This is a genomic window from Streptomyces sp. AK010 (assembly GCF_014207295.1).
Lineage (GTDB): Bacteria > Actinomycetota > Actinomycetes > Streptomycetales > Streptomycetaceae > Streptomyces > Streptomyces massasporeus.
Genome location: NZ_JACHCX010000005.1, coordinates 338,644 through 425,252 on the forward strand (window position 1 = coordinate 338,644; position 86,609 = coordinate 425,252).

Consider the following 86,609-nt stretch of genomic DNA (forward strand, 5'->3'; position numbering starts at 1 on the left):
ACGCAGCCCCTGGATGAGGGCGGTGTGGTCGACGGTGATGCGGGACCGCGAGGGCTCCCCGGCGAGGAGACTCGCCGCGGCTCCCAGCAGATACCCAGCGTCCACCAGGACGATGCAGCGGTCCACGCGACTCACCCTCTTCCCAGGAGGTTTGCTTCGGGCCTGCTTCGAGTCTGCCCGACGGCACGGAGGTTAACGGCCGGAACTCGATCTTCGGCGTGGCGTTTCGGGACTTCCCGCTCCGACCACCCCTGTCACGCACGGTAATTGTCCGACATGCGATCGTTGTCGGCCTGTGTGAATCTGGTCCCGGCCCTGGCCCCTAGTCCCCCACAGGAGGCATCACCATGGCCAAGAACAAGAACCGTGACCGTAAGCAGCAGCGTCCGACCGAGCGTGGTCAGCGGGCGGACCGCAGCCCCGCCTCGCAGACGGAGCCCCAGGCCGAGGTCGAGGTGACCCCCGGCGAGATGGCACCGTCCGGCAAGCGAAAGCGCAGCTTCGGCCACAACTGACGTCTGCGTGACGGGCTGTTGAGCCCACACGACACGCATACGCACGAGGGGCGTACCCGATGCCGGGTACGCCCCTCGAACGCATCGAGATCCCTGCGTCACCCGGCCAGGCAGGACGGGCCGAGCAGCACCTTCAGGTCACCGAAGAGCGCCGGGTCCGGCTTCACCCGGTGCCGGTCCAGCCGCAGCACGGTCGTCTTGGTCGGCCCCTGGAGCTTGATCCGGACCTCGCTGTCGCCCTTGTGGTGACTGAGCACCTCACCGAGGCGGCTGACCAGCGGCGGGGTGACCCGGGTGGCCGGGATGGTGAGGATCACCGGCGCGTTGGTGCCCGCGTTCGACAGGTCCGGCACCATCAGCTCCATCGCCACGAGCCGCGGGATGTCCTCCCGCTTGTCGAGGCGGCCCTTGACGAACACCACGGCGTCCTCGACGAGTTGGGTCGAGACCAGCTGGTAGGTCGCGGGGAAGAACATGCACTCGATCGAGCCGGCGAGGTCCTCGACGGTGGCGATGGCCCAGGCGTTGCCCTGTTTGGTCATCTTGCGCTGCAGGCCCGAGATGATGCCCCCGATGGTGACGACCGCCCCGTCGGAGTGCTCACCTCCGGTCAGCTGGGAGATGCCCGCGTCGGCCTTGTCGGACAGGATGTGCTCCAGACCGAACAGCGGGTGGTCGGAAACGTACAGACCGAGCATCTCCCGCTCCTGGGCGAGCAGATAGGTCTTGTCCCACTCGTCGGGGGAGAACTCCACGTCGAGTCCGAAGCCCGGCTCGCTGGTCTCGGCCTCGCCCATGCCGCCGAAGAGGTCGAACTGCCCCTCGGCCTCCTTGCGCTTGACCGCGACCACGTTGTCGATCATCGGCTCGTAGTGGGCGGTGAGGCCCTTGCGGGTGTGGCCCATGGCGTCGAAGGCGCCGGCCTTGATCAGCGACTCGGTGGTGCGCTTGTTGCAGACCACCGCCTCCACCTTGTCGAGGTAGTCCGGGAAGGAGACGTACTTCCCCTTGGCCTTGCGGCACCTGATGATCGACTCGACCACGTTCGTACCGACGTTGCGGACGGCGGAGAGGCCGAAGAGGATCACGTCGTCGCCCTGGGCCGCGAAGTTGGACATCGACTCGTTGACGTCCGGCGGGAGCACCTTGATGCCCATGCGGCGGCACTCGTTGAGGTAGACGGCCGACTTGTCCTTGTCGTCCTTCACGGACGTGAGCAGCGCGGCCATGTACTCGGCGGGGTGGTTCGCCTTGAGGTAGGCCGTCCAGTACGAGACGAGTCCGTAGGCGGCGGAGTGCGCCTTGTTGAACGCGTAGCCGGCGAAGGGGACCAGCACGTCCCACAGGGCCTGGATGGCCTCGTCGCTGAAGCCCTTCTTGCGGGCGCCCTCCTGGAAGAGGACGAAGTTCTTCGCCAGCTCCTCGGGCTTCTTCTTGCCCATCACGCGGCGGAGGATGTCGGCCTCGCCGAGCGAGTAGCCGGCGATGATCTGGGCGGCCTTCTGCACCTGCTCCTGGTAGACGATCAGGCCGTAGGTGACGTCCAGGACCTCCTTGAGCGGCTCCTCCAGCTCGGGATGGATGGGCGTGATGTCCTGCTGGCCGTTCTTGCGCAGCGCGTAGTTCGTGTGGGAGTTCATGCCCATGGGGCCCGGGCGGTACAGGGCCGACACGGCGGAGATGTCTTCGAAGTTGTCCGGCTTCATCAGCCGGAGCAGGGAGCGCATGGGGCCGCCGTCGAACTGGAAGACACCGAGGGTGTCGCCGCGCTGGAGCAGTTCGAAGGTCGTGGGGTCGTCGAGCGGGAGGCTCAGGAGGTCGATGTCGACCCCCTTGTTGGACTTCACCATCTTGACGGCGTCGTCCATGATCGTCAGGTTGCGCAGGCCGAGGAAGTCCATCTTCAGCAGGCCGAGCGACTCGCAGCTCGGGTAGTCCCACTGGGTGATGGTGACCTTGTCCGTGTGCCTGACCCAGACGGGCACGTGGTCGGTGATGGTCTCGCTGGACATGATCACGCCGGCGGCGTGCACGCCCATCTGCCGGACCAGGCCCTCGACGCCCTTGGCGGTGTCGATGACCTTCTTCACGTCCGGCTCGTTCTCGTACATCGCCCGGATCTCGCCCGCCTCCGAGTAGCGGGGGTGCTCGGGGTTGGTGATGCCGTCGAGGTTGATGCCCTTGCCGAGGACGTCGGCGGGCATGGCCTTGGTGAGGCGGTCGCCCATCGCGTACGGGTAGCCCAGCACGCGCGCGGAGTCCTTGATCGCGTTCTTGGCCTTGATGGTGCCGTACGTGCCGATCATGGCGACCTTGTCGGCGCCGTACTTCTCCGTCACGTACCGGATCACCTCGACGCGCCGGCGCTCGTCGAAGTCGATGTCGACATCGGGCATGGAGATGCGCTCGGGGTTGAGGAACCGCTCGAAGATCAGGCCGTGCGGGATGGGGTCGAGGTCGGTGATGCCGAGGGCGTAGGCGACGATCGAGCCGGCCGCGGAGCCTCGGCCGGGGCCGACCGCGATGCCCTGCTTCTTGGCCCACATGATGAAGTCGGCGACCACGAGGAAGTAGCCCGGGAAGCCCATCGAGATGATGGTGTCCATCTCGTACTCGACCTGCTTCATGCGGTCGTCCGGGATGCCGTCCGGGAAGCGGCGGTGCATGCCGCGCAGGGTCTCCTCGCGGAACCAGCTGACCTCCGTGTACCCCTCGGGGATGTCGAACTTGGGCATGAGGTCGCGCTTCTCGAACATGCCCGTGGTGTCGACCATCTCGGCGATCAGGCGGGTGTTGGCGCAGCCCTCCTGCCAGGCGTCCGAGGAGTCGATGGCGTACATCTCGTCGGTGGACTTCAGGTAGTAGCCGGTGCCGTCGAACCGGAAGCGGTCGGGGTCGGAGAGGTTCTTGCCGGTCTGGATGCACAGCAGGGCGTCGTGGGCGCTCGCCTCGTGCGCGTACGTGTAGTGCGAGTCGTTGGTGACCAGCGGGGGGATGCCGAGCTTCTTGCCGATCTCCAGGAGGCCGTCGCGGACCCGGTGCTCGATCTCGATGCCGTGGTCCATCAGCTCCAGGAAGTAGCGGTCCTTGCCGAAGATGTCCTGGTAGTCGGCGGCGGCCTTCAGGGCCTCGTCGAAGTGGCCCAGGCGCAGCCGGGTCTGGACCTCGCCGGAGGGGCAGCCGGTGGAGGCGACGATCCCCTCGGACCACTGGGAGATGGTCTCCTTGTCCATCCGGGGCCACTTCTGCAGCCAGCCCTCGGCGTACGCGTCGGAGGACAGCCGGAAGATGTTGTGCAGGCCGGTGCTGTTCACGGCCCACATGGTCTTGTGGGTGTAACCACCGGAACCGGAGACGTCGTCCCGCTTCTGGTGCGGCTGGCCCCACTGGATCTTGCGCTTGTTGCGCCGGGACTCGGGCGCGACATAGGCCTCGATCCCGATGATCGGGGTCACACCGGCCTTCTGGGCCGTGTGGAAGAAGTCGTACGCGCCGTGGAGGTTGCCGTGGTCGGACATGGCGATGTGCGTCATGCCCATCTCATTGCACGCGTTGAACATGTCCTTCAGCCGCGCGGCACCGTCCAGCAGCGAGTACTGGGTGTGGACGTGCAGGTGCGTGAACGGCGGCTTTGACACGGCTGCGGCCTCCAGAGAAAACAGACGGCAAATGGGGCCCGGCAGGCTGCGGACAGTCTGGGGGACAGCGTCGAAGTCTATGCCTCGGCACTGACACCCGGAGGGCCGACCCGCGTACCTTCATGCGAGGGTTCGCGGGCACTCCCGCGGGCCGCCGCACGTTAGGCAGAGGGCGGACCTGCCGCCCCGAAACGCATGCACCAGGAGGCACCCAGCGATGTCGTTCCCGCAGCTCGACGACGAGCACCGCGGCGAGGAGATCCTCGCCGTCTTCGACACCGCCTTCGGCGAGCTCCTGGCCGCCGACCCGGCCGCGTTCCGCGTGAAGTTCCGCAAGATGGCGGCCTCGGCCTTCGCCTTCTACCGGGGGACGGCGGGCCTCTTCTACCACGACCTCCACGAGGAGAAGCGGGGCGGACCGTACCTGGACGAGCGCACCTCGCGCGTGTGGATCCACGGCGACCTGCACGCGGAGAACTTCGGCACGTACATGGACGCCAACGGCCGCCTGATCTTCAACGTCAACGACTTCGACGAGGCCTACGTCGGCCCCTTCACCTGGGACCTCAAGCGCCTCGCCGCCTCCATCGCGCTGATCGGCTACGCGAAGGCGCTCAGCGACGAGCAGATCTCCGAGCTGGTGACGATCTACGCGGTCGCCTACCGCGAGCGGATCCACGCCCTGGCGACGGGCGCGAAGAGCGACGAGGTGCCCCCGTTCACCCTGGACACGGCACAGGGTCCGCTGCTGGACACGCTGCGTGACGCCCGCTCGCTGACCCGCTTCGGCCTGCTGGACTCGATGACGGAGATCCGCGACTTCGAGCGCCGCTTCGCCTCGGGCGGCGGCTCCGTCGAGCTGGACGCGGCCACGCGCTACAAGGTCCTCGCCGCCTTCGACGGCTACCTGGAGACGCTGCCGGACAGCTCGCTGACGCGCCCGGACTCCTACCGCGTGAAGGACGTCGTCGGCCGGCGCGGCATCGGCATCGGCTCGGCGGGGCTGCCCTCGTACAACATCCTGCTGGAGGGGCACAGCGACGCCCTGGAGAACGATGTCGTGATCTACATCAAGCAGGCCCAGACCCCGGCGGTCTCCCGGCACCTCACGGACCAGGCGATCCGCGGGTACTTCCAGCACGAGGGGCACCGCACGGTCATCTCCCAGCGCGCCCTGCAGGCGCACGCCGACCCGTGGCTGGGCTGGACCGAGCTGGACGGCGCGGGCCAGCTGGTGGCCGAGGTCTCACCGTACGCGGTGGACCTCGACTGGGGCGACATCGACGACCCGGAGGAGATCGCCCAGGTGGTGGCCGACCTCGGCCGGGCGACGGCCACGATGCACTCGGCGGCGGACGACCAGTCCGGCGAGTCCCTGGTGCCGTTCTCCACGGAGCGGGCCATCGACGCGGCGATCGCGGCCGACGAGGAGGGCTTCGCCCCCCTGCTGGTCGACTTCGCGCACACCTACGGCGCACGCGCGCGTGCCGACCACCAGACCTTCGTGGACCTGTTCCGCAACGGACGGATTCCGGGGCTGTGACGGAAAGGCCTTTCACAGGCATCCTTTAGGGGTCTCTTACAGGCCTCCATGACAGACTCCTTTCGCTATGGACATATCCGGGATCCAGCTCAGAGCCGTGCGCGCGGCGCTGTTCACGGCCGTGGTCGTGACGCTCAGCACCGCGTCGCACGTCCTGCTGTCCCGGGCCCCGCTGCCGGTGGGCACGGTGGCCGCGGTCGCCACCGCCGTGTTCGTGATCGCGTTCGCCCTGGCGGGCCGGGAGCGCTCCTTCGGACGGATCGCGGCCCTGCTGATCCCGCTGGAACTGGCCGCGGACACGGTGTTCACCACGGGCCAGCACGCCTGTTACGGCCCGGCGGGCGGCCCGGTCACCGGTCCCCTGCGTGCGGTCGGCCTGGACGTGCTCTGCCGCGGGGGTGAGGTCGGCTCGCCGCTGGCCCGGATGGCCGGGGCCACCGGCACCGAGCGGCTGGCGGCCGCGGTCGTCCACACCGAGCCCGTCACAGCCTGGCTGCTGCTCGGCGCGCACATCGGCGTCGGGCTCCTCGCCGCCGTCTGGCTTCGCCGCGGCGAGCGGGCCCTGGGCCAGCTGCTGCGAGCGGTGACGGCGACCACGTTCCGTCCGCTGCTGCTGGCGGTCGCCGCGGTGACCGTGGAACGGGCCCCCGCCGGACGCCGGCCGTCCTCGCGCGCCGCGGACCGTACGCCCAGCGCCCGCGACCGGATCCTCACGTACTCCCTGGGACGGCGTGGACCGCCGTGCTCACCCGCCTTCGCGTAAGGCACTCGCCTCGTTGAGGCGACTCGCCTCCGCTGGGGCACGCGCCCTCGCGGCAGGCCCCGTGCCCCCTGCGGCCCTTTCGAGCACCGGCAGTCCCCCTACACATCCCGCACACACACGGCTGTGCGCTTCCCCCACGGAGAACATCACTATGAGCAAGCGGAACACCCAGGCTGCGAAGACGGCGGCCCGCGAGCGGCTGCGCATCGAGCGCGAGCGCGAGGCCAAGCGGGCGAAGACCAAGCGGCAGATCGTCGTCGCCTGCTCCATCGTCGGCGTCCTGGCGATAGCCGGCGGCATCGGCTACGCGGTCGTCCAGGCCAACAAGCCCAGCTACTGGGAGGGCCAGAAGGACGCCAAGGTCACCGCCCCGGCCAACACCACGGGCACCGACGGCACCACGGTCGTCATCGGCAAGGACGCGGCCAAGAAGACCCTGAAGGTCTACGAGGACCCGCGCTGCCCCATTTGCGCCCAGTTCGAGCAGGCCGTCGGCCCGACCATGAAGAAGGACATCGACGACGGCAAGTACAAGATGCAGTTCATCGGCGCCACGTTCCTCGACAACAAGGACAACGGCGAGGGCTCCAAGAACGCCATGAGCGCCCTGGGGGCCGCGCTGAACGTGAGCGACAAGGCGTTCCTCGACTACAAGGCCGCGCTGTACTCGGCCAAGTACCACCCGGAGGAGACGACCGACAAGTTCAAGGACGACAGCTACCTCATCAAGGTCGCGAACACCGTACCCGAGCTGAAGGACAACAAGAAGTTCCAGGACGCTGTCGAGAAGGGCACCTACGACGCCTGGGCGATGGCCATGTCGAAGACCTTCGACGACAACAAGGACGGCGTCCAGGGCACCCCGGGCTTCGTGATGGACGGCAAGCAGCTCGAAACCTCCAGCCCCAACCTGCCGTGGTCGGTGGAGGAGTTCAACAAGGCGGTGGACGCGGCCCTCAAGGGCTGACCCCTCGGGGGAATTTGACCCTCCGCATGAAGAGCGGGCGAACTTCGGGAGTTCGCCCGCTCTGGCGCATACCGACCAGTAACCTGATCGGTCGTGACCAGTCGATACAGATCATCGAATACGTCAGAGGGCCTCAACTCCCTCACCCCGCGCCGCCGTACGGTCGTCAAGGCCGCGGCGGCGACCGCTGTCCTGGCCGGGCCGCTGGCGGCGACCCTGCCGGCGCGCGCCGCCGACCAGGCCCCCGCCTTCCTGCACGGCGTCGCCTCCGGTGACCCGCTGCCCGACGGCATCCTGCTGTGGACCCGCGTCACCCCGGTCCCGGAGGCGATACCCGGCTCCGGAGCCGGCCCGGACACCGAGGTGAGCTGGACCGTCGCCGAGGACAAGGCGTTCACCACCGTCGTCGCCAAGGGCTCCACCACCGCGACCGCCGCCTCCGACCACACCGTGAAGGCCGACATCCGCGGCCTCAAGCCGGGCACCGACTACTGGTTCCGCTTCTCGGCCGGCAGCACCGACTCCCCCACCGCACGCACCCGCACCGCCCCCGCGCACGACGCGGCCGTCACGGGCCTGCGCTTCGGCGTCGTCTCCTGCGCCAACTGGGAGGCCGGCTACTTCTCCCCCTACCGGCACCTCGCGGCCCGCGGCGACCTGGACGCCTGGCTGCACCTGGGCGACTACATCTACGAGTACGGCACCGGCGAGTACGGCACCCGCGGCAAGGTCGTCCGCCCGCACGCCCCGGCCCACGAGATCGTCACGCTCGCCGACTACCGCACCCGGCACGCCCGCTACAAGACCGACCCGGACCTCCAGGCGCTGCACGCCACCGCCCCGGTCGTCGCGATCTGGGACGACCACGAGTTCGCCAACGACGCCTTCTCGGGCGGCGCGGAGAACCACACCGAGGGCGCGGAGGGCGCCTGGTCCGCCCGCCAGGCCGCCGCCAAGCAGGCCTACTTCGAGTGGATGCCGGTCCGCCCGGCGATCGCGGGCACCACCTACCGCCGGCTGCGCTTCGGCAAGCTGGCCGACCTCTCGTTGCTGGACCTGCGCTCCTTCCGCTCGCAGCAGGTCAAGGTCGGCAACGGCGAGGTCGACGACCCGGACCGCACGCTCACCGGCCGCGCACAGCTGGACTGGCTCAAGGCGGGGCTGAAGTCGTCCGACACCACCTGGCGGCTGGTCGGCAACTCGGTGATGATCTCGCCGTTCGCCGTCGGCTCGCTCTCCGCCGATCTGCTGAAGCCGCTGGCCAAGCTGCTGGGCCTGCCGCAGGAGGGCCTCGCCCTCAACACCGACCAGTGGGACGGCTACACCGACGACCGCCGCGAGATCCTGGCGCACCTGCGCACGAACGCGATCCGCAACACCGTCTTCCTCACCGGCGACATCCACATGGCCTGGGCCAACGATGTGCCGGTGGACGCCGGTACGTATCCGCTGTCCCCGTCCGCCGCCACGGAGTTCGTCGTCACATCGGTCACCTCCGACAACCTCGACGACATCGTCAAGGTCCCGGAGGGCACGGTCTCCGCGGTCGCCTCGCCGGTCATCCGCGCCGCCAACCGCCATGTCCACTGGGTCGACACCGACCGCCACGGCTACGGCGTCCTGGACATCACGGCCGAGCGCGCGCAGATGGACTTCTACGTCGTCTCCGACCGCGCGAAGCGCGACGCGAGCGCCAAGTGGTCCCGCTCGTACCGCACCCGCAGCGGCACGCAGAAGGTCGAGCGCACCTACGACCCGGTGTAACCGACGCTACAGGGTTTCGAGGAAGCCGAGCGCCACCCGCCAGGTGGCCTCGGCGGCCTCCTCGTCGTAGTCGGGCAGGTCGGGGTCGGTGTAGAGGTGGCCGGCCCCGGCGTACCGGTACACCTCCACGTCGGCGCCGGTCCGGCCCATCTGGAGGTACCAGGCGCTGAGCCAGTCGTCCGTCTCGAAGGGGTCCGGCTCCGCCACGTGCAGCTGGACCGGCAGGTCGTCCGCCGTGACGTCCGGCGCGATGTCCGACGTGCCGTGCAGGAGCAGCAGGCCGCGCGCCTTGTCGTCGCCGAGGGCGAGGGTCTGGGCGATGGAGGCGCCGAGCGAGAACCCGGCGTACACCAGCCCGCGCTCGGAGTAGGGAGCGGCGGCCAGCACGGCCCGCTTCAGCAGCTCCTCCTTGCCGATCTTCTCCTTGTGCTCCATGCCCTCCTCGACCGACTCGAACGTGCGCCCCTCGAAGAGGCCGGGCGTCCACACCTCGTGTCCGGCCGAGCGCAGCCGGTCAGCGGCCTGGAGCACCGCGGGCCGCAGCCCGAAGGCCGAGTGAAAAAGCATGATGTTCATGAGGCCATGGTGCCAGCCGGGTGTGACGAGCCGGGATCACGGCACCCCCCCCCGACGCAGCGGAAGTCACATGTTCATGCACCCCGGGAGCCGGTTAGGTTCGGGGGCATGGAGAACCTGCTACGACCGCTGATCGTGGTCGGTGGCTCGGTCGTGCTCACGCTGGTGATCGGCTGGGCCACCGACTTCCTGCTGCGCAAGGCCGACGAACGACACCACGAGACCCCGCTGTGGGGCCTGCTCCGCCGTGGCCGCATCCCCTACATGCTGGTCCTTTTCGCGGCCCTGCTGAGAGGGTCGTACGACGAGGCGGAACTGCTTCCGAGCCGCGACGAGGCCATCGGCCGGACGCTGACCCTGGTACTGATCGGGTCGGCCGCCTGGCTGATGATCCGTATCGCTGCCGCGATCGTCGAGACCTCGTACAGCCGGTACGCCAGCGCCCGGGCCCACCGTGACCCGGCCAGGGTCCGCCGGGTGCGTACGCAGGTGACACTGATCATGCGGGTGGTGTCCGCGGTCGTCGGTGTGGTGGCCGCGGCGAGCATGCTGCTGACGTTCCCGGCGTTCCGAGCGGCGGGTGCCTCGCTGCTGGCCTCGGCCGGCATCCTCGGCATCGTCGCCGGTGTCGCCGCGCAGTCCACGCTGAGCAACATGTTCGCGGGGTTCCAGATCGCCTTCGGCGACATGGTGCGCATCGGCGACACCGTGGTGGTGGACGGCGAGTGGGGCACGGTCGAGGAGATCACCCTGACCTTCCTGACCGTCCGCACCTGGGACGAGCGCCGCATCACCATGCCGGTGTCGTACTTCACGTCCAAGCCGTTCGAGAACTGGTCGCGCGGCACCCCGCAGATGACGGGCATCGTCTTCTGGCACGTCGATCACTCCGCGCCCGTGGAGGCGATGCGCGAGAAGCTCCGCGACATCCTGCGCGAGTGCCCGGCCTGGGACGGGCGCGCCTACAACCTGTCCGTCACGGACAGCACCCCGAGCACCATGGAGGTGCGGGCCCTGGTGACGGCCAAGGACGCGGACGACATCTGGACGGTGCGCGTCGCGGTCCGCGAGCAGATGCTCGGCTGGCTGGCCGACGAGCATCCGTATGCCCTGCCCCGGGTCAACACGGCGGACGCGATCCTGCCGCCCTCCCGCAACGGCAACGGACACCGTCCGTCCCAGGACGGCGTGCCGGCGCAGCAGCGCCGCTACCACGGCAACCACAACTCGGGACGTCCGGAGCGGTGACCACACGCTCGGACGGCAGGAGGGCTCCCCGCACTGCGGGGAGCCCTCCTGCCGTCCAGCGGTTCAGTGGCCGCGCTCGGCGCCGCCGTTGACCTGGATGATCTGCGAGGTGATGTGCCCGGCGCCCGGCGAGGCCAGCCAGTGCAGCGTCTCGGCGACGTCCCCCGGAGTCCCGGCCCGCCCGTTCGAGGTCTCGCCGATGAGCCGTGCCCGCCGCTTCTCGGCCATCGTGTCCCCGAAGAACTCGGTGTCCTCGATGTACCCGGGCGCGACCACGTTCACGGTGATGCCGCGCGGCCCCAGCTCCCGGGCCAGATCATGGGCGTACGGGTGCAGCCCCGCCTTGGCCGCCGCGTACGCCCCGCTCCCGGATCCCCGGTAGGCGGCGATGGAGCTGAGGAACAGCACCCGGCCGCCGGGCTCGGCGAGGCGCGGCTTCAGGGCCTCGGTGAGCAGCACGGCGGTGAGGGTGTTGAGCCGGAAGTTCACGCTCCAGGTGTGCGCGACGGCCGCGAGCGGGTCGTCGGCGCGGGCGTCCGGTTCGAGCAGCCCGTTGCCCCCGGCGCTGTGCACGAGCACGTCCACGGCCCCCAACTCCCGCTCCACGAAGGCGGCGACCCCGTGCACGTCCTCCGGCTCGGCGAGATCGGCCGCGTACGTCAGCGCGCCGGGCACCCCGGCCTTCTCCAGCACGTCGGCGCGCCGCCCGAGCAGCAGGACCCGGTCCCCGCCGGCCGCGAAGACCCGAGCCGCCGCGAGCCCGATCCCCGTTCCTCCACCACTGATCACTACATTCCGTGCCATACGGACGACCCTACGACGCCCCGACCGCCCGGGGTCAATCCGGCGGCCGGTGCCGCCGGCCTCATCGCAGGCTGCGCACGTCGAGGTGCCGCAGAACCCGGTCGACCACCTCGGGATCCGCCCCCGGCTCGCTGCGCGCCGCCAGCACCTCGTGCCGCGCCGCGCTCAGCATCTCCTGCTGGATCCGCCGCAACCGCTTGACCCGCCGGGCGCCCTCCCGGTACGCCTCCCGCCGCTCGTCCTCCGCGAGTTCGGGACTGATCCGCACGCCGATGTCGTAGGCGCGCCGCAGCATCTGCTCGGACAGCTCCTCCGACAGCTCCTCGTTCTCCTCGATCTCCCGCAGCCTCTGCTTCGCCGCCTTGGCCGCCCGGATCGCCAGCGCCTTCGCCAACCCCTTCTCCCGGTCCGTGTCGGCCTTCACGCCGAGCCGCCGCACCAGCCATGGCAAGGTGAGCCCTTGGAGCACCAGCGTCGCCATGATCACGCCGAACGCGATGAAGATGATCTCGTCCCGGCTGGGGAACGGCGCACCCGTGTCGGTCTCCAGCGGGATCGCCAGCACCAGCGCGACCGAGGCCACCCCGCGCATCCCCGACCACCACATCACCACGGTCTCGCGCCAGCTCACCGGGATGTCCTCGTCGTAGTCCCGCCGGGCGTGCAGCCGTTTGGTCAGCCAGGTCGCCGGCAGCAGCCACAGCAGCCGCGCGAAGACGACAACGACCACCACGACCGCCGCCCACCAGAGCAGCTCGCCCCATCGCCCGGAGGCCGTGCGGATCGCGTTGTGCAGTTCGAGGCCGACCAGCCCGAACGCGACGCCGGTGACGAGTGTGTCGACGATGTTCCAGAAGGTGTGCCCGGCCAGCCGGGTCATGACGTCGTCGGCGTCGGAGCCGTACTCCGCGAGGAACAGCGCGGTGGTGAGCACGGCGAGCACACCGGATCCGTGCAGCTCCTCGGCCATGACGTAGGACGCGTAGGGCACCAGCAGGGTCAGCCCGATCTGCAGGGTCGCGTCACCGAGCACGTCCATCAGCTTGTTCGCGCCCCAGCCCAGCGCGAGGCCCACGGCCACCGCCACCACCGCCGACAGCACCAGATCGAGCCCGGCCTTCCAGGGCGAGAAGGTCCCGCTGACGGCGGCGGCGATCGCCACGTGGTAGAGGACGATGGCCGTGACGTCGTTGAACAGCCCCTCGCCCTCCAGGATCGACACCAGCCGGCGCGGCAGGCCCAGCTGCCCGGCCACGGCCGTCGCCGCGACCGGGTCCGGCGGCGCCACCAGCGCGCCCAGCGCGAAGGCCGCGGCCAGCGGCAGCCCCGGCACGATCGCGTCGGCGACGGCGGCCACACAGGCCATGGTGACGAACACCAGGGCCACGGCCAGCAGGAAGATCGGCCTCAGATTCGCCGTGAACTGCCGCCAGGACGTGCGCCGCACGGCGGCGTACAGCAGGGGCGGCAACAGCAGCGGCAGGATCAGGTCCGGCGGGATCTCGACGTTCGGTACGAACGGGAGCAGCGCGAGGACTATCCCCAGAAGCGTCATCAGCACCGGCGCGGGCACCTTGAACCGGTCACCCATGGGGACACTGATCACGGCCCCGAGCAGCAGCACGAACAGCAGGGCCAACTGATCCACGGTCAGCGCTCCACGAGGTCAGATATTCACACGACTGACCTCAAGCCTGCCACGCAACTCCCGGGACAAACCGTTTCGGCACCCGTCATGAAGGGCTAAAGCGAACGCCGCATCCCCTGGTGCGGAATGCCCGCCTCCAAGTACTCGGGCCCGTACGGCTCGTAGCCGAGCCGCTGGTAGAAGCCGAGCGCGTGCGTCTGCGCGTGCAGGTCGACGGCCGCGAGACCGCGCGCGCGTGCCGCGTCCTCGATGGCCCGCACCAGGGCGGCACCGACACCGAGCCCGCGCGCGGCGCCCGTCACGGCGAGCCGGCCGAGGCAGCCCACGGAGGGGTCGGCGCCGGTCTGCGCCACGGCCGCCTCCCCGTGCAGCAGCCGCCCGGTCCCGAGCGGCGCACCGTCCTCGCGGACCGCCAGCACATGGACCGCGCCGGCGTCGTACGCGTCGTACTCCAGGTCCTCCGGCACGCCCTGCTCGCCGACGAAGACCTCCTTGCGCACCGCGAAGCACGCCTCACGGTCGGCAGGATCCTCGGCGAGGCGCACCACGTACGGCGTGCTCACGCGTATGTCTCCTCGCGGACCTGGTCCAGGGCCTTCTGCAGGTCCTCCGGGTAGTCGCAGGAGAACTCGGCCCACTGCCCGTCCCCGGGGTGCTCGAAGCCGAGCCGCACCGCGTGCAGCCACTGCCGGGTCAGGCCGAGGCGCTTGGCGAGCGTCGGGTCGGCGCCGTAGGTGAGGTCGCCGACGCAGGGGTGCCGGTGGGCGGCCATGTGGACGCGGATCTGGTGCGTGCGGCCGGTCTCCAGCTTCACGTCGAGCAGGGAGGCAGCGCGGAACGCCTCGATGAGGTCGTAGTGCGTGACGGACGGCTTGCCCTCGGCGGTGACGGCCCACTTGTAGTCGTGCTGGGGGTGCCGGCCGATGGGCGCGTCGATGGTGCCGCTGGTCGGGTCGGGGTGGCCCTGGACGAGCGTGTGGTAGCGCTTGTCGACCGTGCGCTCCTTGAACTGACGCTTGAGCGAGGTGTAGGCGCGCTCCGACTTGGCGACCACCATGAGGCCCGAGGTGCCCACGTCGAGCCGGTGCACGATGCCCTGGCGCTCGGCGGCGCCGGAGGTGGAGATCCGGTACCCGGCGGCGGCCAGGCCTCCGATCACGGTCGGCCCGGTCCAGCCCGGCGACGGGTGCGCGGCGACGCCGACGGGCTTGACGATCACGACCACGTCATCGTCGTCGTGCACGATCTCCATGCCCTCGACCGGCTCGGCCACGATCTGCACCGGCGCGGGCGCCTGCGGCATCTCGACCTCCAGCCAGGCGCCGCCGTGCACACGCTCCGACTTGCCGACCACCGACCCGTCGACCGTGACCTTCCCCGCGGCGGCGAGCTCGGCCGCCTTGGTACGGGAGAAGCCGAACATGCGGGAGATGGCGGCGTCGACGCGCTCGCCCTCCAGGCCGTCGGGCACGGGCAGGGTACGGATCTCGGGAAGCGTGCTCACCCGTCGAGTATGCCGGACGGCTACGACAGGGCTGTACGCGCGCTCAGTCCTTGTGGACGGTCCCGTCCGGGTCGAGGCCCCGGAAGGACAGCAGCACGATCAGGATGCCGCCGCACACGATCGCCGAGTCGGCCAGGTTGAAGACGGCGAAGTGCTTGGGCGCGATGAAGTCCACGACCGCGCCCTCGAAGACGCCCGGCGCCCGGAAGATCCGGTCGGTGAGGTTGCCCAGCGCACCGCCGAGCAGCAGGCCGAGCGCGATCGCCCAGGGCAGGCTGTACAGCTTGCGGGCGAGACGGGCGATCACCACGATCACCGCCGCCGCGATCATGGTGAAGATCACGGTGAAGGCCTCGCCGAAGCCGAAGGCCGCGCCCGCGTTGCGGATCGCCTCGAACTTCAGCCAGTCCCCGACGATCTCGATGGGCGGGTGGTGCTCCAGCTTGGCCACCACGATCAGCTTGCTGATCAGGTCGAGGGCGTAGGCGAAGGCGGCGACGGCGAACAGCACCGCGATCCGGCGCCTGCCCCGGGGCGGTGCGGCAGCGGCCTCCGCCTCGCCGGTACCGGACTCTCCCGCCGCGGCCGCCGGGCCGGTGCCGGGCTCGCCGGCCGCCGGGGTGCCCTCGGCGTCGGGCCGCTCCTTGCCGCCCCCGGCCGCGTCCGGTGTGTCCGGCGTACCGATGATGCGCTCCGCCTCTGCCACGTGAGTCCCTCAACCTAGGTGCCTGACTGAGGACGAGGGTACGACACACCCCGTACGTCGCACGTGCTCAGGAGGCATTCGGCGGCCGGTCGGTGGGGCCGGTCAGTACCGGCGCTCCTGCTTCTGCTTGCACTCCACGCAGAGTGTGGCCCGGGGGAAGGCCTGCATGCGGGCCTTGCCGATGGCGTTGCCGCAGTTCTCGCACAGGCCGTAGGTGCCCGAGTGCAGGCGGTCCAGGGCGCGCTCGGTCTGGATGAGCATCTCCCGCGCGTTGGCGGCCAGGGCCAGCTCGTGCTCGCGGGTGATGTTCTTGGTGCCGGTGTCCGCCTGGTCGTCGCCGGCGCCGTCCCCGGAGTCCCGCATCAGACCGGCCAGCGACCGCTCCGACGACGTGATCTCCTCGCGCAGCCGGGTCTCCTCGGACGTCAGCTCGGACCGGGCCTCCTCGACCTCCTCCTCCGTCCAGGGGTCCTCGCCCGGGCGTACCGCCAGTTCACCGGGCTCCGCCGCGGCGATCCGCGCCTTCGGAACGGCGGTCTTCGCCGCCGTGGCCGTGCCAGGAGTCTTCTTGGCAACCACCGTCGTCGCTCCCGTCTGCCGGGCGGCCTCGGCCGCACCCGCCTTCTTGGCCGTGCTGCTCGCGGCCGTGTCCTGTGTGACCGCGCCGGTCCGGGCAGCGCCCTTGCCGACCGCGCTCCTGGTGGTGCTCTTGCCTCCGACGACCTTCTCGGCCGGGGTCCTCTTGGCGGCGGTCCGCTTGCCGGCCACTTTCTTGGCCGCGGCCTTCTCACCGGCGGCCTTGCCGGCCGGAGAGGTCTTCTTGGCCGTGGCCTTCTTCCGGGCGGCGGTCCCGGCGGCCGGAGCCGCCTCCACCGGCGCCACGGCCGGTGCCTTGCGGGCCGAGGCCCTGTGTGCCGATGCCGTGGCCGCCGGTGCCTTGCGGGCCGAGGCCCTGTGTGCCGATGCCGTGGCCGCCGGTGCCTTGTGGGCCGAGGCCCTGTGTGCCGATGCCGTGGCCGCCGGTGCCTTGTCCGCCGTGGCGGTGGCCTTGGCCTTGGCCTTGGCCTTGGCCGTCGGCGCCTTCTCCGTCGCAGCGTCGGCCGGTGACCTTTCCGCCGCAGCCTTGGCCGACGCCTTGGCCGATGCCTTGGCCGGTGACCTCTCCCTCGCAGCCCTGGCCGATGCCCTGGCCGGTGCTGCCCTCTCCGCCGAAGCCCGGGTCGATGCCTTTCCCGCCGGCGCCTCGGCCGTGGCCTTCCCGGCCGACGCGGATCGGGCCGGTGCCGATCGGGCCGCCGCCTTGGTCGCCGCCTTCGCAGCCGCGCCCTTCCCAGCCACGGTTCCCTCCGCCGCGACGTCCTCGGTGCCGGCTCCCTTCGCCACGACCTTCCGGGTCACGGCCTTCCTGGTCACGGCCTTCCTGGTCACGGCCTTCCTGGGCGTCCTCTGCTTCTCGGTCGCCTTCGTCCCGCCGGCGGCCTTCCTCCCGCCCTCCTTCGCCGACCGCCGCGCCGAGCCCCCCTGCGTGGACTTCTTCCCGCCCACGTCCTTGGCCGCGCCGCCGGAGGCCTCCGCGGACCTGCCGGACGCCGACTGCTGTACGGCGGTCTTCTTCGCCACCATGGCCGCGGCCCCTTCACACATTGTGACCTTGCTCGCGAATCGTGCTGGGACGATAAATCGACTCGAGTCCCGCGGCAACGGGGCACACCACCCGATTCGCCCGCCTCGCGCACGCCCGCGCGGCGACCTGCATCCGTTGTGCCCAGCTCCCCGCCCGGTAATCCGCCGAGCCGGACGTCCCAGGATCCGAACACGTATACCGTGCCATTCGGGTCATCAAACCCATATCGCACCCCACCTGGCACGAACACCGCACCCCACGGGACACTCCACCCCCACCGGCCCCGAAACCCGGTCGGCCGCCGTTCGCCCGGCGCCGTACACTGGGCGGAGCGAAAAGCGTGGATGGGGACGAGTAGCGGCGTACGCAGCCCAGAGCGACCCGGGGACGGTGGAAGCCCGGGGGCGAGCGCGACGTGAAGATCACCCCGGAGCCGCCGGAAGAACGCCGTGGACAGTGGGCTGCGCCCACGGGCCCCACGGCCGGTAGACCCGGCATCGCGACCCCAATGAGGGGGCTCGCCGGCGCACACCCCGTGCCGGAGGGCCAAGGAGGGTGGTACCGCGGGAGCGCGCCGAAGAAACGGCGCAGGCAGACGTAGCTCTCGTCCCTCCGGACGGAAGGCAGCAAGTCCGCCGGAGGAAGCCCGCTGATGACATCGCCGACGTATCGCCAGGTACCCGCCCAGGTCGACCTGCCCGCCCTCGAGCACGCCGTGCTCGACTTCTGGCGCGAGCAGAAGATCTTCGCCAAGAGCCTGGAGCAGTCCGAGGGTCGCCCCGAGTGGGTGTTCTACGAGGGCCCGCCCACCGCCAACGGCATGCCCGGTGCCCACCACATCGAGGCGCGCGTCTTCAAGGACGTCTTCCCCCGCTTCCGGACCATGCGCGGCTACCACGTGGCCCGCAAGGCCGGCTGGGACTGCCACGGCCTCCCGGTCGAGCTCGCCGTCGAGAAGGAGCTCGGCTTCTCCGGCAAGCAGGACATCGAGGCGTACGGCATCGCGGAGTTCAACGCGAAGTGCCGTGAGTCGGTGACCCGGCACACGGACGCCTTCGAGGCGCTCACGACCCGCATGGGCTACTGGACCGACCTCCAGGACCCGTACCGCACGATGGACCCCGAGTACATCGAGTCCGTCTGGTGGTCGCTGAAGGAGATCTTCAACAAGGGCCTGCTGGTCCAGGACCACCGCGTCGCCCCCTGGTGCCCCCGCTGCGGCACGGGCCTGTCCGACCACGAGCTGGCGCAGGGCTACGAGACGGTCGTCGACCCGTCGGTCTTCGTCCGCTTCCCGCTCACCTCCGGCCCGCTCGCCGGCGAGGCCGCCCTCCTGGTGTGGACGACCACGCCCTGGACCCTGGTCTCCAACACGGCGGTCGCCGCGCACCCCGAGGTCACCTACGTCGTCGCGACCAACGGCGAGGAGAAACTGGTCGTCGCCGAGCCGCTCCTCGCCAAGGCCCTCGGCGAGGGCTGGGAGACCACCGGGCAGTCCTTCACGGGCGCCGAGATGGAGCGCTGGACGTACCAGCGCCCGTTCGAGCTGGTGGAGTTCCCCGAGGCGGCCCACTTCGTGGTCACCGCCGAGTACGTCACCACCGAGGACGGCACGGGTCTGGTCCACCAGTCCCCCGCCTTCGGTGAGGACGACCTCAAGGTCTGCCGCTCCTACGGCCTGCCGGTCGTGAACCCGGTCCGCCCGGACGGCACCTTCGAGGAGGACCTCCCCCTCGTCGGCGGCGTCTTCTTCAAGAAGGCCGACGAGAAGCTCACCGAGGACCTCGACAACCGCGGCCTGCTCTTCAAGCACATCCCGTACGAGCACAGCTACCCGCACTGCTGGCGCTGCCACACCGCGCTCCTCTACTACGCGCAGCCCTCCTGGTACATCCGCACCACCGAGCTCAAGGACCGCCTCCTCGCGGAGAACGAGGGCACCAACTGGTTCCCGGACACGGTCAAGCACGGCCGCTACGGCGACTGGCTGAACAACAACATCGACTGGGCCCTGTCCCGCAACCGCTACTGGGGCACCCCGCTGCCGATCTGGCGCTGCGAGGACGACCACCTCACCTGCGCCGGATCCCTCGCGGAACTGTCCGAGCTGACCGGCGCGGACCAGTCGGGCCTGGACCCGCACCGCCCGTTCATCGACGAGGTGACCTTCGCCTGCCCGCAGGGCGGTTGCGGCAAGACGGCCACGCGCGTGCCCGAGGTGATCGACGCCTGGTACGACTCGGGTTCGATGCCGTTCGCGCAGTGGGGCTACCCGTACAAGAACAAGGAGCTGTTCGAGGCCCGCTACCCGGCGCAGTTCATCTGCGAGGCCATCGACCAGACCCGCGGCTGGTTCTACACGCTGATGGCCGTCGGCACGCTCGTCTTCGACAAGTCGTCGTACGAGAACGTGGTCTGCCTCGGGCACATCCTGGCCGAGGACGGCCGCAAGATGTCCAAGCACCTGGGCAACACGCTGGACCCGATCCCGCTCATGGACCGGCACGGCGCCGACGCGGTCCGCTGGTTCATGGCGGCCGGCGGCTCCCCCTGGGCGGCCCGTCGCGTGGGCCACGGCACGATCCAGGAGGTCGTCCGCAAGACCCTCCTGACGTACTGGAACACGGTCGCCTTCCAGGCCCTCTACGCCCGTACGTCCAACTGGGCCCCGTCCGTGGCTGACCCGGCCCCGGCCGACCGCCCGGTCCTGGACCGCTGGCTGCTGTCCGAACTGCACGCGCTCACCGACCAGGTCACCCAGGCGCTGGACGCCTACGACACCCAGCGCGCCGGCAAGCTGCTGTCCGCGTTCGTCGACGACCTGTCGAACTGGTACGTGCGCCGCTCCCGTCGCCGCTTCTGGCAGGGCGACAAGGCGGCCCTGCGCACGCTGCACGAGGTCGTCGAGACGGTCACCCAGCTGATGGCCCCGCTGACCCCGTTCATCGCCGAGCGGGTGTGGCAGGACCTGATCGTCCCCGTCACCCTGGGCGCCCCCGAGTCGGTCCACCTGTCGTCCTGGCCGGAGGCGGACCTCACCGCCATCGACCCGGAGCTGTCGAAGCAGATGGTGCTGGTGCGCCGCCTGGTGGAGCTGGGGCGTGCCACGCGCGCGGAGTCGGGCGTCAAGACGCGTCAGCCGCTGTCCCGCGCGCTGATCGCGGCGACGGGCTTCGACGCGCTGGGCACCGAACTGCGCACGCAGATCACGGAGGAGCTGAACGTCGAGTCGCTGGCGACACTGAGCGAGGTCGGCGGCAGCCTGGTCGACACCACGGCGAAGGCCAACTTCCGCGCGCTCGGCAAGCGGTTCGGCAAGCGCGTCCAGGACGTGGCCAAGGCCGTGGCGAACGCGGACGCGGCCGCCCTGTCCCTGGCCCTGCGCGAGGGGACGGCGTCGGTCGAGGTCGACGGCGAGACCATCACGCTGGCTCCCGACGAGGTCATCATCACGGAGACCCCGCGCGAGGGCTGGTCGGTGGCCTCCGACTCGGGTGCGACGGTCGCGCTGGACCTGGAGATCACCGAGGAGCTCCGCCGCGCGGGCCTGGCCCGTGACGCGATCCGCCTGATCCAGGAGGCCCGCAAGAACAGCGGCCTCGACGTGGCCGACCGCATCGCACTGCGCTGGACGGCCACGGACCGGGCGACGGTCGAGGCCCTCACCGACCACGCCGGCCTGATCGCCGACGAGGTTCTGGCCACGGACTTCGCCCAGGGCGAGGCGGACGGCACCTATGGCGAGCCCTTCACCGACGAAGGCGTGTCCCTGACGTTCCGCCTGCGCAAGGCGTAACCCTCAGGCCGAACAGCCCGAAGGCCCGGTCCCGCCAAAGATCTTGGCGGGACCGGGCCTTCGGCGTTGCGTGCGCACGACCGCGACTGTGTACGCACGAACGCGTCTGCGCGGACACGAACGCGCGTGGCAGCGGACACGAACGCGCGTGGCAAAAGGGCGAGGCCCCGGGTGGTCACCCGGGGCCTCGCCCTGAACGCTGCCGACGTCTATGCCGTACTACTGGCCATCAGGCCGTCAGTTGTCATCCTCGTCGATCAGGAAGCCCCGCATGGGCGAGGGTGCCTGACCCATCGGCGACGGGCCCTGCGGACGCACCGGCGCCATCGGCTGGGTCATCGCCGGCGACATCTGCTGCTGGCCGCCGTAGGACGGACCGGACGGCGACGGGGCGCCGCCCATCGTCTGGTTGCCACCGCCGTAGGACGGGGCGCTCGCGCCGGCCGGAGCCATGGAAGGCGCCGGGGACGGCGGGAGGGACGCGGCAGCCGGAGTGCGCGGCGGGGCCAGCGAGTCGTCGGCCTGGGTCTCCAGCTGGCGCAGCTGCGACTCCAGGTACGACTTCAGGCGTGTGCGGTATTCGCGCTCGAAGCCGCGCAGGTCCTCGACCTTGCGCTCCAGGGTGGCGCGGGCGGACTCCAGGGAGCCCATCGCGACGCGGTGCTTCTCCTGCGCGTCCCGCTCCAGGGCGTCGGCCTTGGCACGGGCGTCACGCTCCAGACCCTCGGCACGCGAACGCGCCTCGCCGACGATCTTGTTGGCCTCGGAACGAGCCTCGGCGATCGCCTGGTCGGCGGTCTGCTGGGCCAGCGACAGGACACGGGCGGCGCTGTCGCCACCGGGGCCGCCCTGGCCGGGGCCGCCCATCGGACCGCCCATCGGGCCGGGGCCGCCCATGGGGCCGCCCATCTGCTGCTGCATCGGGGGCTGGCCCATCGGACCCGGACCCTGGCCCATCGGACCGGGACCCTGAGGTCCACCCTGACCGCCGGGACCGGCGGGCAGCTGCGGGGCACCGCTCGGCAGCTGGGGCGGGCCACCCATGGGGCCACCCATCTGCTGCTGCGGCGGGCCCGATATGCCGGCGGGTACGGGACCACCCGGACCTCGCATGCCCTGCTGCTGCTGTTGCTGCTGCTGGTCCTGCTCCGGCGGCTTGCGCATGTTCTGCTGGTTCTGGGCAGCAGCGCGCGTGGCCGCGGCCAGTTTGGCGCGCAGGTCCTCGTTCTCGCGGAGCAGGCGGGTCAGTTCGGCTTCGACCTCATCGAGGAAGGCATCGACCTCGTCCTCGTCATAGCCTTCTCGGAGGCGGACGGTCGTGAACTGCTTGTTCCGCACGTCCTCGGGGGTCAACGGCATCTCTTCACCTCAACGTAGTCGTCGGCATTCGGCAAGACGGTAGGTCACATCGCTCATCACAGCCGGCTCACGATCGAGATCAGGATGTAGACGATGATCATCAGTACGAAGAAGGACAGGTCTAGCGCCACGCCCCCGAGACGCAGCGGCGGAATGACCCGCCGCAGAAGCTTGAGCGGTGGATCAGTGACAGTGTAGGTGGCCTCCAGAACGACCACCATCGCCTTGCCGGGTTGCCACGAGCGGGCGAACTGGAAGACATAGTCCATGACCAACCGGAAGATGAGCACGACGAGGAAGCACATCAGCGCGATGTAGACGACATCCAAAACCACGCTCATGACCTCTTGCTTCCCTCTCCCCTGTGCCCTGCTCGGTACTGCTGTTCCGGTGGTGCGTCTCAGCTCTGGTTGAAGAACCCGCCCTCTGCGATGCGGGCCTTGTCCTCCGCCGTGACATCGACGTTAGCAGGCGACAACAGGAACACCTTCTGCGTCACCCGCTCGATACTGCCGTGAAGACCAAACACCAGACCAGCCGCAAAGTCGACAAGTCGCTTCGCATCTGTGTCATCCATCTCAGTCAGATTCATGATCACCGGAGTGCCTTCACGGAAGTGTTCCCCGATGGTACGGGCCTCGTTGTAGGTCCGTGGGTGAAGCGTGGTGATCCGGTAAGGCTCTCGTTCGGACACGACCTTGGGCATGATCACCGGTGCGTTCTTCTCCAGACTTGCGCGTTCTTGTGTGATGGATGCCACGGGCGCGATGCGCGCCGGGCGGTTCGATTCCGCGGGGAGCGAAGCGGAACGGGCGGCCGGTTCGCGAGGCGCGGGCGGCTGTACGACTCGTACCTCTTCGTCCCTTTGAGGCCGATGTGAGACGTGCGGCTGGTGGGACGGCTCGTGCCGTCGGTGGTCCCGCTCGGGCTCCGGGTCCAGTTCGGGTTCGAAGTCGTCGTCGGGGTCGAATCCGCGGCCGTCATACCCATCGTCCTCCACGAGGCCGAGGTAGACCGCCATCTTGCGCATCGCGCCGGCCATGCTCTGAGTCCTCCGCTCTGTGGTGGATCGGCTGACGACTGCCAAGTGCCCGCGATCCACGAGGTCCTTGAATCCGCCTATCGGCGACAATGACCATATTTTCTGCTGTGGTCCGACTTCTTGGCGACGTTACCCGAGCCTGGGGCGGACTCCGAGTACCGCGCTGCCGACGCGCACATGTGTCGCTCCGGCCGTCACGGCCTGTTCGAGGTCCGTACTCATCCCTGCCGAGACCATGGTGGCAGCCGGATGACTCCGGCGCAGGTCGGTCGACAAATCCATCAGCCGCTCGAAGGCCACCCGCTCGCGTCCCGCGTACTCCCCGGTGAGCGGCGCGACGGTCATCAGTCCGTCGAGCCGGAGGCCCGGGGCGTCGGCCACGAGACCCGCCAACTCTCCGATGCCGCCGGGCCCGACACCTCCGCGCTCGCCCCGGCCGCTCTCCCCGGCGTCGAGTGCGACCTGAAGCAGACATCCCAGTTCGCGCCCGGCCCGGACGGCCTCCTTCGACAGAGCCGTGACGAGCTTGGAACGATCGACGGACTGCACGAAATCCGCGTAACCGACCACAGATCGCACCTTGTTTGTCTGGAGTTGACCCACGAAGTGCCAGGTGAGGGGCAGATCCGAGCAGGCCTCGGCCTTGGGGGCCGCGTCCTGGTCGCGGTTCTCGGCGACGTGCCGCACGCCGAGTTCCGCGAGGATGCGCACATCGCTCGCGGGGTAGGTCTTGGTGACCACGATGAGGGTCACCTCGTCGCGTGCCCGCCCCGCGGCCGCGCACGCGTCGGCGATGCGCCGTTCCACCTTCGCCAGATTTGTGGCGAGTTCGTCCTTACGATCCGTCATGCCCTATCAGTCCAGCCACACATAACCCGCGAGCCGACCGGTGGTGCGTTCGCGGCGGTACGAGAAGTGATCGTGCGACTCCAGCGTGCACACCGGCGACTGCTCCCGGTCGCGCACCCCGAGCCGTTCCAGCTGGGCGTGCACTCCGGCGTTCACGTCGACCGCCGGTGTGCCCCAACTCGTCTCGGCGTACGCCGCCGGCTCGACGGCGGACACCTCGGCGCGCATCGCCTCGGGTACTTCGTAGCACCGGCCGCAAACGGTGGGCCCGGTGCGGGCGACGATCCGGGAGGGCTCGGCGCCCAGTGCCGTCATCGCGCGTAGCGCGGCCGGGACGACTCCGGCGATCATGCCGGGCCGGCCCGCGTGGGCCGCGGCGGCGACCCCGGCGACGGGGTCGGCGAGCAGCACCGGCACGCAGTCGGCGGTGAGCACGGCGAGGGCGAGCCCCCGGCGCGTGGTGACGACGGCGTCGACCGACGGGATCGCGGTCGAAGAGCCCCACGGCCCGTCCACCACGGCCACGTCGGCCCCGTGCACCTGGTTCATCCAGACGACCCGGTCCGGCTCGACGCCGAGGGCCTTGGCGGCCAGGTCCCGGTTGGTGCGTACGGCGTCGGGATCGTCGCCGACCGCTCCGCCGAGGTTGAGCTCCTCATACGGAGCGGCGCTCACCCCGCCCCACCGGTCGGTGAAGCCGAAGTGCGCGCCGCTCGCGCTTTCGCGCTGTCCTATCACGACGGAAGGATCACTTGAGGAAGTCCGGTACGTCCAGTTCCTCGGCCGCGCTGTCCGAGTAGGTCCGCGGCGCCGGCGGGACCGGCGGGGCGACCGGGATGTCCTTGACCGGCTCCGGCGCGGGCTCCGGGTCCTCCTTCGGGGTCACGCTGCCGAGCGATCCGAAGGAGGGGCGGCTCTCGGTCTGCCGTACCGGGGTCGGCTCCTCGCGCTTGGCCGAGGACGAGCCGAGGACGTTGTCCCGCTTGGCGGGCGGCTGGCCGCCGTCGAAGCCGGCCGCGATCACGGTGACCCGGACCTCGTCGCCGAGGGCGTCGTCGATCACCGCGCCGAAGATGATGTTGGCCTCGGGGTGGGCGGCCTCGCTCACCAGCTGGGCGGCCTCGTTGATCTCGAACAGACCGAGGTCGGAGCCGCCGGAGATGGAGAGCAGCACACCGCGGGCGCCATCGATGGACGCCTCCAGCAGCGGCGAGGAGATCGCCATCTCGGCGGCGGCCACGGCGCGGTCGTCGCCGCGGGCCGAGCCGATGCCCATCAGGGCCGAGCCGGCCTCGGACATGACCGACTTGACGTCGGCGAAGTCGAGGTTGATGAGGCCCGGGGTGGTGATGAGGTCGGTGATGCCCTGGACACCGGAGAGCAGGACCTGGTCGGCCGACTTGAAGGCGTCCAGCACCGAGACCTGGCGGTCGGAGATGGACAGCAGCCGGTCGTTCGGGATGACGATGAGGGTGTCGACCTCTTCGCGGAGTTCGGCGATGCCGTCCTCGGCCTGGTTCGCCCGGCGCCGCCCCTCGAAGGTGAACGGGCGGGTGACCACACCGATGGTGAGGGCACCGAGCGAGCGGGCGATGTTGGCCACGACGGGTGCGCCGCCGGTGCCGGTGCCGCCGCCTTCACCGGCTGTCACGAAGACCATGTCGGCCCCCTTGAGGACCTCCTCGATCTCCTCGCGGTGGTCCTCGGCGGCCTTGCGGCCCACGGCCGGGTTGGCTCCGGCGCCGAGTCCGCGGGTGAGTTCACGGCCGACGTCCAGCTTGACGTCGGCGTCGCTCATCAACAGAGCTTGCGCGTCGGTGTTGATGGCGATGAACTCGACGCCCTTGAGACCGACCTCGATCATCCGGTTGATGGCATTGACACCACCGCCGCCGACACCGATGACTTTGATGACTGCGAGGTAGTTCTGCGGTGCTGCCACGTCGAAGGCCTCTCGCCTCGAGTTACGTGTCGCCGAATCAGCGTGACGCCCTGCGCCCCGCGACCCGACGACTGATGCCGAATGGGACGGTCCGTATCGCCGACCCGAACCCTAACCCTGAAGTTTAGGGTTACCAGTGTGTCTGTTCCTTGGAGTCTTCTGAACAGGACACTAAGTCGACAAGTGGCGCACGTTCAACGAACACGCCGAACCTCCCGTTTTTCTTTTCACCCTATGTGATCAGCCGTAGCGCTGCCCAACCAGGGTGCTGGCCTGCGCGGATGTGCGTCAACTCCCTGATGACGCGGGCGCGGTGGGGACGCTCACGTCGAAGTACCGCGCGCCGGGTGAGGCTTTCATCAGAGCGGTGAGTGTGCGAGCCTTCGCGGCGCCCTTCTCACTGCTCCCCCACAGGACCGTACGGCCGTCCCGCAACTCCAGCGAGATGTCGTCGTAGGAACGAACCTTGACGGTCCGTGTCTCGTGCGCGACGGCGGCCGGAACCGCGCGGGCGACATCGACCGCGGCGCGCAGCAGCCGGGACTCGCCGAAGCGGCGCAGGCTCGCTGCGGCGGAGCCGGTGCGGGAGAGCGTCAATTCCAGTGCGGGGGCGCCTTTCGGGGCCTCGGAAACCGTGGCGAAGCGGACACCGTCGTCGTCCACTTCAACGAACTTTTCGCCCTTTTGGACAATCAGAACCGGAGTCCGCTCTACCACTTTCAGGTCGATTCCGCGGGGCCAGGAGCGGACCACGTCAACCGAGTCAATTCGGGGCAATGTCCGGCGCAGTCGCGTCTCGATCGCATCGGTGTCGACGGAAATCAGCGGCTTCCCCAGCGGAACCTCGGCGGCCGCCTCGACCTGAGCCGGTGTCAGCACCCGGGTGCCGGACACCGAGACGTGCTCGGCGCGCAGCCAGTCGGAGCCGTAGAACAGCCAGATGGCCGGGATGCCGAGGAACACCAGGGCGAGGCCCAGGAGGACGATCGCGCGGAGCCGGGCCCGTCTCGACCTCAGGCGGGGCGGCGGGCCGGACGACTCCTGCTGGCGTTCACCGCGCTCGGCGGTGGTCGATCCGGCCACGCTCCCTGCCTTCCGTCATACAGTCCTATCGGTGTGCACGACTGGCGGCGATCGCCTCGTACACCATGCCGACGAGCAGGTCGTCGGCGTCCCGGCGGCCGAACTCGGCGGCGGCACGGGACATCTGGTACAGCCGGTGCGGGTCGGCGAGCACGGGCAGAACGTGTCGCTGGACCCACTCGGGGGTCAGCTCCGCGTCGTCGACCAGCAGCCCGCCGCCGGCCTTGACCACCGGCTGGGCGTTGAGCCGCTGTTCGCCGTTGCCGATGGGCAGCGGGACGTAGGCGGCCGGGAGCCCGACGGCGGAGAGTTCGGCGACGGTCATCGCGCCCGCGCGGCAGAGCATCATGTCGGCCGCGGCGTACGCGAGGTCCATCCGGTCCAGATAACTTACCGGGATGTAGGGGGGCATCCCCGGCATCTGGTGGACCTGCGGCAGTTCGTTCTTCGGGCCGACCGCGTGCAGGATCTGGATCCCGGCCTGCTGGAGCCAGGGCGCGACCTGCTGGACGACCTCGTTGAGGCGGCGGGCGCCCTGGGAGCCGCCGGTGACCAGCAGCGTGGGCAGGTTCGGGTCGAGCCCGAACGCGGCCCGGGCCTCGGGGCGTACGGCGGCCCGGTCGAGCGTGGCGATGGAGCGGCGCAGCGGGATGCCGATGTAGCGGGCGCCCCGCAGCTTGCTGTCGGGCGTGGAGACGGCGACCTGGCTGGCGTAGCGCGAGCCGATTTTGTTGGCCAGTCCCGGGCGGGCGTTGGCCTCGTGGATGACGATCGGGACACCCAGGCGCTTGGCCGCGAGGTAGCCGGGCAGGGCGACATAGCCGCCGAAGCCGACCACGGCGTCCGCCTTGGTGCGCTCCAGGATCTGCTCGGTCGCCTTGATCGTGCCGCGCAGCCGCCCCGGGACGGTGATCAGCTCGGGGGTGGGCTTGCGCGGCAGCGGAACGGCGGGGATCAGCGCGAGTTCGTACCCGCGCTCGGGTACGAGACGGGTCTCGAGGCCTCGCTCCGTGCCCAGGGCCGTGATGCCCACGCTCGGGTCCTGCCTGCGCAGGGCGTCCGCGAGGGCGAGCGCGGGCTCGATGTGGCCCGCGGTTCCTCCGCCGGCGAGTACGACATGCACCGAAATTCACCGCTCTCCGGACGAGCGCGCCGCCGAGGCACGCCGTCGCATCGTGTTCCATCTCCGGGGACTCCGACCGGAACCGGTGCCCCCAGCCCCCCGCTTTCTACCAAAGCGGGGTTGCCGCATCGCAAGCGCCATCCGCGCAGCGGGGTCCTCACGCGCGAAGGCGATCAGCAACCCGATGGCGAACATGGTCGGCAGCAGGGCGGATCCCCCGTACGAGAACAGCGGGAGGGGGACGCCGGCGATCGGCAGCAGACCGAGCACCGCACCGATGTTGATCACGGCCTGGGCCGTGATCCAGGTGGTCACGCCTCCCGCGGCATACCTGACGAAGGGGTCCTCCGTGCGTCCGGCCACGCGGATACCCGCATAGCCTAGAGCCGCGAAGAGGGCGAGGACCGACAGCGTCCCCGCCAGGCCCAGTTCCTCACCGGTGACGGCGAAGATGAAGTCGGTGTGGGCTTCGGGGAGTTGGCCCCATTTCTCCACACTCGCACCCAGCCCGGAACCGAAGATTCCGCCCGAGGCGAGGGCGTAGATCCCGTGCACGGCCTGCCAGCAGTCGACGGGCCCCGACTGGGGTTCGGTGGCGCCCAGGCACTGCAGCCGGGCCATGCGGTTGGGGCTGGTCTTGATGAGGATCAGGCCGAGGACGGCGGCGATCGACAGCACCCCGGCGAACAGCCGCGTGGGGGCGCCGGCCAGCCAGAGCAGGCCGAACAGGATGGCCGTGAGGATGATCGCGGTGCCCATGTCGCCGCCGATCATGATCAGACCGAGCAGCATGAAGGCGGCCGGGACCAGCGGCACGAGCATGTGCTTCCACTGGTTCAGCAGCCTTCGGTCCTGCTTGCGGGCGAGCAGGTCGGCGCCCCACAGCACGAGGGCGAGCTTGCCGAACTCACTGGGCTGGATCTGGAAGGAGCCGCCCAGGGAGATCCAGTTCTGGTTGCCGTTGACCGAGACCCCTATCCCGGGGACCTGCACCAGGATCATGAGGCAGACGGCGCCCGCGAGGATCGGGTAGGCGAGCGCCCGGTGCAGTTTCACCGGCATCCGCGAGGCCGCGAGCAGCAGACCGGTGCCGATCCCCGCCGCGAGCAGCTGTTTGCGGAAGAAGTACGAACCCGGCAGCGACATCTGCAGCGCGGTGATCTGGGAGGCCGAGTAGACCATCACCAGTCCCAGCACGGTGATCAGCAGACTGCCGCCGAGGATCAGGTAGTAGGCGGTCAGCGGCCGGTCCCAGCCCCTGCGCGCGCGGATGTAGAGGCTCAGGACGCGGTTCTCACGCGCGAGCCGTGGCGGGGCGGGGCGTTTGGGGGCGCGCGGGGTCGGGGGCCGTCCGGTGCGGCTGGTGGGCATCGCCGCTCACCCTGCCGTGCCGGAGGGGAGCGTTGCGCGGTGAACGCCCCCAGGCCGCTCGGGCACCAGCCACATCCGTGTCACGCGTCCCTCCCAGGTACGCCCGGCACCGCCGCCGGGCGAGGCGGACCCGGGTCAGCCGTCGGCGGAGCCGAGCTCACGAACGGCGTCCGCGAAAGCGTCCCCGCGCTTGTTGTAGTTGGCGAACATGTCCATGGAGGCACAGGCCGGGGCCAGCAGCACCGTGTCGCCCGCCTGAGCGAGTCTCCGCGCCTCCTGGACCGCCGCGCGCATCGCCCCAGTGTCGGTCCGGTCGAGGTCGACCACGGGTACCTGCGGGGCGTGTCGCGCGAGGGCTTCCCGGATGAGCGCGCGGTCCGCGCCGATCAGCACGGCACCCCGCAGCCGCTTCGCCGACATGGCGACCAGTTCGTCGAAGGTCGCGCCCTTCGCGAGCCCGCCCGCGATCCACACGATCGGCTCGTACGCCGCCAACGAGGCTTGCGCCGCATGCGTGTTGGTGGCCTTGGAGTCGTCGACGTAGGCGACCCCGTCCACGTCCGCCACGTGCGCGATGCGGTGGGCGTCGGGGGTGAACGCCCGCAGGCCGTCCCGGACGGCCCTGGCGGGCACGCCGTAGGCGCGGGCGAGGGCCGCCGCGGCGAGGGCGTTGGCGATGTTGTGCGGGGCCGGCGGGTTGACGTCGCCGACCTCGGCGAGTTCCTGGGCGTTCTTGTGCCGGTCCTCGACGAAGGCGCGGTCGACCAGGATGCCTTCCACGACGCCGAGTTGGGACGGGCCCGGGGTGCCGAGGGTGAAGCCGACGGCGCGGCAGCCCTCCTCGACGTCGGCCCTGCGGACCAGGTCCTCGGTGGCCTTGTCGGCGACGTTGTAGACGCAGGCGACGCGATTGCCCTCGTAGATACGGCCCTTGTCGGCGGCGTACGCCTCCATGGAGCCGTGCCAGTCGAGGTGGTCGGGGGCGAGGTTCAGCACCGCGGCCGAGTGGGCGCGCAGGGAGGGCGCCCAGTGCAGCTGATAGCTGGAGAGCTCCACGGCCAGGACGTCGTAGCGCTCCTCGCCGAGGACCGCGTCCAGCAGGGAGACGCCGATGTTGCCGACGGCGGCCGTGCGCAGGCCCGCCGCCTTCAGGATCGAGGCGAGCATCTGGACGGTCGTCGTCTTGCCGTTGGTGCCCGTGACGGCGAGCCAGTCGGCGGCGTCGGGGCCGCGCAGGCGCCAGGCCAGCTCGACATCGCCCCAGACCGGGACGCCCGCCTGCTCCGCCGCCGCGAACAGCGGCTTGTCCGGCTTCCAGCCGGGCGCGGTGACGATCAGCTCGGAGCCCTCGGGCAGGGTGTCGCCGTCACCGAGGCGCACGGTGATGCCGAGCGCCTCCAGCTCGGCGGCCTGCGCCCGGGCGCGCTCGTCGGCGCCGTCGTTGACCACCGTGACGCTCGCGCCGAGGCCGTGCAGCACCTTGGCCGCCGGGACGCCGGAGACGCCGAGCCCGGCGACGGTGACATGCTTGCCCTGGAAGTCGAAGGGCTCCGAGGAGGTCACTTGTCCGCTGCCCATCCTGCGTAGAAGAGGCCAAGTCCGACGATCACACAAATGCCCTGGATGATCCAGAAGCGGACCACGACGAGCACTTCGGACCAGCCCTTGAGTTCGAAGTGGTGCTGGAGTGGCGCCATCCGGAAGACGCGCTTGCCCGTGAGCTTGAAGGAGCCGACCTGGATGACCACCGACATGGTGATCAGGACGAACAGGCCGCCGAGGAGGGCGATCAGCAGCTCGGTGCGGGAGCAGATCGCGAGGCCGGCGAGCACACCGCCGAGCGCGAGCGAACCGGTGTCACCCATGAAGATCTTGGCCGGCGAGGTGTTCCACCACAGGAACCCGAGGCAGGCGCCCATCAGCGCGGAGGCCACCACCGCGAGGTCGAGGGGGTCCCGCACCTCGAAGCAGGCGCCCGGGTTGGTCAGCGTCTGCGCGTTGGCGCAGGACTCCTGGAACTGCCAGACGCCGATGAAGGTGTAGGCGCCGAAGACCAGCACCGAGGCGCCGGTCGCCAGACCGTCCAGACCGTCGGTCAGGTTCACGCCGTTCGACATCGCGAGGATCATGAACAGCGCCCAGACCACGAACAGCACGGGGCCGATCGTCCAGCCGAAGTCCGTGATGAACGACAGCTTCGTGGAGGCCGGGGTGTTGCCGCGGTTGTCCGCGAACTGCAGCGACAGCACCGCGAAGCCGATGCCGACGATCAGCTGGCCGGCCATCTTCGCCTTGGCGCGCAGGCCCAGCGAACGCCGCTTGACGATCTTGATGTAGTCGTCGAGGAAGCCGACCAGGCCCATGCCAACCATCAGGCCGAGCACCAGCAGGCCCGAGAAGGTCGGCGCCGCGTCGACGTCCGGGTCCAGATAGCCCGTGATCACCTTGGCCAGGAAGTACGCGGCGACGGTCGCCAGGATGAAGGCGATGCCGCCCATGGTGGGCGTACCGCGCTTGCTGGCGTGCTCGCGCGGGCCGTCGTCGCGGATGTACTGGCCGTAGCCCTTGCGCGCGAGGAGCTTGATCAGCAGCGGAGTGCCGACCAGCGTGAGAAAGAGACCAATGACTCCTGCGAACAGGATCTGCTTCATCATCGGGCGGAAACCTCACCCTCGGCACCGGACTCGATGAGCGCCTGCGCCACGCTCTCGAGGCCGACCGAACGGGACGCCTTCACGAGTACGACGTCCCCCGGGCGCAACTCGCTGCGCAACAGGTCGACCGCCGCCTGTGCGTCGGACACGTGCACCGACTCCTCACCCCACGAACCCTCGTTATATGCGCCCAGTTGCAGCCAGGCGGCTTCCCTGCCGCCGACCGCGACGAGCTTGCTGACGTTGAGCCGGACGGCGAGCCGTCCGACCGCGTCGTGCTCGGCGAGAGCCTCGTCCCCGAGCTCGGCCATCTTGCCGAGCACCGCCCACGTACGGCGTCCCTTGCCCATGGCCGCCAGCGCGCGCAGCGCGGCCTTCATGGACTCGGGATTCGCGTTGTAGGCGTCGTTGACGACCGTCACGCCGTCCGGGCGCTCGGTGACCTCCATCCGCCAGCGGGAGAGGGAGCCCGCCTCGGAGAGCGCCACGGCGATCTCGTCAGCGGACATGCCCAACTCGTGGGCGACGGCGGCCGCGGCGAGCGCGTTCGACACGTGGTGCTCACCGTACAGGCGCATGGTCACATCGCTTGCACCGGAGGGTGTGTGAAGCCTGAACGAGGGCTGTCCGGTGTCCGTGAGTCGCACGTTCTCGGCAGAGACGTCCGCTTCGCCGGACTCTCCGAAAAAGATCACCTTCGCCTTCGTACGGGAGGCCATGGCCCGTACGTAGGGGTCGTCCGCGTTGAGGACGGCCGTCCCCTCCTCGGGGAGGGACTCCACGAGTTCGCCCTTGGCCTGGGCGATCTGCTCACGGCCGCCGAACTCGCCGATGTGGGCGGACCCGACGTTGAGCACCAGACCGATCTTCGGAGGGGTCAGTTCCGTGAGGTAGCGGATGTGCCCGATGCCGCGGGCGCCCATCTCCAGGACGAGGAACCTGGTTTCCTCGGTCGCGCTGAGGGCGGTCAGCGGCAGCCCGATCTCGTTGTTGAGCGAGCCGGGCGTGAACACCGTCGGTGCCTTGCGCCGGAGCACCTGCGCGATGAGGTCCTTGGTGCTGGTCTTGCCCGCCGAGCCGGTGAGGGCGACGAGGGTGGCGCCGAGGCGGGCCACGACGTGCCGGGCGAGGGCGCCGAGGGCGGTCTGGACGTCGTCCACGACGATCGCCGGTACGCCGACGGGGCGGGTGGCGAGCACGGCCACCGCTCCCGCCTCGACGACCGCCGCCGCGAAGTCGTGGCCGTCCACGCGCTCCCCGGCGAAGGCCACGAACAGGCTGCCCGGCCCCGCCTCGCGGGAGTCCCGGACGATCGGACCGGTGACCTGGACGGACGGATCCGGTATGTCGTGCATCTGCCCGCCGACGACTTCTGCGATCTCGGCGAGGGGTAGGGCGATCACAAGTTCATCCCCTGGGTCTTCTGGATGGCTTCGCGGAGCACCTGGCGGTCGTCGAAGGGACGGACCACCCCGGCGATGTCCTGGCCCTGCTCGTGGCCCTTGCCCGCGACCAGCACGGTGTCGCCGGGCTCGGCGCGGGCGACGGCGGCGGCGATCGCGGCGGCCCGGTCCTCGAAGACCTGCACCTCGCCGCGCTCGTGCGCGGGCACGGACGCCGCGCCCTGGAGCATCGTGGCGAGGATCGCGAGGGGGTCCTCGCCACGGGGGTTGTCGGAGGTCAGGGTGGCGGTGTCGGCGAGCCGGGCCGCCGCGGCGCCCATGGGCTCGCGCTTGGTCCTGTCCCGGTCGCCGCCGCAGCCGAGGACGATGTGCAGCTTGCCCTCGGTGACCTTGCGCAGGGCGCGCAGCACGGACTCGACGGCGTCGGTCTTGTGGGCGTAGTCGACGACCGCGAGGTAGGGCTGACCGGCGTCGACGCGCTCCAGGCGGCCCGGGACACCGGGGACGGCGGCGACGCCGTCGGCGGCGGCCTGCGGGTCCAGGCCGGCGACGGCGAGGGCGACGATCGCGGCGAGGGTGTTGGCCACGTTGAAGGGCCCGGGCAGCGGCGACTTGGCGCTGATCCGCTCGCCCTTGGGACCGACGACGGTGAACGTCGAGTCCAGCCGGCCGACCTCGACGTCCTCGGCGCGCCAGTCGGCGTCGGGGTGGCCCTCGGCGGAGTAGGTCACGACCGGGACGGTGGCTTCCTTCGCCAGCCTGCGGCCGTACTCGTCATCGACGTTGACCACGCCGAGTTTGCCCCGTTTCGGGGTGAACAGCTGCGCCTTCGCCTGGAAGTAGTCCTCCATGTCGGAGTGGAACTCCATGTGCTCCGGGCTGAGGTTGGTGAAGACGCCGATGTCGAAGACACAGCCGTCGACCCGGCCGAGGACCAGGGCGTGGCTGGAGACTTCCATGGCGACCGCGTCGACCCCGCGCTCGCGCATGACGGCGAACAGGGCCTGCAGGTCGGTGGCTTCGGGGGTGGTGCGCTCGGACTTGATGCGCTCGTCGCCGATGCGCATCTCGACCGTGCCGATCAGGCCGGTGGACCTGACCGTCTTCAGGCCGCCCTCGACGAGGTAGGCCGTGGTGGTCTTGCCGGAGGTGCCCGTGATGCCGATCTGGAGCAGGTCCCGGCCGGGGTGGCCGTAGATCGTGGCGGCCAGCTCGCCCATCTGCGCGCGCGGGTCGTCGACGACCAGGACGGGCAGCCCGGACGCGGCGGCGCGCTCGGCGCCGGTCGGGTCGGTCAGCACGGCGGCGGCGCCGAGGCCCGCGGCCTGGTTGACGAAATCGGCACCGTGCAGCCGGGCCCCCGGCAGGGCGGCATACAGGTCGCCGGGGCGCACGGCCCGGGAGTCGTGGGTGATGCCCGTGACCTCGGCGGCGTTCTGCGGTGTGGAAGCACCCAGCTGATCGGCGAGTTCCGCGAGGGGTGTGGCGGAGACTCGCACCGGCCTGGGCGGCCCGGGATATGTCACGGGATGGCCCTTCTGGGTGGTTTGGGACTGATCAGCGTGTGGCACGGCGGTGAGCGTACCGGGCGTACCCGCCTCCGGGCGAAGTGAGGGGCCGGAGCTGCTCTGGTTGCCGGGCTCGGGGGTGATCGTTGTCACGGAGGCGGTCCTGGTGGCTCGGTGGGGCTGAGTGCTGATCAGGGCGGTCGGCGCTGATCACTGCTGGGCTGGTCACTGACGGAAGGAGACGGGCAGCTTCGCGGCCTTGGCGCCGGTCGGGGGGACCTGGAGGGACTTCAGTGCGAACTCCATGACCTTCTTGTAGACGGGTCCGCAGATCTGACCACCGAAGTAGCTGCCCCGGGTGGCGTTCTGGATGGCGCAGTAGACGGTGACGCGGGGCTTGTCGGCGGGTGCGAACCCGGCGAACGACGAGGTGTAGCCGTGGTACTTCCCGGTGGCCGGATCCACACGGTTGGCGGTACCCGTCTTGCCCGCGACGCGGTAGCCGGGGATGCGCGCCCTGGTGCCGGTGCCCTCCTCGTCATCCACGACGGACTCCAGCATCCGGGCGAGGGTCTTCGCCGTCTTCGCGTCGACGACCCGGTTCTTCGCGGGCTTCGGGGCGGGTGTGAAGCGCCCGTCGGCACCCTTGGTGCCGCGCACGAGGGTGGGTTCGATGCGGACCCCGCCGTTGGCGATGGTCGAGTACACCGAGGCCGCCTGCATGGCGTTGATGGAGACGCCCTGGCCGAAAGGGATCGTGTACTGCTGCGAGGTGGACCACTTGTCGGGCGGGGCGAGGATGCCCTTGGTCTCGCCGGGGAAGCCGAGCCCGGTGTAGCTGCCGAGGCCGAACTCGCGCAGGTAGTCGTAGAGGACCTTGTTGGCCTGGGCCTGGGTCTTTCCGAGCTGTCCGGTGGCGAGGATGGTGCCGATGTTGCTGGACTTGGCCAGGACGCCGTTGAGCGTCAGGTACCAGGTCGGGTGGTCGATGTCGTCCTTGAACAGCCGGTCCCCGCGGTGCAGCCGGTTGGGCACGACCACGTGGGTCCCGGGGGTGGCGGCGTTCTCCTGGAGGACGGCCGCCATCGACATGACCTTGGCGGTGGAGCCGGGCTCGAAGGCGTCCTGGAGGGCGGCGTTGCCGAGGGCGGCCGGGTCGGCGTCGGACAGGTCGTTCGGGTCGAAGCCGGGCGAGTTGGCCATGGCCAGGATCTGCCCGGTGCGGGTGTCCTGGACGATGACGTAGCCGCGGTCGGCGGCGGACTCCTTCACCTGGTCGCTGATGGCGTTCTGGGCGGCCCACTGGATGTCACGGTCGATGGTGAGCTCGACGTCGCTGCCGGGGACGGCGGGTGTCTCGGTGGAGCCCGCCGTGGGCACGAGACGGCCGCCGGACTGGGCGTAGCGGATCTTGCCGTCCTTGCCGGCGAGCTGCTTGTTCAACTGCAGTTCGATGCCGCCTCCGGGCTTGCCCTCGGCGTTGACCCAGCCCAGTATCCCGGCGGCCAGGTCGCCGCCCGGGTACACGCGCTTGCTGGTGGCCACGGAGAAGACGCCCGACAGGACGTTGGGCGTGGACTTGTCGGCCTCCGCCTTCTTGGCGAGCGCCGACTTGAGGTCCTTGATCTGCTTCCAGACCTGCGGGGTCTGGCGGGAGGCCAGCTTCACGTAGCGCAGGGCCTTGTTCTCCGGTCGCAGCTTCTTGACCAGGTCCTCCTGCTCCTGGCCGAGGATCGGCGCGAGGAGCGCGGCCGCCTGCTCGGGCCCGTCCCCGATCTTCAGCATGTCGGGGGCGAACATCGTGGGGTCGGCGGTGATGTCGTAGGCGTCCTCGCTGGTCGCCAGGGCCACGCCGGACCGGTCGGTGATCTCGCCCCGGTCCGCGGCCAGCACCTGCCCGACGTAGCGGTTCTGCTCGGCCTTGGCGGCGTAGGTGCTCGCGTCGACGGCCTGCACCTGGAAGAGCCGCACGACGAAGGCGGTCAGGACCAGGGTCAGCGCGAGTCCGACCAGGCGCAGGCGGGGGCGGGGGCTGCCGAGCCGCAGCGGCTTGGGCACCGCCGGACGGGCCTGCCCCGGCCGCCGGGCCCGACGGGCACCGGGGCCGGGACGGCGCCGGGCGTCGGGGCGGGCGGGCCTGGCGGGGCCGGGCACACGGCGACGTGGCGGTTCCCTGTCGGACACTTCCGTCACCTGCCGGTCGGAGTAGGGCCGTCGGTCATGGCCTCGGGGGCGAGGACCAGGGGGGTGGAGGCGGCGGGCTGCCGGACGCCGGGGGCGGGGCTGGGGACGCCCTTGACGGTGCCGTCGGGGTCGAGGAACGCGGGGTCGCCGCCGGGCACCATGCCGAGCTCGCGGGCGCGACGCTGCAGGGCGTCGGGGGCGGAGTAGGCATCGATGTCCCGCTGGAGTGCCTGCTCCTCGTCGGTGAGGTTCTTGGTCTCGCGCTGGAGGTCGTCGAGTTCGAACGCGCCCTCGCTGAGGGCCGAGTTCAGCACCAGGAGGCAGATGAGACCGCCGCCGAGGAGGAGGACGACCAGCAGGACGAAAGGTGTGCGGGCCGCCTGCCCGGGGCCGGTCGGGAGGAGCCGCGCGAGTCGGGCGGCCCTCCCCTTCAGTTCGGGTTTGCCGCTCACGCACGCTCCCTCGGTCCGGCCTGCTCACGCCTCACTCGACGTCCTCCCTGATGCGCTGGGCGCCACGCAGCCGCGCCGGTGCCGCCCGCCGGTTCTCGGCGATCTCCTCTTCGGTGGGGAGTTCGGCACCGCGCGTGAGGAGCTTGAGCCGCGGCTGGTAGCGCTCGGGGACGACGGGCAGCCCGGGGGGCGCGGTGACGGCGGCGCCCGCCGCGAAGACCTGCTTGACCAGCCGGTCCTCCAGCGAGTGGTACGACAGCACGGCGATCCGTCCGCCTACGTCGAGTGCCTTCACCGCGGCGGGGATCGCCCGCTCCAGGACGGAGAGCTCGCCGTTGACCTCGATGCGCAGGGCCTGGAACGTGCGCTTGGCCGGGTTGCCGCCGGTGCGCTTGGCGGCCTGCGGAAGCGCGTCCCGGATCAGTTCGACGAGCCGCGCGCTGTTGCCGAACGGCTCCTTCTCCCGCTCCCGCACGATCGCGCTCACGATCCGCTTGGCCTGCTTCTCCTCGCCGTAGGCCCGCAGGATGCGCACGAGTTCGCCCGGCGGGTAGGTGTTGAGGACCTCGGCGGCGCTGACGCCGGTCGTCTGGTCCATGCGCATGTCGAGCGGGGCGTCCTGGGCGTAGGCGAAGCCGCGGTCGGCCTCGTCGAGCTGCATGGAGGAGACGCCCAGGTCGAACAGGACGCCCTGCACGCGCGCGATGCCGAGCCGGTGCAGCACCTCGGGGAGCTCGTCGTAGACGGCGTGCACGAGGGTGGCGCGCTCGCCGTGGGGCGCGAGGCGCTCGCCGGACAGGCGCAGGGCCTCCTTGTCGCGGTCGAGGGCGACGAGCCGGGCGTCGGGGAACCTCGCGAGGAGCGCTTCGCTGTGGCCGCCGAGGCCGAGGGTGCAGTCGACGACCACGGCGTCCGGGCCCTCCAGGGCGGGTGCCAGCAGATCCAGGCACCGCTGGAGCATCACCGGGACGTGTCGACTCTCGCTCAAGGGGCCCTCTCAGATCCGGCACGGCCATGCGCACCACCGGGTCCCCGTCCGCTCGTGGACATGAGGCCTGCCGGCGCCGGAAGCGTCAGCCGACCGGGAGCGGGAGGAGGCCGAGCCGTACGTACGCGCCGCGCACGCGGGGAGATCACCGGTCGTCGCCGGGATCTTTCGAAGAACATCAGTCCAGCGGGGAGAGTCTCGCCTCCCGCTTCGCGTCACTTTAGTCCACCCTGTCGCCCGGTCAATCAACCGGCCTGCGCGTCGCCGCCGTTCGCACGGCGACCGGGACATCGCCCTTGTGGGTTACCTCACACGCCTCACCCGGCGGCATTCTTTGTTCACTTCCACAGGAGGCCTGGACGGGGTGTGACCAGTAACGTCATATCTATGACGACTTCTGCATCGGTTCCCACAGGTTCGGAGAGCGCCATGACGGCCGGCGACACGGTCACGGACCGTCTCGTGGCGGCGAACGCCCGGTACGCCGAGGCCTTCACCGACCCGGGGATGGACGCCCGGCCCGTGCTGCACGTCGCCGTCGTGGCCTGCATGGACGCCCGTCTCGACCTGCACGCGGCGCTCGGGCTCGAGCTCGGCGACTGCCACACGATCCGCAACGCGGGCGGCGTCGTCACCGACGACGTGATCCGCTCCCTCACCATCAGCCAGCGCAAGCTCGGCACCCGCAGCGTGGTGCTCATCCACCACACCGGCTGCGGCCTGGAGAGCCTCACCGAGGACTTCCGCAACGAGCTGGAGGCCGAGGTCGGCCAGCGTCCGGCGTGGGCCGTGGAGTCCTTCCGGGACGTCGACCAGGACGTGCGCCAGTCGATGCAGCGGGTGCGCACCTCGCCGTTCGTGCCGCACACCGACGACGTGCGCGGATTCGTGTTCGACGTGCACACCGGCCTGCTGCGGGAGGTCGACCCGGCCTCCTGATCCCGGCCCGCCGACCAGTGCGCCGCGGGCCGCCCGCCCCGGAAGGCCACCTCCTGCAGCTGTCGGCATCCTGTCAGTCACGCGTTCGAATGGCTGCAAGACCGACATATCGCGGCCAGTTGTCCACAGTCGAGTGACACGAAACGGTAACGGCAGCAAGAATGCGGGAGTGACGTCGCGCGGAACTTTCCACGCGTGGTGTCCGTGGTTCGGGGTGGGCCGGCCTGCGTCATGCGGCGTCGACCCGGGGAAATGGGGTATCCCGTGCTCCTTGGGGGCACGGGAAAGGCCGAGGAGGGCCGGGTGACGACCTATGACGATCGAGGGAGCCATGGGGGTCCCCCCGCCCGAGATTTTTCGAGGGTGGGGGATGATCTGACCGCCGTGGTGGAGCGCGTGCGGGAGTCGGTGGAAGGCGTCATCGAGGGCAAGCCCGAGGTCGTACGGCTCTCGCTGACCGTGCTGCTCGCCGAGGGACATCTGCTGATCGAGGACGTCCCCGGAGTCGGCAAGACGATGCTGGCCAAGGCGCTGGCGCGGTCCATCGACTGCTCGGTGCGGCGTATCCAGTTCACGCCGGACCTGCTGCCGTCGGACATCACCGGTGTGTCCATCTGGGACCAGCAGCGCCGCGACTTCGAGTTCAAGCCGGGTGCGATCTTCGCGCAGGTGGTGATCGGCGACGAGATCAACCGCGCCTCACCCAAGACGCAGTCCGCGCTCCTGGAGTCCATGGAGGAGCGCCAGGTCACCATCGACGGCAAGACCTACGAACTGCCCAGCCCCTTCATGGTGGTGGCGACGCAGAACCCGGTCGAGATGGAGGGCACCTACCCGCTGCCGGAGGCCCAGCGCGACCGCTTCATGGCCCGGGTGTCGGTCGGCTACCCGAGCGCGGACGCCGAGCTGCAGATGCTGGACGTGCACGGCGGCGTCTCGCCGCTGGAGGACCTCCAGCCCGTGGCCCACGCCCACGAGATCCTCAAGCTCGTCGAGGCGGTGCGCGGTGTGCACGTCGCCGAGCCGGTCCGGCGCTACGTGGTCGACCTGGTCGGCGCGACGCGCACCCACCCCGACCTGAGACTCGGCGCCTCTCCGCGCGCGACGCTGCACCTGCTGCGCGCGGCGAAGGCGTCCGCGGCCCTGAGCGGCCGGGAGTACGCGCTGCCGGACGACGTGCAGGCCCTCGCCGTCGCCGTCCTGGCCCACCGGCTGCTGCCCACCGCCCAGGCCCAGCTCAACCGGCGCACCGCCGAGCAGGTCGTCGAGGAGATCCTGCAGCGCACCCCGGTGCCGGCGACGCAGCAGCAGAGCGGCTTCGGCGGCCTGGGCCGTACGGCGCCGGCGTATCCACAGCAGCCGCCGCGGAGGCTGTGATGACCACCGCGGGGGCGGGGCGGGCGGAGGCCGACCGGGGCGAGAAGAGCGGCATCCGCACCGCCCTGGCCGGTCTGACCACCCGCGGACGCTCCTTCCTGGCCGCCGGCGTCGCGGCCGCGATCTGCAGTTACGTGCTCGGCCAGAGCGACCTGCTGCGCGTGGGTCTGCTGCTGGCGGTGCTGCCGCTGGTGTGCGCCGGGGTGCTGTACCGCACGCGCTACCGGGTCGCGGGCAGCCGCCGGCTCTCCCCCGCGCGCGTGCCCGCCGGCAGCGAGGCCCGGGTCCACCTGCGGATGGACAACGTCTCGCGGCTGCCCACGGGCCTGCTGATGCTCCAGGACCGGGTGCCGTACGTGCTCGGCCCCCGGCCGCGTTTCGTGCTCGACCGGGTGGAGGCGGGCGGCCGGCGCGAGGTGTCCTACCGGGTGCGGTCCGACCTGCGCGGCCGCTACCCGCTGGGGCCGCTCCAGCTGCGCCTGACCGACCCGTTCGGCATGTGCGAGCTGACCCGCTCCTTCTCGACGTACGACACCCTCACGGTCATCCCGCGCGTGGAGCCGCTGGCGCCGGTGCGCCTGAGCGGCGAGGCGAAGGGGTACGGCGACGGACGGCAGCGTTCGCTCGCCCTGGCCGGCGAGGACGACGTCATCCCGCGCGGCTACCGCTACGGCGACGATCTGCGCCGCGTGCACTGGCGCTCCACGGCCCGCTACGGCGAGCTGATGGTGCGCCGCGAGGAGCAGCCGCAGCGCGCCCGCTGCACGGTGCTGCTGGACACCCGCGGCATCGCCTACGAGGGCGCGGGACCGGACTCGGCCTTCGAGTGGGCCGTGTCGGGCGCCGCGTCCGTGCTGGTGCACATGCTCGAACGGGGCTACTCGGTACGGCTGTTGACGGACACGGGCAACGCGGTGCCCGGCGAGGGCGGGGACGGCTTCGCCGGCGCGAGCCAGGAGTCGGCGGACGCGGCCGGACTGATGATGGACACCCTCGCGGTGATCGACCACTCCGACGGCGCGGGCCTGTCCCGGGCCTACGACGTGCTGCGCGGTGGGAACGAGGGGCTGCTGGTGGCCTTCCTCGGCGACCTGGACGAGGACCAGGCGGACGTGCTGGGCCGGATGCGGCAACGCAGCCCGGGCGCGGTCGCCTTCGTGCTGGACAGTGACACCTGGGTGCGGGAACCGAGCGATGTGCCCGGCCCGTTGGACGGGAGCGGAGAGCGGTTGCGCATGCTGCGCGAGGCGGGGTGGACGGCCCTGCGCGTGCCGCGGGGCGCCTCCATGGACGAGCTGTGGCGGCAGGCCGACCGGGAGCGCAGGGGCGTGGCCGCCGCGAGCGGCGGGGAGGGACCGTGATGAGCGGGCGGGTACGACTGACGCTGGGCGCCTGGGCGGCCACGCTGATGGCCGCGTGCGCCCTGCTGCCCCTCGTCAAGCCGGCCACATGGATCGTGCAGGTGGCCTTCCTGCTGGCTCTTCAGTCGGGCGTGGGGGTCGCTGCCCGCAGGGTGCCGCTGGCCCGGCCGCTGACGGTGGCGGCGCAGGCCGTGGTCACCGTCGCGCTGCTGACCTTCGTCTTCGCCCGCGAGCAGGCCCTGGCCGGGCTGGTTCCGGGGCCCCAGGCCATCGACCGCTTCGCGGTGCTGCTCCAGCAGGGCGCGGACGACATCGCGCGGTACGCGATCCCGGCACCCCTGGAGTCCGACGGCATCCGGCTGATGCTCATCGGCGGGGTCCTGATCATCGGACTGCTGGTGGACACCCTCGCGGTGACCTTCCGCAGCGCCGCTCCGGCCGGGCTGCCCCTGCTCGCGCTGTACTCGGTGGCCGCGGGGCTGTCCGACGGGGGCATGGACTGGCTGTGGTTCGTGGTGGCGGCGGCCGGCTATCTGATGCTGCTCCTGGCCGAGGGGCGGGACCGGCTCTCGCAGTGGGGCCGGGTCTTCGGCGGTGCCCCGCGCTCGGGCGGCGGGGAGCCGAGCGGGGCGGTCGCCCCGATCCGCACCGGCCGGCGCATCGGCGTGGTCGCGCTGGGCATCGCCCTGGTCGTGCCGCTCGGCCTGCCCGCGATGAACGGCGGCCTGCTGGACTCCGTGGGGGCGGGCGCGGGCGGCGGCCCGGGCGGCGGGGGCACGATCTCCGCCGTGAACCCGCTGGTGTCGCTGCGGGACAGTCTGAACGCGGACGAGGACCAGCAGGTCCTGTCCGTGCGGACCAAGATGGAAGACGTCTCGGACCTGTATCTGCGGATCGTGTCCCTGGACGACTTCGACGGCACCACGTGGAAGCCGTCCCGGCGGTCCATCACCGCCGTCCCCGACGGCACCTTCCCGGCCCCGGTCGGCCTCAGCCCGGACGTCAGGCGCACGGAGATCGACACCACGATCGCGGCGGCCGACTGGTACGCCCAGGACTGGCTGCCCATGCCGTACCCGCCGAGCGGCGTGCGCATCAGCGGCAACTGGCGGTACGAGCCGCAGGGCATGACCCTGGTCGGCGACCACGGGCAGAACACCCGCGGCCTGACGTACCAGGTCAAGAGCCTGGACGTGCGGCCTACGGCGGAGCAGCTCGCCTCGGCGGGGCCGCCGCCCGCGGACATCGAACGCGACTTCACCGAGCTGCCCGACTCGCTGCCGTCGGTGGTGGGCCGCACCGCCCGCACGGTCACCGCGGGCGCCGCCGACCCGTACGACCAGGCGGTCAAGCTGCAGGACTTCTTCGCCGTGAACGGCGGCTTCGAGTACGACACGCAGGTGCAGGTCGGCAGTGGCTCGCAGGCGATCGCCCGCTTCCTGAAGGACAAGCAGGGCTTCTGCGTGCACTTCTCCTTCGCGATGGCGGCGATGGCCCGTTCCCTGGGCATACCGGCCCGGGTCGCGGTGGGCTTCGCGCCCGGTTCCCCGCAGGCGGACGGCTCGGTGTCGGTGGGGCTGCGGGACGCGCACGCCTGGCCCGAGCTGTACTTCGAGGGCGTGGGCTGGACCCGCTTCGAGCCCACTCCGAACCGCGGCTCGATCCCGTCGTACACCCTGCCCGACAACCCCGACAGCTCGGCGCCGGACCAGGCGCGTCCGTCCCGGTCGGCGTCCACCGCGCCCTCGGCTGCGCCGTCGGCGAGCGAGACCTGCACGCCGGAGCAGAAGAAGCTGGACGGCGGCTGCGCGAGCGAGTCGCCGCAGGCGGCGCTGCCCACGGACGACGACGGTCCGAAGTGGTACGCGTTCCTGGTGTGGGCCCTCGCCGGTCTCGCCGTCCCGGTGCTCCCCCTGGCACCGATGCTGTGGCGGCTGCGGACGCGCACGGCTCGGCTCGGGGCGCACGGCCGCAGCGAGGCGGAGGCGGCCCTGCACACGCTGGCCGTCTGGCAGGAGCTGACCGACACGGCGTGGGACTACGGGATCACGCCGGACGAGTCGCAGACCCCGCGCAAGGCGGCCGCCCGCATCGTCCGCCTCGGCGACCTGGAGGCGCCGGCCGCGGCTTCGGTGCACCGGGTGGCGAACGCGGTGGAGCAGGTCCTGTACGCACCGCACCCCCGCCCGGTGGCGGGCCTCACGGACGACGTCCGCCGTGCGACGGCGGGCCTCGGCGCGGCGGCCGGCCGCGCGGCGCGGCTCCGCGCGCTGCTGGCCCCCCGCTCCACCGTGCGTGTGGTGTGGTCGGCGTCGGCCTGGTGGACGAGGGTCCGGGAGCGCACGCTGGCGCTGCGGCCGACGTGGCGGAAGGCGTCGGGGCAGCAGGGCTGAGGGGGCGGGGATACACGCGGCTGAGGCCGGCCGGTGGTGCGGGTGCACCGGCCGGCCTTGCTGTGTCCGTGTCCGGCGGGAGCTGTCCGCGGCCTGCACACGCATACGTCAGGGGGTGACCACCGGATCGGTGGTCACCCCCTGACGTACGTGTTCACGTAGTCCTGGAGAAGCTGCGTGGAGGGCTAATGGCCACCCTGTTCGTCGCGGCGCTTCTGCCAGCGCTGCTCGATGCGGTCCATCACCGAGCGGCGCTGCCGACCCTGTCGGCGAGCCTGGGGCCCCGCGGCACCGCCGGCCTGTTCGCCCGGCTTGGGGGCCTTGCGCCAGCCGGTCACGGCGAGCACCGCACAGCCCAGCATGACGAGGAAGCCCACGACGCTGAGCCAGACCTGCTTGGCGACCATTCCAGCCATGAGGAGCGCGATACCTACGAGGAAGCCTGCAACCGCCTGGTAGACCCGTCGCCGGGTGTACGTGCGCAGCCCGCTTCCCTCAAGCGCTGTCGCGAACTTGGGATCTTCGGCGTACAGCGCTCGCTCCATCTGCTCGAGCATGCGCTGCTCGTGCTCCGAGAGCGGCACGGAGTCCTCCTCATCGTGCAGTCGCCGGGGCGACCCGGGGGGTCCCTTCAGGATAGGCAGGGAATCGCCCCCGTGAAACCCGCCCCTCTGCGCCAATTGACCAACCGGAACCCGCCATGGCCGGTCCCGGCTCGCTGAGGCTTCCATTCCCCGGCGGCCGACCCGTCATGCCGGAACGGTCTCCCTCGATCATACGGCGCGCCGTACCCGTTCGGGGGGCCTGTGGCGTACTCCATGCACAGCCAAGGCGCTGATCAGCGGCGGTACCTCACGAAGCGGCTCAGGCCTCGGCAGCCCCATCGGTCTCGTCGGCCCCACCGGCCCCACCGGTCCCAGCGGCCCCACCGGTCTCACCGGTCTCACCCAGCACATGCAGCTGCGTGGCCACCGAGTGGAACGCGGGGAGCTCGGCCGCGGCCTCCTCCAGCTTCAGCAGTGCTTCCAGGGCTCCCGGCTCGGTGTCCACGAGGACGCCGGGCACGAGGTCGGCGAAGACCCGGACGCCGTGCACGGCACCGACGCGCAGGCCCGCGCCCTCGACCAGTCCGGTGAGCTGCTCGGCGGTGAAGCGGCGCGGCACGGGGTCACCCGTGCCCCATCGTCCGTTCGGGTCGTCGAGCGCCTGCCGGGCCTCCTTGAAGTGCCCGGCGAGGGCGCGGGCCAGCACGGCACCGCCGAGGCCGGCGGCGAGCAGGCTGAGAACACCCTCCGCGCGCAGGGCCGCCACCGCGTTGCGGACACCTTCCGCCGGGTCGTCCACGTACTCCAGGACGCCGTGGCACAGCACCACGTCGTAGCCACCGCGCTCAGCCACGTCGAAGAGGCCGTGGGCGTCACCCTGGACGCCCTTGACCCGGTCGGCGACGCCGGCCTCGGCGGCGCGGCGCTCCAGGGCGAACAGCGCGTTGGGGCTCGGGTCGACGACGGTGACCCGGTGGCCGAGGCGGGCGGCGGGCACCGCGAAGTTGCCGCTGCCGCCTCCGGTGTCGAGGACGTCCAGCGACTCCCGACCCGTGGCCTTGACCCGGCGGTCCAGGGCGTCCTGGAGGACCTCCCAGACCACGGCGGTACGGAGTGCGGCGCGGGGGCGCATCGGGTCCGACACGGCAGTTGACTCCTCGGCGCGGCACCGCCTCTTGCCGGCGGCGCGAATGGTGCGTCTCCCCCGGCCCCGGCCTCGGGGAGGGAAGACTTCAGGCGTCCCCCACCCTATTGCCTCGGCCACGGCGTCCGGATGACCCGGTCCCGGGATTCCCCGCGGGTCAGGCGGGCCCTGGCCGCGTTCAGCCCGCGTCCGGCATGTCACTCCCCGCGTCGGGGCCCTCCGGCCGGTCCTGGTCCGGACGGGGCTGCGGGAGGACCGGCTGGAGGACCAGCATCCGCTCGACGAGGCGCAGGAACATCGCCACGTCCCGTATCAGGTCGTCCGCGTCCCGGCCGGTGGCCGCGTCCTGGATGCCGGCCTCGGCCCGGGCGCGGCGGCGGGCACCGGAGGCGAACAGCGCGCTCCACTCGGTCAGTTCGGGCGCGATCTCCGGGAGCACTTCCCAGGCGCTCCGGATCCTGGCCCGGGCCCGGGGCGAGGTCTCCGGACGCCCTCGGGCGGCGAGCACAGCGGCTGCGGTACGCAGGGCGGCGAGGTGGGCCGTGGCGTAGCGCTCGTTGGGTGTCTCCAGGGCGGTGGCCTCGTCGAGGCCGGCGCGGGCCTGGGCGAGCAGGTCGAGGGCGGCGGGAGGGGCCGAGGCCCGGCGCAGGACGGGATGCACGTCGCTCGTTGGGCCGGTCAGTGAGGGGGCAGGGCCGGTGGCGCGGCGCCGACGGGCGGCTGCTGCGTGATAGCTGGCCATGACGAACCTCCTGTCGTCTGGGTGACGGCACGTCCGGTCACGGAGTGCCGTATGTGACCCATCGTGAGGTATGGCACTGACAATCCGTTCTGACCTGCTGTTTTGCGTCGCTCGTAGGTTCGGAGTAGTTTTGCACTGACCAGTCAGTTCAAATTCAGGGGAGACTCGTGGGGGAACAGGCGGGAGGGGTGCGGATCGTCACCGACGGCCTCGGGGTCAAGGGGCCACGGGGGTGGGCGGTCCGCGGGATCTCCGTCGACGCCGAGCCGGGTGCGCTCATCGCGGTGGAGGGCCCGTCCGGGTCCGGCCGTACGTGCCTGCTGCTCGCGCTGACGGGGCGGATGAAGGTCACGGAGGGCACGGCCGCCGTGGGCGACGCGCGGCTGCCGAAGCAGATGGCGGCGGTGCGCGGCATCAGCGCGCTGGCGCACGTCCCGGGGGTCACCGACCTCGACCCGGCGCTGACCGTCGCCGAGCACCTACGGGAACGGGCGCTGCTCCAGAGGCGGTTCGGCGCGTCACTGCGCGGACTGCTGCGGCCAAGTGGCGAGCGGGCGGCCGAGGCCGGGCGGCGCGTCGAGGCCGCGCTCGAAGCCGCCGGGCTCGACGTCGAGGCACTGCCCAAGGGGCCGCGCACGGCCGTCCGGGACCTGGAACGCCTGGAGGCGCTGCGGCTGTCGGTGGCGCTCGCCCTCGTCGGCGAACCGCGGCTGCTCGGCATCGACGACACCGACCTCAAGCTCTCGGACGGTGAACGCGGGGAGGTCTGGGCGCTGCTCAGGTCGCTGGCCGACGCCGGGACGACGGTCGTGGCGGTGTGCAGCGAGGCTCCCGAGGGAGCCGTCAAGGTCTCCACCGCGGAGAGCCACGAGGAGCCGCCCGCCGAAGACGAGACCGACCGGGCCGACGAGACCGACAAGGCGGACAAGGCCGACCAGGCCGACCAGGCCGACCAGGCCGAACGGGGAGAGGAGAAGGCCGGTGCGCTCACCGAAACTGGCCGCGCTTGAGCTGCGCCGCTTCGGGCGGGGGAAGCTGCCGCGCGCCGCGCTCGTCGCGCTGCTGGTGCTGCCGCTGCTGTACGGCGCGCTGTACCTGTGGTCGTTCTGGGACCCGTACGGCCGCCTGGACAAGATCCCGGTGGCGCTGGTGAACGCCGACAAGGGGGCGACCGCCGACGGGAAGAAGATCACGGCGGGCGACGACATCACGAAGGGCCTGCACGACAGCAAGACCTTCGACTGGCAGGAGGTGAGCGCCGACGAGGCCCGCAGGGGCGTCGAGGACGGCAGCTACTACCTGTCGCTCACCCTGCCCGCCGACTTCAGCGAGCGGATCGCCTCCAGCTCCGGGAACACCCCGGAGACCGGCGCCCTCCAGGTGCGCACGAACGACGCGAACAACTACATCGTCGGGCAGATCTCCCGGACGGTCTTCGGCGAGGTGCGGCAGGCGGCGTCCACGAAGACGTCCCGGTCCTTCCTGGACAAGATCTTCGTGTCGTTCTCCGACATCCACGGCAAGACCGTGAAGGCGGCGAAGGGCGCCGACCGGCTCAACGGCGGCATCGGCAAGGCCGAGAAGGGGTCCAAGGACCTCGCCGACGGCCTGGAGGACGCCAAGGACGGCAGCGGCAAGCTCTCCACGGGCCTGAAGAAGCTCCACACCGGCGCGGGCGACCTGGAGGACGGCTCCAAGCAGGTCGCCGAGGGCACGCAGAAGCTCGCCGACCGGGTCAACGGCACCGCCGACAAGGTCGGCCCCTTCCTGAAGGGCAACGAGAAGACCATCGGTGACACCGCGCAGCTGGTCGCAGACTCCTCCGGGGTGATCCGCAAGCACCTGGACACCCTGGTGAAGACGGCCCCGACCGCCGCCAAGGGCGCCCGCGCCGCGTCCGGCACGCTGACCGACGTCTACGCCCGGCGCTGCGACGATCCCGTCCTGCCCGACGCGGCCTGCTCCGACCTGAAGAAGGCCAAGGACGCCGCCGACGACGTGACCCTCATCGCGGACGACCTGAACACGCTGATCGCGGACCAGGACGGCGACCTGGACAAGCTCGACAAGAACCTCGCCACCCTGCAGAAGCAGTCCCAGGCCCTCGCGAACCGCGCACCGCGCCTCTCCGAGGACCTCGCCGACGCCGTCAAGAAGATCAACAAGCTGAACGACGGCGCGGCCGAGGTCGCCGCGGGCGCGAAGAAGCTGCACAAGGGGATCGGTACGGCCAAGACCGGCGCCGTCGACCTGGACAAGGGCGTCGGCAAGCTGAAGACGGGCGCCGACGACCTCAACGGCGGCATCTACAAGCTCGTCGACGGCTCCGGAAAGCTCGCCGGCGGGCTGCACGACGGGGCGGAGAAGATCCCCGACTACGACGAGCAGGACCGCGACCGGCGCACCGAGGTCATGGCCGACCCCGTGCGGCTCGCCTCGCACGACATGCACAAGGCGCCCAACTACGGCACCGGCTTCGCCCCGTACTTCATCCCGCTGTCCCTATGGGTGGGCGCGATGGTGGCGTACATGCTGATCGCGCCCATGAACCGGCGCGCGCTCGCCGCGGGCGCCTCGGCGTGGCGGATCGCGCTGGCGGGCTGGCTGCCGGTGGTGGCGATCGGAGTGCTCCAGACCGTGGCGCTGATGTCGGTGCTGCACTGGGCGGTCGGCCTTCAGATGGCGCGAGCGGCCGGGACGGTGGGATTCCTGTTCCTGGTGACGGCCTGCTTCGCGGCGATCGTGCAGTGGCTGAACGCGCGCTTCGGGGCGGCGGGCCGGATCCTCGTCCTCGCGCTGCTCATGCTCCAGCTGACCTCGGCGGGCGGCACGTACCCCGTCCAGACCAGCCCCGGGTTCTTCAACGCGCTCCACCCGTTCCTGCCGATGAGCTACGTCGTCGAGGCCCTCAGGCGGCTCATCACCGGCGGTGGACTCGAACCGGTGTGGCACGCGTGCGTGGTGCTGACGGCGTTCACCGCGGGCGCGCTCGCGCTGACCGCCGTGGCGGCCCGCCGGCGCCAGGTGTGGACGCTGGACCGGCTGCACCCGGAGCTGAGCCTGTGAGCCCCACCGTCACCTCCCCCGGAGAGGTTCCTGTGACAATCAGGGCCATGGAAAGCAGCAGTGCCGCGTCGGGCGGCAGCACGCGCCGCGAGGCCACCCGGCAAAAGCTCTACGAGGCGGCCGTCACGCTCATCGCCGAGCAGGGGTTCTCCGCCACCACCGTGGACGAGATCGCCGAGCGTGCCGGGGTCGCGAAGGGCACGGTCTACTACAACTTCGCGAGCAAGTCCGTCCTCTTCGAGGAACTGCTGCGGCACGGAGTGGGTCTGCTGACCGCCTCCCTGCGGGAAGCGGCCGACCGCACCGCGCGGGAGGGCGGCAGCAAGGTCGACGCCCTGGACGCGATGATCCGGGCGGGGCTGGTCTTCATCGACCGCTACCCGGCCTTCACCCAGCTCTACGTGGCCGAACTGTGGCGCACCAACCGGACCTGGCAGTCCACGCTGATGGTGGTCCGGCAGCAGGCCGTCGCGGTCGTGGAGGAGGTGCTGCGCGACGGCGTCGCGGGCGGTGAGTTCAGCGAGGAGATCGACATCCCGCTGACGGCGTCCGCGCTGGTCGGCATGGTCCTGGTGGCCGCGCTCGACTGGAAGTCCTTCCAGGCGGAACGCTCCCTGGACGACGTCCACGCGGCGCTGTCCCGGCTCCTCCAGGGGCGGGTCAGCGGCTGCCGCTGAGCGAACCCGCGCCGCACATGTGAAAGCGCCGGTCCGATGTGGCCGCGTCCCCCGCGGGCCACCTCGAACCGGCGCCTTCCGTGCTCCCCCGTGCGTCCCCCGCACGACCCCCGTTCGGTCGTCCCCCGGTTTCCCCCGTGCCTCGCTCCCGCCGACACCCGCCGGCGGAAGGAGCGGATCGTGGGCCGGCTCCGTTCCGGCGCCCCGTGTCGCCGGTGCCGGAGCCGTGCCCCTCTCCGTGCCTCCACTCTCTCGTCCGCGCGGCTCGTCCCCCATCCGCGCGCGTACTCAACTCCCCGGCTAGGTATGCGTACTCAGTCCTGCGCACGGGGCCTCACGACGCATGGCCGCCGCCTGGTCACGTTCGCCTCCGCGCCCGTACTCGCAAGGCCGCGGGCCGGGGTTGTCGGTGGCGGCCGATAAAGTCGCCGGCATGGCACGGATTGCGGTGATCGGCGCAGGGATGGGCGCGCTGGCGGCTGCCGCCCGGCTGGCCGCGGCGGGCCACCGGGTGGCGGTGTACGAGCGGACGGACACATACGGCGGAGCGCTGCGCCGCTTCGAGCACGAGGGGTTCTCCTTCGACACGGGCCCCGGCCTGCTGCCGCTGCCGGCCGTCTACCGCGACCTGTTCGTCAAGACGGGCAAGGAGCCGCTGGAGTCCTGCGTCGAGCTGGTCCAGGTCGACCCGTCGTCCCGGCACGTGTTCGCGGACGGCACGCAGGTGTCGCTGCCGAACGCCTCCCGCGCGGGCGTCGTGGCCGCCCTGGACGAGGCGCTGGGCGCGGACGCCGGGAAGCGCTGGGGCGACTTCCTGGTCCGGGCCCGCGAGGCCTGGGACCGGACCCGCCGACCGCTGCTGGAGGAGCCGCTGTGGCCGAACTGGCAGGTGCTGGCCGAGCGTGAGCCCTATCCGTCGGTGCCCCACAAGCGGCTGCTGCGCACCCGCCGGGCCGCCACCCTCGCCGAGATCGGCGCCTGGGAGCTGCGCGACCCGCGGCTCACGGCGCTTCTGGAGAGTCACGCCCTCGGCCACGGCCTGGATCCCCGGGTCACCCCGGCGAGCGCGGTCGTGCTGCCGTACGTGGAGCACGCCTTCGGCACCTGGTACGTGCGCGGCGGCCTGCGCGAGCTGGCGCGGGCGGTGTACGAGCGGTGTCTGGCCCGGAAGGTCGAGTTTCACTTCGGCGCCGAGGTCACCGGTGTGCTGGAGAAGGACGGCCGGGCGTCGGGGGTGGAACTCGCCGACGGGGCGGTCGCGGAGGCGGACTTCGTGGTGGCCGGTGTCGCGCCGGGCGTCCTGGACCGGCTGACGGAGGGGACCCCGGTGCGGGGCGACGGAGAGGTGCCGCCACAGCCCGCCGCGGCCAGCCGGCTGACCGTGCTGCTCGCCCTGCGCGGCGCCCGCCCCGAGGGCACGGCACACCGCACGGTGGTCCATGCGCGCGACCGTGACGCGGAGCTGGACGCCCTCTTCGGCACGGCGGCGCGGGACCCGCACCCCACGGTCACGGTTCTGCGGCCCGACGACCCGCGACTCGCTCCGGAGGACCACGAGTCGGTCACCCTGACGACGGTGGTGCCCGTCCGGCTCGACCGGTCCGGCGACGACCTCACCGACGACGTGATCACCGTCGCCGAGCGGGCCGTCCCCGGCCTGCGGGACCGCCTCCTGTGGCACGAGGTGCGCACCCCGGCCGACATCGCGGACGCGACGGGCGCGGAGGGCGGGGCGGTGCCCGTGCCCGCCCTGGCGGCGGCCGGGGGACGGCTGCTGCACCCGTCCAACAGCACGCGGGTGCCCGGTCTGTTCACCGTGGGCGGCTGGACCCACCCCGGCGGCGGACTGCCGCACGCGGGCATGTCGGGCGCGCTGGTCGCGGGACTGATCGTGGAAGGGCCGGAGTTCCGCGGCTCTCAGTGAGCGCGCCGTCCCGGCGTGGGCCGGGCTTCAGAAACGGTACTGCTCGTCGAAGCCGTTCCCCTGCGGCTGCTGCCCGCCGCCCTGGTACGGGTACGGCTGCTCCGGCGGCAGTTCCTGCCCGTACTCGTCGGTGTTGCGCTGCTGCGGGACCCACACCCCGCCGGGCGGGGTCTCGCCGGGGTAGGTGCCGGTGTACTGCTCCTGCGTGTAGCCCTGCTGGGCGTAGTACTGCTGGTCGCCGTACGTGGCGTCGTAGCCCTGGCCGTAGTTCGAGGAGCCGATGTACGGGTCGGAGTAGGCGGCGTACTGCTGCCGGCCCGTGGCGTCGTAGCCCTGCTGCTGGCCGTAGCCGGAGTAGTCGTAGGAGTACGACTGGTCCGCAGCCTGGGCCGCGTACTGGTCCTGGGCCTGCTGGCCCCCGGCCTGGTACCCGTTGTCGTAGGAGCCGTAGGAACCGGTGTCCTCGGGCACGGGCTGCGGCTCGTGGACGGCCGTGGTCTCGGCGGCCGTCGGGTCGTGGGCGGGGCGGGCGGGGGTGAAGACGTCGTCGCGGTCGTAGTCGTCGTCCTGGCCGTAGGCGGCGGGGTCGCGGCGGTAGGCGCCGGCGGCCCCGTCGTCGTAGCCGCCCTCGGCCTCCAGGCCGGAGACCTCGAGGGTCGGCTCCTGGCGGACCCGCTGACCGCGGCGGCGCTTGCTGCCGCCCAGCGCGGGAGCGTTCATCGCCCAGCCGGCCGCGAAGCCGCTGCGGAACGACAGGGTCACGTACGTCTGCCCGACCGCGAAGGCGGCCGCGCCCAGTCCGATCACGACGACCGACGGGATCAGGACACCGACGACGACACCGAGGAACCCGACGAAGGCCAGCAGGCGCCAGCGCAGCCGCGCCTTGTACTGCAGCAGCACCTCGCCCAGCAGCCACAGCGCGACGATGCCGAACGCGATGTAGAGGACCGCCCAGCCCATGTACGCCCCTCTCACAGTGGCCGTTACGCAGTGTGTCGTATACCGGTGCGAACGGTCTAGGCCTGCGGTGAGTGGTGCAGGCCCAGGTTCTCGTAGATCTCGAGTGTTGCGGTGGAGTTGTTGAGCGTGATGAAGTGCAAGCCGGGCACGCCCTCGGCGAGCAGCCGCGCACAGAACTCCGTGGCGAATTCGATCCCAATGGAGCGTACAGCGGCCGGATCGTCTTTTGCTGTGAGGATCCGCTCTTTCAGGGCAGGCGGGAACGCGGCGTTGGTGAGCGACCCGATCCGCTCCAGCGTCTTCACGCTCGCGATCGGCATGACCTCGGGAATGATCGGGGTGTCACAGCCGGCGGCCGAGACCCGGTCGCGCAGCCGGAGGTAGTCCTCCGGCTGGAAGAACATCTGCGTGATGGCGTAGTCCGCGCCCGCCCGGCACTTGTCGACGAAGTGGCGCACGTCGGCGTCCCAGTCGGCGGAGCGCGGGTGCATCGCCGGGAAGGCGGCGACGCCCACGCAGAAGTCGCCGGAGGCCTTGATCAGCTCGACGAGTTCGGCGGCGTAGGCCAGGCCCCGGGGGTGCGGCACCCAGTCGCCCATCGGGTCGCCGGGCGGGTCGCCGCGCAGGGCGAGCATGTTGCGGATCCCGGCGTCGGCGTACTGGCCGATGATGTTGCGCAGGTCGGCCACCGAGTGGTCGACCGCGGTGAGGTGGGCGATCGGGGTGAGAGTGGTGTCGGAGGCGATCGCCTCGGTCGCCTTGACCGTGCCTGCGCGGGTGGAACCGCCCGCGCCGTAGGTGACGGAGACGAAGTCGGGCGCCACGGCCTCGACCCGGCGCAGCGCGTTCCACAGGTTCCGCTCGCCCTTCGGGGTCTTGGGGGCGTAGAACTCGAACGAGTACGTCGTTTTGCCGCCTGCGAGCATGTCGCGGACGGTGCGAGCGTGGTCCGACCTGATGGATGCGGTGCCGAGGGCCATACCGGCAGGTTAGCCAGGGGCGGTCGGTCCCCCAACCGGGGGCCGACATTTGCCCGGATTGTCCTCTTGTTGTCCATCCCTTGGACAAACCGTCGTAACTACGCCCCCCGCAGCCGCTTCGCGAACTCGGCCGCCGCGGACCCCGGGTCGTCGGCCTCGGTGATCGCCCGTACGACGACCACGCGCCGGGCGCCCGCTTCCAGCACCTGGTCGAGGGTGCCGAGGTCGATGCCGCCGATGGCGAACCAGGGGCGGTCGGTGCCGAGGCCGGCGGTGTAGCGGACGAGGTCCAGGCCGGGGGCGTGGCGGCCGGGCTTGGTGGGGGTCGGCCAGCACGGGCCGGTGCAGAAGTAGTCCACGCCCTGCTGGACGGCGGCCGCGGCGGCCTCGGACTCGGCGTGGGTGGAACGGCCGATCAGGACGTCGTCGCCGAGGAGCGCGCGGGCCGCGGGGACCGGGAGGTCACCCTGGCCGAGGTGCAGGACGTCGGCGCCGGCGGCGTGGGCGACGTCCGCCCGGTCGTTGACCGCGAGCAGCTTGCCGTGCCGGGCACAGGCGTCGGCGAGGACGGCCAGGTGCTCCAGCTCCTCACCGGCCTCCATGCCCTTGTCCCGCAGCTGCACGATGTCGACGCCGCCGGACAGCACGGCGTCGAGGAAGTCCCCGAGGTCGCCCTGCCGCTTGCGCGCGTCGGTGCAGAGGTAGACGCGGGCGTCGGCGAGCTGGGCCCGTGCGGTGGCGGCCGCGGTGCCGGTCATGCGTGTCCCCCAGGGTGTCGGTGGCGTGCGGGTGCGGACGCGCCCGCGGGTCGGTGGGTCCCGGGTCCGGAGCACCTGGCTGCCGGGCAGGCGGCTCCCGGGTGCTGGAGCACCCGGCTGCCGGGCGTGCGACGCGGGAGCTCCTCTGCCCTTGGGCGAACGCCTTGGGCACCTTACGTCTCCCCACCGGGCCGGAACGGGCGCGAGTCACCCCCGGGCCGTGACCTCTCGGGTCACGGCCCGACATCGGGCGGTTGTTCAGGTCCGGCCCCGCTCGCACGGCACCGGACGGTTGTCCCGTCGCGGCCGGGTCAGACCGCGAGCGCCTGGGCGCGGCGCTTCACCTCCGTGCCGCGGTTCTCGCTGAGCGCCTGCGCGGGGGTGCCGGGCAGGCTGTCGTCCGGGGTGAAGAGCCACTCCAGCATCTCTTCGTCCGTGAAGCCGTCGTCCCGCAGGAGCGTCAGGGTCCCGGACAGGCCCTTGACGACCTTGTCCCCGTCGATGAAGGCGGCGGGGACGTGCAGCGCGCGGTTCTCACCACGGCGTACGGCGATGAGCTGGCCGTCCTTGACCAGCTGCCGCACACGCGTCACCTCGACGCCGAACTGCTCGGCGATGTCGGGGAGGGTGAGCCAGGCGGGGACGAGAGCATCGATCTTTGCGTCAATCTCGGTCACGGCACCAGCCTGCCATTTACCACTGACAGTCGGAAGTCGGCTCGGTCCGGCCGGGTTGCCGCGCCCCTCCTCATCAGCGCCGCCCGGCGGCCCCGCGACGGCCCGGGCACCTACGCCGTGGCCGCTTTCAGGGGCCTGGCCGGATCCGTCAGCAGCACCGGGTTCATCGGGACACCCGACTCGATCAGGCGGCGGCCCTGCGCCAGATCCCGTGGCCGGCCGACCGCCAGCAGCGCGACCAGCCGCTCCCCGCGCAGCCAGCACACCGTCCAGGCCGGTCCGCAGGGGTCGCCCCGCCACAGGGTCGTGTCCGCGTGCGCGTGGTGCCCGGCGTACTGGACGAACCGCCCGAACTGCTCGGACCAGAAGTACGGCACCGGGTCGTACACCGCCGGCGCCTCCCCCGCGGCCCGGCCGACGATGTTCAGGGCCACCGTGCGCGGCCCCTGGAGTGCGTTGTCCCAGTGGTGGACCAGCAGACGCTCGCCGTAGCGCCCGGAGGGGAAGGAGGCGCAGTCGCCCACCGCGTACACGTCCACAGCGGTGGAGCGCAGATGCTCGTCGGCCACGATCTCGCCGTGGGTGCCCAGCTCGATCCCGGAGCCGGCCAGCCAGGCCGTGGCGGGGCGGGCGCCGATGCCGACGACGACCGCGTCCGCGGGCAGTCGCGAGCCGTCGTCGAGGACAACGGCACCGGGCTCCACGTGCGCCACGCGCGCGTGGGTGCGCAGGACCGCGCCCGCGTCGGCGTACCAGCCGGCCATCGGGGCGGCGACCTCGGCGGGCAGTGCCCCGGCGAGGGGCCGTTCGGCGGCCTCGACGACGGTCACCGCGCAGCCCGCCTCGCGCGCGGCCGTGGCGAATTCCGCGCCGATCCAGCCCGCGCCGACGACCACGATGTCGTGCGGGCGGGCCAGCACCGGCCGCAGCCGCTCGGCGTCGTCCAGGGTGCGCAGCAGATGCACGCCGGGCACGCCTTCCGCGCCCGGCAGCCGGACCGGTTCGGCGCCGGTCGCGACGACCAGGACGTCGTAGGGCACGGGCCCGTCCTCGGTGTCGAGCTCGTGGTCGGCGGGGCGCAGGCCCAGTACCTCGCAGCCCAGCCGCAGTTCGATGCCGAGGGCTTCGAAGTCGACGTCGAAGGCGGAGCCCTCGGACTTGCCGAGCAGGACGGCCTTGGACAACGGGGGCCGGTCGTAGGGCTGGTGGGGCTCTGCGCCGATCAGGATCACGTCCCCGGCGAATCCCTGCTCGCGCAGGGCGACGGCGGTCTGCACCCCGGCCATGCCCGCGCCCGCCACGACGACGCGCCGCGGCGCGGACGAACCTGGTTGCTGCGTCTGCTCGCTCACCTGATCACCATAGACACCTGACGCATTGTCAGTCAGTGCTCATGCGCCGTGACCTGCTCCACAACGCTCGTGCCCTCGCCCCGCTGGGACTCCCACTCCCAGGTCTCCTCCAGCCGCACCCGCCCGTCGGGCAGCTCCACGACCGTCGAGACGCAGTGCCCCGAGGAGGTGGTGCCGTCCCGCTTGAGCTGGACGTACCGGAAGTCCAGCCGGTCACCCTTCCGGGTACCCACGAGATGCCCGCGTACGACGTCGCCGCCCGTGTACTCGGCCCAGATCTCGCCCTGCCGCTCGTGGTACGTGAACCGGGTGCGGGTGCCCACCTGACCAGGTGCCTGGTCGGCGACCGGGGCGAGGACGAGACCGTCGAGGGATCGGGCCATGGACGGAGGCTCCCTTACTGCGGGCTACGGCATCGGGCTAGGGTGGCCAACGTAAAGCACTCGCGGGAGCCCGGACGCACCGGGCTGAGAGGGAGGCTGGCGGCCTCCGACCGTACGAACCTGATCCGGGTCATGCCGGCGAAGGGAGGGGCTGGACGCCCATGTCGCCTACGTCCACGTCCACACCATCAGATGTTTTGGTCATCGGGGGCGGGATCATCGGCCTGGTCACGGCCTGGCGGTCCGCGCAACGCGGGTTCACCACCGCCCTCGTGGACCCCGAGCCCGGCGGCGGAGCCGCACAGGTCGCGGCCGGCATGCTGGCCGCCGTCACGGAACTGCACTACGGCGAGCAGACCCTGCTCGGCCTGAACCTCGCCTCGGCCCGCCGCTACCCGGACTTCGCCGCCGAGCTCACCGAGCTGACCGGCCAGGACCTCGGCTATCGCCGCTGCGGCACGCTCGCCGTGGCCCTGGACGCCGACGACCGGGCCCACCTGCGCGAACTGCACGCCCTGCAGCAGCAGTCGGGGCTGGAGTCGCAGTGGCTGTCGGGGCGCGAGTGCCGGCGCCTGGAGCCGATGCTCGCGCCGGGTGTGCGCGGCGGGCTGCGGGTCGACGGCGATCACCAGATCGACCCGCGACGGCTGGCCGGGGCGCTGGTCGCCGCGGGCGAGCGGGCGGGCGTGGTGGTCCACCGGGCATGGGCGGAGCGGCTGACCGTCGTCCGGGACCGGGCCACGGGTGTCGTCCTGGCCGACGGGACCGAGGTGGCCGCCGGGCAGGTGGTGCTCGCCGGGGGCAGCCTCAGCGGGCGGCTCGCGGGAGTCCCGCAGGACGTGCTGCCTCCCGTGCGACCGGTGAAGGGGCAGGTCCTGCGGCTGACCATGCCGCAGCGGCACGGGCCGTTCCTGAGCCGGACCGTGCGCGCGATGGTGCGCGGCAGCCACGTCTACCTGGTGCCGCGCGCGAGCGGCGAGCTCGTCGTCGGGGCGACCAGCGAGGAGCTGGGCTGGGACACGACCGTGACCGCGGGCGGCGTGTACGAGCTGCTGCGGGACGCGCACGAGCTGGTCCCGGGCATCACCGAGCTGCCGCTCACCGAGACCCGGGCCGGTCTGCGGCCCGGCTCCCCCGACAACGCGCCGCTGCTGGGCCCGACCGGTCTGGAGGGGCTGCTGCTGGCCACCGGCCACTACCGCAACGGCGTCCTGCTCACGCCGGTGACCGGCGACGCCATGGCGCACGTCCTGGCGACGGGCGAACTCCCCGAGGAGGCACGCCCCTTCACCCCGAAGCGCTTCAGTCCCGCCACCGCACTCTCGGAGCAGCCCGCATGAACATCTCCGTCAACGGCGAGCCCCGGGACGTCCTGCCCGGCACGGCTCTCGACACCGTCGTGAGGTCGCTCACCGCCTCGCCCTCGGGCGTGGCCGCCGCCCTCAACGAAACCGTCGTCCCGCGCACGCGGTGGCCCGCCACGCCCCTGGCCGAGGGAGACCGCGTGGAAGTCCTCACCGCCGTCCAGGGAGGCTGACCATGGCCGACGATCCGTTCGTCCTCGGTGGTACGTCGTTCTCGTCCCGGCTGATCATGGGCACGGGCGGGGCGCCCAGCCTGGATGTGCTGGAGCGGTCGCTCGTCGCCTCGGGGACGGAGCTGACGACCGTCGCGATGCGCCGGGTGAACGCCTCGGTGCACGGCTCGGTGCTGTCCGTCCTCGACAAGCTCGGCATCCGGGTGCTGCCCAACACGGCGGGCTGCTTCACGGCCGGCGAGGCCGTCCTCACGGCCCGTCTCGCGCGCGAGGCCCTCGGCACCGACCTGGTCAAGCTGGAGGTCATCGCCGACGAGCGCACGCTGCTGCCGGACCCGATCGAGACGCTGGAGGCGGCCGAGACCCTGGTCGACGACGGGTTCACGGTGCTGCCGTACACCAACGACGACCCGGTGCTGGCCCGGAGACTGGAGGACGTGGGCTGCGCGGCGATCATGCCGCTGGGTTCGCCGATCGGCTCCGGGCTGGGGATCCGCAACCCGCACAACTTCCAGCTGATCGTGGAGCACGCGCGCGTGCCGGTGATCCTGGACGCGGGCGCGGGTACGGCCTCGGACGCGGCACTGGCGATGGAGCTGGGGTGCGCGGGTGTGATGCTCGCCTCGGCGGTGACGCGGGCGCAGGAGCCGGTGCTGATGGCCGACGCGATGCGGCACGCGGTGGAGGCGGGACGGCTGGCCTATCGGGCCGGGCGTATCCCTCGGCGGCATTTCGCGGAGGCGTCGTCGCCGACGGAGGGCATGGCCGCCCTGGACCCGGAGCGACCCGCTTTCCAATAGGGGCCCGTCCACACGTCACAGGTCGGCTGCAGTCGCGCCCCGAAAAAGAGCGGGGCGGGAGAGCTGTCGGTGTCGGCTCGTACACTCGCCTGCGTGGACACGACCCTTCAGGACCCCTTGGTCGGGCAGGTGCTCGACGGCCGGTATCGCATCGATTCGCGGATCGCGGTCGGCGGGATGGCCACGGTCTACCGGGCCGTGGACACCCGGCTCGACCGGGTCCTCGCGCTCAAGGTGATGCACCCCTCGCTCGCGGTCGACGCCTCGTTCGTCGAGCGGTTCATCCGCGAGGCGAAGTCCGTGGCCCGGCTGGCCCACCCGAACGTGGTGCAGGTCTTCGACCAGGGCAACGACGGCTCGTACGTGTACCTGGCGATGGAGTACGTGGCGGGCTGCACCCTGCGGGACGTGCTGCGCGAGCGCGGGGCCCTGCAGCCGCGGGCCGCGCTGGACATCCTGGAGCCGGTGCTGGCCGCGCTGGGCGCCGCGCACCGCGCCGGGTTCGTGCACCGCGACATGAAGCCCGAGAACGTCCTGATAGGGGACGACGGCCGGGTCAAGGTCGCCGACTTCGGCCTCGTCCGGGCCGTGGACACGGTGACGAGCACCACCGGCACCGTCCTCGGCACGGTCTCGTACCTCGCCCCGGAGCAGATAGAGGACGGCACCGCCGATCCCCGCGTCGACGTGTACGCCTGCGGCGTGATGCTGTACGAGATGCTGACCGGCGACAAACCGCACGACGGGGACTCCCCCGCCGTGATCCTCTACAAGCACCTGCACGAGGACGTGCCCCCGCCCTCGGCCGCCGTGCCCGGCATGGCGTACGAGCTGGACGAGATGGTCGCCTCGGCGACGGCCCGCACCCCGGCCGTCCGCCCGTACGACGCGGTCGCGCTGCTCGCGCAGGTCCGTGACGGACGCGGCCGGCTGAGCGAGGACCAGCTGGACGCGGTGCCGCCGCAGGCGCGCGCGGTGGACCACGACAACGGCGACGACCGGACGACCGTGATCCCACGCGCCCTGACCACGCCGCGGCCCCTGCCGGTCAACGAGGACGACGAGGCCATTGGGGCCGCCCTCGACCGCACCAGCCGCTTCGCGTCCCCGCCGCCGCCCCCGCCGACCCGGCGCCGCTCGGGCTCCCGGCGCGGCCCGGCGGCGATCGTCGTCGCCGTCCTGCTCGTGCTCGGCCTCGGCGCCGGCATCTGGTACATCAACTCCGGCCAGTTCACCGAGGTCCCCCCGCTGCTGGCGAAGACCCAGCAGCAGGCGGAGGACCGGCTGCAGGACGCCGGTCTCGAGCTCGGCAAGGTGAAGCACGCCTACAGCGACACCGTGGAGCGCGGCCAGATCATCAGCAGCGACCCGAAGGCCGGGACGCGCATCCGCGGCAACGACGCGGTGGGCATCACCGTCTCCGACGGCCCCGAGACCGTGCGGGTGCCCGCCCTGGCCGGCCGGAAGCTGGACAAGGCGCGGAGCCTGCTGAAGGAGGACGGGCTGGAGCCGGGCATGGTCACCCGGGAGTTCAGCGAGGACGTGCCGCGCGGTTCGGTGATCACCGCGCGCCCGGCGGACGGCACGAAGGTGCGCGCGGGCACGGGTGTCGCGCTGGTCGTCAGCAAGGGCGCCCGCATCGACATCCCCGACGTCACCGGCTCGGACGAGGCCGACGCGAGGTCGGAACTGACGGAGGCCGGCCTCAAGGTGAAGATCGCCACCGAGCGGATCACCTCCTCCGAGTACGACAAGGGCCAGGTCGTCCGCCAGTCGCCGACGTCCGGCGGCCCCGCGGCCGAGGGCGACACCGTGACACTGACGCTGTCCAAGGGCCCCGAGATGATCGAGGTCCCGGACGTGGTCGGCGACAGCGTCGACGATGCCAGGCAGGCGCTGGAGGGCGCCGGGTTCGAGGTCGACGAGGACCGCGGGCTGTTCGGCATCTTCGGCGACGAGGTCAAGAGCCAGTCCGTGGAGGGCGGCCGGACCGCGCCCAAGGGCTCGACGATCACCATCAAGATCAGGTGACGACGGCGGGCGGGAGCCCGTGGACGGAGCAGGGCCGGACACATGACACCCTGAACGGGTGAACAGTCAGCTGTCCGGCGCCTCCCGCAACCCGGTGGGCGGCCACGTCCCCGTCGCCGGTGGGCTCCATTCCGTAGGCCTGTCGTACGCCCGTGACCTGAAGGCGGAGGCCGTCCAGGTCTTCGTCGCCAATCCGCGCGGCTGGGCCACGCCGACCGGAAACCCCAAGCAGGACGAGGCGTTCCGCGCGGCGTGCGCGGCCGAGTCGGTCCCGGCCTATGTGCACGCTCCCTACCTGATCAACTTCGGCTCGCACACCGAGGCGACCGTGGAGCGGTCGGTGGAGTCGCTGCGGCACTCGCTGCGGCGCGGGCGGGAGATCGGCGCGCTGGGCGTGGTCGTGCACACCGGCAGCGCGACCGGTGGCCGGGAGCGGTCGGTGGCGCTGAAGCAGGTGCGGGAACACCTGCTGCCACTGCTGGACGAGCTGACCCACGACGACGACCCGTTCCTGCTGCTGGAGTCGACCGCGGGCCAGGGCGCCTCCCTGTGCTCGCGGACGTGGGACTTCGGCCCGTACTTCGAGGCGCTGGACGCCCACCCGATGCTCGGGGTGTGCCTGGACACCTGCCACATCTTCGCGGCCGGGCACGACCTGACCGGCCCCGCCGGCATGCACCGGACGCTGGACCTGCTGGTGGACACGGTCGGCGAGGGCCGGCTGAAGCTGATCCACGCCAACGACTCCAAGGACGTGGTGGGCGCCCACAAGGACCGGCACGAGAACATCGGCGTCGGCCACATCGGCGAGGACCCGTTCCGGGCCCTGATGACGCACCCCGCGACCGAGGGCGTGCCGCTGATCATCGAGACGCCGGGCGGCAAGCAGGGGCACGCGGCCGACGTGGAGCGGCTGAAGAAGCTGCGCGAGGGCTGAGCCCGCCCCTCGCGACCGGGGTCCGTCGGCGACGGCCGGTCCGTCAGAGGTCGGGCCCGTCCCCGGGCAGCTCCTGGTACGAGTAGCGCTGCTCCTGCCACGGGTCGCCGATGTTGTGGTAGCCCCGCTCCTCCCAGAACCCACGCCGGTCGGCGGTCATGTACTCCACACCGCGCACCCACTTGGGGCCCTTCCAGGCGTAGAGGTGGGGAACGATCAGGCGCAGGGGGAAACCGTGCTCGGCGGTGAGCAGCTCACCGTCCTTGTGGGTGGCGAAGATGACCTGATCGCCGGCGAAGTCGGAGAGCCGGAGGTTGGAGCTGAATCCGTACTCGGCCCACACCATCACATGGGTGACGTCGTCCGCGGGCGGGGCCAGCTCGAGGAGCGTGCGCGCGGGGATGCCGACCCACTCGGCGCCCAGCATGCTGAACTTCGTGACGCAGTGCAGATCGGCCACGACGGTGGTGTGGGGCAGGGCCGTGAACTCCTCGTGGGTCCAGCAGTGCTTGCCGCCGTCGGCGGTGGCGCCGAAGACCCGGAACTCCCAGCGCTCGGGCCGGAACTTGGGGACGGGGCCGTAGTGCGTGACCGGCCAGCCGCGTTGCAGCCGCTGTCCCGGGGGCAGGTCGGGCTGCGTCGCTCCTGCTGGATCGCGCCCTTCTCCCGATTCGTGTTCCAGCGGCTGACCCATGACTCCATCCTGACAGACCCCGGGTGATGCCCCTGACCCGGCCCACTCCAAAACGGGACAAACTCAACTAAGCATGCCCTTACTTACTAAGTGGAGACTTACTGGACGATCTTCTTCACCAGTGGAATCATGCGGCGCAACCTGCCAGTTCCCCCGCGCGGAAGGAGCCTCTGCGATGCAGGGCGACCCCGAGGTCCTCGAATTCCTCAACGAGCAGTTGACCGGCGAGCTGACGGCGATCAACCAGTACTGGCTGCACTACCGGATCCAGGACAACAAAGGCTGGACCAAGCTCGCCAAGTACACGCGTGAAGAGTCCATCGATGAGATGAAGCACGCGGACAAGATCACCGAGCGCATCCTCATGCTGGACGGCCTGCCGAACTACCAGCGACTTTTCCACGTACGGGTCGGCCAGACGGTCACCGAGATGCTCCAGGCGGACCGGCAGGTCGAGGTCGAGGCGATCGACCGGCTCAAGCGCGGCATCGAGGTGATGCGCGCCAAGGGCGACATCACGTCCGCGAACCTCTTCGAGTCGATCCTCGAGGACGAGGAACACCACATCGACTATCTGGACACGCAGCTGGAGCTGATCGACAAGCTCGGCGAGGCGCTGTACATCGCGCAGCAGATCGAGCAGCCGAGCTAGCCGGGGTCAGGCGGCGTCTTCGAGGTCCGAGAGCACCGGCCGGCCCTGGTCGGCCAGGTCACGGCGAGGGCAGGCTCCCCTGCCCAGGATCGCCTGGATGCGGCGCACACAGGACCCGCAGTCCGTACCCGCCTTGCAGGCGGAGGCTATCTGGCGGGGGGTGCAGGCGCCGCCGTCCGCGTGCTGCTTGACCTGCTGCTCGGTGATCCCGAAACAACTGCAGACGTACACGCGGTTCACCTCCCGACGGGTCGTTCTTTCTCGGGTGCGCCGTCCCCGTTGATCGGTGAGGCTAACCTAACCTTACCCGCCGGGTCCGGAGCGGAAAAGTGGAGAGGGGCGCGGATCGTGTGATCCGCGCCCCAGTCCATGCTCCGGTAACAGGCGGACCCGTTACTGGTCCCTGTACATCTCGGCCACGAGAAACGCCAGGTCGAGCGACTGGCTGCGGTTGAGCCGCGGGTCGCAGGCCGTCTCGTAGCGCTGGTGCAGGTCGTCGACGAAGATCTCGTCGCCGCCGCCCACGCACTCGGTGACGTCGTCGCCGGTGAGCTCCACGTGAATGCCGCCCGGGTGGGTGCCGAGGGCCTTGTGGACCTCGAAGAAGCCCTTGACCTCGTCGAGCACGTCGTCGAAGCGGCGGGTCTTGTGCCCGGACGCCGCCTCGTAGGTGTTGCCGTGCATCGGGTCGGTGATCCAGGCGACGGTGGTACCGGAGGCGGTGACCTTCTCGACCAGCTCGGGGAGCTTGTCGCGGACCTTGTCGGCGCCCATGCGGACGATGAAGGTCAGCCGGCCCGGCTCGCGGTCCGGGTCGAGACGGTCGATGTACTGAAGCGCGTCCTCGGCCGTCGTCGTCGGGCCCAGCTTGATGCCGATCGGGTTGCGGATCTTCGAGGCGAACTCGATGTGCGCGTGGTCCAGCTGCCGGGTGCGCTCACCGATCCACACCATGTGCCCGGAGACGTCGTACAGCTGCCCCGTGCGCGAGTCGACCCTGGTCAGCGCCGACTCGTAGTCGAGCAGCAGCGCCTCGTGCGAGGCGTAGAACTCGACCGTCTTGAACTCCTCCGGGTCGGTCCCGCAGGCGTGCATGAAGTTCAGCGCGTTGTCGATCTCGCGCGCCAGCTGCTCGTAGCGCTGACCCGACGGGGACGACCTCACGAAGTCCTGGTTCCAGGCGTGCACCTGGCGCAGGTCGGCGTAACCGCCGGTGGTGAAGGCGCGCACCAGGTTCAGCGTGGAGGCGGACGCGTGGTACATCCGCTTCAGCCGCTCGGGGTCCGGGACGCGCGCGGCCTCGGTGAAGTCGAAGCCGTTGACGGAGTCGCCGCGGTAGGTCGGCAGCGTCACGCCGTCGCGGGTCTCGGTCGGCTTGGAGCGCGGCTTGGAGTACTGGCCGGCGATCCGGCCGACCTTCACGACCGGCACGGACGCGGCGTACGTGAGCACGGCGCCCATCTGGAGCAGCGTCTTCAGCTTGTTGCGGATGTGGTCGGCGGACACCGCGTCGAAGGCCTCGGCGCAGTCGCCGCCCTGGAGGAGGAACGCCTCTCCCTTGGCGACGGACGCCATCCGGGCGCGCAGCTGGTCGCACTCGCCCGCGAAGACGAGCGGCGGATACGACTCCAGCTCCGCGACGACTGCGCGCAGAGCCTCGGTGTCGGGGTACTCGGGCTGCTGCGCCGCGGGCAGGTCTCGCCAGGTGTTGCCAGCACTCGCGCTGGTCTTAGCGTTCACGGTCACGACCTCAACATTACGGGGTCGTGTCGGGCGCCCTGACCCATGCCCAGCAATTGAGACACGGCGTACGCTCCTCGAACGTGGGGTAGGGTGCGTCGCATGTTCGCGCATTCGACCCAGACCTGGTGGTGGACCGCTCATCCGGCGGCCCGCTGACTGCGCGTACTCAAGACTTCGCGAAGGCCGCCCGAGGGGCGGCCTTCGGCGTTTCCCGGGGTCCGTTCCTCTCTCACCGAGATGGAGTACGGACCCATGAACCTGCTCGGCTTGCTGGACGACCCCCGTCCGTTCGCCCTGCTGCGCCGCCGCACCCCGGGCCACGACCAGGACCTGGTGGAGGTCCTGGTCGGCCCGGTCGCCCCGCACGACCGCCTCGCCGACCTGCCCGACCGGAGCCTCGCGCTGGTGCCCTTCCGGCAGATCCGTGAGCGCGGCTTCGACGTCCGCGACGACGGCACGCCCCTGCTGGCCCTCACGCCCGAGGAGTCGTACGGCGTCCCGCTGGCCGAGGCCCTGGAGCAGCTCCCGGCGCACGAGGTGCGCGTCGAGGACGGCGCCTTCGATGTCGCCGACGAGGAGTACGGCGAGATCGTCGGGCGCGTGCTGCGCGAGGAGATCGGGCGGGGCGAGGGCGCGAACTTCGTGATCCGGCGGACGTACGAGGGCGAGATCCCGGGGTTCGGGCGGGCCGACGCGCTGGCGCTGTTCCGGCGGCTGCTGGAGGGCGAGCGGGGGGCGTACTGGACGTTCGTCGTGCACACCGGGGACCGCACGCTGGTCGGGGCCAGCCCCGAGGTGCATGTGCGGATGTCCGGCGGCACGGTCGTCATGAACCCGATCAGCGGCACCTATCGCTACCCCGCCGAGGGGCCCACCCCCGAGCACCTGCTCGGCTTCCTCGCCGACGCCAAGGAGACCGAGGAGCTGTCGATGGTCGTCGACGAGGAGCTCAAGATGATGTGCACCGTCGGTGACATGGGCGGGGTCGTGGTCGGGCCCCGGCTGAAGGAGATGGCGCATCTCGCGCACACCGAGTACGAACTGCGCGGCCGCTCCTCGCTGGACGTGCGGGAGGTGCTGAAGGAGACCATGTTCGCGGCGACCGTCACCGGCTCGCCGGTGCAGAACGCCTGCCGGGTGATCGAGCGGCACGAGAGCGGCGGGCGCGGCTACTACGCCGGGGCGCTGGCCCTGATCGGCCGGGATCCGGGCGGGTCCCAGACCCTCGACTCCCCCATCCTGATCCGCACCGCCGACATCGACGCGGGCGGGCATCTGCGGGTGCCGGTCGGCGCGACCCTCGTGCGCGGCTCGGACCCGGCGGGCGAGGTGGCCGAGACGCACGCCAAGGCGGCGGGGGTGCTGGCGGCGCTGGGCGTACGGCCGGGAAGGCCGCGTGAGGAGTCCGTGCGGCCCCGGCTGGCCGACGACCCCCGGGTGCGTGCCGCCCTCGACGGACGCCGGGCGTCGCTCGCGCCCTTCTGGCTGCGGATGCAGGAGCAGTCCGAGAGGCTCACCGGACACGCCCTGGTCGTCGACGCCGAGGACACCTTCACCGCGATGCTCGCGCATGTGCTGCGGTCGGGCGGCCTCGAGGTGTCCGTCCGGCGGTACGACGAGGACGGGCTCCGGGAGGCGGTGCTCGCGCACGAGGGGCCCGTCGTGCTCGGCCCGGGACCCGGGGACCCGGCCGATCTCACCGATCCGAAGATGCGGTTCCTGCGCTCGCTGACCGCCGAGGTGATCCGCGGCGAGAACCACGGCGTGCTCGGCGTCTGCCTCGGGCACGAGCTGATCGCGGCCGAGCTGGGGCTGGACATCATGCGCAAGGACGTGCCGTACCAGGGGGCGCAGACGGAGATCGATCTGTTCGGGCGGCGGGAGACCGTCGGCTTCTACAACAGCTTCGTGGCGTGTTGCGACGACGAGACGGCGCAGGAGCTGGCGGCGCACGGTGTCGAGGTCAGCAGGGCTGCGGACGGGGAGGTGCATGCCGTGCGCGGTCCGGGGTTCGCCGGCGTGCAGTTCCACCCGGAGTCGATCCTGACGCTGAACGGCACGGCTGTCGTGCGGGAGTTGGTGGGTCGGTTGCGCAACACGACCGTGTAGCCGTCCGGGGGCTGCCGCCCCCGGACACCCGTGTCCCGGTCAGCCGAAGAACACCCCGACCTCCTCGTACAGCGCCGGGTCCACCGTCTTCAGGCGGGCCGTGGCGTCCGCGATGGGGACGCGGACGATGTCCGTGCCGCGCAGGGCGACCATCCGGCCGAAGTCGCGGTCGCGGACACAGTCGATGGCGTGCAGCCCGAAGCGGGTGGCGAGCCAGCGGTCGAAGGCGCTGGGGGTGCCGCCGCGCTGGACATGTCCGAGGACGGTCGTGCGGGCCTCCTTGCCCGTGCGCTTCTCGATCTCCTTGGCGAGCCACTCCCCGACCCCGGACAGCCGGACGTGCCCGAAGGAGTCCAGCGACTGGTCCTTGAGGACCATGTCGCCGTCCTTCGGCACGGCGCCCTCGGCGACGACGACGATCGGCGCGTACGACGCCCGGAAGCGGGAGGTCACCCAGGTGCACACCTGCTCGACGTCGAAGCGCTGCTCGGGGATGAGGATGACGTTGGCGCCGCCGGCCAGGCCCGAGTGGAGGGCGATCCAGCCGGCGTGCCGTCCCATCACCTCGACGACCAGGACGCGCATGTGGGACTCGGCGGTGGTGTGCAGCCGGTCGATGGCCTCGGTCGCGATGCCGACGGCGGTGTCGAAGCCGAAGGTGTAGTCGGTGGCGGACAGGTCGTTGTCGATCGTCTTGGGTACGCCCACGCAGGGCACGCCGTGCTCGTCGGACAGCCGGGCGGCCACGCCCAGGGTGTCCTCGCCGCCGATGGCGATGAGCGCCTCGACCTCCAGCTCGGCGAGGTTCTCCCTGATACGGCGGATGCCGTTCTCCACTTTCAGCGGGTTGGTCCGCGAGGAGCCGAGAATGGTGCCGCCTCGGGGCAGGATGCCGCGCACGGCGGGGATGTCGAGACGGACGGTGTCGCCCTCCATGGGTCCTCGCCAGCCGTCCCGGAAGCCGGTGAAGTCATAGCCGTACTCCTGCACGCCCTTGCGGACGATGGCCCGGATGACGGCGTTGAGGCCGGGGCAGTCGCCGCCTCCGGTCAGTACTCCGACGCGCATGGAACAGTCCCTTCGCCGCAGGTGCCTGACGAAGGGTCAGTGTGACGTGCGCCTCACTCGTCGTCGAGCCCGCGCTCTATCGCGTACCTGACGAGTTCCACGCGGTTGTGCAACTGGAGCTTGCCGAGGGTGTTCTGGACGTGGTTCTGCACCGTACGGTGGGAGATGACCAGGCGTTCGGCGATCTGCTTGTAGCTCAGGCCCTTGGCGACCAGACGCAGCACCTCGGTCTCGCGGTCGGTGAGCCGCGGCGCCTTGGGTTCGTCGGTGTCGGGGGCGGGGCCCGGTTCGGAGGCCAGGCGGCGGTACTCGCCGAGGACCAGCCCGGCGAGGCCGGGGGTGAAGACCGGGTCGCCGACGGCCGTGCGGCGGACCGCGTCCTGGAGTTCCCCGGTGGAGGCGGACTTGAGCAGATAGCCGGTCGCGCCGGACTTCACGGCCTCCAGGACGTCGGCGTGCTCACCGCTCGCGGACAGCACGAGGACGCGCAGGGCGGGGTTCCCCGCGACGACCTCCTTGCAGACCTGGACGCCGGGCTTGGCGGGCAGGTTCAGGTCGAGCACGAGGACGTCGGGTGCGGCGGCCTTGGCGCGGCGTACGGCCTGGTCGCCGTCGCCGGCGGTGGCGACGACCTCGAAGCCCGACTCGGCGAGGTCGCGGGCGACGGCGTCGCGCCACATGGGGTGGTCGTCGACGACCATGACCTTGATCGGGTCCTGCCGGTCTGAGCTGGTCTCCGTCATCGCTGCTCCGCCTTCCCCCGTGTGTCCGTCACGTCCTTCGGTACCTTCAGCTCGACCTCCGTGCCCTGGCCGGGCACCGTGATCAGTTCCGCGCTGCCGCCCAGGTCGCGCAGCCGGCCGCGGATCGACAGGGCGACGCCGAGCCGTCCCTCGCCCTCGGCCTGGACGAGCCGCCCCTCCGGGATGCCGGGTCCGTCGTCCCGGACGGTGACGATCACCTCGTCCGGCTCGTCCTCGACCAGGATCCACGCGCGTGCGTCCTCACCGGCGTGCCGGCGGACGTTGTCCAGGGCCGCTCCGACGGCGGCGGCCACCTCCCGGGCGGCGGCCGGGGCCAGCGGCACGGGCGCGCCGGGCTCGGCGAGGCTGACCATGGCGCCCGCGTACGGCGCGAGCAGGGCGCGCAGGTCGACGGCACCGCCCGGCTCCGACTCCTCCTCGACGGCCCGGACGAGGGCGCCCTCGGCGGCGTCCTCCGAGACCCTCGACACCGGGACGAGCCCGCCGGAGACCAGGGTGCGCAGCGCGACCTCCTGCTCGCCGGCCATCCGGCCCAGCTCGGCCGCCTCCCCCCCGATCACGGCGCCGCGGCGCTGCACCATCGCCAGCACCTGGAGCACGCTGTCGTGGATGTCCCGGGCGAGGCGCTCCCGCTCGCGCGTCGCGGCCTCGATCTCCAGGGCGCGGGCGAGGGTGCGCTCGGAGGCCCGGGCGACCTCCACGACGTAGCCGATGGCGACGGAGGCGATGCAGACCAGGATGACGTTGTGGACGGTGTCGCGGGCCGGGCTGCCGCGCTCGACCAGGTTGGCGACAGCCACCAGCAAGGAGGCGAGGGCCGCCCAGCGCCAGCCGCCCTTGATGGCGAAGGCCAGGACGGAACCGGCGGTCCATATCGACGGCAGGGTCGGGCCACCGGCCTGGACCCGCTCGTGCGCGTCGGCGACGGTCGTGAGCAGGATGCCGGTGACGGCGATGGTGAGGTCGGCGGCGAGGAACCGCTTGGTGCAGCGGGCCGCGTTCGCGACCCGGGGCAGGGTGGCCAGGGTCCAGCCGCACAGCACGGCGTAGTAGGCGACGGCGACCCAGGGGCGGACGAACTCGTCGTAGGCGGTGGCGAACAAGCCGACCGCGTACAGCATCGTGAGCACCCGGTAGGCGGTGAGCGCACGCCACAGCGGCTGCTCGACCGACATCCTCAGGACACGCTCGCGCTTGGCCATTCCCTCCTGCCCCCCCGGCGAAGCCCCGCTAGGGCTCGGACCGCCGCTGCTCCGTCTGCTGTTCCTTCTCGGCCTGTGCCTTCTGGGCCTTTTCCTTCTCGGCCTGTTCCTTCTCCGCCCGCGCGAGAGCGGCCTTGGCCGCCTTCTCGGCTTCCTTCTCCGCCTTCGCCGCATCCGAGAGCTGCCGCTTCATGGCCGTCGCGTACATGTCGACGTACTCCTGGCCGGAGAGCTTCATGATCTCGTACATGACCTCGTCGGTCACCGCGCGCAGCACGAACCGGTCGTGCTCCATGCCCTGGTAGCGGCTGAAGTCCAGGGGCTTGCCGATGCGGATGCCGGGGCGCATCAGCTTCGGCATGACCTTCCCGGGCGGCTGGATCTTCTCCGTGTCGATCATGGCGACGGGGAGCACGGGGGCACCGGTCGCGAGCGCCACGCGCGCGAGGCCGCCGGGCTTGCCCCGGTAGAGCCGTCCGTCGGGCGAGCGCGTGCCCTCCGGGTAGATCCCGAACAGCTCACCGCGCTCCAGCACGTCCATGCCGCTCTTGATGGCGGCCTCACCCGCGCCGCGCGCTCCGGAGCGGTCCACGGGGAGCTGCCCGACCCCCTTGAAGAAGGCGGCCGTCATCCGGCCCTTCACGCCGGGCGTGGTGAAGTACTCGGCCTTCGCGATGAAGGTGACCTTGCGGTCGAGCACGGCGGGCAGGAAGAAGGAGTCGGAGAAGGACAGGTGATTGCTCGCCAGGATCGCAGCGCCCTCGGCGGGTACGTTCTCCAGGCCCTCCACCCAGGGCCTGAAGGCGAGCTTCAGCGGACCCCCGATGGTGACCTTCATCGCGCCGTACAACAACCGAGTGCCTCCTGTATGTGTCGATCAGACCTTAACCCGGAGCGCTGTCAAAGGCTCCGACGGCCCTGGTCGGTGTCAGTGCGGTCGCGTACGGTGAAGGTCCCGCGAACGACGTGCGACCCCTTCCATGACGTTCTGTGACATTCCGTGATCGTGTCAGTCCCTTCTCACGACCAGGAGGCCGAAGGTGCCGGTCCTTGCCGGAGCCGAGCCGTTTCACCACGAGGGCGGAGAGGTCGCCGTCCTCCTCTGCCACGGCTTCACCGGATCACCGCAGTCGCTGCGCCCCTGGGCGGAGCACCTCGCCGAGCACGGCATGACCGTCTCCCTGCCGCTGCTGCCCGGGCACGGCACGCGCTGGGAGGACCTGCGGATCACGGGCTGGCAGGACTGGTACGCGGAGGTGGACCGGCAGCTGCGCCTGCTGTGCGAGCGCCGCGAGACGGTCTTCGTCGCCGGCCTGTCCATGGGCGGCGCGCTGGCCCTGCGGCTGGCCGCGAAGCACGGCGACGCCGTCCGCGGTGTCATGGTCGTCAACCCCGCGAACAAGGTGCACGGCCTGGCCGCGCACGCCCTCCCGGTGGTGCGCCACCTCGTCCCCGCGACGAAGGGCATCGCCAGCGACATCGCCAAGCCGGACGGCAGGGAGCTCGGCTACGACCGGGTGCCCCTGCACGCGGCGCATTCGCTGCGCCGATTCTTCCAGGCCACGGACCGCGAGCTGCCGCAGGTCACCCAGCCGGTGCTGCTGATGCGCAGCCCGCAGGACCATGTGGTGCCGCCCGTCGACTCCGCCCGGATCCTCAGCCGCATCTCGTCGACGGACGTGAAAGAGGTCATCCTGGAACAGAGCTACCACGTCGCCACGTTGGACCATGACGCGGACCGGATCCACGAGGAGAGCCTCGCGTTCATCGGCCGCATCGTGTCCGGCCTCGGCAAGGAGCCCGGGCTCGGCAAGGAAGGGACGACCGCAGGTGGCTGAGCACGACTCCGACCGCGAGGGCCGGGAGCCGGACGAGAAGGGCGTCCCCTTCGACGAGGAGGCCGCCTGGGCGGCGATCGTCGCCGGGTACGGCGAGGAGCCGCCGGACCCGCCGGGCGCCAAGCCGTTCAAGTCGGTCGAGGACCTGGCCCTGCCGGCGGGCGGGCCCAACGACTCCGGGATCGACGGCGACCGGGGCGACACGGCCGTGAAGTCCGGGGACGCCGTCAAGCCCGCCGAGCCGCAGGAGGCCGAGGGCCCCGGGGACGCGCCCGTGAAGCCCCTGGGCGGGTCGGTGTCCTTCGCGCCCGGCGTCGGCCCGCGTGACTACACCACGCCCGAGCCCGCCGAGGACGACTTCGACGAGGACGACGAAGGCCACTTCGTGCCCCCGGAGCCGCCCCCGCTGCCCACCGCCGACCCGACCTCGAAGTTCGCCTGGCTCGGCGTGCTCGGCGGTCCGGTGCTGCTCCTGCTGGCCGTGCTGCTCGGCTGGGACATGACGTGGTGGCTGACCACGCTGGGGATCGGCGGGTTCCTCGGCGGGTTCGCGACGCTGGTGATGCGCATGCGGACGGACGACGAGGAGGACGACGACCCCGGGCGGGGTGCGGTCGTCTAGGAAGCCGGCACCCTGAGGGCGGCCAGGACCGGAAGGTGGTCCGTGGCCGCCCTCAGGTCTGCGTCGGACACCCCCGGCTGTCCGGTCGGCACGCCGCAGCCCAGCACCTCGATGCCGCCGGTCGCGAAGATCGCGTCGATGCGCTGGTAGGGGTCGGTGGGGGTCCAGGTGTACTCGCCGCCCCAGGGGGCCGCGGCCCGGCAGTCGGTCAGCCGGCCGGCCAGCCGGCGGAAGGCCGGGCCCTCGGGGCGTTCGTTGAGGTCGCCGCCGGCGATCGCGTGCTCCACGCCCAGGCCGGCGAGCCGGTCCAGGAGCATGCCGGACTGCTCGTAGCGCTCGTCCTTCTGGAGGGACAGATGGCAGCTGAGCACGCCGAGGCGGGCGCCGGCGAATCGCACGACCGCGGTGGCGAAGCCGCGGCGGTGCAGGCCGGGAGTGGGCGGCAGGAGGATGTCCTCCGTGCGTTCCACGCTCGCGCGGAGCGAGCTGAGGATGGCCGGTCCCGTGGTGGTGGCGCCGCCGGTGACGATCACCAGGTCGGAGGCGAGGGCGAGGCGGGCGAGTTTCTTGCGCCAGCGGAAGAAGCGGGGGGCTTCCTGGATGAGGACGAGGTCGGGTGCGCAGGCCTTGATGACGCGGGCCAGGGCCTCGGTGTCGTCGCGCATGCTGCGGATGTTGTAGCCGAGGACCCTGATGACTGCGGAACCGTCGGGCTCTGTACGCGAGTTGGGGAGCAGCGACATGTGATCAATTTACGCCCAGAGGGGCGGGGCGCGGGGTTGTGTACGCCTGCCGGTCGTTCGTGGCTGTTCGCGCCCACGCGGCGGAGCCGCACATGGATACAGCCCCGCGCCCCCGGCGCCCGACAGCTCGGGGCGCGGGGTACGTGCGCGAGTGCCGGTCGTTCGTGGCTGTTCGCGCCCACGCGGCGGAGCCGCACATGGATACAGCCCCGCGCCCCTCAGAGCGCACGGCGGTTTACATGATCGGGTCGGGTTCCCTCGCCAGGTCCGCCGCGCCCACCAGGCCCGCCTTGTTGCCCAGTTCCGCCGCGCGGACCTCGGCCACCGGGCGCCAGTTGCCGCCGACCAGCCAGCGCTTGTAGGACTTGCGGATCGGGCCGAGGACCAGTTCGCCCTCGTCGGAGAGGCCGCCGCCGACGATGAACGCGGACGGGTCGAAGAGGGAGGCCAGGTCGGCGAGGCCCGCGCCGACCCAGCGGGCCAGTTCGCGGTAGGAGTCGACGGCCACCCGGTCGCCCTGGCGGGCGGCCATGGAGATGTGCTTGCCCTCGATGCCGTCGGGTGTGCCGTTGCCGAGGCCGAGCAGGGTCTCGGCGTTCTCGGGGGTGGCGTTGGCGCGCTGCTTGGCGTACCTCACCAGCGCCCGGCCCGACGCGTACTGCTCCCAGCAGCCCTGTGAACCGCAGCCGCACAGCAGGCCGTCCGGCACCATGCGGATGTGGCCGAACTCGGCGGCCACGCCGAAGTGCCCGCGGCGCAGCTTGTTGCCGATGATGATGCCGCCGCCGAGGCCGGTGCCCAGCGTGATGCAGATGACGTTGCGATGGCCCTTGCCCGCGCCGAACTTGTACTCGCCCCACGCCGCGGCGTTCGCGTCGTTCTCCACGACCACCGGGAGGCCCACGCGAGCCTCGACCTTTTCCTTGAGCGGCTCGTTGCGCCAGTGGATGTTGGGCGCGAAGTAGACCTCGGAGCGCTGCCGGTTCACGTAGCCGGCGGCACCGATGCCCACGCCGACGATGTCGTGACCGACGCGTGCGCCGTCCACCGCAGAGGCGATGGCGTCCACGATGCCCTCAGCCGTGCCCGGGGTCGGCACCTTGTGGGTCGAGAGGATGTTGCCTTCCTCATCGACCACGCCGGCCGCGATCTTCGTGCCGCCGATGTCGACGCCGATGGTGAGTCCCATGAATCCCTCAGTTTCGGTCGAGCCCCGCTACGGCCAACGGTACCCGAGCCCTGCCCCCGGGTTCGCTGTCGTCCGCACGGTGGGCACCCCGGGCGGCCGCACCGCGGCCGCCGCCCGGCCGGTGCCGGGGACTCAGTCCAGGTCGATGCGCTCCCCGGGGCCGGCGTCGTCGCCGCCGTCCCGGTGTCCGCCCTGGTCACGGGGATCGTCCTGGTCGTCGCGGCCGGTCCAGCGCCGCTCCTGGGCCTGCACGGCGGAGCGGTAGGCCGCGAGCAGTTCGTTCCCGGCTGCCGCCAGGTGGTCGAAGACGTCCGGATTGCGTTCGATGACGGGTTCGACGGCGTCCTTGGCCTGCTGGACGACCTGTCGTACGACCTGCTGGGCGGCGGGTCCCGCGACCGCGCCGAGCAGCGGGGACTGGGCACCGGACAGCTTCTCCGCGACGGCGTCGACGAGCTTCTTCAGTTCCTCGGCGGCTGAGCCCGGGGGCGTGCCGTGCTCGGCGCGGCGGCGGGCCTTCTCCGCCTTGAGGTCCTCGGCGCACGCGGTCGCCCAGGCGTCGGCGTCGCTCGCCCGCACCTCGTCCGCGGCCTCTTCGCGGGCGGCGTCGGACGGGGGGAGCTCTTCGCTCATGACGGACTCCTGACTACGGTTCGTCCCTCCGACGTTACCCGAACGGGCGTACCGGGTCCCCGGGCCGGGACCGGCCGTGTTCGCCCGGTTCCGCCCCGCTGTCTCACTTGTCCTGCGGCCACAGCTTCGGGTCGGGCGCGAAGCGGATCCGCAGCTCGCCGTCGCGCAGGGCGGCTCCGTCGACGGTGCAGCGGCGCAGCACGGAGGGCAGCGGGACGACCCGGCGGAACCTCCCCGCCGTGACGACGAGTTCGTCGCCGCGCCGGACGAGGTCCAGTTCCTCGCGTATGGCGCCGGGCAGCGGGATCTGCCAGACGAGCACGCCGTCCTCACCGAGCCGGTCGGTCACCGGCCAGTCGGCGGCGGGGGCCCCCTGTGCGACGCCGGGCACGGCGAGGGCGGTGAGGTCGTCCACGCCGCGTGGGTCGTGTCCGAGGTGGGCGACGGTGCGCACGTCGTACGACTCCCGCCACTCCTCCAGCGTCTTGCGCTGCTGGGCGACCGGGCCGGCGAGCCAGGTGTCCGGGGACGCCTCGGGCAGGACGCGGTTGGCGACCACGACGTCGGTGGCGAGACCGCGCAGGGCGAGGCCGAGGCAGGCGGTGCGCAGCGCGTCGGCACCGGCCGGGCCGGGCTCGGCGACCAGTCGTACGACGGTGCCGCGGTCGGCGACGACCGCCTCGACGGCGGCCAGTTCCAGGTCCCAGCGGGCCGCCGTCTCGTAGAGCCACTCGGCGGGCATGGGGACGCCGGCGAGGCGGCCGAGGACGGGGCGCAGGGCGCGGGCGGCCTGCCGTTCGGGCGGGAGGAGGCGGCGCAGACAGCGGCGGAGTTCCTCGGGCAGGGCGAGGAGGGCGAGGGCCTGCGGGGCCGGGGGGAGGTCGACGACGAGGGTGTCGTACTTCTCGGACAGCGCGGCGTCCCGCAGGGCCCGCAGCAGGGCGAGTTCCTCGGCGCCGGGCAGGGGGGTGAGTTCCTCGGGGTCGAGGCGGGAGGCGCCGAGCAGGTCCAGGGCGGAGGAGGCGCGGTCCTGGAGGGCGACGAGGTCCCTGCGGAAGTCCTGCGCGGCGTCGGGACGCCAGGCGGTGAGGTGCGGGGCGGCCTGGACCGGGGCCGGGCCGGTCGCCACCCCCAGGGCGGCACCGAGGCTGTCCGCGCGGTCGGTGCCGAGGACGAGGGTGCGGTCGCCCTCGGCCGCCGCGGCCAGGGCGGTCGCGGCCGCGAGGGTGGTACGACCGCTGCCGCCGGGGCCGGTGATCAGGATGGTGCGCATGGGGCTGAACGGTACCGGGAGTCGCCGGAGCACCCGGTGCTGCCGACGGGTGACTGCGCGGCCAGGGCTACTTGCCCGCTTCGACCCGCTTCTTCAGCCCCGCCAGCGCCCGGTCGATGATGACCTTCTCGGCCTTGCGCTTGATCATGCCGAGCATGGGGATCTTCACGTCGACGGTCAGGACGTATGTGACCTCCGTGCCGCCCGCGCCGGACGGCTTGAGGAGGTAGGAGCCGTCGAGGGACCGGAGCATCTGGGACTTCACCAGCGTCCAGGACACCTCGTTCTCCCCGGTCCAGGTGTAGCCGAGGACCTGGTCGTCCTTGATGGCGCCCGCGTCCATGACGAGACGGACCTGCTCGGCGCGGCCCTGGGCGTCGGTCTTGAGGACCTCGGCCTCCTTCACCTCGCCGGTCCAGTCCGGGTAGCGGGCGAAATCGGAGATGACCGCCATGACGTCGGCCGGGGCCGCCTCGATGGTGATGCTCGAGCTGGTGTGTTCCGCCATCGCCGTGGCTCCTCCAGATACGGGCCGGTATGAGGCCGTGCGCAGGTGCGTGCAGCGTGAAGGCTACCGCGCACGGGACCCGCGGATCTCACCCGACCTGGGGCGTCCTCACCACTCCAGCGCCCAGGGCGTTCCGGTCGACGCGAAGTGGCCCACGTTCACGCACTCGGTCGCCCCGATCCGCATCCTCTTCACCAGCGGCTGGTGGACGTGTCCGAAGAGGGAGTAGCGGGGCCGGGTGCGGCGGATGGCGTCCAGCAGGGCGCGGCTGCCGCGCTCGAAGCGGCGGGCGACGGTGTCGTAGACCAGCTCGGGCACCTCGGGCGGGATGTGCGTGCAGAGCACGTCGACCTCGCCCACGGCCTCGATCTTCGCCGCGTACTCCTCGTCGCTGATCTCGTACGGCGTCCGCATCGGTGTGCGCAGGCCGCCGCCGACGAAGCCGAAGACCCGGCCGCCGATCTCGACGCGCTCGCCGTCGAGGACGGTCGTGCCGGGGCCCGCGTACTCCCGCCACAGGGGCGGCATGTCGACGTTGCCGTAGGTGGCGTACGTCGGAGTGGGGAGGGCGGCGAACAGTTCGGCGTACTGCTTGCGCACCGCCTTTTCGATCACCGTGGCGCGCTCCCCCTGGAGTCCGGCCCACAGCTCGGCCCCGAGCACCCGGGCCTCCTCGAATCGGCGGGCGGTGCGCAGCGCGACGATGCGGTCGGCGTTCTCGACGCCGAACAGGTCGGGGAAGATGCCGCGGGAGTGGTCCGCGTAGTCGAGGAAGAGGACGAGGTCGCCCAGACATATCAGGGCGTCCGCGCCCTCACCGGCCCTGGCCAGGTCGCGGGCGTTGCCGTGCACGTCGCTGACCACGTGTACGCGCGTCCGGTGGTTGCGGGCTGGTGTGGGTGCCATGACGATCAAGCGTAAGCGTGTGCGGCAAAGGTGAACAGTGGCGGCCGGACCTGCGGTTACTGGCCAGTCAGTTAGTCCGTGGACTACTGTGCGCGATGGAATACCCAACTGTGTGACGCAGCGAACATCTCGACGGGACCCCCTGTCGGAGAAGCCATACCGGCGGGTAACGTCCGGGCAGTCCAGTCGTGCTCTGCATTTCAACAAGTGAATGCCTGAGTACCTCCCCGAGCCTTGGACCGCACCGTCGCAGCACACACCGTCGTGGCGCCGGCGCCCTATGAGGAGCAGCAGTCTTGCGCGAGTTCAGCCTTCCGGCTTTGTACGAGGTCCCTGCGGACGGAAATCTGACCGACATCGTCCGCAGAAACGCCGCGCAGCACCCGGACGTCGCCGTCATCGCCCGCAAGATCGGTGGCAACTGGCAGGACGTCACGGCCACCGAGTTCCTCGCCGAGGTGCACACGGCCGCGAAGGGGCTGATCGCCGCCGGGGTGCAGCCGGGCGACCGGGTGGGCCTGATGTCCCGCACCCGCTACGAGTGGACGCTGCTGGACTTCGCGATCTGGAGCGCGGGCGCGGTGACCGTGCCGGTCTACGAGACCAGTTCGCCGGAGCAGGTGCAGTGGATCCTCGGCGACTCGGGCGCGACCGCCTGTGTCGTGGAGTCGGACGCCCACTCGGCCGCGATCGAGTCGGTGCGCGACCGGCTTCCGGCGCTCAAGCACGTGTGGCAGATCGACGGCGGCGGCCTCGACGAGCTGGGCCGGCTCGGCCAGGACGTCACGGACGAGACGGTCGAGGAGCGCGGCTCGTTCGCCAAGGCCGACGACCCGGCGACCATCGTCTACACCTCGGGCACCACCGGCCGCCCCAAGGGCTGTGTGCTTACCCACCGCAGCTTCTTCGCCGAATGCGGCAACATCGTCGAGCGGCTGCGTCCGCTGTTCCGCACGGGCGAGTGCTCGGTGCTGCTGTTCCTGCCGCTCGCGCACGTCTTCGGCCGGCTGGTGCAGATCGCGCCCATGATGGCGCCGATCAAGCTGGGCACGGTCCCTGACATCAAGGACCTCACCGACGAGCTGGCCGCGTTCCGTCCGACGCTGATCCTCGGTGTGCCGCGCGTCTTCGAGAAGGTCTACAACTCGGCGCGCGCCAAGGCGCAGGCCGACGGCAAGGGCAAGATCTTCGACAAGGCCGCCGACACCGCCATCGCCTACAGCAAGGCGCTGGACACCCCCTCGGGCCCGTCCTTCGGCCTGAAGATCAAGTACAAGACGTTCGACAAGCTCGTCTACAGCAAACTGCGCGCGGTCCTCGGCGGCCGGGGCGAGTACGCCATCTCCGGCGGCGCCCCGCTCGGCGAGCGCCTCGGTCACTTCTTCCGCGGCATCGGCTTCACGGTCCTGGAGGGCTACGGCCTGACCGAGTCCTGCGCGGCCACCGCGTTCAACCCCTGGGACCGGCAGAAGATCGGCACGGTCGGCCAGCCGCTGCCGGGTTCGGTGGTGCGGATCGCCGACGACGGCGAGGTGCTGCTGCACGGCGAGCACCTGTTCAAGGAGTACTGGAACAACCCCGGCGCGACCGCGGAGGCGCTGGCCGACGGCTGGTTCCACACCGGTGACATCGGCACCCTCGACGAGGACGGCTACCTCAGGATCACCGGCCGCAAGAAGGAGATCATCGTCACCGCGGGCGGCAAGAACGTCGCCCCGGCCGTGATCGAGGACCGCATCCGGGCGCACGCCCTGGTCGCGGAGTGCATGGTGGTGGGCGACGGGCGGCCGTTCGTGGGCGCGCTGGTCACCATCGACGAGGAGTTCCTGGGCCGTTGGTGCTCCGACCACGGCAAGCCGGCGGGTTCCACCGCGGCGTCGCTGAGCGAGGACCCGGACCTGCTGGCCGCGATCCAGGCGGCGGTCGACGACGGCAACGCCGCGGTGTCGAAGGCGGAATCGGTGCGGAAGTTCCGCATTCTGTCCTCCCAGTTCACGGAGGAGTCGGGCCACCTGACCCCCTCGCTGAAGCTGAAGCGGAACGTGGTGGCGAAGGACTACGCGCACGAGGTCGAGGCGATCTACGCCAAGTAGCGCGCGTGCGGCGTCATGGCGCGGTGTCCTCGGCGAGGACCCGCGCCATCGTGCGTTCGGCGAGCGCGGTGATGGTCACGAAGGGGTTCACCCCGAGCGAGCCGGGCACGAGCGAGCCGTCGGTGACGTACAGCCGGGGGTATCCCTTGACCCGCCCGTAGTCGTCGGTCGCCCTGCCCAGCACGCAGCCGCCCAGCGGGTGGTAGGTGAAGTCGTCGGCGAAGACCTTGCTCCTCGAACCGAACAGGTCGTAGCGGTAGATCGTCGCGTTGGCCGCGTTGATCCGGTCGAAGAGCCTCTTGGCCATGGCGACGGAGACCGCGGAGTGCGCGGCCGTCCAGCCCAGCCGCAACCGGCCGGAGGCCGTGTCGTAGGACAAGGACGCCCGTTCCGGGTTCCTGGTGATCGCCAGGTAGAGGCTCACCCAGTGCTCCAGGCCCGTCGGCAGCGGGGCGATCTCGGCGAACACCGGGTTGGCGGTGTTCGCCCAGTCGTCGATGCCCATGACCGGCATGGTCGACTGGTTCGCTCCGACCGTGTCCCACAGGTGGTTGGCCCGGCCCAGCATCACGTTGCCGTTGGTGCCCCAGCCGGCGCCGACACTGGCGTCGAGGCCGGGCAGGGTGCCCGTCTCCCGGGCGCGCAGCAGCAGTTCGGTGGTGCCGAGGCTGCCGCCGCCGAGGAAGAGGTACGTGCAGCCGTACTCCTTGGTCTGGACGACCCGGCCGGTCTCGTCGATGCGGTCGGCCGTCAGGACGTAGGTGCCGTCCGGCGCGCGGCCGACGGCGCGCACCTTCTCCAGGGTGTGGATGGTGACGTTGCCGGTGCCGAGCGCGGCGGCGAGGTAGGTCTTGTCGAGGCTGCGCTTGCCGTGGTTGTTGCCGTAGATGACCTCGCCGCCGAGCGCCGACTTCGGGGCGGTGCCGGCCGCCTCGCGCTGCATGTGGCCGAAGTCGTAGACGCTCGGCACGAAGGTGGTGCGCAGGCCCGTCTTCTCGGCGTGCCTGCGGGAGACGCGGGTGAAGCGGTACCACTCCGTCGACTCGAACCAGGCGGGGTCGACGGTGTTCACGCCGAGGGCGGCGCGGGCGCGCGGGAAGTACGTGCCGTACATCTCGTCGGCGTCGACGGTGGGGAACTGCTCGGCGAAGTACGACCGGGGCGGGGTGACCGCCATGCTCCCGTTGACCAGGGAGCCGCCGCCGACGCCCCGGCCGACGTACACGGACATCTGGTCGAAGTGCACGCGGTCCAGGACGCCGGGGTAGGGGTCGATGTCCCGGTTGACCACGTCCAGCCACAGGAAGCTGGACAGGGGGGCCTCGGTGCGGGTGCGGAACCACATGGACCGCTGGTCGGGGGCGCTGGTGGTGCAGAAGACCTTGCCGTCGGGGCCGTTGGTGTTCCAGAGGCGGCCCATCTCCAGGACGATCGTGCGGATGCCGGCCTGGCCGAGACGGAGGGCGGCTACGGCGCCGCCGTAGCCGGAGCCGACAACGATCGCCGGGGCGGTGTCGACGGCGTCGGGCTGGGCGGCACGGGCGCTTTCGAGGCCGACGCGGGTGAAGCCGAGGGTGGCTGCGGTCTGGAGGGCTGCCATGCCCAGGATCTGACGTCTTGTCAGCTGACGCTGCATCAGTTTTACTGTCATGCGCGCAGCATCGGCGGAATTTTCGGTTCCGCCTAGTGGGGTGCGGCGTGATCCTTGGGGGCGGGTGCGGGTTGTCCGTGGCCTGTCGCGCCCACGCGACGGAGCCGCACATGGATACAGCTCCGCGCCCCGAGGGACGACCGCCCTACAGCAAGTCTTTGAGCCGCTCGGCGAGCAGGTCCCAGCGCCACTTCTCCTCGACCCACGCCCGGCCCCGCTCCCCCATCCTGCGGCGGAGCCCGGCGTCGCCGAGGAGGACGGTGATGCGGTCGGCGGCCTCCTCCGGGGAACCGCCCTTCACCACCCAGCCGGTCTCCCCGTCGAGGACCGCGTCCGGGGCGCCGCCCGAGTCGCCGGCCACGACCGGCAGGCCCGTCGCGGAGGCCTCCAGGTAGACGATGCCGAGGCCCTCGACGTCCAGGCCGCCGCGGCGGGTGCGGCAGGGCATCGCGAAGACGTCGCCGGCGCCGTAGTGGGCGGGCAGCTCCGACCAGGGCACGGCGCCGGTGAAGCGGACGGCGGAGGCGACGCCCGTCTCGTGCGCGAGCCGTCGCAGATCCTTCTCGTAGGGGCCGCCGCCGACGATCAGCAGGACGGTGTCCGGCTCGGCGGCGAGGATGCGGGGCAGGGCCCGGATCAGGGTGTCCTGCCCCTTGCGCCGCACCAGCCGGGAGACGCAGACCACCACGGGCCGGTCCATCAGGCCCAGCCGGGCCCGCACCTCGTCGCCGCCCGAGCCGGGGTGGAAGGTCTTCTCGTCGACGCCGGGCGGCAGCTGCGCCATCCGGTCGGCAGCCCCGGGCGTCAGGGCGGGGGCGATGCGCGAGCGGGTGTACTCGCCGAGGTAGGTGATCGTGTCCGTGGCGTCGCCGATCCGGCGCAGCAGCTGCCGGGCGGCGGGCAGCTGGGCCCAGCCGGCCTCGTGGCCGTGCGTGGTGGCGACCAGCCGCTCGGCGCCCGCACCGCGCAGCGCCGGGGCCATCAGGCCGAGCGGGGCCGCCGCCCCGAACCACACCGAGGCGCAGCCGTGCTCTCGCAGCAGACCGACGGCCCGCCGGGTGGCGCCCGGCGTCGGCAGCAGCATGGTCGTGCGATCCCGTACGACGGTGAAGGGCTGCTCGGCGTCGAAGGCGCGGGTCGCCTCGATGCCCTCCCGGGTCCGCTTCCAGGTCGAGGCGTAGACGACCAGCTGCTGCGGGTCCAGCCGCAGCGCCATGTTGTGCAGGAAGGCCTGGATGCCGCCGGGCCGGGGCGGGAAGTCGTTCGTCACGATCAGGGTCTTGCGCACGCCGCCGACCCTACCGAACCGCCCTCGTCGCCCTGTGCGCCGGCGCGTATGGCACGCTCACAGCTGGCGGGCCCATCATGGCCCCCTCGACACGGCAGGCGAACAGGCAGGGATCACGACGTGAAGACGACGGGCACGGGGCGGTCCCCGGCATGGCTGCCGGTGGTCTGGTGTCTCACGAGGCTGGTGCTGCTGCTGTTCGTCCTGAAGGTGTACGTCTTCCCGGGCCCGGACGTGACGAGCGACGTGCAGGTGATCTACCAGGGCTGGTTCGACGTCCTGAGCACCGGAACGTTCCCGCTGAACGACGTCACCTGGCAGTACCCGCCCGCCGCCGCGCTGGCGATCCTCTCCCCCGGCCTGCTGCCCTTCCTGGACTACGCGACCGCGTTCTACGTCCTGGTCTGCGTCACCGACCTGGCCGTGCTGGCCCTGATGACGTACGCGGGCCGCCGCCCGGGCCGGTCGCTGCGCGGCGCCTGGGTGTGGGTGATCGGCGTCCCGCTGCTCGGCCCGACGGTGTACGCCCGCTACGACGTGATGGTCACGGCCGTGGCGATGGCCGCACTGCTCGCGGGCGCCCGGCACCCCAAGGCGATGGGGGCCCTGGCCGCCTTCGGGGCGCTGCTGAAGGTGTGGCCCGCGATGCTGTTCCTCGCCGCCCGCCGGCGCAGCGCCTGGGTGTCGGCACTGGTGACCGGCGTCGTGGTGACGGGGGTGTTCGCGCTGACCATGCCGGGCGCGTTCGCGTTCCTGACCTTCCAGCGCGACCGGGGCACCGAGGTGGAGTCGCTGGGCGCGCTGGTCTTCCACGTCGCGCGGCACTTCGGCTGGCAGGGCGAGGTGAAGCTGAACTACGGATCGATCGAGTTCCTCGGGCCGTACGTGAGCGAGGTGAGCACCGGCGCGCTGTTCCTGACCGGGGCGGCCTTCGGCTGGCTGGTGCTGTGGCGACTGCTGGCCCGGCACTTCGAGGAGCACACGCTCGCCGACGCGGCCTTCGTCGCGGTGCTGATGTTCACCACCACCAGCCGGGTGATCAGCCCGCAGTACATGGTGTGGCTGGTCGGGCTGGCGGCGGTGTGCCTGTACTTCCCGGGCAGCCGGATGCGGCTGCCCGTCACGCTGGTACTGGTGGCGTGCTTCGTGACGGTGCTGGAGTTCCCGTACTACTTCGCAAACGTGGTGGCCAGCGACGGTCTCGGCCTCACCCTGCTGTTCCTGCGCAACGGCCTGCTGGTGGCCGCCACCCTCCTCGCGGCCCGCGCCCTGTGGAAGGCGACCGTGCCGCGCACGGTCCCCGCCACCCTGCCCTCTCAGCCGGCCGCCCGTGCCGGGGAGACCCCCGTCTCCTCCTGAGCCGGGGCGCGCCGGAACAGCACCCCCGCCAGCGCGCACTGCACCGCCACCGCGAGCGCCAGCGCGACACACACCCCCGGCAGCCCGAGCCCCGTCAGGCTGTACGCCAGGGCCAGCTGCACCGCGGTCCCGAGCAGGGTCACCCGCAGCAGCACCGAGGCGCCCCCGCTGCCCGAAGCAGACCGAGATCACCGACCAGGTCCGCTTCAACACGGTCCTCGCCTTCCTGCGCCACCTGCCCGACCGGCACGAGCAGGCCGCGGTGCTGCGCCGGAGGCTGGAGTTCCTGGAGACCCCGACGAGCTTCTTCTACGCGTCCGGCAAGCCGGTCCGCGCCGAGGAGGCCGAGGACCTGTTCCGCCACGGCATGCTCCGGGTGGCCCGGGCGACGGGCGAGGCGGAGAGGGCGTGGCTGCGGGAGGCCGTCGACCGCCTCGACCGGCCGGAGTGAAGCGGAGACCGGCCGGAGCGAGGCCCTCGGCGGCTCGGACCCGGACCAGCCCAGCGACCACGGGGCGCGCGAGACCCTCGGCGGTCCGGACCCGGACCAGCCCAGCGACCACGGGGCGCGCGAGACCCTCGGCGGTCCGGACCCGGACCAGCCCAGCGACCACGGGGCGCGCGAGACCCTCGC

76 protein-coding genes, 2 pseudogenes and 1 riboswitch (1 of these 79 running past the window's edge) are annotated in these 86,609 nt (G+C 71.4%); of the genes and pseudogenes, 28 read left to right on the top strand and 50 right to left on the bottom strand.

Annotated elements, in window-relative coordinates; all coding sequences use genetic code 11:
- On the bottom strand, positions 1–126 hold the start of the coding sequence (locus HDC93_RS12695; protein WP_185010153.1) for an NYN domain-containing protein. 1,083 nt of this gene lie to the left of the window's left edge; 126 of the gene's 1,209 nt are visible here — the first part of the coding sequence; it begins with the start codon at positions 124–126; its stop codon lies off the left edge, out of view.
- 221 nt (positions 127–347) lie between these two features.
- On the opposite strand from HDC93_RS12695, the gene HDC93_RS12700 reads away from it, so the two are divergent.
- On the top strand, positions 348–515 hold the full coding sequence (locus HDC93_RS12700) for a hypothetical protein (RefSeq protein ID WP_097216088.1): 168 nt from the start codon (positions 348–350) through the stop codon (positions 513–515).
- 98 nt (positions 516–613) lie between these two features.
- On the opposite strand, the gene dnaE is transcribed toward HDC93_RS12700, so the two are convergent.
- Entirely contained in the window at positions 614–4,153 is a 3,540-nt protein-coding gene (gene dnaE, locus HDC93_RS12705) for a DNA polymerase III subunit alpha (RefSeq protein ID WP_185010155.1), read from the bottom strand.
- Between the two features lie 217 nt (positions 4,154–4,370).
- Here dnaE and HDC93_RS12710 point away from each other — a divergent pair, with 217 nt between their 5' ends.
- The 4 genes from HDC93_RS12710 (at position 4,371) to HDC93_RS12725 (ending at position 9,190) form a co-directional block, all read left to right on the top strand.
- On the top strand, positions 4,371–5,696 hold the full coding sequence (locus HDC93_RS12710) for a DUF2252 domain-containing protein (RefSeq protein WP_185010157.1): 1,326 nt from the start codon (positions 4,371–4,373) through the stop codon (positions 5,694–5,696).
- 67 nt (positions 5,697–5,763) lie between these two features.
- Positions 5,764–6,459: a hypothetical protein gene (locus HDC93_RS12715; RefSeq protein WP_185010159.1), complete on the top strand. Its 696-nt coding sequence runs from the start codon at positions 5,764–5,766 to the stop codon at positions 6,457–6,459.
- A 151-nt stretch (positions 6,460–6,610) separates the two neighbouring features.
- The gene (locus tag HDC93_RS12720; protein WP_185010161.1) at positions 6,611–7,426 is read left to right on the top strand and encodes a thioredoxin domain-containing protein; all 816 of its coding nucleotides are present in this window, start codon (positions 6,611–6,613) and stop codon (positions 7,424–7,426) included.
- A gap of 93 nt (positions 7,427–7,519) precedes the next feature.
- Positions 7,520–9,190, top strand: a complete 1,671-nt coding sequence (locus HDC93_RS12725) for an alkaline phosphatase (RefSeq protein ID WP_185010163.1) — start codon at positions 7,520–7,522, stop codon at positions 9,188–9,190.
- Between the two features lie 6 nt (positions 9,191–9,196).
- Here the strand turns inward: HDC93_RS12725 and HDC93_RS12730 are convergent, their stop codons facing one another.
- Positions 9,197–9,766: a dienelactone hydrolase family protein gene (locus tag HDC93_RS12730; RefSeq protein WP_185010165.1), complete on the bottom strand. Its 570-nt coding sequence runs from the start codon at positions 9,764–9,766 to the stop codon at positions 9,197–9,199.
- 108 nt (positions 9,767–9,874) lie between these two features.
- Between HDC93_RS12730 and HDC93_RS12735 the strand changes: the two genes are divergently transcribed.
- Positions 9,875–11,014: a mechanosensitive ion channel family protein gene (locus HDC93_RS12735; protein ID WP_185010167.1), complete on the top strand. Its 1,140-nt coding sequence runs from the start codon at positions 9,875–9,877 to the stop codon at positions 11,012–11,014.
- 63 nt (positions 11,015–11,077) lie between these two features.
- Here HDC93_RS12735 and HDC93_RS12740 read toward each other — a convergent pair whose 3' ends face one another.
- From HDC93_RS12740 to HDC93_RS37795, 6 genes are all read right to left on the bottom strand, one after another.
- Positions 11,078–11,818: an SDR family NAD(P)-dependent oxidoreductase gene (locus HDC93_RS12740; protein ID WP_185010169.1), complete on the bottom strand. Its 741-nt coding sequence runs from the start codon at positions 11,816–11,818 to the stop codon at positions 11,078–11,080.
- A gap of 61 nt (positions 11,819–11,879) precedes the next feature.
- The gene (locus HDC93_RS12745) at positions 11,880–13,466 is read right to left on the bottom strand and encodes a Na+/H+ antiporter (protein WP_185010171.1); all 1,587 of its coding nucleotides are present in this window, start codon (positions 13,464–13,466) and stop codon (positions 11,880–11,882) included.
- A 95-nt stretch (positions 13,467–13,561) separates the two neighbouring features.
- On the bottom strand, positions 13,562–14,029 hold the full coding sequence (locus HDC93_RS12750; RefSeq protein ID WP_185010173.1) for a GNAT family N-acetyltransferase: 468 nt from the start codon (positions 14,027–14,029) through the stop codon (positions 13,562–13,564).
- Positions 14,026–14,970: an RluA family pseudouridine synthase gene (locus tag HDC93_RS12755; RefSeq protein WP_185010175.1), complete on the bottom strand. Its 945-nt coding sequence runs from the start codon at positions 14,968–14,970 to the stop codon at positions 14,026–14,028. The genes HDC93_RS12750 and HDC93_RS12755 overlap by 4 nt, the downstream gene beginning before the upstream one ends.
- A gap of 43 nt (positions 14,971–15,013) precedes the next feature.
- Entirely contained in the window at positions 15,014–15,676 is a 663-nt protein-coding gene (gene lspA / locus HDC93_RS12760) for a signal peptidase II (RefSeq protein WP_185010177.1), read from the bottom strand.
- A 102-nt stretch (positions 15,677–15,778) separates the two neighbouring features.
- Positions 15,779–17,299, bottom strand: coding sequence for a TraR/DksA family transcriptional regulator (locus tag HDC93_RS37795; RefSeq protein ID WP_221516566.1), 1,521 nt, complete (start codon positions 17,297–17,299; stop codon positions 15,779–15,781).
- A 653-nt stretch (positions 17,300–17,952) separates the two neighbouring features.
- Between HDC93_RS37795 and ileS the strand changes: the two genes are divergently transcribed.
- Positions 17,953–21,096, top strand: a complete 3,144-nt coding sequence (gene ileS, locus HDC93_RS12770) for an isoleucine--tRNA ligase (protein ID WP_185010179.1) — start codon at positions 17,953–17,955, stop codon at positions 21,094–21,096.
- Between the two features lie 237 nt (positions 21,097–21,333).
- On the opposite strand, the gene HDC93_RS12775 is transcribed toward ileS, so the two are convergent.
- The 16 genes from HDC93_RS12775 to rsmH form a co-directional block, all read right to left on the bottom strand.
- On the bottom strand, positions 21,334–22,455 hold the full coding sequence (locus HDC93_RS12775) for a DivIVA domain-containing protein (RefSeq protein ID WP_185010181.1): 1,122 nt from the start codon (positions 22,453–22,455) through the stop codon (positions 21,334–21,336).
- A gap of 56 nt (positions 22,456–22,511) precedes the next feature.
- Entirely contained in the window at positions 22,512–22,796 is a 285-nt protein-coding gene (locus HDC93_RS12780; RefSeq protein ID WP_185010183.1) for a YggT family protein, read from the bottom strand.
- Between the two features lie 59 nt (positions 22,797–22,855).
- Positions 22,856–23,497 carry a cell division protein SepF gene (locus tag HDC93_RS12785; protein WP_185010185.1) on the bottom strand — a complete coding sequence of 214 codons (642 nt, stop codon included), beginning with the start codon at positions 23,495–23,497 and terminating at the stop codon, positions 22,856–22,858.
- 129 nt (positions 23,498–23,626) lie between these two features.
- On the bottom strand, positions 23,627–24,346 hold the full coding sequence (locus HDC93_RS12790; protein WP_185010187.1) for a YggS family pyridoxal phosphate-dependent enzyme: 720 nt from the start codon (positions 24,344–24,346) through the stop codon (positions 23,627–23,629).
- Positions 24,347–24,352: 6 nt separating this feature from the next.
- On the bottom strand, positions 24,353–25,084 hold the full coding sequence (gene pgeF, locus HDC93_RS12795) for a peptidoglycan editing factor PgeF (protein WP_185010189.1): 732 nt from the start codon (positions 25,082–25,084) through the stop codon (positions 24,353–24,355).
- Between the two features lie 10 nt (positions 25,085–25,094).
- Positions 25,095–26,288 (bottom strand): cell division protein FtsZ, encoded by a 1,194-nt coding sequence (gene ftsZ, locus HDC93_RS12800; protein ID WP_185010191.1) that lies wholly within the window; start codon positions 26,286–26,288, stop codon positions 25,095–25,097.
- 288 nt (positions 26,289–26,576) lie between these two features.
- The gene (locus HDC93_RS12805) at positions 26,577–27,371 is read right to left on the bottom strand and encodes an FtsQ-type POTRA domain-containing protein (RefSeq protein WP_185010193.1); all 795 of its coding nucleotides are present in this window, start codon (positions 27,369–27,371) and stop codon (positions 26,577–26,579) included.
- Between the two features lie 25 nt (positions 27,372–27,396).
- Complete coding sequence (murG, locus tag HDC93_RS12810; RefSeq protein WP_185010196.1) at positions 27,397–28,494, bottom strand: undecaprenyldiphospho-muramoylpentapeptide beta-N-acetylglucosaminyltransferase; 1,098 nt, start codon at positions 28,492–28,494, stop codon at positions 27,397–27,399.
- Between the two features lie 6 nt (positions 28,495–28,500).
- Positions 28,501–29,865, bottom strand: coding sequence for a putative lipid II flippase FtsW (ftsW, locus tag HDC93_RS12815; RefSeq protein WP_185010198.1), 1,365 nt, complete (start codon positions 29,863–29,865; stop codon positions 28,501–28,503).
- A gap of 135 nt (positions 29,866–30,000) precedes the next feature.
- Entirely contained in the window at positions 30,001–31,443 is a 1,443-nt protein-coding gene (murD, locus tag HDC93_RS12820) for a UDP-N-acetylmuramoyl-L-alanine--D-glutamate ligase (protein ID WP_185010200.1), read from the bottom strand.
- Positions 31,425–32,516: a phospho-N-acetylmuramoyl-pentapeptide-transferase gene (gene mraY / locus HDC93_RS12825; RefSeq protein WP_030848214.1), complete on the bottom strand. Its 1,092-nt coding sequence runs from the start codon at positions 32,514–32,516 to the stop codon at positions 31,425–31,427. Before mraY ends, murD begins: the two co-directional genes overlap by 19 nt.
- Positions 32,516–33,922 (bottom strand): UDP-N-acetylmuramoyl-tripeptide--D-alanyl-D-alanine ligase, encoded by a 1,407-nt coding sequence (gene murF, locus HDC93_RS12830; protein ID WP_185010202.1) that lies wholly within the window; start codon positions 33,920–33,922, stop codon positions 32,516–32,518. The genes mraY and murF overlap by 1 nt, the downstream gene beginning before the upstream one ends.
- A complete protein-coding gene (locus HDC93_RS12835) occupies positions 33,919–35,448 on the bottom strand; it encodes a UDP-N-acetylmuramoyl-L-alanyl-D-glutamate--2,6-diaminopimelate ligase (RefSeq protein ID WP_185010204.1) in 1,530 nt (509 codons plus the stop codon). The genes murF and HDC93_RS12835 overlap by 4 nt, the downstream gene beginning before the upstream one ends.
- A 207-nt stretch (positions 35,449–35,655) precedes the next feature.
- Positions 35,656–37,614 (bottom strand): peptidoglycan D,D-transpeptidase FtsI family protein, encoded by a 1,959-nt coding sequence (locus tag HDC93_RS12840; protein WP_398984831.1) that lies wholly within the window; start codon positions 37,612–37,614, stop codon positions 35,656–35,658.
- A gap of 5 nt (positions 37,615–37,619) precedes the next feature.
- Positions 37,620–38,066, bottom strand: a complete 447-nt coding sequence (locus HDC93_RS12845; protein WP_185010208.1) for a septum formation initiator family protein — start codon at positions 38,064–38,066, stop codon at positions 37,620–37,622.
- A gap of 31 nt (positions 38,067–38,097) precedes the next feature.
- Positions 38,098–39,054: a 16S rRNA (cytosine(1402)-N(4))-methyltransferase RsmH gene (gene rsmH, locus HDC93_RS12850; RefSeq protein WP_185010210.1), complete on the bottom strand. Its 957-nt coding sequence runs from the start codon at positions 39,052–39,054 to the stop codon at positions 38,098–38,100.
- A 387-nt stretch (positions 39,055–39,441) separates the two neighbouring features.
- Between rsmH and HDC93_RS12855 the strand changes: the two genes are divergently transcribed.
- The 4 genes from HDC93_RS12855 (at position 39,442) to HDC93_RS12870 (ending at position 45,124) form a co-directional block, all read left to right on the top strand.
- A complete protein-coding gene (locus HDC93_RS12855; RefSeq protein WP_185010211.1) occupies positions 39,442–39,993 on the top strand; it encodes a carbonic anhydrase in 552 nt (183 codons plus the stop codon).
- Between the two features lie 303 nt (positions 39,994–40,296).
- Positions 40,297–41,370 (top strand): AAA family ATPase, encoded by a 1,074-nt coding sequence (locus tag HDC93_RS12860; RefSeq protein WP_398767448.1) that lies wholly within the window; start codon positions 40,297–40,299, stop codon positions 41,368–41,370.
- Positions 41,370–42,731: a DUF58 domain-containing protein gene (locus tag HDC93_RS12865; RefSeq protein ID WP_185010215.1), complete on the top strand. Its 1,362-nt coding sequence runs from the start codon at positions 41,370–41,372 to the stop codon at positions 42,729–42,731. Before HDC93_RS12860 ends, HDC93_RS12865 begins: the two co-directional genes overlap by 1 nt.
- Complete coding sequence (locus HDC93_RS12870; RefSeq protein ID WP_185010217.1) at positions 42,731–45,124, top strand: DUF3488 and transglutaminase-like domain-containing protein; 2,394 nt, start codon at positions 42,731–42,733, stop codon at positions 45,122–45,124. Before HDC93_RS12865 ends, HDC93_RS12870 begins: the two co-directional genes overlap by 1 nt.
- A 185-nt stretch (positions 45,125–45,309) precedes the next feature.
- Here the strand turns inward: HDC93_RS12870 and HDC93_RS12875 are convergent, their stop codons facing one another.
- The 3 genes from HDC93_RS12875 to HDC93_RS12885 all read right to left on the bottom strand — a co-directional run bounded on the left by HDC93_RS12875 (position 45,310) and on the right by HDC93_RS12885 (position 47,555).
- Positions 45,310–45,708, bottom strand: coding sequence for a DUF3040 domain-containing protein (locus HDC93_RS12875; protein ID WP_031108527.1), 399 nt, complete (start codon positions 45,706–45,708; stop codon positions 45,310–45,312).
- 280 nt (positions 45,709–45,988) lie between these two features.
- Entirely contained in the window at positions 45,989–46,813 is an 825-nt protein-coding gene (locus HDC93_RS12880; RefSeq protein WP_185010219.1) for a methyltransferase, read from the bottom strand.
- A 178-nt stretch (positions 46,814–46,991) separates the two neighbouring features.
- A complete protein-coding gene (locus tag HDC93_RS12885) occupies positions 46,992–47,555 on the bottom strand; it encodes an SAV_6107 family HEPN domain-containing protein (protein ID WP_185010221.1) in 564 nt (187 codons plus the stop codon).
- A 167-nt stretch (positions 47,556–47,722) separates the two neighbouring features.
- Here HDC93_RS12885 and HDC93_RS12890 point away from each other — a divergent pair, with 167 nt between their 5' ends.
- The 4 genes from HDC93_RS12890 to HDC93_RS12905 all read left to right on the top strand — a co-directional run bounded on the left by HDC93_RS12890 (position 47,723) and on the right by HDC93_RS12905 (position 53,222).
- On the top strand, positions 47,723–48,565 hold the full coding sequence (locus tag HDC93_RS12890; protein WP_311774539.1) for an ATP-binding cassette domain-containing protein: 843 nt from the start codon (positions 47,723–47,725) through the stop codon (positions 48,563–48,565).
- The gene (locus tag HDC93_RS12895) at positions 48,537–50,621 is read left to right on the top strand and encodes a YhgE/Pip domain-containing protein (protein ID WP_185010223.1); all 2,085 of its coding nucleotides are present in this window, start codon (positions 48,537–48,539) and stop codon (positions 50,619–50,621) included. Before HDC93_RS12890 ends, HDC93_RS12895 begins: the two co-directional genes overlap by 29 nt.
- 47 nt (positions 50,622–50,668) lie before the next feature.
- Positions 50,669–51,298: a TetR/AcrR family transcriptional regulator gene (locus HDC93_RS12900; protein WP_185010225.1), complete on the top strand. Its 630-nt coding sequence runs from the start codon at positions 50,669–50,671 to the stop codon at positions 51,296–51,298.
- A gap of 433 nt (positions 51,299–51,731) precedes the next feature.
- Positions 51,732–53,222, top strand: a complete 1,491-nt coding sequence (locus tag HDC93_RS12905) for an NAD(P)/FAD-dependent oxidoreductase (protein ID WP_185010227.1) — start codon at positions 51,732–51,734, stop codon at positions 53,220–53,222.
- 27 nt (positions 53,223–53,249) lie between these two features.
- Here HDC93_RS12905 and HDC93_RS12910 read toward each other — a convergent pair whose 3' ends face one another.
- The 6 genes from HDC93_RS12910 to HDC93_RS12935 all read right to left on the bottom strand — a co-directional run bounded on the left by HDC93_RS12910 (position 53,250) and on the right by HDC93_RS12935 (position 58,335).
- Positions 53,250–54,185 (bottom strand): hypothetical protein, encoded by a 936-nt coding sequence (locus HDC93_RS12910; RefSeq protein ID WP_185010229.1) that lies wholly within the window; start codon positions 54,183–54,185, stop codon positions 53,250–53,252.
- 56 nt (positions 54,186–54,241) lie between these two features.
- Positions 54,242–55,165, bottom strand: a complete 924-nt coding sequence (gene metF / locus HDC93_RS12915; RefSeq protein ID WP_185010231.1) for a methylenetetrahydrofolate reductase [NAD(P)H] — start codon at positions 55,163–55,165, stop codon at positions 54,242–54,244.
- Positions 55,166–55,263: 98 nt separating this feature from the next.
- Complete coding sequence (gene thiE, locus HDC93_RS12920) at positions 55,264–55,923, bottom strand: thiamine phosphate synthase (RefSeq protein WP_185010233.1); 660 nt, start codon at positions 55,921–55,923, stop codon at positions 55,264–55,266.
- Positions 55,924–56,234: 311 nt separating this feature from the next.
- Positions 56,235–56,600, bottom strand: a complete 366-nt coding sequence (locus HDC93_RS12925) for an Rv2175c family DNA-binding protein (RefSeq protein WP_030848153.1) — start codon at positions 56,598–56,600, stop codon at positions 56,235–56,237.
- A gap of 110 nt (positions 56,601–56,710) precedes the next feature.
- Positions 56,711–57,952, bottom strand: coding sequence for an NAD(P)/FAD-dependent oxidoreductase (locus HDC93_RS12930; RefSeq protein WP_185010234.1), 1,242 nt, complete (start codon positions 57,950–57,952; stop codon positions 56,711–56,713).
- 32 nt (positions 57,953–57,984) lie between these two features.
- Positions 57,985–58,335, bottom strand: a complete 351-nt coding sequence (locus HDC93_RS12935; RefSeq protein ID WP_185010236.1) for a hypothetical protein — start codon at positions 58,333–58,335, stop codon at positions 57,985–57,987.
- Between the two features lie 52 nt (positions 58,336–58,387).
- Positions 58,388–58,499: riboswitch (TPP riboswitch) on the top strand.
- On the opposite strand from HDC93_RS12935, the gene thiO reads away from it, so the two are divergent.
- The 5 genes from thiO (at position 58,497) to HDC93_RS12960 (ending at position 63,640) form a co-directional block, all read left to right on the top strand.
- On the top strand, positions 58,497–59,675 hold the full coding sequence (gene thiO / locus HDC93_RS12940) for a glycine oxidase ThiO (RefSeq protein ID WP_185010239.1): 1,179 nt from the start codon (positions 58,497–58,499) through the stop codon (positions 59,673–59,675). Its footprint overlaps the riboswitch before it by 3 nt.
- The gene (thiS, locus tag HDC93_RS12945; protein ID WP_185010241.1) at positions 59,672–59,872 is read left to right on the top strand and encodes a sulfur carrier protein ThiS; all 201 of its coding nucleotides are present in this window, start codon (positions 59,672–59,674) and stop codon (positions 59,870–59,872) included. The genes thiO and thiS overlap by 4 nt, the downstream gene beginning before the upstream one ends.
- 2 nt (positions 59,873–59,874) lie before the next feature.
- Positions 59,875–60,672, top strand: coding sequence for a thiazole synthase (locus HDC93_RS12950; RefSeq protein WP_185010243.1), 798 nt, complete (start codon positions 59,875–59,877; stop codon positions 60,670–60,672).
- 93 nt (positions 60,673–60,765) lie between these two features.
- The gene (gene pknB / locus HDC93_RS12955) at positions 60,766–62,703 is read left to right on the top strand and encodes a Stk1 family PASTA domain-containing Ser/Thr kinase (RefSeq protein WP_185010245.1); all 1,938 of its coding nucleotides are present in this window, start codon (positions 60,766–60,768) and stop codon (positions 62,701–62,703) included.
- A 58-nt stretch (positions 62,704–62,761) separates the two neighbouring features.
- Positions 62,762–63,640 (top strand): deoxyribonuclease IV, encoded by an 879-nt coding sequence (locus tag HDC93_RS12960; protein ID WP_185010247.1) that lies wholly within the window; start codon positions 62,762–62,764, stop codon positions 63,638–63,640.
- A 43-nt stretch (positions 63,641–63,683) separates the two neighbouring features.
- On the opposite strand, the gene HDC93_RS12965 is transcribed toward HDC93_RS12960, so the two are convergent.
- A complete protein-coding gene (locus tag HDC93_RS12965; protein ID WP_185010248.1) occupies positions 63,684–64,334 on the bottom strand; it encodes a sulfite oxidase-like oxidoreductase in 651 nt (216 codons plus the stop codon).
- A 175-nt stretch (positions 64,335–64,509) separates the two neighbouring features.
- On the opposite strand from HDC93_RS12965, the gene bfr reads away from it, so the two are divergent.
- Positions 64,510–64,986, top strand: a complete 477-nt coding sequence (gene bfr / locus HDC93_RS12970) for a bacterioferritin (protein WP_185010250.1) — start codon at positions 64,510–64,512, stop codon at positions 64,984–64,986.
- A gap of 6 nt (positions 64,987–64,992) precedes the next feature.
- On the opposite strand, the gene HDC93_RS12975 is transcribed toward bfr, so the two are convergent.
- Entirely contained in the window at positions 64,993–65,217 is a 225-nt protein-coding gene (locus HDC93_RS12975; protein ID WP_185010252.1) for a bacterioferritin-associated ferredoxin, read from the bottom strand.
- 162 nt (positions 65,218–65,379) lie between these two features.
- On the bottom strand, positions 65,380–66,732 hold the full coding sequence (locus tag HDC93_RS12980) for a class II 3-deoxy-7-phosphoheptulonate synthase (RefSeq protein WP_185010254.1): 1,353 nt from the start codon (positions 66,730–66,732) through the stop codon (positions 65,380–65,382).
- 96 nt (positions 66,733–66,828) lie between these two features.
- On the opposite strand from HDC93_RS12980, the gene HDC93_RS39630 reads away from it, so the two are divergent.
- Together HDC93_RS39630 and HDC93_RS12990 are read left to right on the top strand one after the other, a co-directional pair.
- Positions 66,829–66,885, top strand: a complete 57-nt coding sequence (locus HDC93_RS39630) for a trp operon leader peptide (RefSeq protein ID WP_078625594.1) — start codon at positions 66,829–66,831, stop codon at positions 66,883–66,885.
- A gap of 96 nt (positions 66,886–66,981) precedes the next feature.
- Positions 66,982–68,838, top strand: coding sequence for an anthranilate synthase family protein (locus HDC93_RS12990; protein ID WP_185010256.1), 1,857 nt, complete (start codon positions 66,982–66,984; stop codon positions 68,836–68,838).
- Between the two features lie 39 nt (positions 68,839–68,877).
- Here the strand turns inward: HDC93_RS12990 and HDC93_RS12995 are convergent, their stop codons facing one another.
- Genes HDC93_RS12995 through HDC93_RS13010 form a run of 4 tightly spaced genes read right to left on the bottom strand, consistent with a single transcriptional unit; the run spans position 68,878 to position 72,710 of the window.
- On the bottom strand, positions 68,878–69,906 hold the full coding sequence (locus tag HDC93_RS12995; RefSeq protein WP_185010258.1) for a 6-phosphofructokinase: 1,029 nt from the start codon (positions 69,904–69,906) through the stop codon (positions 68,878–68,880).
- Between the two features lie 53 nt (positions 69,907–69,959).
- Positions 69,960–70,649, bottom strand: coding sequence for a response regulator transcription factor (locus HDC93_RS13000; protein WP_185010260.1), 690 nt, complete (start codon positions 70,647–70,649; stop codon positions 69,960–69,962).
- A complete protein-coding gene (macS, locus tag HDC93_RS13005; protein WP_185010262.1) occupies positions 70,646–71,872 on the bottom strand; it encodes a MacS family sensor histidine kinase in 1,227 nt (408 codons plus the stop codon). The genes HDC93_RS13000 and macS overlap by 4 nt, the downstream gene beginning before the upstream one ends.
- Positions 71,873–71,900: 28 nt before the next feature.
- The gene (locus HDC93_RS13010) at positions 71,901–72,710 is read right to left on the bottom strand and encodes a 1-acyl-sn-glycerol-3-phosphate acyltransferase (RefSeq protein ID WP_185010421.1); all 810 of its coding nucleotides are present in this window, start codon (positions 72,708–72,710) and stop codon (positions 71,901–71,903) included.
- A 202-nt stretch (positions 72,711–72,912) separates the two neighbouring features.
- Between HDC93_RS13010 and HDC93_RS13015 the strand changes: the two genes are divergently transcribed.
- Both HDC93_RS13015 and HDC93_RS13020 read left to right on the top strand, forming a co-directional pair.
- On the top strand, positions 72,913–73,710 hold the full coding sequence (locus tag HDC93_RS13015) for a carboxylesterase (protein WP_185010264.1): 798 nt from the start codon (positions 72,913–72,915) through the stop codon (positions 73,708–73,710).
- Positions 73,703–74,332, top strand: coding sequence for a hypothetical protein (locus HDC93_RS13020; protein WP_185010265.1), 630 nt, complete (start codon positions 73,703–73,705; stop codon positions 74,330–74,332). Before HDC93_RS13015 ends, HDC93_RS13020 begins: the two co-directional genes overlap by 8 nt.
- Here HDC93_RS13020 and HDC93_RS13025 read toward each other — a convergent pair.
- The 6 genes from HDC93_RS13025 to HDC93_RS13050 all read right to left on the bottom strand — a co-directional run bounded on the left by HDC93_RS13025 (position 74,329) and on the right by HDC93_RS13050 (position 79,584).
- Positions 74,329–75,075, bottom strand: a complete 747-nt coding sequence (locus HDC93_RS13025) for an endonuclease/exonuclease/phosphatase family protein (RefSeq protein WP_185010267.1) — start codon at positions 75,073–75,075, stop codon at positions 74,329–74,331. The genes HDC93_RS13020 and HDC93_RS13025 overlap by 4 nt on opposite strands.
- A 235-nt stretch (positions 75,076–75,310) precedes the next feature.
- Complete coding sequence (locus HDC93_RS13030; RefSeq protein ID WP_031107652.1) at positions 75,311–76,264, bottom strand: ROK family glucokinase; 954 nt, start codon at positions 76,262–76,264, stop codon at positions 75,311–75,313.
- Between the two features lie 132 nt (positions 76,265–76,396).
- Positions 76,397–76,897: a DUF5304 domain-containing protein gene (locus HDC93_RS13035; protein WP_185010269.1), complete on the bottom strand. Its 501-nt coding sequence runs from the start codon at positions 76,895–76,897 to the stop codon at positions 76,397–76,399.
- A gap of 103 nt (positions 76,898–77,000) precedes the next feature.
- Positions 77,001–78,170, bottom strand: a complete 1,170-nt coding sequence (locus HDC93_RS13040; RefSeq protein WP_185010270.1) for an ArsA family ATPase — start codon at positions 78,168–78,170, stop codon at positions 77,001–77,003.
- A gap of 67 nt (positions 78,171–78,237) precedes the next feature.
- A complete protein-coding gene (locus tag HDC93_RS13045) occupies positions 78,238–78,678 on the bottom strand; it encodes an SRPBCC family protein (protein ID WP_031107656.1) in 441 nt (146 codons plus the stop codon).
- Positions 78,679–78,786: 108 nt separating this feature from the next.
- Complete coding sequence (locus tag HDC93_RS13050; protein ID WP_185010272.1) at positions 78,787–79,584, bottom strand: metallophosphoesterase; 798 nt, start codon at positions 79,582–79,584, stop codon at positions 78,787–78,789.
- 296 nt (positions 79,585–79,880) lie between these two features.
- Here HDC93_RS13050 and HDC93_RS13055 point away from each other — a divergent pair, with 296 nt between their 5' ends.
- Complete coding sequence (locus HDC93_RS13055) at positions 79,881–81,677, top strand: long-chain fatty acid--CoA ligase (RefSeq protein ID WP_185010274.1); 1,797 nt, start codon at positions 79,881–79,883, stop codon at positions 81,675–81,677.
- Between the two features lie 13 nt (positions 81,678–81,690).
- Here the strand turns inward: HDC93_RS13055 and HDC93_RS13060 are convergent, their stop codons facing one another.
- Positions 81,691–83,277, bottom strand: coding sequence for a GMC oxidoreductase (locus HDC93_RS13060; protein WP_185010276.1), 1,587 nt, complete (start codon positions 83,275–83,277; stop codon positions 81,691–81,693).
- Positions 83,278–83,473: 196 nt separating this feature from the next.
- Complete coding sequence (locus tag HDC93_RS13065; RefSeq protein ID WP_185010278.1) at positions 83,474–84,616, bottom strand: glycosyltransferase family 4 protein; 1,143 nt, start codon at positions 84,614–84,616, stop codon at positions 83,474–83,476.
- 120 nt (positions 84,617–84,736) lie between these two features.
- On the opposite strand from HDC93_RS13065, the gene HDC93_RS13070 reads away from it, so the two are divergent.
- Positions 84,737–85,975 carry a glycosyltransferase family 87 protein gene (locus HDC93_RS13070; RefSeq protein WP_185010280.1) on the top strand — a complete coding sequence of 413 codons (1,239 nt, stop codon included), beginning with the start codon at positions 84,737–84,739 and terminating at the stop codon, positions 85,973–85,975.
- Here the strand turns inward: HDC93_RS13070 and HDC93_RS13075 are convergent.
- Positions 85,933–86,148 (bottom strand): annotated as a pseudogene (locus tag HDC93_RS13075) (MATE family efflux transporter); the annotation flags it as partial. The gene HDC93_RS13070 and the pseudogene HDC93_RS13075 sit on opposite strands and share 43 nt — an antisense overlap.
- On the opposite strand from HDC93_RS13075, the pseudogene HDC93_RS13080 reads away from it, so the two are divergent.
- A pseudogene (locus tag HDC93_RS13080) lies at positions 86,136–86,426 on the top strand (PadR family transcriptional regulator); the annotation flags it as partial. The pseudogenes HDC93_RS13075 and HDC93_RS13080 overlap by 13 nt on opposite strands.
- Positions 86,427–86,609 lie beyond the last annotated feature (183 nt).

What these genes read in the sequence shown, in the direction of transcription:
- HDC93_RS12700 (WP_097216088.1), top strand. Translation starts at nt 348, where the DNA reads ATGGCCAAGAACAAGAACCGTGACCGTAAGCAGCAGCGTCCGACCGAG.
- HDC93_RS12710 (WP_185010157.1), top strand. Translation starts at nt 4,371, where the DNA reads ATGTCGTTCCCGCAGCTCGACGACGAGCACCGCGGCGAGGAGATCCTC.
- HDC93_RS12715 (WP_185010159.1), top strand. Translation starts at nt 5,764, where the DNA reads ATGGACATATCCGGGATCCAGCTCAGAGCCGTGCGCGCGGCGCTGTTC.
- HDC93_RS12720 (WP_185010161.1), top strand. Translation starts at nt 6,611, where the DNA reads ATGAGCAAGCGGAACACCCAGGCTGCGAAGACGGCGGCCCGCGAGCGG.
- HDC93_RS12730 (WP_185010165.1), bottom strand. Translation starts at nt 9,766, where the DNA reads ATGAACATCATGCTTTTTCACTCGGCCTTCGGGCTGCGGCCCGCGGTG.
- HDC93_RS12735 (WP_185010167.1), top strand. Translation starts at nt 9,875, where the DNA reads ATGGAGAACCTGCTACGACCGCTGATCGTGGTCGGTGGCTCGGTCGTG.
- HDC93_RS12740 (WP_185010169.1), bottom strand. Translation starts at nt 11,818, where the DNA reads ATGGCACGGAATGTAGTGATCAGTGGTGGAGGAACGGGGATCGGGCTC.
- HDC93_RS37795 (WP_221516566.1), bottom strand. Translation starts at nt 17,299, where the DNA reads ATGGTGGCGAAGAAGACCGCCGTACAGCAGTCGGCGTCCGGCAGGTCC.
- ileS (WP_185010179.1), top strand. Translation starts at nt 17,953, where the DNA reads ATGACATCGCCGACGTATCGCCAGGTACCCGCCCAGGTCGACCTGCCC.
- HDC93_RS12775 (WP_185010181.1), bottom strand. Translation starts at nt 22,455, where the DNA reads ATGCCGTTGACCCCCGAGGACGTGCGGAACAAGCAGTTCACGACCGTC.
- HDC93_RS12780 (WP_185010183.1), bottom strand. Translation starts at nt 22,796, where the DNA reads ATGAGCGTGGTTTTGGATGTCGTCTACATCGCGCTGATGTGCTTCCTC.
- HDC93_RS12785 (WP_185010185.1), bottom strand. Translation starts at nt 23,497, where the DNA reads ATGGCCGGCGCGATGCGCAAGATGGCGGTCTACCTCGGCCTCGTGGAG.
- HDC93_RS12790 (WP_185010187.1), bottom strand. Translation starts at nt 24,346, where the DNA reads ATGACGGATCGTAAGGACGAACTCGCCACAAATCTGGCGAAGGTGGAA.
- ftsW (WP_185010198.1), bottom strand. Translation starts at nt 29,865, where the DNA reads ATGCCCACCAGCCGCACCGGACGGCCCCCGACCCCGCGCGCCCCCAAA.
- murD (WP_185010200.1), bottom strand. Translation starts at nt 31,443, where the DNA reads ATGGGCAGCGGACAAGTGACCTCCTCGGAGCCCTTCGACTTCCAGGGC.
- mraY (WP_030848214.1), bottom strand. Translation starts at nt 32,516, where the DNA reads ATGAAGCAGATCCTGTTCGCAGGAGTCATTGGTCTCTTTCTCACGCTG.
- HDC93_RS12855 (WP_185010211.1), top strand. Translation starts at nt 39,442, where the DNA reads ATGACGACTTCTGCATCGGTTCCCACAGGTTCGGAGAGCGCCATGACG.
- HDC93_RS12865 (WP_185010215.1), top strand. Translation starts at nt 41,370, where the DNA reads ATGACCACCGCGGGGGCGGGGCGGGCGGAGGCCGACCGGGGCGAGAAG.
- HDC93_RS12870 (WP_185010217.1), top strand. Translation starts at nt 42,731, where the DNA reads ATGAGCGGGCGGGTACGACTGACGCTGGGCGCCTGGGCGGCCACGCTG.
- HDC93_RS12885 (WP_185010221.1), bottom strand. Translation starts at nt 47,555, where the DNA reads ATGGCCAGCTATCACGCAGCAGCCGCCCGTCGGCGCCGCGCCACCGGC.
- HDC93_RS12900 (WP_185010225.1), top strand. Translation starts at nt 50,669, where the DNA reads ATGGAAAGCAGCAGTGCCGCGTCGGGCGGCAGCACGCGCCGCGAGGCC.
- HDC93_RS12905 (WP_185010227.1), top strand. Translation starts at nt 51,732, where the DNA reads ATGGCACGGATTGCGGTGATCGGCGCAGGGATGGGCGCGCTGGCGGCT.
- HDC93_RS12910 (WP_185010229.1), bottom strand. Translation starts at nt 54,185, where the DNA reads ATGGGCTGGGCGGTCCTCTACATCGCGTTCGGCATCGTCGCGCTGTGG.
- metF (WP_185010231.1), bottom strand. Translation starts at nt 55,165, where the DNA reads ATGGCCCTCGGCACCGCATCCATCAGGTCGGACCACGCTCGCACCGTC.
- thiE (WP_185010233.1), bottom strand. Translation starts at nt 55,923, where the DNA reads ATGACCGGCACCGCGGCCGCCACCGCACGGGCCCAGCTCGCCGACGCC.
- HDC93_RS12935 (WP_185010236.1), bottom strand. Translation starts at nt 58,335, where the DNA reads ATGGCCCGATCCCTCGACGGTCTCGTCCTCGCCCCGGTCGCCGACCAG.
- thiO (WP_185010239.1), top strand. Translation starts at nt 58,497, where the DNA reads ATGTCGCCTACGTCCACGTCCACACCATCAGATGTTTTGGTCATCGGG.
- thiS (WP_185010241.1), top strand. Translation starts at nt 59,672, where the DNA reads ATGAACATCTCCGTCAACGGCGAGCCCCGGGACGTCCTGCCCGGCACG.
- HDC93_RS12950 (WP_185010243.1), top strand. Translation starts at nt 59,875, where the DNA reads ATGGCCGACGATCCGTTCGTCCTCGGTGGTACGTCGTTCTCGTCCCGG.
- HDC93_RS12965 (WP_185010248.1), bottom strand. Translation starts at nt 64,334, where the DNA reads ATGGGTCAGCCGCTGGAACACGAATCGGGAGAAGGGCGCGATCCAGCA.
- bfr (WP_185010250.1), top strand. Translation starts at nt 64,510, where the DNA reads ATGCAGGGCGACCCCGAGGTCCTCGAATTCCTCAACGAGCAGTTGACC.
- HDC93_RS12990 (WP_185010256.1), top strand. Translation starts at nt 66,982, where the DNA reads ATGAACCTGCTCGGCTTGCTGGACGACCCCCGTCCGTTCGCCCTGCTG.
- HDC93_RS12995 (WP_185010258.1), bottom strand. Translation starts at nt 69,906, where the DNA reads ATGCGCGTCGGAGTACTGACCGGAGGCGGCGACTGCCCCGGCCTCAAC.
- HDC93_RS13000 (WP_185010260.1), bottom strand. Translation starts at nt 70,649, where the DNA reads ATGACGGAGACCAGCTCAGACCGGCAGGACCCGATCAAGGTCATGGTC.
- macS (WP_185010262.1), bottom strand. Translation starts at nt 71,872, where the DNA reads ATGGCCAAGCGCGAGCGTGTCCTGAGGATGTCGGTCGAGCAGCCGCTG.
- HDC93_RS13010 (WP_185010421.1), bottom strand. Translation starts at nt 72,710, where the DNA reads ATGAAGGTCACCATCGGGGGTCCGCTGAAGCTCGCCTTCAGGCCCTGG.
- HDC93_RS13025 (WP_185010267.1), bottom strand. Translation starts at nt 75,075, where the DNA reads ATGTCGCTGCTCCCCAACTCGCGTACAGAGCCCGACGGTTCCGCAGTC.
- HDC93_RS13030 (WP_031107652.1), bottom strand. Translation starts at nt 76,264, where the DNA reads ATGGGACTCACCATCGGCGTCGACATCGGCGGCACGAAGATCGCGGCC.
- HDC93_RS13035 (WP_185010269.1), bottom strand. Translation starts at nt 76,897, where the DNA reads ATGAGCGAAGAGCTCCCCCCGTCCGACGCCGCCCGCGAAGAGGCCGCG.
- HDC93_RS13040 (WP_185010270.1), bottom strand. Translation starts at nt 78,170, where the DNA reads ATGCGCACCATCCTGATCACCGGCCCCGGCGGCAGCGGTCGTACCACC.
- HDC93_RS13045 (WP_031107656.1), bottom strand. Translation starts at nt 78,678, where the DNA reads ATGGCGGAACACACCAGCTCGAGCATCACCATCGAGGCGGCCCCGGCC.
- HDC93_RS13050 (WP_185010272.1), bottom strand. Translation starts at nt 79,584, where the DNA reads ATGGCACCCACACCAGCCCGCAACCACCGGACGCGCGTACACGTGGTC.
- HDC93_RS13060 (WP_185010276.1), bottom strand. Translation starts at nt 83,277, where the DNA reads ATGGCAGCCCTCCAGACCGCAGCCACCCTCGGCTTCACCCGCGTCGGC.